Annotated in this window: 87 protein-coding genes and 1 pseudogene (2 of these 88 cut by a window edge); 50 read left to right on the forward strand and 38 right to left on the reverse strand. The window is 42.6% G+C overall.

The features are described 5' to 3' along the window. The 7 genes from NQ505_RS04220 to NQ505_RS04250 all read left to right on the forward strand — a co-directional run. Positions 1–269: the end of a FecR family protein gene (locus tag NQ505_RS04220; protein ID WP_008998244.1), read on the forward strand. It extends 679 nt beyond the left edge of the window; only the last 269 of its 948 coding nucleotides appear in the window; its start codon lies off the left edge, out of view; its stop codon occupies positions 267–269. Positions 270–401: 132 nt separating this feature from the next. Then, positions 402–3740 (forward strand): TonB-dependent receptor, encoded by a 3339-nt coding sequence (locus tag NQ505_RS04225; protein WP_008998245.1) that lies wholly within the window; start codon positions 402–404, stop codon positions 3738–3740. Between the two features lie 5 nt (positions 3741–3745). Continuing rightward, positions 3746–5032: a RagB/SusD family nutrient uptake outer membrane protein gene (locus NQ505_RS04230; RefSeq protein WP_008998246.1), complete on the forward strand. Its 1287-nt coding sequence runs from the start codon at positions 3746–3748 to the stop codon at positions 5030–5032. Between the two features lie 10 nt (positions 5033–5042). Continuing rightward, on the forward strand, positions 5043–5984 hold the full coding sequence (locus tag NQ505_RS04235; RefSeq protein ID WP_229128509.1) for a phosphodiester glycosidase family protein: 942 nt from the start codon (positions 5043–5045) through the stop codon (positions 5982–5984). Between the two features lie 12 nt (positions 5985–5996). Then, positions 5997–7778 carry an IPT/TIG domain-containing protein gene (locus NQ505_RS04240; RefSeq protein ID WP_008998248.1) on the forward strand — a complete coding sequence of 594 codons (1782 nt, stop codon included), beginning with the start codon at positions 5997–5999 and terminating at the stop codon, positions 7776–7778. A gap of 6 nt (positions 7779–7784) precedes the next feature. Beyond that, positions 7785–9044, forward strand: coding sequence for an IPT/TIG domain-containing protein (locus NQ505_RS04245; protein ID WP_008998249.1), 1260 nt, complete (start codon positions 7785–7787; stop codon positions 9042–9044). Between the two features lie 61 nt (positions 9045–9105). Further along, entirely contained in the window at positions 9106–10008 is a 903-nt protein-coding gene (locus tag NQ505_RS04250) for a glycerophosphodiester phosphodiesterase family protein (protein WP_008998250.1), read from the forward strand. A 159-nt stretch (positions 10009–10167) separates the two neighbouring features. Here the strand turns inward: NQ505_RS04250 and NQ505_RS04255 are convergent, their stop codons facing one another. From NQ505_RS04255 to NQ505_RS04265, 3 genes are all read right to left on the reverse strand, one after another. Next, a complete protein-coding gene (locus tag NQ505_RS04255) occupies positions 10168–11265 on the reverse strand; it encodes an SGNH/GDSL hydrolase family protein (protein ID WP_008998251.1) in 1098 nt (365 codons plus the stop codon). Between the two features lie 13 nt (positions 11266–11278). After that, entirely contained in the window at positions 11279–12847 is a 1569-nt protein-coding gene (locus NQ505_RS04260) for an ATP-binding protein (RefSeq protein WP_008998252.1), read from the reverse strand. 85 nt (positions 12848–12932) lie between these two features. Then, entirely contained in the window at positions 12933–14153 is a 1221-nt protein-coding gene (locus tag NQ505_RS04265; RefSeq protein WP_004298062.1) for a M16 family metallopeptidase, read from the reverse strand. Between the two features lie 105 nt (positions 14154–14258). Here NQ505_RS04265 and NQ505_RS04270 point away from each other — a divergent pair, with 105 nt between their 5' ends. The 9 genes from NQ505_RS04270 (at position 14259) to NQ505_RS04310 (ending at position 25010) form a co-directional block, all read left to right on the forward strand. Further along, entirely contained in the window at positions 14259–14792 is a 534-nt protein-coding gene (locus NQ505_RS04270; RefSeq protein WP_008998253.1) for a TIGR00730 family Rossman fold protein, read from the forward strand. Between the two features lie 6 nt (positions 14793–14798). Next, the gene (locus NQ505_RS04275) at positions 14799–15404 is read left to right on the forward strand and encodes an SIS domain-containing protein (RefSeq protein WP_004298060.1); all 606 of its coding nucleotides are present in this window, start codon (positions 14799–14801) and stop codon (positions 15402–15404) included. Beyond that, complete coding sequence (locus NQ505_RS04280) at positions 15392–16312, forward strand: carbohydrate kinase family protein (RefSeq protein ID WP_004302990.1); 921 nt, start codon at positions 15392–15394, stop codon at positions 16310–16312. The genes NQ505_RS04275 and NQ505_RS04280 overlap by 13 nt, the downstream gene beginning before the upstream one ends. Before the next feature lie 152 nt (positions 16313–16464). Beyond that, the gene (locus NQ505_RS04285; protein WP_004298058.1) at positions 16465–18081 is read left to right on the forward strand and encodes a DUF6377 domain-containing protein; all 1617 of its coding nucleotides are present in this window, start codon (positions 16465–16467) and stop codon (positions 18079–18081) included. A gap of 214 nt (positions 18082–18295) precedes the next feature. Next, the gene (locus NQ505_RS04290) at positions 18296–19459 is read left to right on the forward strand and encodes a glycoside hydrolase family 76 protein (RefSeq protein ID WP_004298056.1); all 1164 of its coding nucleotides are present in this window, start codon (positions 18296–18298) and stop codon (positions 19457–19459) included. Between the two features lie 35 nt (positions 19460–19494). Further along, positions 19495–20964 (forward strand): glycoside hydrolase family 125 protein, encoded by a 1470-nt coding sequence (locus tag NQ505_RS04295; RefSeq protein ID WP_008998254.1) that lies wholly within the window; start codon positions 19495–19497, stop codon positions 20962–20964. A 163-nt stretch (positions 20965–21127) separates the two neighbouring features. After that, entirely contained in the window at positions 21128–22195 is a 1068-nt protein-coding gene (locus NQ505_RS04300; RefSeq protein WP_004311910.1) for a tyrosine-protein phosphatase, read from the forward strand. Positions 22196–22310: 115 nt separating this feature from the next. Further along, the gene (locus NQ505_RS04305; protein ID WP_008998255.1) at positions 22311–24245 is read left to right on the forward strand and encodes a DEAD/DEAH box helicase; all 1935 of its coding nucleotides are present in this window, start codon (positions 22311–22313) and stop codon (positions 24243–24245) included. A 558-nt stretch (positions 24246–24803) separates the two neighbouring features. Beyond that, positions 24804–25010 carry a sugar-binding domain-containing protein gene (locus NQ505_RS04310; protein WP_004298051.1) on the forward strand — a complete coding sequence of 69 codons (207 nt, stop codon included), beginning with the start codon at positions 24804–24806 and terminating at the stop codon, positions 25008–25010. Here the strand turns inward: NQ505_RS04310 and NQ505_RS04315 are convergent. Further along, entirely contained in the window at positions 25004–27661 is a 2658-nt protein-coding gene (locus NQ505_RS04315) for a glycoside hydrolase family 78 protein (RefSeq protein WP_004298048.1), read from the reverse strand. The two genes, NQ505_RS04310 and NQ505_RS04315, sit on opposite strands and share 7 nt — an antisense overlap. A gap of 143 nt (positions 27662–27804) precedes the next feature. Here NQ505_RS04315 and NQ505_RS04320 point away from each other — a divergent pair, with 143 nt between their 5' ends. Next, positions 27805–28671 carry a DMT family transporter gene (locus NQ505_RS04320; RefSeq protein WP_004298047.1) on the forward strand — a complete coding sequence of 289 codons (867 nt, stop codon included), beginning with the start codon at positions 27805–27807 and terminating at the stop codon, positions 28669–28671. A gap of 28 nt (positions 28672–28699) precedes the next feature. On the opposite strand, the gene NQ505_RS04325 is transcribed toward NQ505_RS04320, so the two are convergent. The 5 genes from NQ505_RS04325 to ruvB form a co-directional block, all read right to left on the reverse strand. Beyond that, entirely contained in the window at positions 28700–30841 is a 2142-nt protein-coding gene (locus NQ505_RS04325) for a S46 family peptidase (protein WP_004298045.1), read from the reverse strand. Between the two features lie 19 nt (positions 30842–30860). Further along, positions 30861–32216 carry a TIGR00341 family protein gene (locus NQ505_RS04330; protein WP_004298044.1) on the reverse strand — a complete coding sequence of 452 codons (1356 nt, stop codon included), beginning with the start codon at positions 32214–32216 and terminating at the stop codon, positions 30861–30863. Between the two features lie 2 nt (positions 32217–32218). After that, complete coding sequence (locus tag NQ505_RS04335; RefSeq protein ID WP_004298043.1) at positions 32219–33715, reverse strand: polysaccharide biosynthesis C-terminal domain-containing protein; 1497 nt, start codon at positions 33713–33715, stop codon at positions 32219–32221. A gap of 30 nt (positions 33716–33745) precedes the next feature. Next, complete coding sequence (locus NQ505_RS04340) at positions 33746–34522, reverse strand: dienelactone hydrolase family protein (protein WP_004298042.1); 777 nt, start codon at positions 34520–34522, stop codon at positions 33746–33748. Between the two features lie 62 nt (positions 34523–34584). Beyond that, complete coding sequence (gene ruvB, locus NQ505_RS04345) at positions 34585–35616, reverse strand: Holliday junction branch migration DNA helicase RuvB (RefSeq protein ID WP_004298040.1); 1032 nt, start codon at positions 35614–35616, stop codon at positions 34585–34587. Positions 35617–35742: 126 nt separating this feature from the next. Here ruvB and NQ505_RS04350 point away from each other — a divergent pair, with 126 nt between their 5' ends. Both NQ505_RS04350 and ybeY read left to right on the forward strand, forming a co-directional pair. Continuing rightward, positions 35743–36975, forward strand: coding sequence for a nucleoside recognition domain-containing protein (locus NQ505_RS04350; RefSeq protein WP_004298038.1), 1233 nt, complete (start codon positions 35743–35745; stop codon positions 36973–36975). A 16-nt stretch (positions 36976–36991) separates the two neighbouring features. After that, entirely contained in the window at positions 36992–37408 is a 417-nt protein-coding gene (ybeY, locus tag NQ505_RS04355) for an rRNA maturation RNase YbeY (RefSeq protein WP_004298035.1), read from the forward strand. A gap of 157 nt (positions 37409–37565) precedes the next feature. Here the strand turns inward: ybeY and NQ505_RS04360 are convergent, their stop codons facing one another. From NQ505_RS04360 to NQ505_RS04415, 12 genes are all read right to left on the reverse strand, one after another. After that, a complete protein-coding gene (locus NQ505_RS04360; RefSeq protein ID WP_004298034.1) occupies positions 37566–37970 on the reverse strand; it encodes a lipocalin family protein in 405 nt (134 codons plus the stop codon). 13 nt (positions 37971–37983) lie between these two features. Beyond that, on the reverse strand, positions 37984–40701 hold the full coding sequence (locus tag NQ505_RS04365) for a prolyl oligopeptidase family serine peptidase (protein WP_004298032.1): 2718 nt from the start codon (positions 40699–40701) through the stop codon (positions 37984–37986). Next, positions 40685–43042 carry a S9 family peptidase gene (locus NQ505_RS04370; RefSeq protein WP_008998256.1) on the reverse strand — a complete coding sequence of 786 codons (2358 nt, stop codon included), beginning with the start codon at positions 43040–43042 and terminating at the stop codon, positions 40685–40687. Before NQ505_RS04370 ends, NQ505_RS04365 begins: the two co-directional genes overlap by 17 nt. An 18-nt stretch (positions 43043–43060) precedes the next feature. Next, positions 43061–45385, reverse strand: a complete 2325-nt coding sequence (locus NQ505_RS04375; RefSeq protein ID WP_004298030.1) for a S9 family peptidase — start codon at positions 45383–45385, stop codon at positions 43061–43063. 82 nt (positions 45386–45467) lie between these two features. Then, entirely contained in the window at positions 45468–47141 is a 1674-nt protein-coding gene (locus NQ505_RS04380) for a PKD-like family lipoprotein (protein ID WP_004298029.1), read from the reverse strand. An 18-nt stretch (positions 47142–47159) separates the two neighbouring features. Then, positions 47160–47906 carry a DUF4843 domain-containing protein gene (locus NQ505_RS04385; protein WP_004298027.1) on the reverse strand — a complete coding sequence of 249 codons (747 nt, stop codon included), beginning with the start codon at positions 47904–47906 and terminating at the stop codon, positions 47160–47162. Between the two features lie 21 nt (positions 47907–47927). Further along, a complete protein-coding gene (locus NQ505_RS04390) occupies positions 47928–49451 on the reverse strand; it encodes a RagB/SusD family nutrient uptake outer membrane protein (protein ID WP_004302963.1) in 1524 nt (507 codons plus the stop codon). A gap of 14 nt (positions 49452–49465) precedes the next feature. After that, entirely contained in the window at positions 49466–52822 is a 3357-nt protein-coding gene (locus tag NQ505_RS04395) for a SusC/RagA family TonB-linked outer membrane protein (RefSeq protein WP_004298023.1), read from the reverse strand. Between the two features lie 51 nt (positions 52823–52873). After that, the gene (locus NQ505_RS04400; protein ID WP_004298022.1) at positions 52874–54088 is read right to left on the reverse strand and encodes a FecR family protein; all 1215 of its coding nucleotides are present in this window, start codon (positions 54086–54088) and stop codon (positions 52874–52876) included. 244 nt (positions 54089–54332) lie between these two features. Further along, positions 54333–54902, reverse strand: a complete 570-nt coding sequence (locus NQ505_RS04405) for an RNA polymerase sigma-70 factor (RefSeq protein WP_004298021.1) — start codon at positions 54900–54902, stop codon at positions 54333–54335. Positions 54903–55270: 368 nt separating this feature from the next. After that, entirely contained in the window at positions 55271–56581 is a 1311-nt protein-coding gene (locus NQ505_RS04410; protein WP_004298019.1) for a VapE domain-containing protein, read from the reverse strand. A gap of 191 nt (positions 56582–56772) precedes the next feature. Continuing rightward, complete coding sequence (locus NQ505_RS04415) at positions 56773–57966, reverse strand: ISAs1-like element ISBaov2 family transposase (protein ID WP_004296414.1); 1194 nt, start codon at positions 57964–57966, stop codon at positions 56773–56775. Positions 57967–58252: 286 nt separating this feature from the next. On the opposite strand from NQ505_RS04415, the gene NQ505_RS04420 reads away from it, so the two are divergent. The 11 genes from NQ505_RS04420 (at position 58253) to NQ505_RS04470 (ending at position 69602) form a co-directional block, all read left to right on the forward strand. After that, positions 58253–58891, forward strand: a complete 639-nt coding sequence (locus NQ505_RS04420) for an HU family DNA-binding protein (protein WP_004298017.1) — start codon at positions 58253–58255, stop codon at positions 58889–58891. 85 nt (positions 58892–58976) lie between these two features. Then, positions 58977–59381, forward strand: coding sequence for a hypothetical protein (locus tag NQ505_RS04425; protein WP_004296724.1), 405 nt, complete (start codon positions 58977–58979; stop codon positions 59379–59381). Next, entirely contained in the window at positions 59369–59719 is a 351-nt protein-coding gene (gene tnpB, locus NQ505_RS04430; RefSeq protein WP_004296723.1) for an IS66 family insertion sequence element accessory protein TnpB, read from the forward strand. The genes NQ505_RS04425 and tnpB overlap by 13 nt, the downstream gene beginning before the upstream one ends. A gap of 86 nt (positions 59720–59805) precedes the next feature. Then, complete coding sequence (gene tnpC / locus NQ505_RS04435) at positions 59806–61371, forward strand: IS66 family transposase (protein WP_259827539.1); 1566 nt, start codon at positions 59806–59808, stop codon at positions 61369–61371. Positions 61372–62216: 845 nt separating this feature from the next. Then, entirely contained in the window at positions 62217–64103 is a 1887-nt protein-coding gene (gene mnmG, locus NQ505_RS04440; RefSeq protein WP_004296719.1) for a tRNA uridine-5-carboxymethylaminomethyl(34) synthesis enzyme MnmG, read from the forward strand. Positions 64104–64153: 50 nt separating this feature from the next. Next, on the forward strand, positions 64154–64684 hold the full coding sequence (locus tag NQ505_RS04445; protein ID WP_004296718.1) for an adenine phosphoribosyltransferase: 531 nt from the start codon (positions 64154–64156) through the stop codon (positions 64682–64684). 69 nt (positions 64685–64753) lie between these two features. Next, the gene (gene uvrC / locus NQ505_RS04450) at positions 64754–66589 is read left to right on the forward strand and encodes an excinuclease ABC subunit UvrC (protein WP_009001401.1); all 1836 of its coding nucleotides are present in this window, start codon (positions 64754–64756) and stop codon (positions 66587–66589) included. A gap of 238 nt (positions 66590–66827) precedes the next feature. After that, positions 66828–67280: a D-aminoacyl-tRNA deacylase gene (gene dtd, locus NQ505_RS04455; protein WP_008023798.1), complete on the forward strand. Its 453-nt coding sequence runs from the start codon at positions 66828–66830 to the stop codon at positions 67278–67280. Between the two features lie 19 nt (positions 67281–67299). After that, positions 67300–67638: a nucleotide pyrophosphohydrolase gene (locus NQ505_RS04460; RefSeq protein ID WP_004296714.1), complete on the forward strand. Its 339-nt coding sequence runs from the start codon at positions 67300–67302 to the stop codon at positions 67636–67638. Next, positions 67625–68527, forward strand: a complete 903-nt coding sequence (gene deoC, locus NQ505_RS04465; RefSeq protein ID WP_009001400.1) for a deoxyribose-phosphate aldolase — start codon at positions 67625–67627, stop codon at positions 68525–68527. Before NQ505_RS04460 ends, deoC begins: the two co-directional genes overlap by 14 nt. 394 nt (positions 68528–68921) lie before the next feature. After that, positions 68922–69602, forward strand: coding sequence for a DUF1266 domain-containing protein (locus NQ505_RS04470; RefSeq protein WP_008023795.1), 681 nt, complete (start codon positions 68922–68924; stop codon positions 69600–69602). On the opposite strand, the gene NQ505_RS04475 is transcribed toward NQ505_RS04470, so the two are convergent. Continuing rightward, positions 69603–70577 carry a polyprenyl synthetase family protein gene (locus NQ505_RS04475; RefSeq protein WP_004296710.1) on the reverse strand — a complete coding sequence of 325 codons (975 nt, stop codon included), beginning with the start codon at positions 70575–70577 and terminating at the stop codon, positions 69603–69605. A gap of 88 nt (positions 70578–70665) precedes the next feature. Between NQ505_RS04475 and polA the strand changes: the two genes are divergently transcribed. Next, a complete protein-coding gene (gene polA / locus NQ505_RS04480) occupies positions 70666–73515 on the forward strand; it encodes a DNA polymerase I (protein WP_009001399.1) in 2850 nt (949 codons plus the stop codon). A 390-nt stretch (positions 73516–73905) separates the two neighbouring features. Further along, positions 73906–74301, forward strand: coding sequence for a DUF3836 domain-containing protein (locus NQ505_RS04485; RefSeq protein WP_004296707.1), 396 nt, complete (start codon positions 73906–73908; stop codon positions 74299–74301). Between the two features lie 88 nt (positions 74302–74389). Here NQ505_RS04485 and NQ505_RS04490 read toward each other — a convergent pair whose 3' ends face one another. Further along, positions 74390–75169: a LytR/AlgR family response regulator transcription factor gene (locus tag NQ505_RS04490; protein ID WP_009001398.1), complete on the reverse strand. Its 780-nt coding sequence runs from the start codon at positions 75167–75169 to the stop codon at positions 74390–74392. Beyond that, complete coding sequence (locus NQ505_RS04495) at positions 75166–77217, reverse strand: histidine kinase (RefSeq protein ID WP_009001397.1); 2052 nt, start codon at positions 77215–77217, stop codon at positions 75166–75168. Before NQ505_RS04495 ends, NQ505_RS04490 begins: the two co-directional genes overlap by 4 nt. 123 nt (positions 77218–77340) lie before the next feature. On the opposite strand from NQ505_RS04495, the gene NQ505_RS04500 reads away from it, so the two are divergent. The 10 genes from NQ505_RS04500 to NQ505_RS04545 all read left to right on the forward strand — a co-directional run bounded on the left by NQ505_RS04500 (position 77341) and on the right by NQ505_RS04545 (position 88216). Beyond that, positions 77341–78246 carry a serine O-acetyltransferase gene (locus tag NQ505_RS04500; RefSeq protein ID WP_004296704.1) on the forward strand — a complete coding sequence of 302 codons (906 nt, stop codon included), beginning with the start codon at positions 77341–77343 and terminating at the stop codon, positions 78244–78246. Positions 78247–78262: 16 nt separating this feature from the next. Next, positions 78263–79702: a class I SAM-dependent RNA methyltransferase gene (locus tag NQ505_RS04505; RefSeq protein WP_009001396.1), complete on the forward strand. Its 1440-nt coding sequence runs from the start codon at positions 78263–78265 to the stop codon at positions 79700–79702. Between the two features lie 144 nt (positions 79703–79846). After that, on the forward strand, positions 79847–80410 hold the full coding sequence (locus tag NQ505_RS04510) for an ORF6N domain-containing protein (protein WP_004302950.1): 564 nt from the start codon (positions 79847–79849) through the stop codon (positions 80408–80410). A gap of 14 nt (positions 80411–80424) precedes the next feature. Beyond that, positions 80425–82623 carry a S9 family peptidase gene (locus NQ505_RS04515; protein WP_009001395.1) on the forward strand — a complete coding sequence of 733 codons (2199 nt, stop codon included), beginning with the start codon at positions 80425–80427 and terminating at the stop codon, positions 82621–82623. 65 nt (positions 82624–82688) lie between these two features. Beyond that, positions 82689–83963, forward strand: a complete 1275-nt coding sequence (gene purD, locus NQ505_RS04520; RefSeq protein ID WP_009001394.1) for a phosphoribosylamine--glycine ligase — start codon at positions 82689–82691, stop codon at positions 83961–83963. A 180-nt stretch (positions 83964–84143) separates the two neighbouring features. Beyond that, complete coding sequence (locus NQ505_RS04525; protein WP_032854091.1) at positions 84144–85154, forward strand: hypothetical protein; 1011 nt, start codon at positions 84144–84146, stop codon at positions 85152–85154. Continuing rightward, positions 85139–85618 (forward strand): YqaA family protein, encoded by a 480-nt coding sequence (locus tag NQ505_RS04530; protein ID WP_004296698.1) that lies wholly within the window; start codon positions 85139–85141, stop codon positions 85616–85618. The genes NQ505_RS04525 and NQ505_RS04530 overlap by 16 nt, the downstream gene beginning before the upstream one ends. Before the next feature lie 66 nt (positions 85619–85684). Then, positions 85685–86431 (forward strand): tRNA (5-methylaminomethyl-2-thiouridine)(34)-methyltransferase MnmD, encoded by a 747-nt coding sequence (gene mnmD, locus NQ505_RS04535; RefSeq protein ID WP_032854164.1) that lies wholly within the window; start codon positions 85685–85687, stop codon positions 86429–86431. 44 nt (positions 86432–86475) lie between these two features. Further along, entirely contained in the window at positions 86476–87405 is a 930-nt protein-coding gene (locus NQ505_RS04540) for a metal ABC transporter solute-binding protein, Zn/Mn family (RefSeq protein WP_009001391.1), read from the forward strand. A 37-nt stretch (positions 87406–87442) separates the two neighbouring features. Next, on the forward strand, positions 87443–88216 hold the full coding sequence (locus NQ505_RS04545; RefSeq protein ID WP_004324203.1) for a metal ABC transporter ATP-binding protein: 774 nt from the start codon (positions 87443–87445) through the stop codon (positions 88214–88216). 73 nt (positions 88217–88289) lie between these two features. Here the strand turns inward: NQ505_RS04545 and NQ505_RS04550 are convergent, their stop codons facing one another. The 11 genes and pseudogenes from NQ505_RS04550 to NQ505_RS04600 form a co-directional block, all read right to left on the reverse strand. Beyond that, positions 88290–88928: a nucleotidyl transferase AbiEii/AbiGii toxin family protein gene (locus tag NQ505_RS04550; protein ID WP_004296694.1), complete on the reverse strand. Its 639-nt coding sequence runs from the start codon at positions 88926–88928 to the stop codon at positions 88290–88292. Continuing rightward, the gene (locus NQ505_RS04555) at positions 88925–89257 is read right to left on the reverse strand and encodes a hypothetical protein (protein WP_004296693.1); all 333 of its coding nucleotides are present in this window, start codon (positions 89255–89257) and stop codon (positions 88925–88927) included. Before NQ505_RS04555 ends, NQ505_RS04550 begins: the two co-directional genes overlap by 4 nt. A gap of 35 nt (positions 89258–89292) precedes the next feature. Then, the gene (locus tag NQ505_RS04560; protein ID WP_032848631.1) at positions 89293–89610 is read right to left on the reverse strand and encodes a helix-turn-helix domain-containing protein; all 318 of its coding nucleotides are present in this window, start codon (positions 89608–89610) and stop codon (positions 89293–89295) included. 493 nt (positions 89611–90103) lie between these two features. Beyond that, positions 90104–91369: a DUF1735 and LamG domain-containing protein gene (locus tag NQ505_RS04565; protein WP_009001390.1), complete on the reverse strand. Its 1266-nt coding sequence runs from the start codon at positions 91367–91369 to the stop codon at positions 90104–90106. Positions 91370–91494: 125 nt separating this feature from the next. Beyond that, a pseudogene (locus tag NQ505_RS04570) lies at positions 91495–91793 on the reverse strand (ORF6N domain-containing protein); the annotation flags it as partial. A 205-nt stretch (positions 91794–91998) separates the two neighbouring features. Next, the gene (locus NQ505_RS04575; RefSeq protein ID WP_009001389.1) at positions 91999–93642 is read right to left on the reverse strand and encodes a BT_3987 domain-containing protein; all 1644 of its coding nucleotides are present in this window, start codon (positions 93640–93642) and stop codon (positions 91999–92001) included. 53 nt (positions 93643–93695) lie between these two features. Next, entirely contained in the window at positions 93696–94649 is a 954-nt protein-coding gene (locus NQ505_RS04580; RefSeq protein WP_004302928.1) for a glycoside hydrolase family 18, read from the reverse strand. 64 nt (positions 94650–94713) lie between these two features. Beyond that, on the reverse strand, positions 94714–96315 hold the full coding sequence (locus NQ505_RS04585) for a RagB/SusD family nutrient uptake outer membrane protein (protein ID WP_009001388.1): 1602 nt from the start codon (positions 96313–96315) through the stop codon (positions 94714–94716). Between the two features lie 18 nt (positions 96316–96333). After that, positions 96334–99678, reverse strand: coding sequence for a TonB-dependent receptor (locus NQ505_RS04590; protein WP_009001387.1), 3345 nt, complete (start codon positions 99676–99678; stop codon positions 96334–96336). 222 nt (positions 99679–99900) lie between these two features. Beyond that, on the reverse strand, positions 99901–100914 hold the full coding sequence (locus NQ505_RS04595) for a FecR family protein (protein WP_004324197.1): 1014 nt from the start codon (positions 100912–100914) through the stop codon (positions 99901–99903). Between the two features lie 53 nt (positions 100915–100967). Further along, positions 100968–101513 (reverse strand): RNA polymerase sigma-70 factor, encoded by a 546-nt coding sequence (locus NQ505_RS04600; protein ID WP_009001386.1) that lies wholly within the window; start codon positions 101511–101513, stop codon positions 100968–100970. A 251-nt stretch (positions 101514–101764) separates the two neighbouring features. Here NQ505_RS04600 and NQ505_RS04605 point away from each other — a divergent pair, with 251 nt between their 5' ends. From NQ505_RS04605 to NQ505_RS04635, 7 genes are all read left to right on the forward strand, one after another. After that, positions 101765–105178, forward strand: coding sequence for a DUF2723 domain-containing protein (locus NQ505_RS04605; protein ID WP_009001385.1), 3414 nt, complete (start codon positions 101765–101767; stop codon positions 105176–105178). Positions 105179–105286: 108 nt separating this feature from the next. After that, positions 105287–105901, forward strand: a complete 615-nt coding sequence (locus NQ505_RS04610; protein WP_004296883.1) for a polysaccharide deacetylase family protein — start codon at positions 105287–105289, stop codon at positions 105899–105901. A gap of 685 nt (positions 105902–106586) precedes the next feature. Continuing rightward, positions 106587–106817 carry a hypothetical protein gene (locus tag NQ505_RS04615; protein ID WP_004296881.1) on the forward strand — a complete coding sequence of 77 codons (231 nt, stop codon included), beginning with the start codon at positions 106587–106589 and terminating at the stop codon, positions 106815–106817. A 99-nt stretch (positions 106818–106916) separates the two neighbouring features. Next, positions 106917–107408: a hypothetical protein gene (locus tag NQ505_RS04620; RefSeq protein WP_004296879.1), complete on the forward strand. Its 492-nt coding sequence runs from the start codon at positions 106917–106919 to the stop codon at positions 107406–107408. 20 nt (positions 107409–107428) lie between these two features. Continuing rightward, positions 107429–108064 carry an outer membrane beta-barrel protein gene (locus tag NQ505_RS04625; protein WP_009001384.1) on the forward strand — a complete coding sequence of 212 codons (636 nt, stop codon included), beginning with the start codon at positions 107429–107431 and terminating at the stop codon, positions 108062–108064. 105 nt (positions 108065–108169) lie between these two features. Then, positions 108170–108889: a hypothetical protein gene (locus tag NQ505_RS04630; RefSeq protein ID WP_009001383.1), complete on the forward strand. Its 720-nt coding sequence runs from the start codon at positions 108170–108172 to the stop codon at positions 108887–108889. Between the two features lie 48 nt (positions 108890–108937). Beyond that, positions 108938–109408, forward strand: coding sequence for a lipocalin family protein (locus NQ505_RS04635; protein WP_009001382.1), 471 nt, complete (start codon positions 108938–108940; stop codon positions 109406–109408). A gap of 218 nt (positions 109409–109626) precedes the next feature. Here NQ505_RS04635 and NQ505_RS04640 read toward each other — a convergent pair whose 3' ends face one another. From NQ505_RS04640 to kduI, 3 genes are all read right to left on the reverse strand, one after another. Then, positions 109627–110868, reverse strand: a complete 1242-nt coding sequence (locus NQ505_RS04640; protein ID WP_009001381.1) for a DUF4861 domain-containing protein — start codon at positions 110866–110868, stop codon at positions 109627–109629. Positions 110869–111126: 258 nt separating this feature from the next. Continuing rightward, positions 111127–111930: a gluconate 5-dehydrogenase gene (locus NQ505_RS04645; RefSeq protein WP_004296873.1), complete on the reverse strand. Its 804-nt coding sequence runs from the start codon at positions 111928–111930 to the stop codon at positions 111127–111129. A 40-nt stretch (positions 111931–111970) separates the two neighbouring features. Further along, complete coding sequence (kduI, locus tag NQ505_RS04650; RefSeq protein ID WP_004307807.1) at positions 111971–112813, reverse strand: 5-dehydro-4-deoxy-D-glucuronate isomerase; 843 nt, start codon at positions 112811–112813, stop codon at positions 111971–111973. Positions 112814–113242: 429 nt separating this feature from the next. Between kduI and NQ505_RS04655 the strand changes: the two genes are divergently transcribed. After that, positions 113243–115343 carry the 5' portion of a SusC/RagA family TonB-linked outer membrane protein gene (locus tag NQ505_RS04655; RefSeq protein ID WP_009001380.1) on the forward strand. The gene runs 1262 nt beyond the window's last position, so the window shows 2101 of its 3363 coding nt (coding positions 1–2101); it begins with the start codon at positions 113243–113245; its stop codon lies beyond the right edge, outside the window.

Consider the following 115343-nt stretch of genomic DNA (forward strand, 5'->3'; position numbering starts at 1 on the left):
ATGCACTCAAAATAACCCAAGCTGACGTTCATGTGGAAACCGGCTGGTGCGACGACTATTTGATATTCGACTCCGAACCTTTGATAGATGTCATTGAGGAGATAGAGAGATGGTATGGAGTAGAGATCGAGCTAAGATACCCCCAAATCGGACAGGATTTATTATCCGGCTCTTTCCGCCACGAAAACATACAGAATGTGATTCATTCATTGAGCCTGCAATATAAGTTCAAATACGAGATACATAAAGATAAAATCACTATTTATTAACCATCTGAAAGAAAGGAGCCTATGAAGAACAGTTAGTAATTATATAAAGAAACAACCAAAGAATCGCCCAATCCTTTGGTTGTATGTAAGTCGATAAAATTAATCCATTAAACATGAAAAATAGTATCAACTATGAATTACACAAAGTTAATTTTTTCCTTTAGAAAGAGGAGGCAGAATCTCCTTATTTTTAGAAACTTTACCATTTTACTTGTTGCGTTAGTTTTATTACCCGCAGGAGTATCGGCACAAAAAGGAAATGTGTCGGTAAACATCAATAATGGTACGGTGAAAACATTTATAAAGGAGATCGAGAAGCAAACCCGGTATACATTCGTTTATCGGAACAATGTCCTCAACGACCAGGCGAAAGTGACCGTCAATTGTAAAAACAAGCCTCTCGACCAGGTCCTGTCGCAAGTGTTCACTCCTTTGAATGTTTCTTATTCGCTTAATAACAACACTATTGTATTAGTGAAAAAAGAAGTACAGCAACAGAAAAAAAGCGAAAAGAAAACGATCAAAGGTACCGTAACAGACGGAAGAGGTGAGCCGATTATCGGAGCCAATGTCATACAGGAAGGTGGAATCGGAACAATTACAGATGTTGACGGAAACTTCACCGTTACGGCAGACCCATCCAAACCGCTGGATATATCCTACATCGGATACAAAAAGAAATCTGTCCGTATCGGTGCCTCACCAACAGTCAGGATAGCATTGGAAGAGGATGCACACGTCATGGATGAAGTAATCGTCATCGGATATGGTTCCAAAACCAAACGAGATGTCACGTCTTCCATTGGAACTTACAAACCGGGAGAAGTCAATGTCCGCCAAGTGCTAGGTGTCGACGAATTGTTACAGGGACGCGTATCCGGAGTGAATATTACGTCAGCATCCGGTGTGCCGGGAAGTAAAAACCGGGTGAGCATTCGTGGAATCGGTTCAATTACCGCAGGTAACGAACCGTTGTATGTAATCGACGGAGTACCAATCAACAATACGTCAGGAGATACCGGTGCTTGGGGTGCACAATCGATGAATGGTCTGAATGATTTCAATCCTTCCGATGTGGAATCCATACAGATTTTAAAAGATGCGGCTTCTGCTGCTATTTACGGCTCGCGTGCGACGAATGGCGTTATCTTGATAACAACCAAAAAAGGAAGCAAAGGACAGGCGAAAGTGAGTATTGACACGAATGTCAGTTTCTCCAATTTGACCAGAACAGACAAACTGGACATGGCCGACACTGATCTGTTTCTGGAAGTGCTGAATGAAGCTATCGACAACTATAACCTGCAAACCAACAGTACCCAGGCACGTATCGATAACCCCGCACCGGGAAAGGCGCAGACAAACTGGCTTGATCTGGTGCTCCGTACGGCTGTTACCTACACGACTACCGCGTCTGTGTCAGGCGGAACGGACAAAACGAACTATTATCTGTCCGCCAATTACAAACACAACGAAGGTGTGATTATCAATAATCTGCTTAAACGTTACAATCTGAAGGTTAATCTGGACACAGAAATCAAAAAGTGGCTCAAAGTAGGAACTTCCCTGAATTTAAGTTATTCGCGCAATAACCGTGTCCCTACCGGTTATAACATAGGAACCAGTGTTATCACCCGTGCCATCGAACAACGCCCTTGGGATTCTCCTTATCGTCCCGATGGGGAATATGCTGTCGGAGGACAGGAACTGGCCAACCATAACCCGATACAGGCACTTAACGAAGAAGATGTATATATCGACAACTATCGTGCCTTGGGGTCACTCTATATGCTGTTCAACATTACGAAAGACTTAAACTTCAAAACTACACTCGGAGAAGATTTCAATTATACGGAAGAGCATATTTATTACAGTGCTGACCACCCTTATGGCAATAAAGTGGGAAAACTGATTGACGGACGGAAATCCTATGCGAGTACGTTATGGGAAAATGTCCTCACTTATAAGCACTCTTTTGCAGAAGATTTCTCTCTGGACGTGATGCTGGGACACTCCATACAAAAGGACGTAACTTCTTCGGCTGCCCAAACGGGTATTGGATTCCCCTCTCCTTCTTTTGATGTCAACTCTGTTGCCGCCGAGTTTTCAGATGTAAGTACAGGACTTTCTTCATTCTTGTTACAGTCATTCTTCGGCCGTTTAAGTCTGAACTACAAGAACCGCTATTTACTAACAGGAACAATGCGCGCTGATGGTTCTTCCAAATTTATATCCAACAATCGCTACGGATATTTTCCATCTGTCAGTGCGGGTTGGAATCTCGGAGAAGAATCCTGGTGGAAATTTCCACAAACCGATGTAAAGCTCCGCGCAAGCTGGGGTTGCACCGGAAATCAGGGAGGAATCGGTTCCTATGCCTATCAAGCATTAGCCGGTGGAGGGTACAACTATAATGGTGAGAATGGCTTAGGACTGACTACTGCAGGTAACCGCGACCTTAAATGGGAAAAAGCCCAACAAGGTGACATCGGAGTGGATCTTTCTTTTTTCAGAGGTGCAATCACATTCACAGCAGATGCATTCATCAAAGATACCAAGGATTTACTTTACCAGAAACCGACTCCCGCTACGTCAGGTTATACTAGTCAGGTATGCAATATCGGATCAATGCGTAATAAAGGACTTGAATTTACACTGGGAGCCAACCTTGGCAAAGGCTCGTTCTCATGGCATTCGGATTTCAACATCTCCTTTATCAGAAACAAACTGACCGCTCTTCTCGATAATAACGAGATATTGACAACTAGTTCTATGCATGCCCTCAAAGTCGGCGAACCGATAGGTTCTTTTTATATGATTAAATGGAAAGGTATCTATCAATCGGATGATGAGATTCCCGCCAAGATTTACGACCAAGGAGTAAGAGCGGGCGACTGTATTTACGAAGATGTAGATGGTAATGATGTCATAGACGAAAACGACAAGCAGTTTGTCGGCTCCGCTAATCCGAAATTCACCGGTGGTTTCAATAATACATTCAAGTACAAAGGTTTTGATTTGAGCATGTTCTTTACATTCTCATCTGGCAACAAGCTTTATGAACTGTGGACCGGAGGTTTACGAATGGGCAACGGCACATGGCCGATCCTGAAATCGTCAGCAGAATCCCGTTGGACCGGACCGGGTAGTACAAACAAGAATCCGCGCGCCATTTACGGTTATACATGGAACTCGACCAAATTTGTCAATACCCGAATGTTACATGATGCATCTTATATCCGCTGCCGTACAGCTTCAATCGGATATACTCTCCCAAAGAGTTGGATTAACCGGCTACATATTGATAATCTCCGCATATATTTCCAGGCAGACAACCTCTTCGTCCTGACGAAGTGGCCGTATCTGGACCCGGAAGTAAATGTAAGCCTCTCTGCAACCAACATGGGATATGATTATCTCTATCCGTCCCAACCACGTACGTTTACAATAGGTGTCAATCTTAAATTCTAACAGATATGAAGAATTTTATTATATCGTTATTAACAGTATTATTGGTATTTGCCACTAGTTGCAACGAAATGGACCAATATCCGCATAATGCAGTATCCAGCGATAACCTCACAGAAGAGGATGCTCAATTACTGCTTACCGGGCTTTACTTTTATATACAGAACAAGCCGACAGTCAACGGCTATCTCACACAAGACATTGTCGGCGGAGATCTCGTCCGTGGCGGGGCCACAGGATTGAAAGACCCGGTATTGCTAGTGAAAGACCTTGTCACCCCCGAAAGCGGCTTCGTCAGTGGACCGTGGGATGGATTTTATACGGCTCTCTACCAAGTGAATTCACTGATTGTCGCACTTGACAAATTAGCAGCCAGCCAGTCACGAAACGAGATATTGGGAGTAGCCAGCTTCTTTCGTGGTCTGATTTACTATCACCTGGTTAGCCGCTATGGAGAGGTACCCATTCTCGAAGCTCCTTTTTCGGGCGATATCGCAGCATCTACAGAAGAAGAAGGATGGAGCTTTGTAGAAAAGAATTTTCAGGTGGCTATAGATTACGCTCCAACTTTCTCCGACAAGTATTACGTCTCCAAACAGGCTGCAAAGGCTTTAATGGCAAGAACCAAACTTGCACAAGGCAAACTGACTGAAGCTGCCAAACTTGCCGAGGAAGTGATAGGTGATGCCAATTTTTCACTTGCCGACTTCGACCAGATCTTCCGTGGAAAAGCAAATCGCGAAGAGATATTCTCATTTGTAAATCTGCTCAATGAATCGAGCGTAAATTTAAGTGCTTCCCTCTATTCACGGGCTTCCGCCAATGGAGGTAGTTATACGTATGCACCGACTACGAAAGTGATGAATATGTTTGAACCGGACGATAAACGTACTGCCATATCCATCGATATGCAGGAAACAAATGAAGTCATAAATAAATATCCCGGCGGAGAGGTTACCACTGATCCGATCATTATTACCCGCCTTGGAGAGATGTATCTAATTAGTGCCGAAGCACAAGGACTTTCCAAGGGACTGTCCCGTCTGAATGAACTTCGGAACTTCCGCGGCCTTCCTTCTGTACATCCCGCTACAGAAGAAGACTTCATAGATGCAATTCTAAATGAAAGACATACGGAATTACTGGCAGAAGGGTTCCGCTGGTTCGACCTTGTCCGCCTCAACCGGTTGGAAAGTGATCTCGGCTTTGAGCGTAAGTACAACAGATTACCTATTCCTGCGAAAGAGAGGTCTCTCAATAAACTTTTAAATCAAAATTCATATTGGGCTAACTAAAACGATGAAAATGATGAACTTATTAAAATACATGCAGATTCTGTCATTTGTATTACCACTGGCTTTCTTAAGCTGTTCGAACGATACAATTGAAGACGTACACTTTATCCCGCAGACAAAAATCGGTCAGAAACTATTAGCAGGCAGTGAAACGGTGGCACGCATATATACTGATACCAGCTTTGTTGTCGCATTGGGAGTTACGGAAACAGATGTCCATTTCCAGAAAGCAGACAGTCGCTCCACGCATATATTTATAATCGATATTGATTTGAATGAACCGGGAGTTTCATTAGAAGTAGGTATGCCGTATGATGCCGATGTACGCAATAACTTTCAGCGACAGACGTTGACGGAGATGGCAGATTATGCCGACCGTCCGTGGCACCGGGTAGCCGCCATGATTAATGCTGATTTTTGGGATGTCAGCACAATGGATATCAGAGGCCCCATTCACCGTAGCGGAGTGATCTTAAAAAACTCATTCATTTTTAAGGAGTCACTTCCTCAACAAGCTTTAAGTTTTATCGCGTTGACAAAAGATAATAAGATGGTTATTGCCGATTCTGTGGAATATCGGGGTATGCAATACAACCTCAAAGAAGTGACCGGAAGCGGAGTTATCGTGCTGCGCGACGGGGAAATATCCGGTGCAACTTATCCGGGTATCGACCCGCGTACCTGTCTTGGATATTCGGATGACGGTCATGTCTACTTCATGGTGGTTGACGGACGTGTGGAATTCTACTCTTACGGACTTACTTATCCGGAAATGGGTTCGATAATGAAAGCATTGGGATGCTCGTGGGCTGTGAACCTGGATGGTGGCGGTTCTACCCAAATGCTTATACGACACCCGATAGCAGACATATTCCAAATACGGAACCGGCCTTCTGACGGACAGGAGCGACCTGTTGTGAATGCATGGATGGTAACAGTCAATGAACCTTAAAACTCTAAAAGTATGAAGAACTCAATATTTATTTTATCAATCCTACTTTGTTGTAACTTGTTCTGTGGATGCTCGGAATCGGACTCTTCTGATTCCCGGCAGCTTCCTCCAAAGCTCATTTCCATTATTCCGAAAGCAGGATCAACAGGAGGTACCGCTATTATTTCAGGAGTTTATTTCTCTGAAACAATCACTGATAACGAGGTGTTTATCAACGGAGTGAGGGCGGAGATTACTGATGCAACCCAAAATCGTTTAGTAATTGCGCTTCCCGATAATCCGGAAGGTACTTACTCAATTAAAGTAAGTGTAAAAGGGGAAACTGTAGAAGGACTCAAATTTACTTATGCAACCCCTCAAGCCCCACCAGAGCTGACGGTATTGCAAGTGATGCCTTCTTCCGCCTATGCAGGAGATTTGGTAACACTGATCGGCCAGTGTTTCAGTACAGTTGTATCAGAAAACCAGGTGACAATCAATGGAGCAGTTGCCGAAGTTAAAGAAGCAACTTCAAGTCAACTCAAAATTATTATTCCCGACACCGAGGAAGGCAGCTATCCTATCCGGGTGAAAGTAGGTACCAAAGAAGCCGAAAGTCCCCTGTTTACTTATCTCCATACAGTAACATTGACAACCTCTTCTTTAGCTCCTACACGTGGAAAAGCCGGAGAGGAAATAGTGATTTCAGGAGAGGGATTCGGTATGACAATCGAAGAGAATATCGTATCTATAAATGGAAAGCCGGCAACTGTAAAAGCGGTAACTGCAACAACACTTTCTATTATTATCCCGGAGAATCCTTCCGGTACGTATCCCGTCAAAGTCACCGTAGCAGATAAAACAGTAGAGAATCTAAGTTTCACTTACGAAGATTTGTCTTACACTGTTGAAACCGTAGCGGGCAACTCGGCAACTACCTCCACTGACGGTAAAGGAACAGCTGCTTCTTTCAAATTCCCGCAAGGACTGGCTCTTGCGCCCAATGGTGATATTTGGATTGCAGAAAGAGGAAATAACACCATCAGAAAAATGGATCAGGAATATAATGTGTCAACTGTCGCCAAAAGCGGTACCGTTACATTTAATGCTCCCTGGCAAGGTGAGTTTGATCCCTCGGGCATCTATTATGTAGCCAATAAAGCATTGAATAACATCATTAAGGTTACGCAAGACGGAACTTGTTCTGTATTCTCTGCTGAAACAACCTTTAAAAGTCCAATGAGCATCACATTTGACGCAAACGGGAATATGTATATAGCCGACCGGGATAACAAGGCCGTGAAGAAGATAACGTCCGGTGGAGCTGTGACCAACTACGATATGTCTTCACTCAAAGCCGGGCCTAATTGCATGGCAGTAGATAAGAAGGGAAGAATTTTTGTAGGTACCGGCGGTACTTATCAGTTACATATGTTTGATACGAACGGTACACTAAAAACGATATTTGGAACCGGGGTAGTACCCACTGTCGCCACTTATTCCGACGGTGAACAGAATGATTTATCCAAGGCAACCATGGGGGCAACATTCGGTATCGCATTTGGACCGGATGAGATACTTTACATCACCGATTATACAATGCATACCATACGTACACTAACTCCGGATGCAGAAGGCGACTATACGAAAGGAACATTGAAAACAATAGCTGGTATTCCGGGGACAAAAGGCAAAATAGATGGTTCCGCCCTGACTGCTACTTTCAATTGCCCTGCCAGCGTGCTGGTTTCGGACAAAGTATATATCGCTGATGAACAAAACCATTTGATTCGTTCCATAACTGTAAATAAATAAAGAACTATGAGAAAGATATACATACTACTGCTCGCGTATTCACTCTTATCATTATTTGCAGCCTGCAATGATAATGATTACAAAGCGTCAGTGACAGAACTTAGGCTGGTACTTGTGAAACCCACCAATGTTTATTCCGGTGAAATAGCTACAATATTGGGACGTAATTTCAGTACGGTACCGGAAGAAAATGCTGTTTTCATCAATGACCAACAGGCAACCGTTATAGAAGCCTTCAAAGACGAATTAAAAATAATACTGCCTGAGATGGCTCCGGGAAAGTATTCCATCCGTGTCAAATCTCCCTCTGGTGAATTGACAGGTCTTGAACTCAATTATCTGAAAACACCGGATCAGGAATATATCGTTCAAACAATTGTCGGTCAGAAGGGGGTGTTTGAAATGACTGATGGAGTAGGCACTGAAGCTACAACCAAACTCCCCACAGGCATTACTTTTGCCCCGGATGGCAGTTTATGGTTTACAGAACGTGGATACAACTATATACGACGTATCTCTCCGGACTTCCTGGTCACTTCGCTCCTCGATGTAGCAGTAGACGGCAGCAGCGCTATCTGGCAAGGTGGATTTGATTCGAAAGGGAACTATTATTTCATTGACAAGGGAAAAGGTATGTTACGGAAAATAGAAACTAACAGTATGACCGTTTCAACCATAGCATCCGGTATGAAAAGTCCGATGAATGTAGCATTTGATGATGAAGACAACATATATGTATCGGCACGTGATAATAAGGCGGTTTATAAATTCACACCTTCAGGTGCGAAAACTACTTTTGCCACTCTTAACGTATCACCCAACTACATTGTATTCGACAAAAACAAGAACATGATTGTCGGTACCTCCAATGGATATGTGTTGATTCAAATCAGCCCGGATGGCACACAAAAGACGATCGCAGGAGATGGGGTAAAAGGACAAGAGTATTATGATGGAGACCCCGGCAATCCGCTTAGTGCAAAAGTGGGGGCTACTTTCGGAGTGGCTGCCGGTTCAGACGGATGCCTGTATCTCTCGGATAATACATACAACTGTATCCGCAAACTGACTCCTGATGCAAGTGGCGACTACTCAAAAGGTACGTTAGAAACCATTGCAGGTTCTGGAAAATCTGGTTTTTCTGACGGGAAAGGACTAAAGGCTACCTTCAACCAACCGTATGAGATTATAATTACAAAAGACTGCAAAACAATGTATGTAGCAGGCGCCGTTAATTATCTGATCCGACGTATTACCGTCAAATAAATAAATGCCCGGGGCATTACCCCGGGCTACTTTCATCATCATTAATGAATCTTACTAAGTCATGACTAAAAAACTTTTTTCCTTATTACTCATCCTATTAACCGCATTCTCCATCAGTGCACAAACAAGGACCGATAAATTGTTGAAGAATCTACATGATAATAAATCGAAATATATCTTTGTTATCGCTCATAGAGGAGACTGGCGTAATGCACCAGAAAACTCTCTGCAAAGTATCGAAAAAGCAATTGCCATGAAAGTCGACATGGTAGAACTTGATATACAGCCTACTAAAGACGGCAACTTTATTTGTATGCACGATGAAACTCTTGACCGTACTTCTACAGGAAAGGGAACAATAAAAAATTATACGACTGAAGAACTGAAAAAATTCGTCCTACGCAGTGGCAACGGAATCAAGACCCGCCAACCAATTCCCACCCTAAAGGAGGTATTAAATGTCTGCAAAGACCGTATCCTTGTCAATATAGACAAAGGAGGGACTTACATTAAAGAAATTATGCCTATTATCAAGGAATGTGGAATGGAAAAACAAGTCATTATCAAGGGATACTATCCTGTGGAGAAAGTGAAAAAAGAATATGGTTCCAATGAAAGTATACTTTATATGCCTATTGTTAATTTATGGGATAAAGAAGCGGTTGCTACCATACAAACTTTTATCAAAGATTTCACTCCAATCGCTTACGAACTATGCTTCAAAGATGATACTACCCCGAGCCTAAGAATAATAGATGAGATCATTAAATCAGGCAGTCGGATATGGATGAATACTTTATGGGATAGCCTATGTGGTGGACATGATGATGAGAATGCACTATTGGAAGGTAAAGATAGACATTGGGGTTGGATGTTAAAACATAAAGCTACAATGATACAAACAGACCGTCCACAGGAACTTATTCATTATCTGGAAGAAAAGGGATTGAGAAATCTGCAATAACTCTCTTTACAAGTTATTAAAAACATCTTATTAAGAAAGTAACAAACATCCTATTTTCAGGAACAACTTAACACATTTGCAAAAGAAAAAGGCCAATTCACCCCCATGAATTGACCTTTATTTTTTTCTATCTGTCTCTGTTATAATCTTTCATTCCTGTTATTCAGTCTTGAATTTGATCTTCAGAATCTTACTGATAGCCGGTTTATATTTCTTCAACATTCGGTCGAATCCCAAGTCATTCGGATGGGTCCCATCTACAGTCCCCTCATGGTCTGTTCCCAAGAATTGATCTTCTTTTATGAAATACAGGTTTTTGACATTTTTCTTTCGCAATACTTCTACCTGTTCAGCGATGGCCTCGTTCTGCCGTTTTACATTCTCACGAGCTTTCTGGTTGAAATTACCTGTTTCACGTATCAATGTCTGTATCACAATAATAGGCGTATCCGGATGCTTCTGGCGCAACGTCATTACAAAATCAACAGTCCGGTCGGTTATCTCTTTGGGAGAAGGATTAGGAATACAATCGAGAATGAAAGCATCCGCATCAATATCCGCCAACATCTCGGCAACTTCTTTCTCCATCTTGCCGTTTCCGCTCAATCCTAAATTGATAAAATTATATCCGCTGCTACGGGACAAACGAGCCGGATAAGCCATCCCGGGACGACTGGCAGATGCTCCCTGCAAAATACTGGACCCGTATACCACTATCTTTTCTTTGAACGGATTTTCTCCTTTACGTATGTGTGCATCAGAAGAAACACCTATTTCCAGACTTTTCAGTTCATCATATAAAGGCAGATATAACAAACATTCTTTCTCTTCCGTACCCATATTATCAACAAGCACTTTTTCCGTAGTCACACCACCTGGTATCCCTACTCCGGCAAATTGCCATTTTCCATCCCGTTTGATATACAAATCCAGACCTTCCTGAGCAACTCTCGTCAGATTGGGTAACTGGTAATTATCAGGAACCATCCATTTGGCTTTTATGACGGGGCTATTCGTTGTAAAAGAGATAGCCAGACCGGCAGAGTTTGTGAATAGTTTCTTCACTGTGGGAGGCATTGTACAATACTTGGCTGTATCTACCCGATGGAAGTATCCGCCTTCGGTAGTTGCTTTGCCTACCAGTAAAAGCTCTTGAGCCGGTACATAGGTAATGTTATCCTTTTGTTGTCCGGAGGCTGTGAAGGGAAGCACCATCAGCCCCAAGCAAACCCAGACATTTCGTATTAAGTTTTTCATAATCAATTTTATATTAAAATTCTTTCGCTACCATCCAGCGCTCTACATTTCGTTTCTCTGCGCTAAACTCTACACCAACTTTTATCACTTGTTGATCCTCTGCCGTATAAGGAAAAGCATAACCTTTTTCTTCAATCTGCTCCATGGCCTGCTCAACAGTCCCATTCAGCTTGAATTCGAAAATATAGATGAACTTCGGGGTTCGTACAACCGCATCTGCACGTCCCCGTGAGCTATGTACTTCTGCCTGCGTGAATTGTCCCATCAGTTTGAATATTAAATATATGATGACTTGATAATGACGTTCAGTCTGGTCATTCAACTCGTAAGGAAAATCTGCAAAGAAAGCTTCAAAGCGGTGCATGAAAGCGTCAACATTGCCTGTACGTAGTTCTTGAACAAACTTACCTATATAAAAGCTTCGTTCTTCATCCGTGACTGCCGTATAAAATGGGAGTAAAAAGTTAAGAAAGCCATAACGTACTTCGTCGTTAGGGAAGCCTAAACGATAAAGTCTAAACTCTCTGTCATAATCTTTAATAGTCAGATAACCACTCTGATAAATCAATGGAATAGGATTTTTCCTATCCGCACGATATTCAGTGAAAGCGGAAGCAGCTGTCTCTATACCATCCATCAGCAAGCGAAGATCATAATCACTCTCTTTCAATAACTCCACAAGGAAAGTAGGAGTTCCGGTCTGAAACCAGTAATTACCGAACTCTTTACTGAAAAATGCATTCAGAACACTGAATGGATTGAACACTCCTTCTCCATTAGGATGAAAATGATAACCGTCATACTGCTGGGTCATTGTTTCCACAACTTCTTTCGTATTGATGTCATTTGCTTTCGATAAAGCTGCAATCTCCGGTTCAAAATTAGCAAGAAGTTCTTCGCGGGTGATTCCACAAAGAGTAGAGAAGTCATAATTCAGACTGATATCATTCAATTGGTTCAGATCACTAAACACACTTACTTGCGAGAATTTGGTGACACCTGTCAGAAAAGCAAAACGAAGATAGCGGTCTGCACTCTTCAACACACCGTAGAAAGCTTTCAAAGTAGAACGGTAAGAATCGAGAAGCGGTTCATTCTGAATAGCCTGTAGTAAGGGCTTATCATACTCATCCACCAGGACTACAACACCCCTGCCTGCTTGTTCGGAGGCACGACGAATGACACCCAAGAAACGGGAAGACAAAGTGGTTTCATCTTCTCCCCTGCCGTATATAGCTTCCCATTGAGTTAACTGGTTACTTAAAATAGCATCCAATCTGTCCGGTGAATCATATTTCTCGGCATTCAAATCCAGATGCAGTACGGGATATTCTTCCCACTTCTTTTCTAATTGTTCCACGGCAAGTCCCGTGAAAAGGTCACGCCGTCCCTTGAAATAGGCTTCAAACGTAGAAATTAACAAACTCTTCCCGAATCGGCGCGGACGGCTTAAAAAAAAAGGTTTACCGATGTTTGCTATAGTCCACATCAATGCGGTCTTATCTACATACAAGTATCCGTCATTGCGGATATCTTCGAAAGTCTGAATCCCGATAGGGAGTTTTCTGCCCGTCACCAACATACAATTTCTACTATTAGATTGTTATCACATACGTATCTGCTACAAAAATACGAATTCTGGCAATGAAAGCAAATCTGTCAATCAATTATTTGTAAATCAACGTAGATAAGTATTCCTCTGCAAACATCTCATTGGCAACTTCCAACAACATCTCTGCTGTTAGCTCTTCTATACGCTTAAAAACAAGCTCGGATGATTCATACTTATGATAATGCAAGAATGTTTTCGCCATCCCTAACGCATTATTCTCAAAGTTATCGGACGCTACTCCGATTTGTCCGATCAACTGCTTCTTCGCTGCCGCCAACTGGGAGGAAGTCATCTTCGTATCGCGCATCCGCTTCAATTCCTTATAAGTCAATTTCAGGCAAGTATCCATGTCATCCACATCCGTCCCGAAATAAATACAGAAAGCTCCCGTATCCGTATAGGAAGTCAGATTGGATTCGACATTATAGACCAATCCTCTGCGTTCGCGAAGGGACACATTCAGTTTACTATTCATTCCGGGACCTCCAAGGACATTATTCAGCAGATAGAGTGCAGTACGTTTGTCATCATACGCATTATAGCCACGGCTACCGATCATAACATGCGCCTGATGTGTATCTCTGGCCACTGTCAAATGTTCCGGCACATACAGAGGCGGAGGTGTACGGCGATTCTCTACCTTCACATCAGGAATATCCAACAGGTATTTTTCTACCAGACGGATGATTCTCTTGAACTCGTATTGCCCCTGAACAAAAAACACCATATTCCCCGGTTGGTAAAAACGGCGGGTAAACGATAGAACATCTTCCGTGCGAAAACTCCGCAGAAGTTCCGGTTTACCAAGAATGTTTCTTCCCAATGGATGATTGCGGAAGATCATGTCTTCAAAATCGTCAAATATCAGTTCCGACGGAGTATCTTCATACGACTGGATTTCATCGATAATGACCTCTGTTTCTTTTTCTATCTCATGCTGCGGAAAGGTTGAATGAAATACAATATCCCCCAACAACTCAAGCGCACGTTCCAGATGTTCTTTCAGGAAAGCGGCATAGACGACAGTTTCTTCCTTATTTGTGTAAGCATTCAGGTCACCACCTACATTCTCCATCCGGTTGAGGATATGCCAGGCTTTCCGCTTCTCCGTTCCCTTAAAAATCAGATGTTCTACAAAATGGGCCATTCCCTGCTCATTCTCCGCCTCATCACGGGTTCCGGCATCAATCGCAAAACCACAATAAGCTACTTTTGAGAGGGTTGGTTCATGGATAATACGCAGGCCATTTGGCAATGTATATTCGTTACCTTGCATCGTTTTATACTTCCTTATTGAATTAATGCCACAAAAATACAATAAAACTTATTGCTGTTTATAGAAAATTGCAGATATTTGTGGACTATAACAGCAACAACGTATATGGAAAAGATAGGAATATTCTGTTCCGCCTCCGATAACATTGACAAAATGTACTTCGAAAGCGCCAGCCAAATAGGCAAATGGATGGGGCAGACAGGCAAAACCTTGATATATGGAGGAGCCAGCCTCGGATTAATGGAATGCATAGCTCGTGTCGTGAAAGAAAATGGCGGTAAGGTCATTGGAGTAGTTCCTGCCAAACTGGAAGAGAATGGCAAGGTAAGCAGTCTGTTAGATGAAGAAATTCATACCCGTAACTTGAGTGACCGCAAAGATATCATAACGGAGAAGTCGGAGGTATTGGTTGCACTCCCCGGAGGCGTCGGTACTCTTGATGAGATTTTCCACGTAATAGCCGCTGCCTCTATCGGATATCACCGGAAGAAGGTCATTTTCTACAATGAATATGGTTTTTACGACGAGCTATTAAAAGCACTCCACACCCTGGAGAACAAAGGTTTTGCACGACAGCCTTTCTCAACCTATTACGAAGTAGCAAACACATTAAATGAATTAAAAGAAAAAATAAACTGATCCTATATGATAGACTCCATCAAACAACTTTTGCAACAGGAAGCACAAGCTGTGCTCAACATCCCCGTAACAGACGCTTATGAAAAAGCGGTGAAACTGATTGTAGAACAAATACATCAGAAAAAGGGAAAACTGGTAACTTCCGGTATGGGAAAAGCCGGGCAGATTGCTATGAACATTGCTACGACTTTCTGTTCCACCGGTATTCCATCCGTCTTTCTGCATCCCAGCGAGGCGCAACACGGGGATTTGGGTATCTTACAAAAAAACGATCTACTCCTGCTGATCTCTAACTCTGGCAAGACACGTGAGATTGTGGAATTAACCCGCTTAGCCCATAATCTGGACCCGGATCTGAAGTTTATCGTTATCACCGGAAATCCGGATAGTCCGCTGGCAAAAGAATCGGATGTCTGTCTAAGTACCGGCAAGCCTGCAGAAGTCTGTGTGTTAGGGATGACTCCTACTACATCCACTACTGCCATGACAGTGATCGGAGATATATTGGTAGTACAAACCATGAAGGAAACAGGATTTACTATCGCTGAATATTCAAAACGTCACCATGGCGGTTATCTGGGAGAAAAATCAAGATCACTATGCGAAAAGTAATCGGTATCGGAGAGACCATCCTCGATATCATCTTTCGAGGTGACCAGCCTTCTGCCGCCGTACCGGGAGGTTCTGTATTCAACGGTATTGTCTCATTGGGACGAATGGGAATAAACGTCGGCTTCATCAGTGAAACCGGAAATGATCGTGTAGGCAATATTATCCTGCAGTTCATGCGTGAGAATCATATTCCAACCGATCATGTAAATGTATTCCCGGATGGAAAATCACCCGTATCTTTAGCCTTCCTGAACGAGCAGAGTGATGCCGAATATATCTTCTACAAAGACTACCCGAAGCAACGTCTGGATGTTTTGTTTCCGAAACTAGAGGAAGACGACATTGTCATGGTGGGTTCTTATTACGCACTGAATCCGGTTCTGAGGGAGAAGATTCTCGAATTACTAGATCAGGCACGTGAAAAGAAAGCCATCATCTATTATGACCCGAATTTCCGTTCTTCACACAAGAATGAAGCCATGAAACTGGCTCCGACCATTATTGAAAATCTGGAATATGCGGATATTGTACGCGGTTCTTTAGAGGATTTTCTATATATGTATAACATGCAGGATATAGACAAGATTTACAAGGATAAAATCAAATTCTACTGTCCCCGGTTCATCTGTACTGCAGGTGCGGAAAAGGTAGCGTTACGCACTAATCTGGTCAATAAAGATTATCCGATAGAACCATTACAAGCAGTCAGTACTATTGGAGCTGGTGATAACTTCAATGCAGGGCTGATCTACGGATTACTCAAATACGATGTCCGATACCGCGATCTAAATAACTTGAATGAAGAGATCTGGGATAAAATAATCCAATGCGGGAAAGACTTCGCAGCTGAAGTTTGCCGAAGTTTCAGCAATTCGGTTTCGGTGGAGTTTGCACAAAAATACAAGTGATATTACAAATAAGGATTTGGATATAAGTAATTCATCCAGCGAAATCCCTATTTTCATAAAATCCATATTAAGTTAATCTGTCAACCTTAACTTAATATGGATTTCCTTATCTTTGCAAACAACCATATTCAATAAGCAATCTTACTTAATATATGAAAAGATTTATTTTACCTCTATTGATAATCTTTATCTTCATCAGTTTACCAGCAAAAGCAAACGATGAAGTAAAAACATTGTTAAAAGTATTAGATAAATCTCTACAAAACAAAGCTAGTTATACCCAACAAAAGCAAAGACAGATAGACAGCCTGAAAATAATATTAAGACAATCCAGGGATATTCGAAAGAAAGTTGGGACAGCACAGTCTCTTTGTTTTGAGTATTCATCTTTCCAAAAAGATTCCGCTTTAGCCTATGCCATCCACATGAACAGGTTCGCTCAAGAAAGTAATGACAAAGAACTTTTAATTGAAGCTAAACTGGATTATTCAAGAATATTATCTTCGATGGGCTTTTTCAAAGAAGCTTTGGCAATTACCAATTCGATGCAACAAAAGCAACTATCTCCTAAACTCAAAGCTGAATATTTTCTCGGACAAGTCACGATCTACAATCACCAGAAAGCTTTTGCTTCCAACGAGGACGATTCACAAGAAAATGATCTGATAGCACAAATATATCGCGATTCGCTGCTCCAATGCAAAGAAGTCCCATCAAACGTACGAGCTTTTATAACCGCACCAACTCTTCTTTTCCATAAAAAGTATGATGATGCTATTCATATACTGGACAGCACTTATCAAAGTTATACACCCTATTCAAGAAATGCCGGAATCATAGCATATTCTCTGGCATCTGCCTATCAAGGTAAAAATGATCATGAGAATACGATTAAGTATTTCGCAATATCCGCCATTTCTGATGTATTAAATGGAGCTAGAGAAAACCTCTCTTTAAAAATATTAGCCAAACTAATCTTTGAGAGTGGGGACATAGACCGGGCATCTAAATATATGAAAAATGCAATGGAGGACGCTATCCTATGTAATGCGAGAATTAACACCATCGAAGCCTCAGATATGTATCTTTTCATAGATAAGGCATTTCAAGAAAAGGAGAAACATAAATTTATCATCATAACGGCATTGCTCATTGCATTATGCATTGTCTGCATTCTGCTATTCATCCTGTCCGTACAACTGAAAAAACAAAAAGGTAAAGTGGAACAAGCTAATGAGAGTTTGTCTTATCATCTTTACGAAATACAACAAATGAACTCAATATTGGCAGATAACAATAAAATCAAAGAAGAATATGTAGGGCTGTATATGGAACAATATACCAGTTATATCAGTAAAATTGCCAATTTTAAGAAAAGAGCACTCAAAATAGCCAAAAGTGAAGATATAAAGAAAGTAACCTCTTTCCTCCACTCCTCTCTCAATACAGAAGAAGATCTGGCTGAATTTTATAATAACTTCGACAAAGCAATCCTGAATCTCTTTCCGAATTTCGTCGAAGATTTTAACGCATTGCTTTTACCGGAAAATGCAATCATTCCAGGACCCGGCAAACTCTTAACACCCGAATTACGGATCTTCGCACTTATCCGACTGGGAATTACAGACAGTGTGAAAATAGCTCATTTCTTACAGTACTCATTATCGACCATCTATAATTACCGCTCAAAAATGCGGATCAAAGCAAATGGAGACCGGAATGAATTTGAAGAAAAAGTAGCTCGAATCGGACAACAAATCCGGGAATAACAGTGCATTAATCATACAGCATCATTTACATTTATCAGAGATTCCCTGACCAAATATTCCCTGATTATCAACAACATACCCTAAACAATCATTTACAATCTGCTCACTCCCCTTTTAAAAAGTAACCGAAATAAGGTATTTTTGTAGGGTCACAATAAAACCTGCGAACTAATTCAAATTACTATTTATATAAACACCACTTAAATAAAAAATTATGAACGGCCTATTACTTAATGTTATTTGTGCTTTCACCATTGCAAACACAAATCCTAACATAGAAAAAGCACAGCAAACTTTGGATGCTCTTTACCAAAACTATGCAGCACCCAACACCTGTCTTTTACGTGAGAATTATCCTTTTGACCAAGACAGTAAGGCAACTTATCTAGCATCAGAAGAACAAGCAAAAAGACGCAATGAATATTCCTACCTTTGGCCGTATTCGGGTACATTCTCTGCAGTAAATGCATTACTGGAGAGCACTGGAAATAAGAAGTATAAAAAGCTTCTGGAAAACAAAGTACTACCAGGATTGGAAGAATACTTCGACACACGAAGAGAACCATTCGCTTACTCATCTTATATCAGCAGCCAACCTCTCTCCGATCGTTTTTATGATGATAACGTCTGGTTAGGTATCGATTTTACCGATTTTTATCGAATGACAGGAAAACAAGCTTATCTGGAGAAAGCTAAACTAATATGGAAGTTTATCCTTAGTGGTAAAGATGACGTACTCGGCGGAGGAGTCTACTGGTGCGAACAAAAGAAGGAATCTAAAAATACTTGTTCTAATGCACCGGGAGCCGTATTCGCTCTCAAACTATTTCAAGCTACTCAAGATGATGCCTATTTAAAAGAAGGAAAAGAGTTATACGAATGGACTAAAAAGAACCTGGAAGACTCAAAAGATCATCTATACTTTGACAACATCTCACTCAACAAGAAAACCGGTCGTGCCAAATTTGCCTATAACAGTGGACAAATGATGCAGGCAGCTGCCCTACTCTATCAAATTACCAAACAGAAAAGTTATCTGGAAGATGCACAAAATATAGCAGAAGCGTGTCACAAGCACTTCTTCACTCAGTTCACCTCTCCAGACGGACAAACATTCCAATTACTGAAAAAAGGAAATATTTGGTTCACAGCCGTTATGCTTAGAGGCTTTATTGAACTTTATCAGATAGACCATAACAAGACTTATCTAACCGATTTCCAGAGAAGTCTTGATTACGCATGGCATCATGCCAGAGATGAACGAGGCTTGTTCCAGACAGATTGGAGCGGCACAGATAAAAACGAGAAAAAATGGCTCTTGACACAAGCTGCTTTCATAGAAATGTATGGAAGACTAGGCGGAATCGATTTACAATAATCACTTTTAATAACCCTCTTAAAAACAATAGAGATATGAAGAAAAGAAATATCGGAATATGTATCATCACGACCACCCTATTAATGGGAGGTCCTGCCAAAGCTACAGAACTTATCCTGGCTAAGGATCATACCAATGTGGTCAATCAAGCAGCTGAAATTGCCGCTTATAAAAGTAATCGTCCACCCGTAAACAAGCGGCTTTTTAAATCAAAAGCCGTGGAAGCAGAAATCATCAGGGTGAAAAAGCTACTTACTAATCAAAAATTGGCATGGATGTTCGAGAATTGTTTTCCAAATACCCTTGAGACAACAGTTCATTACCGTACAACAGACGGTAAGCCTGATACTTTCGTCTACACAGGAGATATCCATGCCATGTGGTTACGTGACTCAGGAGCACAGGTTTGGCCTTATATACAATTAGTGAATAAAGACCCGGAATTGAAGAAAATGCTCGAAGGAGTGATACGCAGACAATTTAAATGTATAAATATCGATCCATACGCCAATGCTTTCAATGATGGGGCTGTGGGAGGAGATTGGATGTCCGACCTGACCGATATGAAACCGGAACTGCACGAACGTAAATGGGAAATAGATTCTTTATGCTATCCATTACGTCTGGCCTATCAATATTGGAAAGAAACCGGTGATGCAAGCATCTTTGATAATGAATGGATACAGGCCATCGCCAACATACTGACAACTTTCAAGGAACAACAGCGCAAAGAGGGAGTGGGTCCCTATAAATTCCAGCGTAAGACAGAACGCGCACTCGACACATTAAACAATAACGGTCTAGGTGCTCCTGTAAATCCTGTCGGACTCATTGTTTCAGCTTTCCGTCCGTCTGACGATGCAACCACTTTACAGTTCCTCGTACCGTCTAATTTCTTCGCTGTTTCTTCTCTAAAGAAAGCTGCGGAAATTCTGAATGTTGTAAACAAAAACACCAGTCTGGCGAAACAGTGCACAGATTTGGCACAAGAAGTAGAAACCGCATTAAAAGAATATGCAACTTACAATCATCCTAAATATGGTACAATCTATGCTTTTGAAGTAGACGGATTCGGAAATCATCTCTTAATGGACGACGCCAACGTACCAAGCCTGCTGGCAATGCCTTATCTGGGAGATGTAGACATCAACGATCCTATTTATCAAAACACACGTCGTTTTGTATGGAGCAAAGACAACCCCTACTTCTTCAAAGGAAAGGCAGGAGAAGGTATTGGAGGACCTCACATCGGTTATGATATGATATGGCCTATGAGTATCATGATGAAGGCATTCACCAGTCAGGACGACCAGGAAATTAAGTCTTGCATAAAAATGCTGATGGATACAGATGCAGGAACAGGATTCATGCACGAATCTTTCCATAAGGATGACCCTAAAAACTTCACACGCGCCTGGTTTGCATGGCAAAACACCTTATTTGGTGAGCTCATTTTAAAGTTGGTCAACGAAGGAAAAATAGATCTATTGAACAATATTCAATAAAGCAAACTTAGGTTACTTCTCATTCAGGGCGCTCTTCTATAACGAAGAAGCGCCCTTTTTTAACACGTAAATTACTATTAACTTTGGCTAATTATAGCAAAGGAATTACCACATCTTCGGGTAATTCTTATCTTTGCAGTATACGATTCAAGACAAAGAAACTATGTATAGAAACCTGTTAAGCTGGCTTACTGTTTTATTAGTGCTCCCATCATGTTCTGGCACATCACCTGCTATATCTGTGGTATGTGAAGAAAATAACGTAGGAAACTGTATTATCAAATGGGAAACAGCACCGGTATTAAAAGGACAGGTAAAAGTATACACCTCTACTTCTCCTGAAGCTATTCCGGAAGATTCTCCCATTGCAATGGCAAACATTTCCAGTGGTAAAATGACAATCGTAACCAACGATCCGTCTCAACGTTATTACTACTTGATGGTATTTAATAACAAATACCGGGTTAAAGTGGCCACCCGCAACATTAACATCCCCGGCATACAGAATTTCCGCGATTTAGGAGGATACGAATCTGCTGGTACCGGAAAATCTCTTCGCTGGGGAATGATATACCGTTCCGCACAAATAGACAGTATTCCTCCCTGCTCACGCCGGGAACTCAAGAATATGGGCGTACGGACGATTATAGACTTACGTTCTGAAAATGAACGCCACAACTACCCGCAATTGCATGATGATGAATTTAATATCATACATATCCCTATTCTCACAGGGAACATGGAAGAAATTCTGCAAGGAATTCAGGAAGAGAAGATAAAAAGTGACACTATTTATCGTTTGGTAGAACAAATGAATCGGGAATTAGTTATAAACTACCAAAAGGAATTCAAAAAGCTGTTCACCGTCCTTCTCGACCGTACTCATTATCCGGTTGTGATTCATTGTACATCCGGGAAAGGGCGTACAGGGGTCGTTTCCGCCTTATTGCTTGCCGCTCTTGGAGTCAACGAAGACGTCATTATGGAAGACTATCGTTTGAGTAATGACTATTTTAATATTCCCAAAGCTTCTCAATATGCATATAAGTTATCGGTCAATTCGCAAGAAGCCATTACAACCATCTACTCTGCAAAAGAAGATTTCCTGAACGCTGCCAAAGAACAGATTGAGGCTGAATACGGGAGCGTACAGACCTATCTGAAAAAGGGAATCGGACTTTCTGCAGAAGAAATTGAACAGTTACGCAGCATCTTACTAACTGATAATTAATAGTTGATAAGTGATAAAATAGGGTGGCGTCTATAATAATTATCTACTATCAATCATTCATTATCAACTAAATTAACTATCTTTGCAGCCGAAATAAAAGATATACAGAGATTTAATGAAGACATTTGAAGAGCTTGGCGTTTCTCCGGAGATACGTAGAGCAATTGAAGAAATGGGATACGAGAATCCCATGCCGGTACAAGAAGAAGTGATTCCGTACCTTTTAGGAGAAAATAATGATGTAGTAGCTCTTGCACAGACAGGAACAGGTAAAACAGCCGCATTCGGTTTGCCCTTGCTCCAACAAGTTGACGTAAAAAACAGAATTCCACAATCGCTTATCCTCTGCCCTACCCGCGAGCTCTGTCTCCAGATAGCAGGAGATTTGAACGACTATTCCAAATACATTGATGGACTAAAAGTATTACCTGTATATGGTGGTTCTTCTATTGACAGCCAGATACGCAGCCTCAAACGAGGAGTACACATCATTGTAGCTACACCCGGACGCCTGTTGGACCTGATGGAACGCAAAACCGTTTCCTTGTCTACCATCCACAATGTAGTAATGGATGAAGCGGACGAAATGCTTAATATGGGGTTCACAGAAAGCATCAACGCCATTCTGGCTGATGTACCGCAGGAACGCAACACTCTATTGTTTTCCGCAACAATGAGTCCGGAAATCGCACGCATTTCCAAAAATTACCTGCGCAATGCGAAAGAAATCACTATTGGCCGCAAGAATGAAAGCACCAACAACGTTAAACACGTTGTTTATACCGTACAGGCTAAGGACAAATACGAAGCTTTAAAGCGTATCGTCGATTACTACCCACAAATATACGGTATTATTTTCTGCCGTACCCGTAAAGAAACTCAAGAAATTGCCGACAAATTAATGCAAGAAGGCTACAATGCCGATTCTTTGCATGGTGAGCTTTCTCAAGCACAACGGGATGCTGTTATGCAGAAATTCCGCATCCGCAACTTGCAACTGCTCGTGGCAACTGACGTGGCTGCCCGCGGACTTGATGTAGACGATCTGACGCATGTTATCAATTACGGATTACCAGACGATACAGAGAGTTATACACATCGCAGCGGACGTACAGGACGTGCCGGAAAAACAGGAACTTCCATTGCCATCATCAACCTCCGTGAAAAAGGAAAGATGAGAGAAATCGAACGGATTATCAGCAAAAAATTCATTGTCGGAGAAATGCCAACCGCAGCAGGTATCTGTCAGAAGCAACTGATTAAGGTTATTGATGATCTCGAAAAAGTAAAAGTAAACGAGGAAGAAATTGCTGACTTTATGCCGGAAATCTATCGTAAACTGGAATGGTTGAGCAAAGAGGACCTGATTAAACGAATGGTTTCTCACGAATTTAACCGTTTCGCCGAGTATTATCGCAACCGTGCAGAAATAGAAGTACCGACTGACATCAGAGGAGAACGTACCGGACGGGGTGACCGCAAAGAAGGTGGTTTCGAAAAAAGAAGCCGCCAAGCTGCACCGGGCTTTAACCGCCTGTTTATCAATTTGGGTAAAACAGACAGTTTCTTCCCTAGTGATCTTATCGGACTGTTGAACAGCAATACACGGGGACGTATCGAGTTGGGACGCATTGACCTAATGCAGAACTATTCTTTCTTTGAAGTGCCGGAAAAGGAAGCGACAAATGTAATCAAGGCGCTGAATAGGGCTAAATGGAACGGACGCAAGGTAGTTGTTGAGATTGCCGGCGCCGGTGAAGAAAGCGGAAAAGGACGTGAAAACGGTTCAAATGAGCGCAAGGGAGGTAAACGATTCGGCGGCAAAAGCGACGAACGTGCACCGCGCTATGAGAATAAGGATAGAAAACCGAAAGATGCTTCTGCAAAAGACTCAAAGTCAACAAAAAAAGATAAACCTAGTCGTGCTGATCGGGGATACTCTGATGCTCGCGGTCCGAAGAAGAAAGATGACTGGCAAGAGTTTTTTAAAGATAAAGAACCTGACTTCAGCGAAGAAGGATGGGCACGTAGAAAACCTAAGAAGAAATAAATATGAAGCAAGCATAATCCGTAGATTTGTACATTATTAGTCAGAGATCTTTATGTTACAACTAATTACCATCTTGACATTCTAATGAGAAGGAACAACATTATCCCTATTCTATCTTATTGAAAAAAGACAACTGTTCATACAGAATCTACTTTTGTGTTTCTAATAAACTTTCTTATCGTTTTTAATAAACGATATTCCTATTTATTAAAAACGATAAGAAGTCTATCTACTGCAAACAATTCAATTTTATACAACAAAAAAGGTTGCAAACTCATCAAAAGTCTGCAACCTTTAGTATATAATAAATTTCCTCTTCTTCTAAAGAGAGGTAAATCGTCGGCAACTCTGTTCTAATATTATACTATTCATACACATAATTTCCAATCAATAAGTTTCTTTTCTGATCACAAAGATACAAAATAAAAAGTCGTTTGTCAAGTTCTTATTTCAAAACACTCCATCTATTAGTTATAAAGCAGCTATACAAAAGCACGAAATTGGGACAAACCTCTCTATTGTAACGTGATCTATCCATTCTGAGATTATAGCAAAGGAGTGCAGTGGCCCAATGTCATCCAGCCTCGTCCGGCAGATTACACTTTCGCTTCCATGCCCAATCCGGTAGGTAGCTATCGGAGGGATTTCACTCTGCCCGATTCATGGAAGGGGAGAGATATATTCATCCGTTTCAATGGTGTAGAAGCTGTTTTTTACATCTGGATAAACAGCAACCGGGATTACCAATCGAAAGACATTCAATAAACAGCTCTCTTTATAGGTAATTCCAAGATATGTTTTCCTGCTTCCAATTTTACTGCACGCTCTCCTTTCACATTGTCGGGTGCATAAAAGGTAGCAGTGCTATTTGCCGGAACAGTTACATGATAGACAATACGGTTCTTTTTACGTTCCCATTTAGAGCAGATTTCCCCATAAGGTGATTGATATCTGGCTTCGAGCTCATTTAATCCACTGGGGAAATTAGGCCGAAGGAGAATATGTTTGAATCCGGGATTTTCGGGGTCAGGGAAGATTCCACCCAATCCTTTATAAAACCACCCTCCAATTTCTCCGAACATCATGTGATTGTCTGATATGTCACGTGTGGCATTCAAATCCCAGTTCTCCAGTAATGTGGTAGCACCATTGGCAATCCAGCAACCCCATGATGGATAAGTGTCTTGTGCAGCTAATTTATAAGCCGTTTCGGCTTCACCGTTCTCACTTAACGCATTCAATATAGCTTTTGCTCCCAACACACCTACATCCAAATGAAAGCCGGCTGCTTCCACCTGTTTTGCCAGATTCCGGGCTACTTTTCTCTTCAACTCTTCGGGAACAATGCCCCATTGCAAAGGAACGCTCTGTTCCGTCTGAACGCCGCTACCATAAATGCCCGTTTCTCTATTCAGAAACTTGTCATTAATCGCGTTCTTTATCTTATTGGCAAGAGCAGAATAATATTTATAGTCTTCCGTTTTATTAAACATCTTTGCGGCATTGGCAAGTATTTTGGTGTCCACATAGAAATAGACAGAAGAGGTCAGTTCCTTGGAAGAATGTGATTTAACAGGCACCCAGTCTCCTCTTCCCCATGAGGTCAATCCGGTCGGACTGGTGCGATCCACATAGTCTACATATCGCTTTATATTTTCATAACAGTCTGCCAACAGTTTATGATCGCCATAAAACATATAAATATTCCATGGAATAAGGGCAATAGTGCTTGTCCAATCCAGTCCATTATCCGTACCATATCCCCAGCCTCCTGTAGGAATAATATCGGGAAGTACACCATTAGGCTGTTGCTCATCTCTATGGTCGGCAAGCCATTTCTCATAAACAGTGATACCGTCATAATTGTATAATGCCGTTTCAATAGCAAAATGACCGTCGCCTGTCCATCCGTTCTTCTCACGCTGGGGACAGTCGGTGGGATACCCCATCAAGTTGGACAAATAGGCATTATTTGTAGCCCACCAAAGACGGTTGATAAGTGCGTTCGAAGTATGAATCATCCCTTTCTGCGGAACATCACTATGCACAAAGTAAGCTGTCAGATTATTCTCATTCAATACAAGGGGGTTAGTGCTTGTTACTTCCACGTATCTGAAACCTTTATAATTGAATCGTGCCATAAATTCATCCTCTCCCTTTCCACTCAAAACGAGGATGTCCGTTTGAAAAGGATCGGAGTTGTCTACCGGGCGGTGATACACATCAATATTTGACGTATTCACTCGTCCGTTGTCATACAACCGCTCACCATGTTTCAGTCTCACTACAGTTCCCTCTTCCCCGGACACTTTAATGCGGGTGACTCCTGCCATATTGCGGGCAAAATCGAATACATACGTTGTATCATTAAGTTTCTTCCAGATTTTTACGGGGATTGTTTCTACTGCACGAATCGGCTGCACTTGTTGTGACACCACATTCTGTGAAGGAACAGCCCTATATCCTACTCCATTCCATTTAGAATCGTCAAAGTTCACGGTATTCCAGCCTTTCTGTTCCAAACGAGCGTCGTAATGCTCGGCTGTATAAATGCTATTAAAGATCAATGCGCCGGATGAAGTTTTCCAGTCCCGCTCCGTAGAAACGACTTCAACGGAACCATCCTCATAAGTAATCCGCACATCCATACAAAAAGCAGGACGGTTACGCCAAGGTGCACGATGAAAGTCCCACACGGCCATTGACTGATGATTATACCATCCATTGCCCAGCAACACACCAATCGCATTTTTCCCTTTCTGTATTTGGGAAGTAATATCATAAGTGACGTAGAAATTACGCCTGTCAAACCGGGTATATAGCGGGTCCAGCCGGTGGTTTCCAATCTTCTCACCATTGATATACAGTTCATACAAACCTGCTACGGCAATATATGCCCTTGCCGACCGTATCTTCTTTCGTGCATCAAACACTTTCCGGAAATAGGGAGCAGGACGGTAATTAATATCTTTGTTATCGCTAATCCAAGCCCCTTGCCAGTGTTCCATCCCCATCATGCCCGTTTCGAAACTATTAATAGCCGAAGAAGATTTCACTCCATCCTTATCCCATACATTCACTCTCCAATAATACTTGGTAAAAGGACGAAGTTCCTGTCCGGAATAGGTAATCAGAATCTGTTCGGAGTCCTTTTTGCCCGAATCCCAGATAGTTCCTTTCCCTGCAATCAATTCAAGAGAGTCTTTGTCTACGATGACTTGACAGGCTGTTTGCCGTGCTCCTTTTCGAGCATCATTCAGCATCCATGATAACCGGGGAGCAGGATTATCTATTCCCAAGGGATTCACCAAATAATCACAAACCAGATTCACTGGTTTACAGCTGCCTGACTCTTGTGAAAATGCTGCTTGCAGCATTAAAAATAGTAATCCCGGTAATAGTGTCAATCGTTTCATTTTATCCAAAAATTAGTTTGTATTTTCTTTCAATCGGATGCCATATTTACATCGCGTGCTAATTTACGAAAAATATTGTATGGACGCTTTATCTACTTGCCTCAAAAAAGCTATATCTTTGCGGCCCGAATATATACTTGACTATGAATAAAGTTAATGGTTTACTATATGGGCTGCTTTCATCGGCTTCTTTTGGACTTATCCCTCTATTTACCATTCCTGCCATGCAAGCAGGGATGCAATTTGAATCTATACTTTTCTATCGTTTCCTGTTTGCCTGTCTGGCGTTAGGCGGAATCTTATTGGTGAATGGTCAATCATTTCGCATCAAGAGGCAGGACATTCCTTCCCTGTTTCTTCTTGCGCTTCTTTATTTAATGTCTGCCGTATTCCTGTTCTGGGGATATAAGTTTATGGCTAGCGGAGTTGCCACCACTATTCATTTCATGTATCCGGTGCTTACCACGTTAATCATGATGCTCTTCTTTAAAGAAAAGAAGTCCGGCTGGCGGATCGCTGCCATTGCATCCGCAGTGGCAGGAGTTTATTTCTTATCCGGCGGAGATACAAAAACGGGAAGCTTTTCTTTCCTGGGACTTTTCATTGTTCTTCTGTCGGCACTCGGATATGCGCTTTATCTCGTCACAATGAGCCAACTAAAAATTGGACAGATGAAGGGGCTACTGCTTACTTTCTACGTATTCCTTTTCGGAGGTATTCTCCTTTTTATCGGAACGGAAACCATCAGCCAGCTTCAACCCATCAGCAAATGGCATACTGCCGGCAACTTGATTCTATTAGCTTTAATCCCTACCGTAGTTTCTAATCTTGCTCTAGTAAGAGCCGTAAAAAGCATCGGCTCCACACTCACCTCTGTGTTGGGAGCTATGGAGCCGGTAACTGCTGTATGTGTAGGTATCTTTCTTTTCGGGGAAGCCTTCACCACAAGCATTGGTGTAGGTATTGCACTGATTATCGCTGCCGTAATCGTTATTATATTAAAACGATAAAAAATGCGGTTTCATCGGAATATTTACTTCATCGACCCATTTTTAATTCCTGAATAAGATGGGCTGCCTTACCGTATTTCTCTATGATAAAGAGCATATACCGCACATCTACCCCGATGCAACGCTGCAAATCTGGTTCGAATACGATATCACTGCTCATTGCTTCCCAGTTGCCATCAAAAGCCAAGCCTAGTAATTCTCCTTTGGCATTAAACATGGCACTGCCGGAATTACCGCCTGTAATGTCATTGTTGGAGATAAAACAAACATTCATATCTCCCTGCGCATTGGCATATCTTCCGAAATCACCGGAAGAAAGCAAACTCAACAACTCCGGCTGAACGGCAAAGTCAATATCACCCGCATGTTCCTTCACTTTCTCAAAAATGCCTTTCACGGTTGTGTAGTAATCATAAGTGGCTCCATCAAAAGGAGTATATCCTCCAACCGTTCCGAAACTAAGCCGCATGGTAGAGTTGGCATCCGGATAAAAATTACGATCAGCATACATCCGGCGCATGGCTGCATTGAACAAACGCTCCCCCTCCTCTATCTGCTCGGAAGCCTCGGAAATGCTTTGATTCATCTCATAATACTTCACAATCAAATCCAGACTTAAGGAAACAGCCGGATCCTCTATGAGATTATAAGTAGTATCTCGCTCCAGAAAGCGTTTTAAGCCTTTAGGAGACGTTATATTGGAAGTTGCATACAAAGAGTCTACATAGGTCTGAATATTCCCGTTGTAGAGCGTATCTATCTTCTCATACATAGCAGGCAGAAACTTTTTATCCACTTTCGACTGATACTCTTTGAGCATGGCAGCAAAAACCTCCTTATCAATGGAAAGATCGAGATTATCATACTTCTCCAGTAACTTTTTCATGCGGGTTATCACCAACTTCTCTTCCGCCTCAAAGTCGAAATTGAGAATTTCAAGAGCGAGCTGCACTAACTCGGGACCATTTATAAACGATTCACCGAAATAAGCCAACGCACGATTGGTTTCACGGCGATTACTATAACTCAACTCTAAAGAAGAAAATAAACGAATCAGTTTCTCTCTCTCTTCCGGATGAGACTGAATCCAGTTACGAAGCTCTGCTTCAGCCACCCGCTTCTTTTCCAACACTTTCAAATGCTTGATGGCTTTATTCGTTCCGATGCTATTCTTCCAATAATTGGAGCTTTCATCGTATTTTGAAGCATACTTAATGCGAATATCCGGACGACGGTCCATCTCCCGTTTCCAGATGGTTTGTTTCACTCCCCGTACATCAATCATTGCCTGATTGATTCCATTCATCATCTCTTCGATACCATACGAGGAAAGGTAACGTTCCGTACTGCCCGGATAGCCAAGCGTCATGCAGAAAGAACCTTCTTTGTATCCATCCAAAGAAATGGGTGCTACATATTCGGGATGATAAGGGACGTTTTCAGGAGAATAATCCGCCGGACCATTCTTGGTATTAGCATAGATACGAAATACGCTGAAATCGCCCGTATGACGCGGCCACATCCAATTATCCGTATCCCATCCGAACTTCCCGACAGAAGAAGGAGGTGCAAAAACCAGGCGGACATCATTATAATCACGATAAACAGATAGCCAGAATTCATTCCCTGCATAATAAGCATCTACAATACCAGTCAATGTAGAATCCTTTTCGGAGACTTCCATACTGATTACATTCATAATCGAATCAACAGCCACACGGCGTTCTGTTTCCGTTTTAGCATGCCGGGCGGCAGACAATACGCGTTTAGTAACATCTTCCGTACGAAGCAGGAAACGAACATACAATTCCGGATTCGGCAGTTCTTCCTCAAGACTACGTGCAAAGAAGCCATCTTTCAGATAATCATGTTCCACTGAAGAATGTTGCTGAATACTGCTAAAGCCACAATGATGATTAGTAAACACCAGACCGTCTTCAGAAACCACCACTCCTGAACAGAAGCCTCCAAAACTGACAACAGCATCTGCCAGACATGGTTTCTTCGGATCATATATTTTATTCACAGGCATCTGCAAACCAAGTTCTTTCATTACCCGGTCAGTCTGTTTATTCTTTCGGAGATTTCCCAACAACCACATTCCCTCATCGGCAAATACATTCGACAGACAGAGAGAAAAGACTATCAAGACGGTTAGTCTGAACTTCATATTATTATTTTTAGATTCATTATTCTGTAATCAGCCTCAACTTCTTCGTTCCTACGCGGGCTTTCAGCCATTCGCTGATTTTCTCTTTTTCAGCAACAGACGGATGTCTGGCGAATTTAAGGACAGCCAATGTTACCGTATCCGTCTTCATCGAATCGACCCGCACTTCGAGCGAGTGAGCGATGGAAAGAGTTGTGATGGAAGGATAAAGTACCTTCAATTCGGGTACTAATGTACGACTCATAGCATCGTACGTTCTGTATTGCTCCAGTGTTGTCTCCAGTTGGGAAATTTTCACCGCCTGTTGTTGAAGCCGTTGCTCACTGTTTTTATAGAAGTCTTCCATGACCATGGCACGGATAGAAGATACATCTACCGCCTCATTGTTCATCCCCTGTAATACAATCAGTTTCGTATCTTCCAGCTTATACTCTTTCAACTTGCTACGAGCAATAGATATCGAAGCGTCAGGCACTTCAGGACCAATCAAAACAACCCGTACTTCTTTATGGTCATAGCTAATTTTCTTATCAAGTACCTGCGTATTCTCAAAGCTCAACTGATCGTTTATAAAACGATTGGCTGCTGCTTCATAGAAAGTGCTCTTTATAATTCCAAATGTCAGATAAACTGCAGGGCACATGGTAAGCACTACAATCAGAACGATGTATTTACGTACGGTCTTCTCACGGGTTTTATCCACAAACTCTTTCCGTTGGAAATGCATCACACGAACACCGAGGAAAGTAGCCAGGCTGATAAAAACAGAGTTGATAAAGTAAAGATAAAAAGCACCCAGGAAATAAATGAGATTACCGGAAGCCAGCCCGTAACCTGCCGTACAAAGCGGCGGCATCAATGCAGTAGCAATGGCAACACCCGGAATCACATTCCCTTTTTCCTTGGTAGAGAGAGCCACGACACCTGCCAAACCACCAAAAAGCGCGATGAATACATCATAAATAGTGGGCGATGTACGTGCCAGCAACTCTGACTGTGAACCGGCAATAGGGGCAAGAAGGAAAAAGATTGTTGCCGTAGTCACACTGAAAGCAGTCGTTATGAGAAAGCTCTTCAAAGAGCGTTTCATTAATTCAAAGTCATTCAGTCCGACAGACAGTCCTACTCCCATAATAGGTCCCATCAATGGAGAAATCAACATGGCACCGATAATAACGGCAGTGGAGTTCACATTCAATCCGAGTGATGCCATGAATATGGCAAAGATCAGAATCCATAAATTGGCACCTTTGAACTCTACCCCCTTACGGATAGAATCCACTGTGGCCAGTTCGTTATCCTTATCTTTCCTCAAGTCCAGATATTCTCCCAGAAAGGACTTGATAGCAAACTTATTACGTTCATCTGTCTTCATAGTTATTTCTTCTTTATAAATCGATTAATAACAGGAATCTGACTCAATGGTAAATCCTTCTTGATAATATAAGCTATAAATAGCAATAAGAGTACGGTACGGAAAGCGAGACGGAGCACTATATTAGGGATAGGAACCTGCTCTCCAATAACGTAAAGTACCGCTGCCAGCAGAACATAAAGTCCCAGGCTCTTCAAGTCATAATGAATCGGGTATTCTTTCTGTCCTATCCAGTAGGATAGCAGCAAGATGACTGCATAGCCTGCAACAGAAGCCCATGCCGAAGCAAGATAACCGTAAACCGGCACAAACAGGATGTTCAATACGACAATAATAACACAACCAATCACCGAGAAGTAGGCTCCCCAATAGGTCTTATCCGTCAGTTTATACCAAAAGGAAAGGTTGAAATAGATCCCTTTACAGATCTCTGCAAGCATTACAATAGCTACTACCCCCAGGCCTTCCCAGTAACCCCTTGCCACCAGATAACGCAGCAAGTCGAGGTAGAACATGACAGCAAGGAAAGCCAGCAAGGAAAATATAAGAAAATACTTCATCGCAGCGGCATACATCTTCCGGTTGTCTCCTTCTCGGTCTTTGCCAAAAACAAACGGTTCGTAAGCATAACGGAAAGCTTGCGTAAACATTGCCATCACCATCGCAATCTTACTGGTTGCTGCATAGATACCCAATTGCACCAACCCTTCCTGCCGGTCTTCAAAAAGAAACGGATAGATCATCTTATCCACAGTCTGATTTAGAATACCTACCAAACCTAAGATTAATACCGGGAAAGAATATACGACCATTCGTTTCAGCAATACCCGGTCCAACTTATAAGCAAACCCCGTCAGTTCCGGGATAAAAAAGAACATCTGAACAACCGAGATAATCAGGTTGCTAATAAAAATATATCCCACTAAATAATCCGGATCATAAAACCAGGAGATAGTTGACGGACAATGTACATTCAGCCACGGGCACACCAGTAGGAAAAATAGATTCAAACCGATGCCACCAACGATAGAGAGCAGTTTGATAGCAGCAAACTTAATAGGCCGCTTTTTATACCGTAAATAGGCAAAAGGAATGCATTGGAAAGAGTCTAAAGCTACCACAACAGCCATCATCGCTATAAACTCCGGATGATCGCCATAATCCAGTAAATTGGAAATGGGTTGCAGGAATAACAGGCAAAGGAAAACAAAAATCAAAGATACCCCTCCTACCGATAACAAGGAGTTGGCATATACTTTCATCGGGTCTTCTCCCGATTTGTTGGCAAAACGGAAGAATCCCGTTTCCATACCGAACGTAAGCAGTACAAGCATCAGGGCTGTAAACGCATATACGTTTGAAACAACTCCATAACCTCCGGTGGAAGCTGGCAATACCGCTGTGTACAAAGGCACCAGCATGTAGTTAAGGAATCGTCCGACAATACTACTCAACCCATAAATTGCCGTATCTTTAGCTAATGATTTTAGTCCAGCCATGTTTTATTAGTGATTATCATTCAGATTGGTTCAACGTTTCTTCTTTTGTTTGAACAACCAATCCATAAATCCGGGATAATTGAAAGCCGGATTCCAGCTCCCATGATTACAACCGGGGAATTCAATATATTCCACATCTGCACCGGCAGCTTTCAGTGCTTTATACGCTTCGCGAGAACCTTTCACCGGAACTACATCGTCCGCATCTCCGTGAAAGATACGAAATTTCACATCCTTGGCAACCGATAGCCGACTTGGATTGACTGTACCGCAAATAGGAACTGCAGCTGCAAAAATCTCCGGATAACGCACGACTAAATCATACGTTCCCATCGCTCCCATTGAAAGACCGATAATATAAACCCGTTGTGTGTCCACTTCGGGCATTACCAGATAAGAGTCGAGCAACTGTTTAAGCGTTTGCAATATAGGACTGATCTCTTGTCCCACTGGCATTTCTGTAGGGATAAGCGACTTCGGACGTCCTGTATAAGCCCAGTAACCGTCTGTCGGACACTGTGGAATTAGAACGAAAGCGGGATACTTCTCTTGATTGACCGGATTAAGAAACATCTGTCCACCATGAGTCAACTGTTTCTCATTATCATTTCCCCGTTCGCCGGCTCCATGCAGAAACAGTACGAGCGGATACTTTTCACCTGGCTTCACCGATTCGGGATGAATCATCCGATAAGGTAAAGAGTCTCCTTTAGAAGAGACAAAAATATCCCTCCCATATTCCTGTTGAGCCGATAAAGACAAGCTCAAAAAGAGAAAAACAAGTAAAGTAGTCCATTGCTTCATCATCCAACTATGCTTTATAAAGTTCTTTTATACCGTTAATACCACTTGTCACATGACGCTTTATGTTAGTCATTAAACAGCGTTTTTTGACTGTTATAAAGACTTCTTCCCAAATGTTTATAGGCAAGTTCGGTCACCTCACGTCCACGGGGAGTACGCTTCATAAATCCTTCTTTTATCAGGAAAGGTTCGTAAACTTCCTCAATGGTTCCCGCATCTTCTCCCAAAGCCGTGGCAATGGTAGTGATACCTACCGGACCACCTTTAAATTTGTCTATAATGGTGCAAAGTATCTTGTTGTCTATCTCATCCAGGCCGTACTTATCAATATTCAGTGCTTCCAATGCAAACTGGGCGATCTCCGTATCGATAGAACCGGAGCCTTTCACCTGCGCAAAATCACGTACCCGACGAAGCAAGGCATTGGCAATACGGGGCGTTCCGCGGCTACGGGAAGCGATCTCCGATGCTGCACGTACCGAACAAGGCACATCCAGTATGGACGCAGAACGACGAATGATATTGCTCAAAATATCATCATCATAGTACTCCAAATGAAGATTAATACCGAAACGTGCACGAAGCGGGGCCGTCAGCAGACCGCTACGTGTGGTTGCACCAACCAGCGTGAAAGGATTCAAATCTATCTGGATGCTGCGTGCCGAAGGTCCCTTATCGATCATAATATCGATGCGGTAATCTTCCATCGCCGAATAAAGATATTCCTCCACCACAGGCGACAGCCGATGAATTTCATCAATAAAAAGCACGTCGTTCGGTTCGAGGCTGGTCAATACACCTGCCAGGTCACCCGGTTTATCAAGTACCGGACCGGAAGTTACTTTAAAGCCAACTCCTAATTCGTTAGCGATAATATTCGAAAGAGTTGTTTTTCCTAATCCGGGAGGGCCGTGCAACAGCACATGGTCGAGTGCTTCGCCACGCAGACGTGCCGCCTTCACAAAAATGCGAAGGTTTTCCACCACCTTGTCCTGCCCGCTAAAGTCTTCAAAGCTTAACGGACGGAGTGCATTCTCGAAATCCCGTTCTTTTGAAGTAAGCTGATGTTCGCGTATGTTAAAATCTTCCTGTTCCATTTATTTCTTGAAAGTAGGAGACAAAGATAGAGATTTACATTCATTTTCAGTATAAGAAAGACGAAGATTTAGTTTATTTGAAACGTAATAACTACTTTTGCACTATCTATATACACGTTATCAACTATGGTTCTAAATTACATTTGGATAGGATTTTTCGTCATAGCCTTTATCATCGCTCTTATAAAAGTGATTGTTTTGGGAGATACGGGGATATTTACGGCTATCATGAACTCTACATTCGACTCCTCCAAAACGGCATTCGAGATATCGCTAGGACTTACGGGTGTACTGGCCCTTTGGTTGGGCATCATGAAAATCGGCGAGAACAGCGGATTGATTAATGCGCTGGCCCACTTTCTTAGTCCGGTGCTTTGCCGCCTGTTTCCGGACATTCCTAAAGGGCATCCGGTGTTAGGCTCCATCTTTATGAATATGTCTGCCAACATGCTCGGTTTGGACAATGCCGCCACCCCGCTGGGACTGAAAGCGATGAAAGAACTGCAAGAACTGAATCCGAATAAGGATACGGCTTCCAATCCGATGATTATGTTTTTGGTGATTAATACATCCGGCCTTATCATCATTCCAATCAGTATCATGGTGTATCGTGCACAAATGGGGGCTGCACAGCCTACGGATGTATTTATCCCTATCCTGCTAAGTACTTTCATTTCAACTTTAGTAGGAGTCATAGCAGTCAGTATCGCTCAAAAGATAAACTTAATCAATAAGCCTATTCTCATTTTAATGGGTGTTATCTGTCTTTTCTTTTCGGGATTGATTTATCTGTTTCTAAGCGTTTCACGAGAGGATATGGGTACTTATTCTACATTGATAGCGAATATTCTGCTGTTCAGTGTCATTATCCTGTTTATTCTGACGGGAGTCAGGAAAAAAATCAATGTATACGATTCGTTTGTAGAGGGAGCTAAAGAAGGATTTACGACAGCTGTACGTATCATACCCTATCTGGTTGCTTTCCTTGTAGGAATCGCCGTGTTCCGCACTTCGGGAGCTATGGATTTTCTAGTGGGAGGCATTGGCTACATAGTAGGCTCATGCGGAGTTGATACAAGCTTTGTAGGGGCACTGCCTACTGCATTGATGAAATCGCTTAGCGGTAGCGGTGCCAACGGATTGATGATTGATACGATGAAAGAACTGGGACCGGATTCGTTTGTAGGGCGTATGAGTTGCGTAGTACGCGGAGCTTCAGATACCACATTCTACATTCTGGCCGTTTATTTCGGCAGTGTAGGAATTACCAAAACTCGTAATGCAGTGACTTGCGGTCTGATAGCTGACTTTTCGGGTATCATAGCCGCTATCTTAATCAGTTATTTATTTTTCTTTTAAATCATAACATTCAACTATGGCTGTAACTTATCAAACAGAAGGCGTAAAAATGCCTGATATCAAGAAACGTGAGACTACGGAATGGATAAAGACCGTAGCTGCTTCTTACGGAAAAAGACTCGGTGAAATCGCTTATATCTTCTGCTCGGACGAAAAAATTCTGGAGGTAAACCGTCAGTATCTGCAACATGACTACTACACGGACATTATTACTTTCGATTATTGTGAAGGCGATCGTCTATCAGGTGACTTATTCATCAGCCTGGATACGATACGCACCAATGCGGAACAGTTTGGTGCTTCATACGAAGACGAACTACATCGTGTGATTATCCACGGAATTCTTCATTTGTGCGGCATTAATGATAAAGGTCCCGGAGAACGGGAAGTTATGGAAGCAGCTGAGAATAAGGCATTGGGGATGTTGCGATAAGCGCTCATTGCTTTCAATTCGTACACTGCTTTTCAATTCGCCTTTCATAAAAAAGAAACCCCGGCGTAATCACTACGCCGAGGCACTCCATTAGCTTATGCTAATTAACACTAAATTATTAAGAGAGAGATTTAGTCAATTTATTAATAGTTTGGAGTTACTTCACTTCAGGAGTAACCAGTTCCTTAATTGATTTTGTATTTAGGTACAGGAAAGCCAAACGAGGAGTTCCTTCGTTCACTATCAACTGCAATGAATCCGATGTCAGGTAGCCGATACGCTCACGAGTTTTGTACACCTCAACCTTTCCATCATCTTCCTTGCTGAATCCTTCCACAATCAGATAACCATTATCCACTTTCCACGTTTTCAAATCTAAAGACGGAATATTGATAGCAGAACACTTACCACCTTTCTTGAACTCAAATCCTTTCAACTCACCCGTAGACTTGTATGTATAAGGATTGCACCATTTTCCGATAATCTGTTTTTCTACTTTCTTCTGTCCGTAGCTTAAAGCGAAACAAGACAGAGCCATAGCCGTAATCAATAATTTTTTCATCTTAAATCAATATTTATTTTTTTAGTAAATCGTATTTCTGATCAATTCCACGCTCTCGCAGATGAATACCTTCCTTCATCCAACGTGGTTCTTTTGTTCCTTTCAGGTAATAGTCAAAGAACTGCATCATCCGGATTGTCCAGTCTTTCTGTGCACCTCTTCCCAGTACGAAATGTCCTTCACCTTTGTAATTCAACAACCATGCAGGACGTTGTAAGCGACGCATAGCCAAATAAAGAGCACGTCCTTGTTCATATGCAACAGCCTCATCCTCATCATTATGTAATATCAACAAAGGTGTATGTATCTTATCAGCCTCCAAAATTGCTGAACTTGCCAGATACTTATCTTTTGCCTCCCATAAAGTCTTTCCCATACGACTTTGTGTTTCCTCGTACATAAAATATCGTGGCAGACCGCTTCCATTACGAATTCCCAAATATCCGGTCACCATATCCGTAATTGGAGCCGCTATATTGGCACAAGTGAAAAGATCTGTCTTTGTCACCAAATATGATGTTTGATAGCCAGACCAGCTATGTCCCTGTAAGCCTATTTTCCCGGGATGTGCTATCCCCTGCTCTATCAGATACTTCGTTCCACTCACAACAGCATCATAACAACTCTGACCGGGAGTCCCAACCGTGAAATGCACATCCGGCATAAACACAATATAACCATTGCTGGCAAAATACATAGGATCCCCTAACGCACTACTCAACAAAGGTGCATGATAAATATTCAACTCACCGGAATGAGTTTCATAAAACTGCACCAACGCCGGATATTCTTTTTGAGGATCATAATCTTCCGGAAGATAAAGCAACCCCTTATTTTCCTTATTCTCATAATTAGTCCACTTTATCAGTTTAACTGTACCCCATTTATAATCTGCTTGTTGAGGATTCGCATTCGTCACTTTAACGGGATTGGAGAAATCGGACTTACTCCACCACAAATCCCTAAATTCCGATACATTCTGACGATTCCAAACGCAATACTCATGATTGTCAGAAAAACGATGTATAGTATATACATAATTCCCCTCCATCAATTTTCTCAGACGGCCTTTCATATCAAGCTGATAGACACCCTCATCCATCGTGTCTTTATCCCAAAGGCTAACTATGACTTTTTCGTCTTTCTGAAAAACATCCTTATCTATATTACTCGTCATTTTACGAATAGATTTGCCATGCTTGCGACCATATCCTTTAGTCAGGCACTCCGGCTGACGTTCTCCTGTCAAATCAATCTTCCACCAGTCATATGCATCGTACAGAAACACATTATTCCCGTCAGCCGTCCACCCTGCTATTCCATAAGCGGGAGCAGGAGCCGGTTTATCATAACTTTCCATGAACATTGGATAACCGATAGCATCAGATATATTAACAACCTTACCGGTAGCACCATCAAACTTATTCCAGACTTGAGCAATCGGATCATACATTACTGCCCACTTGCCATTTACCGACCATTTGGGAGCTGTACGATAACTACGTCCGATCAACCGTTTTGCACCTGTATGCACATTCACTGAATATATATCGAACGGCAACCGATCCAACCACTCACGCTGCATCTTATAAGGAGATTCATCTGTGTAAAGCACATAGTTCAAATTCTCTGCTCCCGATGGTAAGAGTAAATCTACGGTAAATGGAGCAACTTCTGTGAGCTTCTTAGAAAAAATATCATAAATATACGTCACCGACTTATCCTGCCTATAACGTCCGCCCCTTTGTAAAGTCGGAACTTCCATTTCGTTCCACGTCCACAACTCTAATTCAAAACTCTTGTCCGGTTTCTTCTCCGATTCTTCCCTTCTACGGGAAATCTGCTGTGAGTCCCGAAGTTCAAGTATCAAAAAATTATGGCTTTTAGACAAGTCAATACGTCCGACAGACATACCATCAGGCAAAACAATTTCTTTCCGGTCAAAAAGCAAGTTACAACCCGGCTTCTTTAATGAAAAAGCATACCACAAAGAATCATTTACGCTAAACTCCCCGATCATCTCTTTTTCATTAAAACTATAAGAAGAGGGTTCACTCTTTACAGAACTCTGATAAAGAGTCTTATATGGACCAGCTAAAGGGCCATAGCATAGCTCGTTCCTGTCTGACTTTTTACGAATGAAAAGAATAGAACGTCCTCCGTCATATAATGTATGATAGCCGATACTGTCAATATGAAAAGCAACTTCTGTCTTCAGATGACGTACCACCAGCCTGTTAAAAGCCGGAACATGATTTACCGTATCTTTCGACACATTAGTTACAGAGATTGAGTAAGGGGTCCCTTCCACAGGACGAAAAGCCTCTTTATGTTTCCATTCGGTCTTTACTCCCGAAGGCAATGACAACAAAAATGTTTTCATTACTCCTGCCGAGTCTGCCAACCGATAAAAAGCTCCCTGGTCGTTATTATAAAACTCCAGACGCTCTATATCGCCATTCAGCAATATTTCCTTCCGCGTACGGGAATCGAATAAATGCAGTTTTTTTTCTTCCTTGCTAGCCGGATTATATTCCATCAACGATATACGGTAAGTCACCCATCTGCCTGTCGGTGAAATATCCGGTGCATCAATACGTTTCCAAGATGTACATGCTTCTATATCCAACGGTTTCTTTTGAGCCTCAACAGACAAGCTTCCCCCCAGCAACAATCCTGCTATAATCCCTATATATACAAATATCCGGTTCATCTTATCTTCTCCTGTCATCTTTAATCATATCCTTATTCAAATCGACATCAGAATCAGCCGAGTTGTCATGCAATAACAAGCGGGCAAAGTGACGCCACATCTTATGCTCGAAGAAATCCTCAGACTCACCGAAGAATCCATGTGTACATTTCGGCAATACAAACATTTCGAAATCCTTATCAGCCTTAATCAATGCATCCACCAGACGCAATGTGTTAGCAGGATTCACAGTTTTATCCATCGCACCGGTAAACAGCAACAAGCCGTGCTTGTAATTCTTTACCAACTCTTGATTCGGACGTACACGGACACTATAATCATACATCGTACTTTCTACTCCCAAACTATCTTTAGTCGTTTTCACCTTCTCATCTACACCGAAATGAATCTCAACAAAGCCTTTATTATAAATACGATTGTCATGATTACCTGCCGATGAAACAGCAGCCGAATAGAAATCAGGATAAGTACAAATGGCAGCCGCCGACATAAACCCTCCACCGGAATGGCCGTAAATACCGACTTTGGTGGCATCAATAAACGGATAACGGGCAGCCAGTTGCTCAATAGCATATTTATCATCCGCCAACGGATAATCACGCATATTGTTGTATCCATAGGTATGATAAGCCTTTCCGCGCATCGGAGTGCCACCTCTGTGCCCCACAGTGATTACAATGAACCCCAGTTGAGCCAAACGGGTATTATAAACATCATTAATCGTGAAACGTGTCGGCACATATTCGAAGAACGGTCCCGGATAAACATTCGAAATGATAGGATAAACCTTTGTCGAGTCAAAGTCGGCAGGCTTCCACATCACGCCATACAAATCGGTCACTCCATCGGCAGCTTTTACCTTAAAGCGTTCCGGTGCTTTCCATCCCATCTCATAGACAGGCTGCAAATCGGGCTTTTCCAACGTCATAATCACCTTTCCATTCCGGTTACGAACCACATTCACCGGTTCCTGCGAAACAGTAGAATAAGAATCTACCATATATCGGTAAGACGGAGAGATACTGACATCATGTGACGCATTCTCCGGAGTTAACAGACGAACAGCATTCGGACGATCCAGTTGAGCTTCATAAAGAATGTAATAATAAGGGTCAATGCCTTTCTCACGACCATAACCATAGAAATACATCTTACGCCCGATAGTATCAATCTTGGTAACCGGACCAGCTACCCATATTCCATCGGTCAGTTGGTTCTTTAAGTTTCCCGTTGCTGTGTCATACAGGTAATAGTGTCCCCAACCATTACGTTCGGAACGGAAAAGGATTTCTTTCCCGTCATTCAGGAAAGAAACATTACGCATCTGATAATCGAGATATGGTTTGTTTTCTTCATGAATCACTACGCGCACTTTTCCGGTTTCTACGTCTACCTCGCAAATATCCGACTGGTTCCATGGACGGTTATAACGTTGGAAATACAAACGCTTCCCGTCCTTTGAAATATACAATATGTCAATATACTGATCAGGCCAGCGATTAATATCGATTTTCTTCACTTCACGGGTATCGACATCTCCAATCAACAATTCATATTGGGTGACATGTTTATCGCCTGCCAGTTCGGCTTTATAAGTTTTCAGTGTCGGATATGGAGTAGACAACGAATTGATTAACCATAAATCACGCACTTTCCTGTTATCCTCACGAACAGCATAAAAACGATGGCTACCTGGAATCCAATGAGTAGATTCGGCTCCGAAGCGTCCTTCCAGCTTACCCTCATCTTCACGGTTAAATGTATAATTCGGCTCACCGTCCGTTGTCAGTTGTACAGGAATGGTATCTTGCCCTTTCTTTTGATTCCCAACAAAATACAAATTATCCTTGCTGGCATAAAGAAAATAAAGACTATCTGGAGAATACTTCATCCAATACGGATCACTATTTCCATAAGATGGTTTCTCATTAAGCTGCTTCAGTGCTTTCGTATGAATATTGTACGTATAAAGTCCACGGTCAAAATCAATACGAATCGTTTCGTTATCCTTCATGAAAGTGAAAGACAAATATGGATCTGCCGAAGAATAGGCTTTCTTGGTATATACTGCAATTTTACTCAATAATTCAGCCGTATCAAACAGAAGACGTTTTTCCTTTTTCTTCGGATTTACATAATAATACTTCTTTCCTTCACGTGTAGTAAACGAATAATAAAAACAGTCCGTACCATTAATAAACGTTGGCTTGACTTCTGTTGAATACTTTATTATAGGATTCTGTTCTAACAGACGGAACTTTTCCGCTAACTTATAATTCGCTTTCTGCTGTGCATCGGCAAAGCTACATATCAACAATGCAACCACCAGGCACACATATCTAAAGAGAGAGTTTTTCATAAAATCTTATCTATTGTCTTATTTGTTACGGTTAATATCTCCCCAATAGTCTGCACGAGTATCACCCAGCAAATGCTTGGCAAAGAAACGGTACATCTTCTTCTCAAAATACTTATCAGCAGAACCATATCCATGGCCGGCACCCGGAATCACCAGCATATCAAAATCCTTGCCGGCTTCAATCAATGCCTGCGCCATGCGATAAGTATGAGCAGGGTTCACGTTCTTGTCCATATCACCGGTGACGAGCATTAAATGTCCTTTCAAATTCTTGGCAATCTCCGTATTCGGCTTCACATTGAACTTGTATCCATACTCTTTTGTCTCATTACCCAAACTATCTTTTACTACTTTTTCCACTTCCTTCACACCGTTATAGCATTCTCCCCACCCACGATTATAGATATTGTTATCATGATTTCCGGAACAGGAGACAGCAGCTTTATAAAAGTCCGGATAAGTACAGATGGCTGCAGCAGCCATAAATCCTCCACCGGAATGACCGTAGATACCGACTTTTTTACCATTAATAAATGAATACCTCCGAGCTAACTGCTCAATAGCATATTTGTCATCAGCTAATGGATAATCACGCATATTACCATAACCAAACCGATGGTATGCCTTTCCACGCATAGGAGTATCTCCTCTGTGAGACACAGCAATTACGATAAAACCTAACTGCGCCAAACGGGTACAACATCTGTCTTCTAAGGTAAATGAAGTAGGAACTTGACCAAAGTAAGGCCCCGGATATACCACAGAAATAATCGGATATACCTTAGTAGAATCAAAGTCTGCCGGTTTCCACATTACTCCATGTAAATCGGTTATATTATCAGCAGCCTTCACAACAAAACGTTCCGGTTTTTTCCATCCGGCTTTGTAGGCTAATTCAATATCCGGCTTTGCCAATTCAAGAATCCCTTGTCCCTTGTTATCTTTCAACATGATTTTAGGTTCCATATCCACTCTTGAATAAGTGTCAATATAGTATCTATTAGACTTCAGGAATTTAACCTGATGCTGACCGTCTTCCGTACTTAATGGAGTTACTCCTTCCCTATCAATATGCACTTTATAGAGCATGTAATAAGATGGGTCAATATCTTTTTCCCTGCCATATCCATATAGATATACTGTTCGCCCCAAAGTATCAATAGAAGCTATCTGACCTGCCACCCACTCACCGGAAGTCATCACATTCTTCAACTTTCCATTACCATCATAATGATAGTAATGCCCCCATCCCGTACGCTCCGAACGAAAAAGAATATCTTTACCATCATTCAAAATAGCGACACTACGAGCATGCGGATCACGATACGGTTTGTCAACTTCATGAATTATTTCTTTCACCTCCATTGTAGAGAGGTTGACAGAACACAAATCCACTTCGTCCCATGTACGTTTCGTACGTTCAAAAAAGAGGTATTTACTATCCTTTGTCACACACAAAGGATTTATGTATTGATCCGGCCACTTACTTATGTCTGTTTTTTTTACGGTACGCCCAATCACGTCAACTATAACCAGTTCATTTTGGGTTACATTCTTATCACCAGGGAATTCATAACGATAAGTAGTCAGGGAAGGCCTGTCATCCAACGAATTTATCACCCAAAAATCTCTAAGCAGACGTTCATCTTCGCGTACTAAATAAAGATGCCTTGAATCGGGGCACCAACAGATATCAGACATGACTTCTCCTTCTTCGTCCGTTCCTCCATCATGCGCATAAGAATAATACCGAACTCCATCAGTGGTCAACTGCACTTCCGTCGTATCCATTCCCATCTCCCCATTACCTTTCACATACAGATTGTGTTTCTTCACATACACAAGATATTTTCTGTCTGGCGAATATTTCATCCATGAGTAACGATCAAATAATGACCGACTCTTTTCTTTCTTTTTCTCTACAATCTGGTGTGTCAGGCGATTATATTCATAGTTCCTACCTTTATAAGAAAAAGAAAAAGAAGCCAGGTTTTCAGAAAATTTGATATCACTCAACTCCAGTTTATTCCTGTCCACTACACCCCTAGTAATCTGTGCAATTCCCGATGCCAGTTTCCCTTTATCAAACAATGGTTCTTTTAACCGACGTTCAGGATCTACAAAATAGTAATCCTTCCCGACAGTCGTATGAAATTCAAACCAAAACTTATCTGTTCCATTAATTTCATTCGGCCAGAGATTTAGACTATTAGCAGTAAAATTACCCCCTAAACCGAAAGCCTGAAATTCATTTGCCAATTCATAGTTGGCCTGCTGTTGGGAAAAAGCATGCAGAATGCCTGACCAAGCAAATAAAACTATAAATAATATTCTTTTTCTCATATTCAAATAAACAAAGGAGAATCACATAAAGTATTCAAGACTCAATGCGATTCCCCGCATAATCTATATAGATCAAGTTATTTTAAAGGTCATACTGAACAATCTGGTTAGCATTTCCTATTTTATATAGTACATCCACTATTTTTCCAAAATTATTATCTCCCTCCTTCTCACTTTCCTCATTCGGGTATAATTGTTTTATTTTTACATCATTAACCAATTCTGATTCTTGCTTGTCCTTCTCTTCCACCCCATATATAAAGAAACTTCCGTCTTCCAAGGCAACCCCTAACTGACCGTTGTAAACTCCATATTTTGGATACAAATATATATCATTAGATGAAAGAGCAATCACCTTCTTGTCAAATGTATGAATCAATTTTGGAGCAGATGCCATACCTTTCACATATTGGCAATACCACAATTCATTCCCCATTGCAATAACAACATACTGCTTTTGTTCAAATACAGCCATATCTGTATACTCTTTATTTTTCAATGACGTCAAGTCATTTTCATAATAATCATATATATCCCATTTTTTATTCTTCATTCTGAAATAGCGCAATTGATAAGACATATCGTTACCCTTCATCAAGGCAACCCATGCTTGCATCATGTCGCCATTCACATTAACTGACGCAGTTTTCATTGTTACAATACTTTCATCACGCATATTCTGAAAGTTCTTAGCATCCTCTCCTTCAAATTCAACTATTTCTCCGGTATCCTTCACCGTATTATCATAAAATGTCGGATCATTGGAACTATTCTTCACCCCACCTCCATTTCGAATAATTACCAATGAGTTATCCTCTTCACGGAGAGCCAGAACCGCATCCATATTTCTGTCCTTAAACTTCTGTACAGGATATAAAGCACTGAATCTAGTATAATTCCACAGTGGAATAGACATATAGGCTCCAGCATGAAAATCATTTGCAACCGGCTTCGTGTGCATATAAATATATCCATTTTCATCACGAATAAATTTTGCAGAGTAAGACATGGCAGCTTCTACAGGTTTGAAGCCCCCCACCGGCAAATCCCCATAGAACTCATCCTCTGTATATACTTCACGCTCCAAAGTATTACCGTTCAGCTCCACCCAACGATCTTGCATCACTACCAGTTCATCATATACAGTCTCTACCTGTCCGAAAGTACTAGGATAACCCAAATGTTCAAAAACACCTTTGGGGTTGGTTCCTAAATCTTTGACTAAATACTTTTCGACAGAATGATATGCGATAGAATCACGTACCACTTTCTCACCCCAGATATTCACAGTTTCTGACACACCATACAAGGTCTTAATCTTGATAAATGAAAGTGTTGACTTTCCATCTACGTCAGACAAAACCACCCATCCTCTCTGATAAGGAGAACGAACCAAAATGTCTGTTGAAGCAGAGTACTTAACCCCTGTTTTATTGTCGATGACGGAAAATGTGAGTTCAAACAATCCGATCTTATGAGAATTGAAAGTATACGAAGGTGCTTTTACATTCAACAATTCTCCGTCTAGTCTCCATTCGTAACTCACATCCGGATCTGTTTTATCAATTGTAAACTCAAACGTAGGTGTTATAACTAAGTCTTCATCTATCCCAACACTATAGTTTTTTTCAATATTACTAATAGTGCCTTTCAGTTCATTAATCGGTGTATAATCATAATTGTTTTTATCATCCAGGCAACTGCAAATGCTACTCAATAAAAGTAGTAATAAAATATAAACTGTTATCTTTTTCATACTTCTTCCGTTTTTTAATTATCCGGCAACAGGAATTTCCATTTTACCATACTCATCACTCATGGGTTCATCCGGATGTTGAGTATTATAATCTTTAATTCTATTTTTCAGACGCAGTGCATATTTACGCAATATAAACATATCTTTTCCGTCAAATACCACCCCGTCTTTTTTCAATTCTTCCAAAAACATTAAATATTTCTTTTCCGAATACCTCCCCAAATACCATTCTTCAACAATGTTGTAGGGATTATTCACATCACCGTCGTTTCTAGTCCACCACTCAGGTGCAAACAACAAATTAGATACGGAAATAATAGCACGTGAATAGACACTCGGACCTTGACGAACCTCACCACCGTCATTCACTTGCAACGTCAGCAGTTCAGCTTTCGTATCCAATTTTTCGTAATACTTCAGAACCACCAATATTTCTCCGGTTAGTTCTCCTGCTTTAATTACGCACTTCTCTGGCAATTCATATTGGGTAGCAGGCAAAGTCGTTCGTTCCGGATCTACACTGACCGTAAACTCCAAATCCTTATCCTGTACTTTTCCAGAAATGGTAACTCCTAATAATATCTTAGCATTTTCACCTTCATTGTAAAACTTAAAAGATACACCTGTTGTATCTGTTGTCATATTTTTCTCAAATGCAATATATGACACATCATTTGTATGGGTCAGTAATCCTTGCTCCTCACAAGAAGTAAAGAAGGAGACTCCCAACAATACAATGACTATATAAAAACTTATTCTTTTCATATATCTTCAATCTTTCAAAATTTAAATATTGCTTTCCGAATCAGGCAATGGCATCACCAAATTATCTTCAATCGCCGGATATTCTACGGACTGCTTTTCATCCGACCCTTCCAAGTTCCGTTTCAAACGCTTGTATAAAAAGAAAGTCTGTCCTTCGCCAATAAACTCGCGACGGGCGTCATCAACAATCAGATTAATAAAGTCTTGCTTCGTACCCGATTTGCTAAGGTCAGGAGAACTAATACCTCTCCCTTGTTTCACAGTTTTAAGATATGTCTTGGCCAATTCCTTATCTGTATCATAAATAGCCTCTGCAGCTATATAATATACTTCAGACATACGAATCATAGGCACCATTGTACTATTCACTTTACCAAAACCAGAACCTTCATCTTGTTTTTTATACTTCAATGAACGATAAAAAGAAGAAGTATTCGGTCCTAACTGATACTTAAGACGCCAGTCTTTATCGCTTTCGGTACCGAAGAATTTCGTTATCACAGCATCACTCAAAGCCAGATACTTTTCATCATCCGGTTTGGTAGCATTATCACTTGCATGATTAATCTCCAAATCCCAATCAGTCTGATCTGTAGAATATAATGCAAATATAATGTCTTCATACATCTTTATATTCCCATTCTCTATATTCATAGGTCCACTATAACTACTTGTTACTGCCTTATAATAACCTTTATCAGCATTAATATCTATTAGTAACTTCGCTGTTTCATAGGCCTTTTCCGATTGTCCTGCATATAAGTAAACACGAGCCAACTCCGCAGTTACGGCATGATAATTAAGATGGAATCCTCTGTACCACACAAAACGTTCTTCTCCGGAAGGAGACTTAGTAAAACGATTACCCGAAGTAAACTCTGATGACTTATCCACATCCTTCAAAATCTTTTGCGCTTCTACTAAATCAGCGATGATGCGTTCCAAACAGTAACCGACTGTTTGTCGATCGGATAAATAAGATGGATATTTGTCCACATAAGGAATAAAAAGCCTATCTCCCGGATTCATAGCCAAAGACGGCGCATATATACGTAACAAATCAAAATGCATATACGCCCGTAAGGCAATAGCTTCTCCTAAAATCATATTTTTCTCCTGCGTACGTTTGTAGAACAGCATTGTATCTTCCTCTGCCACCTGCTGTGCAAGGTTATTACAATTGGCTATGATATTCCACGCTGCGCTCCACATAGCATCTGTTGTAGGAGTAAGTTCAGAGTTCTTATACAAAAACTTCGATAATTTCTTCATAGCTTTACCACCACCGCTGTCGGGGGCTTTGTCCAAGTCATATACCTGTCCCCAGCCATCTATCAACCCCCAGCTCAGATTACTACCGTACAAATCGAAAGTCGCCAACTTCCGGTATATACCGTTCAGAGCTGTACGATAACCATTTCCTGTCTCAAACAAATATTCTTCCTTTATCTCATCCGCAGGTCTCACGTCCAGCCAGTCACTACAAGAACTGAACGAGATAGCTGCTAGACATGACACAAATATTATTGTATATATCTTTTTCATTTTTTCTTCTTTTTTTAGAACTGTGCTTTTAATGAGAATTCCACTTTCCAAGATCTCGGATAGCTCAATCCGCGTTCCTGTTTAATAGAGGACCAGTTTATCAAGTCACTCGTAGAAGCTTCCAGACGAAGCAGATTCATGCGGAGATGTTTTTTTATCCAGTCACGGTTAAAATCATAGCTGACATTCAATGAATTCAATCGAACCAATGCTTTATCCTGCACGAAACGTGATGTTGGCAAAGTAGTCATCCCCCGGTCTTTAATATCTTTAAACTGAGCTATGTCACCCGGTTTTTTCCATCTGTCCGTCAATACGCGTAAATCGACATTCTTGTTCACTAAGTCCGCATTTTCCACATTGTTGACCAATGTTTGATTGTATTCCTGTCCACCCCACTCATAAAGAAATGAAGCAAACAGAGTCCAATTCTTATACGACAGGTTCAACCCGAAAGCACCACTACATTTAGGTTCTGTATTTCCAACTACAACCTCCTGCGCAGCATTCCACTTATCAGCTATAGAGCCATCACGGTTCAAAAAGATCTCTTTACCCGTAGTAGGATCAATGCCCAATGAACGTACAGCCCAAATTGAAGTCAGAGAAGCTCCTTCCTCATACTGTGGCAGTGGTACCGAATATTCCGCACCATGAGACAGCCCTAATGTTTCTTGATAAAGTGCTTCATTTTTATAATAAGCGGCCACTCTCTCATTATATGCTTTCTGAGAGTCGGAAATCTTCAGAATCTCATTCTTATTGTGCGCCATATTTCCCCATAACGCCACATTCCAGTTTCTGTCACGATAAATATCCGCACGAAGTTTTAATTCTACGCCTTTGTTGGCAACTTGTCCCATATTATCTTTGTAAGTAGAGAAACCGGAAGTTTGGGAAAGAGTGACATCATTCACCAAGTCAATTGTCTTATTATAGTAATACTCGAAATCAACAGTCAGGCGATCATGGAACGTTTTTGTTTCGATACCAACACTCAGCTTATCCGTCTTTTCCCAAGTCAAATCTTTATTACCTAAAGCTTTCAATACAGCCCCATAACCTGTTATATACCATTCATCAAATAAAGTTTCATACATCGTCGTTGCAGCATAAGCCGGGAAATTAACTTTACCGGTACGCCCATAAGAAGCACGTAATTTTAACTTATTGATATATCCGTTACTTTTGAAGAAATCATAGTTATGAATATTAACACCCAAACCTCCAGAGAAGAAAGGAGCCCACTTCTGATTCGCCCCAAACTCTGACGAACCGTCGAAACGTACAGAAGCGTCTACCAAATAAATATCATTCCACGTATAATTGGCAGAAGCTAATACGCTAACCCTTCGTGTGGTATTCTCAGTACGAGTAGGTTTCTTATATACTTCCGCCGCATAATTCAGAGAGTGAAACTCACCCGACGGAAATCCACGATAATGAGCATTGGTACTCTCAGTGGTACCTGAAGCTGCTTCCCAACCTGCTGAAACATTCAAATTGTGCTGCTTGTTAAAGCTACGTGTATAGTATAAAAAAGCATTGGAATTCCAATCCAAACTTTCTCCATTCGTCGTATACAAATCACCGGCAAGATTATTATCTTTTGAACCTGTAACACTAGTCTTACTTGAAAGCGGATCAATAAACTTTTCTGATTTGGAATATTTCTTCGTTACACTGAACTGCCCTTTAACCGTCCAGTAATCATTCAGGTACCAGTTAAAGCTCAAATTATCAATAACCTCATCATAAGAGTTCCAATTATAATTACCCAAAGTTGCTTCATATAGCGGATTATTATTGTCACGTCCGCTAATTTTCGAATATGTGAGTTTCTCCCGGAGTGTTCCATCATCTTTATAAGGAGAGTCATAAGGCTGTAGTCCGCTAAAATCACTAAACGAACCATACGGAGATTCTTTCGATTTCGTATGCCCGAAAGATACATAGTTTCTTACTTGCAAATTCTTGATGCGATAATCCAAAGAGAAGCCTGCACTATAGCGATTACGTTCTGTACCCTTCATCACACCATCTGCTATATTAAATGAACCGTCCACACCATAACGCAAATTAGGTGTTCCTCCCTCTAAGTAAATACTGTGCTTATGATTGAAAGAATTTTGAAGTGGAATAGACATCCAATCCGTATCTACTCCTTTTTGAATTAAAGCGTATTTCTTATAATAGTTGTTCATCCCTACCGCAGTCGATGGAATGTTAGCTTGTCCTTTATCAAATAATCCTGCGAGACGCTCTATTTCCAGCTTCTCCGATGCATTTGCCAAATTATAATCCCGTAAATCGGGCATTTCCAACGTTCCTGTAAAGTTATAAGAGACACGAACCTCTCCTGCTTTCGGAGCAACAGTAGTAATTACCACCACTCCATTAGCAGCACGTGAACCATACATAGCAGTAGCAGCAGCATCTTTCAAAACCGTCAAACTCTCAATACGGGTAGGATCCAAGTCATATACCTTCTCAATGCTTACTTCAAAACCGTCCATGATAAAAGTTGGTAAATTAGGATTATTCTCCAAATTTGATTTTGAAAGCTGATCTTTATCCAGTTCTTTAACGCCAAAACCGGAACGTCCACGAATATACATTTCTGGTAAAGCATTCGGGTCAGAACCAAATTGTACGTTATCTACCAAACGGAAAGAGGGATCGAATGACTGGATCGCCCCAATTATATTTGTCTGTGACACCTTACGCAAGTCATCACCCGAAATCTGAGTCGAACTACCCGTAAAACTGGATTTACGTACATTGCTATATCCGGTCACAACCACATCTTCCAATGTTTTGACATCATCCACCAATGTAATTTCAACCGTTTTCCGACGAGTAGCATCCACTTGGACAGTTTGCTTCTTCATACCTATAAAAGAAACTTCCAACACCACCTTATCACTTTTTACGTCCAAAGTAAATTCACCTTCAATATTGGTAGAAGTACCTGTACGAGTACCTTTAACAATAATACTAGCTCCGGGAATCGGCTCTCCATGTGAGTCTGTCACCATACCACGGACACGGTTTTCACGCTTTTGTTTTCGAATGACAACAATACCGTCTTTCATCACATAGTCAAACCCTTGAGGATTCAACACTAATTTAAGAGTTGTATCCCATCTCTCGTTCTTCACATCAAGTGATACCGAAGGAACACCCTTGAACATTTGTGAATTATATAACATATTCACACCTGTCTGTTTTTTCACTGCATCCAGGACAGTCTCTATAGAGACATTGTGCAGTTTCAAAGTCACCGTCTTGTCTTGTGACGGTAATGCCCATGCACTAAACGTACAGCACATTGCCACTAGAAAACATAGCAGCCATCGTTTTTCTCTCATAAATTAATAATTAAACTTTTGTGTACCTAATATTCTAACTATTCTAATATTCTATCTTTTCCATTCCTGTTCTTCCACTTTGTCATATATCAATATATTCCTGCCACTGATTTTATAAGTAAGGTCTCCTGTCAGTTCCAGTGCATCCAGGAATGAATTTATTGTTCCGTAGCGTTTCAAGTTACCACTATAGGTAATGTCGCGCAGGTTAGGGGTTTCGTAATAAACCTGTATGTCGTACCAGCGTTCGAATGTCTTCATTATATCGCCCAAGGGACGGTCATTAAAGATGTACATACCATCTACCCAACCAACATATTCTTCCAAATCCACCTTGCGTTTCGTTGAACTATTGGCAAATACAACAGCTTGTTCACCCGGTGAGAGAGTAACCGTTTCCGCATTTAATGTAGAGAATTTCACTTTTCCATGTACTAGGGTTGTATAACAAACAGGGGTATCGGCATAAGCATTCACGTTGAATTCAGTACCAAGTACAGTTATTTCCCCGAGATGAGTTTGTACCACAAATGGATGATTCTCATCTCCTGCTACATCAAAATAAGCTTCACCCTCCAAACGCACAATTCGACGTTTACCGGCAAAACGTACCGGATAGGTCAATTTAGAACCGGCATTCAAATGTACTGTCGTTCCATCTGCAAGGATTACAGTATTTTCACCTCCACGCGGTATTACCAGTTCATTTGATTTGCCAGATTGTTCTTCAATGTTTTTCTCCTCATGTTGTGTCGTGACGGTAGGCTGATAAGACAGCACTCCTTTCTTATATTTTACTTGAACGCCATCTACTACTACGCTTACTTCTTTTCTATGCACATCAATCACGCTGCCATCGGACAAAGTCAATTGTGCCTGCTGCGTTCCCGGCTGAATCAAAGTTTTCCCTTCTTTTTCCGATGAGATATAATTCGACATATAGAAAGAAAGAGCAACGGCTAAAGTAACGACAGCCGCAGCAGCGTACCACCCCACCCGACGAGAACGACTCTTCCGGCCTTTCGATTCCATCTGCCCGATACTCTGAAGAAAAGACTGATAAGCTTTCTTTGACGAATATTTTTGATATTCTCCAAAGGCGACTTTCAAAGTCTCCCCGCTCTGTAACTGCTCGTATACATTTCGTAAGTCCGGACATTCTGCCAACCGTTTCTCAAGATCTTTTTGTTCCACTTCATCAGCCTCCCCCAAAAGAACCTTTCTCATTAAAGCAGCGTCTTGATATACATTTTCGAACTTCTTCATCTTATTGCGTTTTTTTAATTAAACAATTGTTTAATTCATCTTTATTATAGATATACACAACTCATAAAAACGGGTGACAAAAAGATGACATTTTTTTGAGATAAAAGAATAATGAATCAGAATTTAGAGGTAGAAATATATCATAATGTCATTATATAGAAGAAAAAGATTTGATTTTAACAAATAGAATAAATTTTAATCAATCAATAAAAAGACAAAGAAGTATCAGAATGTTTTTTTATTTTTAGAAAAATAAAAAAAGAATTATGGAATGAATGGAATCCCCCAACCTTTCACGGAGGAATTTATAGCTGCGAGTCTTTTGGGTTTTGACAGTATTGATACTTATCTCCAGACGTTCCGCTATCTCTTCCCATGTATGTCCCTCAATTCTCATTAAAATAATCCGACGTTGTTCGGCAGGAAGTTCTTCGATATAGCAATAGAGTTGCCGGATAATTTCTTCTTTTACTGTCAGTGCATAAATCGTATCTTCGTCCACCATACTTTCTTCTTCCGCCAAAGAACTTAAAATAGTATCATGAATTTGATTATTACGTATATATAATAAGGCATTATTATAGCAGGCACGATAAAGATAATTGGTAAGTTCTTTAATATCAGAAAAGGTACGCTTCCCCTCCCATACAGAAATAAAAACTTCCTGTACCAAATCTTCCACCGCATCGGGGACTGGCAATATCTTGGAAACATAAACACATAAAGCAGTATAAAAACGATCGTAGAAATCGCCCCACATCTTTTTATCCTTCCGGTTTACTCCCGCTACTATGATGTCAATTTTATCGTTCATACTGTCACTTTTCCTGCGAAAAAAGAGAACAAAATTTATAAAAATCACCGTAACTACTTACTTTTGCGATATTTATGAATGCAAATATATTGTTTTTTTCAGAAACGCAGACCTTGCCGACTTACAAAATAAAAAATAAAATGCAACAGGGCACAAAAGGCGCAAGCTTTAAAGAGGAATATAAAAATAAGAAATACTTCGATTAGTAATAACATTATTTGCAATAAAATCATTACCAATCAAAATATGTTCGGGACTTGATTGTTTACTACTTTCTGATTGCTATGATATATGCTGTCATTCACAGTCGTCACAGAGGCGTAACCATCTTATTCACAGATATCTTATGTGAACAGGTAGTATCATTCTCACTCTTCACAGCCCTTCACTTTCTTCACCAAATACACATTGCCCAATCTCGTATGCTGTCGACTGATACCCGTTGCAGTCAGAATCTGCGCCAATTGGATAGGAGTACAATTACGAAGTACAGCCGGAAACCTCTTTTTCAATTCTTGATGAATGATAGCGGCGGAGAGTGACAGACAATCCGGTTCATCCAACATGGCAGGCGCGTATATGTTGCACACAATGTCTTCTATGGGGTTGACATGATAGTATGCGCTATTATGACGTTGCAAAGCATGTTCTTCCTCCTTGTTGAACCAGTGACGGGCACCTGCAAGCAATTCCTCTTTCAGTTGGGCGTAGATTTGTGAATGTTCAATTCCGGTACAGTCAATATCATGCTCCGCTTCAATGCAGATGAATCTGCGGCTGCCTGTCGGATCGCACAGTAAGTCAGTCCGGTTACTTGTTCCGATGAAAGAGGCGATACGAGGCAGCGACCGGAAATTTTTCTGATAGGCTTTGCAGATGTTGAGGCTGGACATTTGCATCAGATTTTTAAGTAACGGCATCTTTTGTGCTCCGAATTTATCAAATTCGTCCATGTTTAGTAACCCCATCTCGGCTAGGAGACGTTCGGGATTGCCTTGTGCGGTTAGTTTCAGATTATCCGAATAATAACGGGCTAGTTGTGGCGGCATCAGCATACGGCAGAAAGTGGATTTATGGCGTCCCTGTTCTTCGCTGATAAGTATCGGGGCTACGCTGTTTGCTTGTGTTTGATTCACTCCCAGCCATTGGGCGGCAAGTCCGAGCATCCAGGTGTGAAAGCTTTTTATCCATATAGGAGTGTCGGATACTCGCTTCGCCAAGGGCTTCAACCGATCCGTTCCGTCCCAGGCAGGTAGTTCGTTCATATAAAGCCGGAAAGGGTGGTAGCTTTCCACTAGGGTAGAGTAAATGTATCTTTGAAGGTCCTTGTCCCAGCAGTTGATTCCTTCTTTGTGGGCTTCCAGGCAGAAAGTATTCAGTTCTCGCTTGTCTATGCGGCAGAAAGGAATTTCTCGTTGCCCGGAGGGGCGAAATTCGGTTTCTTCGGTGAGTAAGTTGTAGCGGAAGTCATATCGTACTTTCAAAAAGTCAATCACTTGTCGTGTTAGAAGGACGGGGTGTTTATGTACTTCTTGTTTATATGCTTCCTGTTCATCTATTTCTTGCATTTTCGGTACGTTCTTTGAAGTGTTCGGTGAAACGATGACGTTTGACGATTCTTTCATCAATGCTTGTATTCTTTTTGCCAAACGTTTCGAGTTATATTCTAATGTCTTCATATTTTTCTTGTTTTTTAAATGAATAAATGTTGTTTTTTCGACCGGTTGATGCCGCTAAGGTATAACATGAAATATGGGGTTTGCAAGTATTTAACTAAGAAAATATTTATTTTCTTCTGAAACGAAAAACAAGCTTTTCTATGCTGATATATCGTTACTTTGTCGTATCTTTAGTGCTCAGGGAAAACGCATTATAAATCATGTAAAATAAGTTCCCATAAGAATTCATTATCCCACCCTGCTATTAATCTTTTTCTATTGATTGGTATCTCTCTTTTGTTGTTTCTTAATGTAGCCAATGCAATTTTCGCCAGTACGGAGAAGTTTAATGCTGATATATTTCTTCTTCTGGTATTATCTTCATGGAAATTGACATCTAGCTGCCAATGTAGATTATTCTCAATTTCCCAGTGTTCTCTACTATTTTTAAGTATCTTCTGCGCATCAGGTTCCAAGGAAGATATAAAACATCTTTTTTCCACTGTAGTGCCTTTGTTTGTATTTCTGGTATTCTCTATATATCCGAAAGACTGTATATTTTTCCACTTCTTTCTAATATCTGCTCCCAGAAAACCAGGATCGTTGCAGCAATAGCAGATTCTCGACTCATTCCTGCCATGTCCTTCTTCATGCGTCTCATATTTGTCAAATCGTACTGTTGTACCTTTTGATACAATACTTTCTGTTACTGACAGTACTATTTCCTTTAATTTCGGTTGATTATCTTTCACTATAAAAATGTAGTCACCTTCTCCCTTTATGACTTTCTCTGCAATTGTACGCTGGCATCCTAAAGCGTCAATTGTAATAATACAATCTTTTATACACAACATATCTAATAATTCAGGAATGACAACTATCTCATTTTCCTTTTCTTGTGTACATAACTGTCCAAGGGAGATTCCCAGTTCTGTTGCAAATGCACTGATGACATGCAATTTGTACTTTCCCGTATTCGAATCAGGAAGCACTCCTTGTTTACGATGACGCTTGTCCTGTTCGGATTCATAGGCTCCTCGTATGGTTTTACCATCAATGGCTATATGCCCCGAATAACATTTGAGAATGCTTTGGACCCATTGCCTATAAGATTCTTCAAATTTTAAAGGATCTAATGCCGAGAAAAAGCGATTAAATGTATCATGGGAAGGGATACCATTAAAATTGGAAAGCTTGGCTGCAAAAAAAGATTCTTTACTTTTACCAAAGTCTTCTATTGAATTCCAAGTATCAGCGCCACATATAACAGCAGAAATTGCAATAAGAACAATGGTACTGGCCTGATGTTTTTTACAACGGTCTATCCGGTTATCTATCAATATTAATGAATCAGCAAATTCATGTAGGTTGCTGATCTCAATCTTTCTTTTAGTTTCTTGCTTCATTTTAATTGTGATTTATAATCACGTAAATGTACTCAAATAATATTGTAAATGAAAGATAAATATCTTATTAATAAGATGAAAAGACAATATTGGTGTAAGATAAATGTATAAAAGATTAAGGAAAGAGTATAATGCGTTTTCCCTGCTTTAGTGCTTGTTTAGGAAAAGCCGACTGGAGTTGTCCGGTTGGCTGACAATAGTTGACTGAACAGCCGATTCCAATCGTCCGAATAGCCGATTAAAGTTGTCCTATGATGAAGTTACACATTTAAATTGATAAGAAGTAATGGCTATTGTGTTTGATTGGTATGAAAATCCTAATGCTTCTTCGGAAGAAGAAGCGGCGTTGCATCCGCGTATCTTTATGAATGGAAAAGTGGATACGGATACTCTTTGTTACAAGATTCATGACTACAGTTCGTTGACTGTGGGCGATGTAAAGAATGTGCTTGATAACTTATCGAAGATTCTCGGCGAGTCGTTGCGAGAGGGAAAAGAAGTACATATCGAGGGGATCGGCTATTTTTATCCCACTTTGGCTGCTACGGGGAAAGTGACTCGTAGCACTCCGCATAAGACTAATAAGGTGGCTTTCAAAACTGTCCGATTTCGCCCTGACAGTAATCTGAAAGGACATTTTGTGGGTGTCCGCGCCAATCAGTCCAAGTATGTCCGTCATTCGGAGAAGGTGTCAGAGGTGGAGATTGATATGCTGTTGAAAGAATATTTTGCCGAACATCAGATGATGACCCGCCGTGATTTTCAGGAAGTGTGTGGTTTGGCACGTACTACGGCCAAAACGCATTTGGTACGTTTGCGTGGAGAAGGAAAGCTGGTGAATATCGGTTTGCGCAATCAGCCGATGTATGTGCCTGCTCCCGGTTATTATGGCGTATCCAGAGATGCGGCACATCCTTCACGGTAGTGACTGTGAGTAAGCGTCTCCGCGATTCTATCTTGTCGCCCTTTTTTCATTCTTATATTTTTGCTATGTATAAAAATGAAGCATTATGGATTTAGCAGAAAATCGATTTGGAAAAACTTGGAAACATTTCCTTGAAGCATTGAAAGTAGACTACAATTGTTCTTTAGCCGATGTTTGCCGCGATCAGCATACCACTTTTGGTGGTATGAGTTCCTGGATGTCCAGACGGGGCTATAGCGTTAAACAAGCCAAGGCAGATGTGGTCCGTGATTATTATGGCGGCGTTGAACCCTCCCAACCGACAACTTCCTCTCCTTCATTCACTCAAATAGCACCCGCCATGTTGTCGGAAGAAGAGTTTAGTCTTGCCGGGATCACAATCACCTTTAACAGTGGAACCACCATTTCGGTCAAACGGGCCACACCCGGTGGTGTTATTAAAATGTTGCGCGATTACGAAAGAAAGGAGGGAGATCCATGTATTCTCTAACATCAGCCAATCGATACTATCTGTACCAGGGCTTTGTTCGTATGAACCTTGGCATTGACGGTTTATTCAAAATTATACGATCGGAAATGAAGGACTTGTCTCCCGTTTCCGGAGATATCTTTTTATTCTTTGGTAAAAACCGACAAAGTGTAAAAATACTGCGTTGGGATGGCGATGGCTTTCTTCTGTACTACAAGCGCCTCGAAGGTGGAAGTTTTGAGTTACCGACATTTAACCCCAATACAGGTAATTACGAGATTTCTTATCAGGTTTTGTCTTTTATCTTAAATGGAGTGTCATTAAAGTCTGTACGGTTGAGAAAGCGTTTTAGGATCTAATTCAACATTCTGATTATTAGTTATTTGCGCTAAAGATATCATCCGGTTTATTTGGCCAATTCGTTGATTTTTTATATCTTTATGCCATGAAAAAGGATGAGATCATAGAGTTATTGAAGGAACAAATCAAGGGATTACGAGATGACAACAACAGACTCTTGGACCAAATAGATGCTTTGATAAAGGAGGTTTCTTCCCTTAAAGAGGCACTCCTTCAAAAAGGCGAATCTCTTAGCAAGCAACAGCGCCTTACTAAGGGACTCGCCAAACTTGTATCCAACACATCCGAACAGCAACAGGCTCCCCAATCTGCCATATCCGAAGAAGAGCGGCAGAAGATAGAAGCGGAAAAAGCAGATAAGCGTAAAGCAAGAAAGAACAATGGGGCCAAACGTGACATGCATTATGAGATGGAGGAAGAAGAACATGTCGTTTATCCCGATGATCCCGATTTTGACATCAATAAGGCCCGGTTGTTTACCACTGTTCCCAGAATATGCGTCCGCTATGAATGTGTACCCATGCGCTTCATCAAGCATGTCTACAAGATACACACCTATACGCAAGAAGGTCGCCTGTTTGAGGGAAAAACACCGGCTTCGGCCTTCTTGAATTCCAGCTATGACGGTTCATTTATTGCCGGATTGATGGAATTACGTTATATACAATCGCTACCTGTTGAAAGAATCATCAACTACTTCGAGAGTCATGGCTTTACGCTGAAGAAACCTACGGCTCATAAGTTGATAGAGAAAGCCTCAAACCTCTTCGAAAATCTTTATAAGTGCATCCGGCAGACAGCTTTGAGTGATCCTTATAAGGCAGCCGATGAAACCTATTACAAAATACTCGTCCCGGAAAAGAACAGCAAGGGAAAAGGAGTCAGGAAGGGATACCTTTGGGTGGTTGTCGGCATAAACACCAGGATGATATACTTGCTCTATGATGACGGCTCCCGGTCTGAAAGAGTTATTCTTAACGAATTAGGCAGTTGCAAAGGTATCATACAAAGCGATGGTTACTCACCTTACCGGAAGCTCGAAAGCGATGCTTATCCCAATATCACACGCATCCCGTGCTTGCAACATATAAAACGGAAATTTATAGATTGCGGTGAGAAGGACCCGGATGCAAAAAGAATCGTGGAGCTGATAAACGCACTTTATCAAAACGAGCATAAGCATAAAGTTGAGGTTGAGGGATGGACGGTAGAACAGAATCTTACGCATCGAAAAAAGTATGCGCCGGACATACTCGGAGAAATAAAAGATGTGCTTGATGAAATAGAAGAACGGGGGGATTTATTACCTAAGAGCGAACTGCAGGAAGCCATTACCTATCTTCGCAATGAGTGGAATGCAGTGGTGGACATCTTTAATTATGGTGACACTTATCTGGACAACAATATGGTTGAACGGATGAACCGGTACATATCCTTATCAAGAAAAAACTCATTGTTCTTCGGCAGCCATAAGGGGGCCGAACGAGGCGCCATACTCTATACGATAGCACTCACTTGTAGGATGCATAAAGTGAATCTATTTGAGTATCTCACGGATGTGATAAACAGAACAGCCGAATGGCAACCGAACACACCAATTGAAAAATACAGGGAACTGCTTCCTGACAGATGGGAAAAGGCTAATGACTAAAAAGGGATCATTAGCCTTTTTATTTTAATACACTATATAGAATCGCGGAGACGCTTACGACTGTGAAGGATGTGAAAGAGGTATTTTCACTCAACGAATCACGTAAAAAGACTGATAAATTGAGACTTATCTCAATGTGAAGAGAATGAACAAAGGGCACAAAAAAAGAGCGAATCATTCCGCCCCACCTTTAAAGAATCCCCATAAATGGGATTCTTCTTTTTCTTCATCTTTCATTTACTCTTTACCTGAAAACGTCTTTTTCCTAATACCTAATCAAAACAATCTTTTTCCTAAAAACTAATCTTAAAATCTAATACCTTAGTTTTATAAACTAATACCTTTTAATTATTACCTTTTTCTAATACCTAAAATATAAGTAGTTTCACAACTACACTGCAAAGGTATAGCTGTTTGCGAAAACAGCAAAAGCCATCATACAAAAAATTACATTCAGACTTATTTTTTTGACTTATGTCAAGACGTAGGGTAGATTTTGAGTGTAAACCTCACGTTTATTTTCACAACAATCCGCATTTTCAACAAATCTTTCCTTTTACTCTCTAGTTGCACTCATAATTGAGCAAGCACACAACTAACAAAAAGAAAGCAAAACAAGGGATTGAAAAGACAAACTATTGCCATTCCATCCCAAAATATACAATCACAAAAGCCAATAAGCGGTCTATTTTCGAACAATCTGCATATTTCTAACCCGAAATTACGACGTTTTTTTCAGTTAAGCCGGATTCCTCCTCGGATTTTCAGAAGCAAAAACAGCTTGAAGATACAAGTCTCACAACTTTTCTGTAACTTTGCAGCGTTTGATAATAAATAAGATAGGAATGGATTTTAAGTACGACGTAATTGTAATTGGTGCCGGACATGCTGGTTGTGAAGCAGCGGCAGCCGCTGCTAATTTAGGTTCCAAAACTTGTCTCATCACTATGGACATGAACAAGATTGGACAGATGAGTTGCAATCCGGCTGTAGGAGGAATCGCCAAAGGACAAATTGTACGTGAAATAGATGCATTGGGTGGACAGATGGGATTAGTGACAGATGAGACTGCCATTCAATTCCGGATTCTAAACCGCTCGAAAGGTCCAGCCATGTGGAGCCCCCGCGCCCAATGCGACCGGGCTAAGTTCATTTGGTCCTGGCGAGAGAAACTGGAAAATACACCCAACCTTCATATCTGGCAAGATACCGTATGTGAACTGCTCGTAGAAAACGGTGAGGTCACTGGATTGGTCACCGCATGGGGCGTCACCTTCAAAGCGAAATGCATTGTGCTCACCGCAGGAACTTTCCTCAACGGACTGATGCATGTAGGACGTCATAAATTACCGGGAGGAAGAATGGCCGAACCGGCTTCCTATCAGTTGACCGAATCCATCGCCCGCCACGGTATCACCTACGGAAGAATGAAAACCGGTACTCCGGTACGAATTGACGCACGTAGTGTTCATTTTGACCAGATGGAAACACAAGACGGCGAATCGGACTTCCACAAGTTCTCATTCATGAATACTAGCACGCGCCACTTAAAGCAACTTCAATGCTGGACATGCTACACTAATGAAGAAGTACACCGGATTCTGCGTGAAGGTTTGCCGGATTCTCCCCTGTTCAACGGACAGATTCAAAGTATCGGGCCACGCTATTGTCCGAGCATCGAAACCAAGATTGTCACTTTCCCGGATAAAGATCAGCACCAGTTATTTCTCGAACCGGAAGGAGAAACGACACAAGAGTTATATCTTAACGGATTCTCTTCTTCGCTTCCGATGGAAATACAAATTGCAGCATTAAAACAAATCCCGGCTTTCAAAGATCTGGTTATCTACCGCCCGGGATACGCTATCGAATATGACTATTTCGATCCGACTCAATTAAAACATACGTTGGAATCGAAGATTATCAAAAATTTGTTCTTTGCCGGACAAGTAAACGGAACCACCGGATACGAGGAAGCAGGAGGACAAGGATTGATAGCCGGTATCAATGCACACATTAACTGCCACGGCGGAGAAGCATTTACTTTGGCTCGCGATGAAGCATATATTGGCGTATTAATCGACGATTTGGTTACCAAAGGTGTGGATGAACCTTACCGTATGTTTACCTCGCGTGCGGAATACCGCATTCTGCTTCGCATGGATGATGCCGATATGCGCTTAACAGAGAAAGCATTTAAGCTTGGGTTGGCAAAAGAAGATCGATATCAGTTAGTAAGAGGCAAGAAAGAAGCCGTGGAACAAATCATTTCTTTCGCGCGCAACTATTCGATGAAACCGGCACTAATCAACGATGCTCTCGAAAGGATAGGGACAACGCCCCTACGTCAAGGTTGTAAGTTGATAGAGATTCTGAACCGCCCGCAAGTGACAATAGAAAATATAGCAGAATATGTTCCGGCGTTTCAACGCGAACTGGAAAAAGCGACGAGTTCGGATCAAGACCGGAAAGAAGAGATTCTCGAAGCTGCCGAAATCCTAATCAAGTATCAAGGATATATTGATAGAGAGAGAATGATAGCTGAAAAACTAGCACGATTGGAGAGTATCAAGATTAAAGGAAAATTTGACTATTCTACCATTCAGTCCCTTTCCACCGAAGCTCGGCAAAAGTTGGTAAAGATAGATCCGGAAACAATCGCGCAAGCGAGCAGAATCCCGGGAGTCTCTCCTAGCGACATCAACGTGCTGCTGGTGCTTTCGGGACGATAAGCGGCAACGTTTCACGTGAAACAAAGCATTTAAAGAAACGATATAATTCAATGATTATGAGCAAAGAAACACTAATCAAAAGCATTCGGGAAGTACCCGATTTTCCGATTCCCGGAATCCTGTTCTACGACGTCACTACTCTATTCAAAGATCCATGGTGCTTGCAGGAATTATCCAATATCATGTTCGATATGTATAAGGATAAAGGAATCACCAAAGTGGTGGGTATAGAATCAAGAGGCTTTATTATGGGACCGATTCTGGCAACCCGCCTGAACGCCGGTTTCATTCCTATCCGCAAGCCCGGCAAGCTCCCTGCAGAAACGATTGAAGAAAGCTACGATAAGGAGTATGGCAAAGACACGGTGCAAATTCACAAAGATGCACTGGACGAAAACGACGTAATTCTACTACATGATGATTTGCTGGCAACAGGAGGCACCATGAAAGCAGCTTGCGAATTGGTGAAAAGACTAAAGCCTAAAAAGGTATATGTAAACTTCATCATCGAATTGAAAGAACTGAATGGAAAATCTTTGTTCGGAGATGACGTAGAAGTAGAATCGGTATTGTCTTTATAAAGGACTTGCCTCTATTTGCAGAGAATGTGTCAAAAGTAAGCAGCTAGCGATCTTTCGTACCTAACAATTATGAATACAGAACCAGAAAGCAGAGCCAATGAATATTTGAAAGGGATTGTAGCCAACCTTCCCGAGAAACCGGGTATTTACCAATACTTGAACACGGAGGGCACAATTATATACGTTGGAAAGGCTAAAAATCTAAAGAAAAGAGTCTACTCCTACTTCAGCAAAGAGCATGAACCGGGAAAGACACGAGTGCTGGTCAGCAAAATCGCCGATATTCGTTATATTGTAGTCAACACGGAAGAAGATGCGTTATTGCTGGAGAATAATCTGATAAAGAAATATAAGCCGCGCTACAACGTTCTATTAAAGGATGACAAGACATACCCTTCTATTTGCGTACAAAACGAGTATTTTCCCAGAGTTTTCAGAACAAGGAAGATTATCAGGAACGGTTCTTCGTATTATGGACCGTATAGTCACATACCATCCATGTATGCGGTACTGGATCTGATAAAGCATTTATATCCTTTGCGAACTTGCAGTTTAAACCTAACTCCGGAGAATATACGGGCTGGTAAGTTTAACGTATGCCTGGAATATCATATAAAGAACTGCGCAGGACCATGCATCGGGCTACAATCACAGGAGGATTATCTCAAAAACATTGATGAAATCAAAGAGATCCTGAAAGGAAATACACAAGAAATCAGCCGTATGCTACTGGAAAGGATGCAGACATTAGCCGGTGAGATGAAGTTTGAAGAAGCACAGAAGGTGAAAGAGAAATATCTTCTGATAGAAAACTACCGTTCCAAATCGGAGGTAGTAAGCGCTGTATTGCACAACATAGATGTATTTTCTATTGAAGAGGACGAGTCCAATTCCGCTTTCATCAACTATCTGCATATTACAAACGGCGCCATTAACCAGGCGTTTACATTCGAATATAAAAAGAAGCTGAATGAATCAAAAGAAGAACTTTTGACACTGGGTATTATCGAAATGCGGGAACGCTATAAGAGTCAATCCAGAGAGATTATAGTGCCTTTTGAACTTGATTTGGAGCTAAACAACATCGTATTTACCGTTCCACAGCGGGGAGATAAAAAGAAATTGCTGGATCTTTCGATTCTAAACGTGAAGCAATACAAAGCCGACCGTCTAAAACAGGCGGAAAAGCTGAATCCGGAGCAAAGAAGTATGCGATTAATGAAAGAGATACAGCAAGAGTTGCATCTGGACAGACCGCCTTTGCAAATTGAATGCTTTGACAACTCAAACATACAGGGTTCTGATGCCGTGGCCGCTTGCGTTGTCTTTAAAAAGGCTAAACCCTCAAAGAAGGATTATCGGAAATACAATATAAAGACGGTTGTAGGACCTGACGACTATGCATCCATGAAAGAGGTCGTCAGAAGACGTTATCAGCGCGCTATTGAAGAAAACACCCCTCTGCCCGACCTGATTATCACCGATGGTGGAAAAGGCCAAATGGAGGTCGTTAGAGAGGTGATTGAAGATGAGCTGAACTTAACAATCCCGATTGCCGGACTGGCAAAGGACAATCGCCATCGCACATCGGAACTGCTTTTCGGATTTCCTCCGCAGACTATCGGTATCAAACAGCAAAGCCCGTTATTCCGTTTGCTGACACAGATTCAGGATGAGGTGCACCGCTTTGCCATCAGTTTCCATCGTGATAAACGCAGCAAACGGCAGGTAGCATCGGCATTAGACAATATCAAAGGGATTGGAGAAAAGACAAAAACAGCGCTTCTGAAAGAATTTAAGAGCGTAAAACGGATCAAAGAAGCCTCTTTTGAGGAGATTTCCGCTGTGATTGGAGAAGCGAAAGCCAAGACTGTAAAAGAAGGTTTAGATAACGAACAACAATAAGGAAATACGTCAGCCAAGGCGGCACTGTTCGAAAGTTCGAGCAGTGCCGCTCTAAATTTCAAACCATAACAATCAATAAGTTGATTATCACTACCAAGATAGCGAATTGACAACAAATAATAACGAATAGTCCTATTGACTACGGAGCGAATTCACAATATTTTCCCACCAACACACCGTTTTCTCTTCTGAATTTTGTAAATTTGCCTTTCCTAATCATGAAATAGAATAAATAACAATGAGAATAGTCATACAACGGGTAAGCCATGCGTCAGTAACCATTGAAGGACACTGTAAGTCGTCCATTGGGAAAGGGATGCTGATATTAGTCGGTATTGAAGAAGCAGACGGGCAGGAAGATATCGACTGGCTCTGCAAGAAGATTGTAAATCTACGTATCTTCGATGATGAGAATGGTGTAATGAACAAATCTATCTTAGAAGATGGAGGTGAGATTCTGGTTATCAGCCAGTTCACGCTACACGCTTCTACCAAGAAAGGAAATCGCCCCTCCTATATCAAAGCTGCCAAGCCGGATGTCTCTATCCCACTCTACGAACAATTCTGCAAAGATTTAAGCGGTGCATTGGGAAAAGAAATAGGCACAGGCATCTTTGGGGCAGACATGAAAGTTGAACTTTTAAACGACGGTCCCGTTACTATATGCATGGATACAAAAAACAAAGAATAATAACCAACCATCAACAATTATGACTCTGGAAGAAGCACAGAAACAAGTGGACCAATGGGTGAAAACATACGGCGTCCGCTACTTCAGCGAGTTGACCAATATGGCAGTTCTGACGGAAGAAGTAGGAGAACTGGCGCGTGTCATGGCCCGCAAATATGGAGATCAATCCTTTAAAGAGGGAGAGAAAGATAATATAGATGAAGAGATAGCAGACGTTTTATGGGTGCTTCTCTGCATTGCCAACCAGACAGGTGTAGACATAACCACTGCTTTCCAGAAAAGCATGGATAAGAAAACGAAACGAGATAATAAAAGACATATCAACAACCCAAAACTGAAAGATCATGGAAGAGAATAACTCACAGCCCAACAAGTACAATGCCGCATTGGCAAAGTATAATACCAATCTGAGCGATGCAGATATTCAAGCTCGCGTAGCTGAATTGATTGAGAAAAAAGTGCCGGAAAACAACACGGAAGATGTTAAGAAGTTCCTGTTCAACTGTATTGATCTGACTACTTTGAATAGTACAGACAGTGACAAAAGTGTGATGCACTTTACCGAAAAAGTCAATCAGTTTGACGACGAATATCCTGATCTGAAAAATGTTGCAGCAATCTGTGTATACCCCAATTTTGCAGCCATCGTTAAGAATACGCTGGAGGTAGACAGAGTCAATATAGCCTGTGTATCAGGAGGTTTCCCCTCTTCACAGACATTTATAGAAGTAAAAGTGGCAGAAACAGCATTAGCAATCGCAGAAGGTGCAGATGAAATAGATATTGTCATTTCCATCGGCAAATTCCTAAGCGGAGACTACGAAGGAATGTGTGAAGAAATACAGGAATTAAAGGAAGTTTGCAAGGAACGCCACCTCAAAGTGATCCTCGAAACTGGTGCACTAAAGAGTGCTTCCAACATCAAGAAAGCCTCTATCCTATCCATGTACTCGGGCGCAGACTTCATCAAAACTTCCACCGGCAAGCAACAGCCTGCCGCTACTCCGGAAGCCGCTTATGTGATGTGTGAAGCCATCAAAGAATACTACCAGAAGACCGGAATCAAGATTGGATTCAAACCGGCGGGTGGCATCAATACCGTTAATGATGCGATTATTTACTACACAATTGTAAAAGAGCTATTGGGTGAAGAATGGCTGGATAATCAACTGTTCCGCCTGGGAACCAGCCGCTTAGCCAACCTCCTTCTTTCTGACATCAAAGGGGAAGAAATCAAGTTCTTCTAAGCTAAAGGCTACATTAGCAATCAAATACGCCTTACCGCGCGATTCCCGTACTCCGGGAACCGACGCGGTATTTTTTATTTAAGAAAATCTAAAGATAGTTACAGGAGAATTCAGAAAAATACTTATCTTTGTAAAAGGTTTAGCGATGAAAATATAGCTAATTAGTTATATTAGAGAACGTTTCATTTATTACCAATTCCTGGAATTCGGCAAAATTCAAAGTTATGAATGGTAATAAGCAAACGGGTCTCACGCACCTTCATGTATATACTTTTGTTATATATCGAATGGAGCGTGGGACTGTTGCTTGTATACTCATAACGGCTTGCCGAAGCCTCAGGAAAATACATGGCAACAGTTCTCACGCTTTTCATGAACCTTTGGAGGTATTAGGATGGACGCATATACAAGAACCTTAAGATTCAATCACAACCCTCTGAACCTCATCCTCGGAGCAGAGAAAAAGAAGGGACTACGCATCGGTTATATGGAAGCCGGACTGCAAGGCTTCTATCTCAACTCCATGGAGACCGGAATCCATCCGCAAAAGCTATCCAAACTGCTAACAGAGGAGTTTCACTGCACCGATAATGAGTCCGCCACCGGACTATTCCAGTTCCTTATCAACGAAGGCGACAGAGTCTCCTACCAGATTATGCTCCCCTATTTACTCTCTACAGAGAACATCAACGAGTTCGAAAACATCATTCAAAAGCGTTTTTTCGGAGTGGAACGCTTTATCCGTCAAGGAAAGAATCTATACAAATTTGTGAAATATACAGAGGAAAGAAGGGATCCTATTATATGGATAAATGACTTGGAAAAAGGCATTATCGGATGGGATATGGGACTGCTTGTGAGCCTGGCGCGCGCCTCCCAAGCATGTGGTCACATCACCAAAGAGAAAGCCTGGGACTACATAGAGCAAGCCGCCAAATTATGTTCTTTAGATCTTCATACAGCGGAAGAAATAGACAAGAGTTTCCTTTTAGGAAAAGCGATGAAATCGGAAAAGATAGAAGATTGGGACCGGTTATTATTGTGCTATTCACTTCTGGCAAAATACCGGAAGTAACTATTTTTCGCGGTCTACTACATAATCCAGATAAGCCCGGAGAGCTGCACAGATATCGGAATCCGGCAAAGAAGCCAATAGATTGAAGGCTTTTTGCTTATAGACATTCATAGTCTGAACCGCATATTCAATACCTCCGTTTTCTTTAATAAACGAAATCAAATGAGCTATTTCATCGAGAGTAGCCGTACCCTCCTTTACTTTGATTGCAATTTCTTGCGCTTCCTCGTTTTTCGTCGTATTCAGCACATACAAAGCGGGTAATGTCAGTTTACCTTCAAGCATATCATTACCCGTAGGTTTACCAATTTCCTTATTATCAAAGTAATCGAAAATATCATCTTTTATCTGGAAACAGATACCAATATATTCGCCCAGCAAACGGGCAAGTTCAGCTTCCCCCTCACCCACACCTACCGAGAAAGCGGCAGCCTTTGTGCAGGCAGCAAAAAGAGCAGCAGTTTTCTTGCGGATTACATCAAAATAGACTTCCTCGGAAAAACTGTGATTACTTACATTTGAAAGCTGAAGCAACTCACCGTCAGCAAGATCCTGTCCAAGAGTGGACACAAGCTGAATAATACGATGACTGTTTGTCAGTTCGGCGTGTACAAGGCTGGTTGCCAATAAATAGTCACCCGTCAGCACCGCTACTTTATTATTAAAGATAGCATTTACCGAGAGCTGTCCACGACGTTCGGAACTTTCATCCACTACGTCATCATGTACCAGGCTGGCCGTATGAAGGAGTTCCAGTGAAACAGCCGCATGAAGAGTGGAAGGACATATAGCTCCATAAAGACGTGCCACGAGTAAAACAAGAATAGGCCGCATCATCTTACCATTCCTCTGCCGTATGTGAGATACGACGCTATCGAGCAATGCATTTGAACTGGAGAGAGAACTATCAAAAAGTTCTTTGAAGTCGCCCAGTTCCGCTTCAATCGGAGTTCTGATAAGTGAGATACTGTCCATTTATTACACAATTTGAGCACAAAAGTAATAATAAAACGCTTAATACCGTATTTTTTTGTACTTTTACCATGAAAAATTAATTAAATCTATGGATTCAGGTAATAAATTATTTCTTTTAGACGCTTATGCATTGATATATCGGGCGTATTACGCCTTTATTAAGAACCCAAGAATCAATTCCAAAGGATTCAACACTTCAGCCATACTGGGTTTTGTGAACACCCTCGAAGAAGTACTGAAAAAAGAGAATCCCACTCATATAGGAGTAGCCTTCGACCCCGCAGGTCCCACCTTCCGCCACGAAGCTTTTGAACAATATAAAGCACAACGCGAAGAAACTCCGGAGGCAATCCGTCTTTCCGTACCTATTATAAAGGATATTATACGCGCCTACCGCATCCCCATTCTGGAAGTGGCAGGCTACGAAGCCGATGATGTGATAGGTACGCTCGCTACCGAAGCCGGTCGCCAGGGTATCACTACCTATATGATGACTCCCGACAAAGATTACGGGCAGCTGGTAAGTGACAAAGTATTTATGTATCGCCCCAAACACACAGGAGGTTTCGAAGTGATGGGAGTGGAGGAAGTGAAAGCCAAGTTTGACATTCAGTCTCCGACACAGGTGATCGATATGCTCGGACTGATGGGCGACTCTTCAGATAACATTCCCGGATGTCCGGGAGTAGGAGAAAAGACTGCTCAAAAACTGGTCTCCGAATTCGGAAGCATCGAGAACCTATTGGAACATACCGACCAACTGAAAGGAGCATTGAAAACAAAAGTGGAAACCAATCGGGAAATGATTACGTTCTCGAAATTTCTCGCCACCATTAAAATCGATGTCCCTATCCAACTTGAGATGGATGCTCTTGTCCGCGAAGAAGCAGACGAGAATTCACTCCGCAGCATTTTCGAGGAATTGGAATTTAGAACACTCATCGACCGGGTGCTCAAAAAAGATATTTCCGGAAACGGAATAACCTCTGCCACCGGAAGCAAAGTTGCTACTGGAAAAAGTGCCCCCTCTCCTCTTCCACTTTTTCCCGAAGAAGGAGGCGGAATGCAAGGCGATTTATTTGCGAATTTCACGCCCGATGAACCGGGTGAAGCAAAAAAATCGAACCTAGAGACGTTAGAATCGCTCACTTATAGCTATCAACTTATTGATACAGAGGAGAAAAGGCGGGAAATTATTCAAAAGTTACTTACATCAAAAATTCTCTCGTTAGATACGGAAACCACCGGAACCGAACCAATGGATGCCGAATTAGTCGGAATGAGCTTTTCGATTGCAGAGAATGAAGCTTTTTATGTTCCCGTACCATCGGACCAAGACGAAGCGTTAAAAATCGTAAATGAGTTCCGTCCGGTCTTCGAAAATGAGAATTCGTTAAAAGTCGGACAAAATATCAAGTACGACATGATTGTTCTTCAAAATTATGGCGCAACAGTAAAAGGTCCACTTTTCGATACGATGATCGCTCATTATGTTCTTCAACCGGAACTTCGTCATGGCATGGATTATCTTGCGGAAATTTACCTGCACTATCAGACTATCCACATTGACGAACTGATAGGTCCCAAAGGAAAGAATCAGAAGAACATGCGCGATCTCGACCCGAAAGATGTATATCTATATGCCTGCGAAGATGCAGACGTAACTCTGAAACTGAAAAATGTATTGGAGAAAGAACTGAAAGAAAATGACGCAGAACGTTTGTTCTATGATATAGAAATGCCGCTAGTTCCCGTATTGGTTAATATAGAACGGAACGGGGTATTGCTGGATACGGAAGCATTGAAGCAGTCGTCCGCCCATTTCACCGCCCAGATGGAGCAAATCGAAAAAGAGATTTACGAATTGGCCGGTGAGACTTTCAATATCGCTTCGCCCAAACAAGTCGGTGAGGTACTGTTTGACAAACTGAAAATCGTAGAGAAGGCAAAAAAGACTAAGACCGGCCAGTACGTCACCTCAGAAGAAGTGCTCGAAAGCCTCCGGCACAAACATCCGGTAGTAGAAAAGATTCTGGAACATCGCGGACTGAAAAAGCTATTGGGCACGTATATCGACGCACTCCCTCAGCTTATCAATCCACGTACAGGAAGGGTGCACACCTCTTTCAACCAGACTGTAACCGCTACGGGACGCCTTAGTTCAAGCAATCCGAACTTACAAAATATCCCTATCCGCGACGAGAATGGAAAAGAAATCCGCAAGGCTTTCATCCCCGATGAAGGCTGCCTCTTCTTCTCTGCCGACTATTCGCAAATTGAATTGCGCATCATGGCACACCTTAGCGAGGATAAGAATATGATTGATGCTTTCCTTAGCAATCACGATATTCATGCGGCCACTGCTGCCAAAGTTTATAAGATCGACCTGAAAGACGTAGGTTCCGACATGCGCCGTAAAGCCAAGACTGCCAATTTCGGTATCATCTATGGCATATCCGTATTTGGTCTTGCCGAACGAATGAATGTAGATCGTAAAGAAGCCAAAGAGTTAATCGACGGTTACTTTGAAACTTATCCGGGAGTGAAAGCATATATGGATAAAAGCATTCAGGTGGCCCAGGAAAAAGGCTATGTGGAAACAATCTTCCATCGGAAGCGCTTCTTACCGGACATCAATTCGCGGAATGCCGTTGTACGCGGATATGCGGAACGAAATGCCATCAACGCCCCTATCCAGGGAAGTGCGGCAGATATTATAAAAGTAGCAATGGCACGTATCTATCAACGGTTCCAGACCGAAGGAATACAAGCCAAAATGATCCTGCAAGTACATGACGAATTAAATTTCAGCGTTCCTGTCAATGAAAAAGAGCGTGTAGAAGAAATCGTCATCGAAGAAATGGAGAAAGCATACCGCATGCACGTCCCCTTGAAAGCAGATTGCGGATGGGGCAAAAACTGGCTTGAGGCACATTAAACCATCAAGTGAATAAAGGCCACCTCAATAAGGAATTGCTATCTTTTAGACACTAATTACACAAGGAGACTCCACCTTATCAGGGACCTCCGCTTACAAAATGGAGGCAAGTCTGGGTAATAACATTATTTAACTCTGTATCCAGAAAGCTAGAAAAAAGATTCCTTTTTCGACGAAGTGATTCATTCTATATCCGGCAGATTGACTGCCGGATATTTTTTTGTCACCAATATTGGCAAAAAGCTAGTTAGCACCCACCTCCACTCTTGACATTTTGACAATCTTTTATCTTCAAAAATACATAAATACCAAATTAATATGTAGATTTGCAGCATAAAACCAATGTATTTGGTAGACAAATGAAAGTATAACCCAAAAACTTAAATAGCCATGAAAGCAAAAGTATCTTTAAAAATGTTCGTTTTATCTGCAGCTCTTCTTGTTGTATCGCTTGCTACTTCTGCACGTAGCTACGATAATCAATTGATTTATAATCCAATCGAAGAGAATGGCATGACAGTGGGACAAACCGTTTACAAAATGGACGGAAATACACTTGCCAACTACATGAAGTACAACTACAAGTACGATGACAACAAACGTATGATTGAAAGCGAAGCCTTGAAATGGAACAATAGCAAGGACGCATGGGAAAAAGACCTACGCATCAATTATACTTATGAAGGCAAGACCGTTACTACGAATTATTATAAATGGAACGCTAAAAAACAAGCCTACGTACTGGTACCCGAAATGACCGTTACGATGGATAATACAAATATGTAACATAAACTCTCTCTCATTCTAATATTCTAACAAAAGAATACGCCGCTTCTGCTGAAGAAGTGGCGTATTTCATAATATGAGGTCTACATTACAAAACAAAGAAACGCTCTTGCAGTTCTTTTAGATAACTTCGGGAAATAATCAAATCGTTCTTATCGTGAAAAGGCGGATAAAGTTGACAGCATTTACCATCAATCATTGCCAGATAATTAATATTTACAATAGCAGATTGGCTAATCTGTACAAAAGCTTGTGAATAACTGATAATATCTTCTGCTTTGGTATTTCGCTTCAAATTCAGACAAGTTTGATTAAACAAGACCACCTGCCATTGACGTTTGTCTTTCAGATATTCAAAAAAACCGATTTCTTCCAGCCGCAAAAGCTTGAAGCCTGTCACTGTACTAATCATAAACATGCCTTGCTGGGGCATCAATGCACTAATGGAAGAAGCAAAAGAAGGCAAAAGAGGAAGCGAAGTAGAGGTCATAGCCTTCCGGTAACGGTCCATAATTACTTTCAGGTCTTCCGCTTCAAAAGGCTTCAGCAGGAAGTCGAAAGCCGACTCACGCAACGCCTGAAGCAAGTATTTGTCATAAGAGGTGTAAAATACGACCTTCATATCCCACAAAATATCCTCCCTGATTTCACTTAATAGATTGATTCCCAACGTATCCGGAAGTTCCACATCGAGAAACAATAAGTCCGGATGCAACTCCATAATCATCTTTTTACCCTTTGCACCATTCCCTGCGATTCCTTTTACTTCAAATTCACGATAGGGCTCCAACTCTCGGCGCAAAGCATCAATCGCTGTACGTTCATCGTCAACGATAACTACCTTATACTTTTCTTCTGTCTCCATCATAAATCATAAGAAAAACGAAACGGGATATATACCGACACTTCCGTACCGGTTTGTCCATCGCTTCTGTTGGTTATATTAAAACGTATTTTATCACTCTTATTCTTTGTATTCAGTAATTGAATGGTCTGATACAACACTTTCAATCCTGTACCAGTACCCCGTGTGGCGGAAACTACCTGCGGGAGATACCCGCGTCCGTTGTCGGTAACCGTTATGCGAATCCCATTTGTTTCACGGGAAACATATACCATCAGTTCCTTTTTTCCGTCCTTTCCCGCCAGTCCATGTTTAATAGCATTCTCCACCGGAATTTGCACAATCATAGATGGAATCATGATGCGGGTTGCATCTAAACCGTCCTCCACCGTGATTGTTGCGACAAAATCTTCTCCGACACGTCCACGTTCCAGTTCGATGTATGTACGGACGAAATCCAGTTCGTCTTGCAAAGATACGCTCAATTTCTCGGTAAGTTCGAGGCTACGACGGAGATATTTCACCAGTTCCATCAGATTATGTTTCACCTCTTCCGAGCCGTTAAACTGATTGATCTCACGTCCCAGTACATTAAAAGTAAAATGAGGAGAAATCCGGCTTCTCAAATTCTCCATGCGGACACGGTTGATTTGCTGGAAGAAACGCTGGCGAAGAAACTCCCTCTTTTTACGCATATACCAGACAACTATCACTACCCCTGCCACAAGCAACACGCAGACAAGTACCCAGATAGATACGCTCAACTTGAGCACTCTCATCTCTGCCGCCTGTCGCTGAATCTTCATTTCCTTACGAAGCACTATCGTATCCTGCCGGTAACGCATATCCAATTCGGCAACACGCATCTGTATCCGTTCGCTCCGGATGGAATCGTCCAGATGGCAATCACGTTTCAGGTATTCATAGGCACGGCGATAATCACCGGTATGCTCAAAATAATGTTGCAGATACTGATTGCGTATAGTCAACATATTGGCGTCAAGATGCCCCACAGGAGCAGTCCGGGCGATCATAGTCTTCGCTTGGGCTATATTACCTTTCTTCAATGCCAGTTCAATCATCTGGGTTTCAATGTAATGAACAGCCGAGTTATGCTGTATACCGGAGAAGAAACGATAACTTTCGTCCAGGCAGATCTGTGCGGAGTCCAGTTTGTCAGTCAGCAAATACAATTCTCCCAGGTTTACTTTGATAAAGTTCTGTTCAAACACCATCTGCGGATAAGAAGATACGAGTGCATTGGCCCTGCGCATATATTTCAAAGCCTCCTGATAGTTTTTCCGGTAATAATAATGGTTGCCGCGATTGTTGAGATAGGTCCATTGCTCGCTCACGTTCATTTCATCGAAGAACTGCCCGGCCAATTCATAGTAATGATTGGATAAATCGAAATCGCGCAGTTCCATGTAAGTCTGCCCCAATCCGTAGTAGACAGGAAATTTCGTGTGCTCGGACAAGTTCAAAGAATCACAGAGAAACAGGGCGCGCCGGTAATACGAAGCAGTGTGCGCCAAGTCACTGCTATGCAGATAGGCATCAGCTATATTGATACAAATATCCGGAAGCAGGTGTAGTTTTTTTCCTTCCAGGCGATATCCATAGGCTTTCTTATAGTCGATAATTGCAGAATCAGGGCGGTTCAGTTGCATCCATACGTTGCCTTCGATATTATAGACATCGGACAATACATCATTCCATCGTGGAGACTGGAGAGATTCAGAAGATTGGGAAGCATTGCGGGAAAATTCTTTTACCCGGCGGTTGTAATAGAGTATAGAATCAAAATCGGAAGAGACAAAAAATGTTTTCCCGTAAAGGGCGAGCAGACGATAATAAACCAGGGAATCTTGCGTCTGCGTCAGTGCCTCAAGCAGTTGTGAGCGGGAATAATGCACATTGGAAAACAAAGAATCCTGTACACGAACTTCCAGAGAATCAACCAACGCCTGTTCGCATGAAGAGCTATTGCGGTGTCTATCAGCATATCCGCAACTCAACAACATCAACAGCCCCAACAGTCCAAATAGTTTCATAGTAGTCCTCTGATTCATCCGTTCCCCTTATTCATGTCATGTTTTGAATGTGACAAAAATACATTATTTATCCTGAATCCCAGCGAATTTTATTATTTTTTTAATACCTTTGTGCCCATATAAATATGAGCAACTGACCTAATGAGTCCACTGAACTTCACCCACATTTTGACACAGGCAGTCGATGAGCTATCGGAAAGCGAATCTTATAAAGGACTGTTTCATCAGCACAAAGATGGCGAACCACTGCCCTCTGCAAAAGTCTTATATGAAATTATTGAGCTTTCACGCTCCATTCTTTTCCCCGGATATTACGGAAATTCTACTATTAACAGCCGGACTATCAATTATCACATCGGTGTAAACATTGAAAAATTGTTTGATTTACTTTGTGAGCAAATCCTGGCTGGATTATGTTTTAGCACTTCCATAGAGGGGAAATGCAACGTCTGCTCCGACTCCAAACGAGAAGAAGCTGCACGTCTTGCTGCTAAATTCATCAGTAAGTTACCCGCCATGAGGAGGATACTGGCAACGGATGTGGAAGCCGCCTACAACGGTGACCCGGCTGCCGAAAGCTATGGAGAGGTCATATTCTGTTATCCGGCCATTAAAGCGATCAGCAATTACCGTATCGCGCATGAATTGCTGGAACTGGGTGTTCCTCTGATTCCCCGTATCATCACGGAGATGGCGCATAGCGAAACGGGAATTGATATCCATCCGGCCGCAAAGATTGGCACTCACTTCACCATCGACCATGGTACGGGTGTCGTAATCGGCGCCACGAGTATCATCGGAAACAACGTCAAACTATATCAGGGTGTCACGCTGGGAGCTAAGAGTTTCCCACTGGATGCCGACGGAAAACCTATCAAGGGAATCCCCCGCCATCCGATCCTGGAAGACAATGTAATTGTTTATTCCAACGCCACTATTCTGGGAAGAATCACCATCGGGCGTGATGCAACCGTAGGCGGTAATATCTGGGTAACGGAAAACGTGCCCGCAGGAGCAAGAATCGTACAAACTAAAGCAAAAAAATAAAATCAAAAGAATCTATATGAGCGAACAATTCGAGATGATAGCCAAGACTTTCCAGGGACTGGAAGAGATACTTGCAGAAGAACTGACAGCATTAGGAGCCAACGACATTCAAATAGGACGTCGTATGGTTTCATTTACAGGAGATAAACGTATGATGTACAAGGCTAATTTCTGTCTACGTACCGCCATCCGTATCCTGAAACCCATCAAGAACTTTACGGCCAAAGATGCTGACGAGGTTTACAATCAAATACAGGCTATTCCATGGGAAGAATATCTCGATGTGAACAAAACATTTGCTATCGATGCAGTAGTATTCAGTGAGGAGTTCCGCCATTCGAAATTCGTTTCGTACAAGGTGAAAGATGCGATTGTGGACTACTTCCGCGAGAAAACGGGTAAACGTCCGTCGGTACGCATCAACAACCCGGATGTACTTCTGAACATTCATATTGCACAGACTACCTGTACCTTGTCGTTGGACTCGTCCGGAGAATCACTTCACCGTCGCGGTTATCGCCAGGAAGCGGTAGAAGCTCCGTTGAATGAGGTATTGGCTGCCGGCATGATTTTAATGACCGGATGGCGTGGAGAATGTGATCTGATCGATCCGATGTGTGGTTCGGGTACTATCCCTGTAGAAGCCGCACTGATTGCTAAGAATATCGCTCCGGGAGTATTCCGTAAAGGGTTTGCTTTCGAGAAATGGGTGGATTTCGATGCGGATATGTTTGATGAGATTTACAATGACGACAGTCAGGAGCGTGAGTTTACTCATAAGATTTATGGGTATGACAACAATCCGAAAGCGAATGAGATTGCAACTCACAATATAAAAGCTGCCGGCGTATCGAAAGATATCGTGCTAAAATTGCAACCGTTCCAGCAGTTCGAACAGCCGAAAGAGAAATCAATCATCATCACCAATCCTCCTTATGGGGAACGTATCTCTACGAATGATTTGCTCGGTCTTTACCAGATGATCGGCGAACGTCTGAAACATGCATTTGTAGGAAACGAAGCATGGGTGCTTTCTTATCGGGAAGAGTGTTTCGACCAGATTGGCTTGAAGGCAAGCCAGAAGGTTCCTTTGTTCAATGGACCGTTGGAGTGTGAATTCCGCAAATATGAGATTTTTGACGGAAAATATAAAGAGTTCAAGAGCCAGGAAGAGGGCGAAGAGAAGAAAGAGGGTGAAGGTGAACAGGCTCCAAGATTCAGAGAAAGAAAAGAGTTTAAGCCACGTCGCGAAGGTGAATTAAAACCACGCCGGGATGGTGAGTCCAGACCTCGCAGAGAGGGAGAATACAAGCCACGCAGAGAAGGTGGCGACTTCAAAGGTGGCGACAGAGATAGAAAGCCACAGGGAGAATTCCGCGGAGGAAGAGATTCGAGAGGCCCGAGAGAGTTTAAAGGGAACCGGGAGCCGAGGATTCCGAAGAAGGAAGGGGAATAGGCTAAGATTCAATAGTTAATGACTTATTTCAGCAATCATTAACTCACAGAATAAATAGTTCAAGGTCGCAAATTGCGATCTTGAACCCAAAAATAACCATATTAATCAACAGTCATAGACAGTAAGCTGCCAGTTAAACGAAATATGAATGATTTAATCATAGTAGAAAACAAGATATATGAGATCAGAGGGCAGAAAGTTATGCTTGACTTTGATTTGGCGGAAATGTATGAGATTGAAACAAAATATCTCAAGCAAATGGTAAGAAGAAATATAGAACGATTTCCTGCCGATTTCATGTTCCAATTATCAAACGAGGAAGTTAACTATCTGGAAATCAGTTTGAGGTTGCAAATTGCAACCTCAAACAAGGGCGGTAACCGATATGCACCTTTTGCTTTTACCGAACAAGGTGTCGCCATGCTTTCTGGAGTACTTCGAAGCCCTAAAGCCATCGAAGTCAACATCAACATCATGCGAGCCTTCGTCCACATGCGCCAATACCTGCTCTCCCATGCTCCAAAACAGGAATTGGAAGAATTGAGGAAAAGGATTGAATACTTGGAAGAGGACATATCCTCCGACAGAGAAAGCTACGAGAAGCAATTTGACGACCTATTCACCGCTTTCGCCAAATTGAGTGCTGCCATTCAAATAAAGCAGACTCCTTTGGACAGAGTAAAAATAGAAGGATTTAAAAACAAATAATAAAGAAAAGAGCAATGAGTAAAATTGGAAAAAGAGCCATTCTGTTATTGTTGGCACTACCAATCGGATTCAATGTTATGGCACAAGAAACCAAAAAACCGACGCTGGAAGAACTGATTCCGGGCGGCGAGAGTTACCGCTATGCAGAAAACCTGTACGGGCTGCAATGGTGGGGCGACGAATGTATCAAGCCAGGAGTAGATACCCTTTATTCAATTCAACCCAAAACCGGGAAAGAAACAATGGTTATCACTCGCGAGCAAATCAACAAAGTGCTTGAAGAAAACAAGGCAGGAAAATTATCACACCTGTATTCCGTCCGTTTTCCATGGACAGACAAGGCACAAATGCTATTCACGATAGCAGGAAAGTTCATTGTATATGATTTCAAGAACAATCAGGTTGTCAGCACTTTCAAACCAAAGGACGGGGCAAATAATGAAGACTATTGCGCAGCCAGTGGAAATGTGGCTTACACGATAGATAACAATCTATATGTGAATGAGAAAGCAGTAACCAATGAACCCGAAGGCATCGTTTGCGGACAAACAGTGCACCGCAATGAATTCGGTATCAACAAAGGAACTTTCTGGAGTCCGAAAGGTAACCTGCTCGCTTTCTACCGTATGGATGAAAGCATGGTGACACAATACCCGCTTGTAGACATCACCGCACGTGTAGGCGAAGTGAACAACGTACGCTATCCGATGGCAGGAATGACGAGCCATCAGGTAAAAGTAGGCATTTACAACCCTGCCACCGATAAAAGCATTTATCTGAATGCAGGCGATCCGACAGACCGTTATTTCACTAACATCAGCTGGGCACCGGATGAAAAGAGCCTCTACCTGATCGAAGTAAACCGCGATCAAAATCATGCCAAACTCTGCCAGTACAACGCAGAGACAGGAGAACCCATGGGAGTCCTCTATGAAGAAATGCACCCTAAATACGTCGAACCGCAAACCCCCATCGTATTTTTGCCGTGGGACCCTACCAAGTTCATCTATCAAAGTCAGCGTGACGGCTACAATCACCTTTATCTCTTTGAGACAAATGCAGCAAACATGAAAGGTGAAACCTATAATAGTGCCAACGGCGGTAGTTATTTCCAGGCCGGTAAAGTAAAACAGCTAACCAAAGGCAACTGGCTGGTCAGCGAAATCCTAGGATTCAACACAAAGCGTAAAGAGGTCATCTTCACTGCCGTAGAAGGCTTGAGAAGCGGCCATTTTGCAGTAAACGTAAGTAATGGAAAGATAAGCCAGCCGTTTGAGAACTGCAAGGAAAGCGAACATAGCGGAACACTTAGCGCCTCTGGTACATACCTTATCGACCGTTATTCCACCAAAGACCAACCCCGCGTCATCAACCTGGTAGACACCAAAAACTTCAAAGAAACAGCCAACTTGCTGACAGCCGAAAATCCTTACGACGGATACCAGATGCCAAGCATCGAAACCGGAACAATCAAAGCGGCAGACGGCACTACCGACCTGCATTACCGCCTGATGAAACCGGCAAACTTCGATCCGGCTAAGAAATATCCCGTAATCGTATATGTCTACGGAGGCCCTCACGCGCAATGCGTCACCGGAGGATGGCAGAACGGCGCACGCGGATGGGACACATACATGGCAAGCAAAGGCTATATCATGTTCACCATCGACAATCGCGGTAGCAGCAACCGCGGACTAACATTTGAAAATGCCACCTTCCGCCGTCTCGGCATCGAAGAAGGCAAAGATCAGGTGAAAGGCGTTGAATTCCTGAAATCCCTCCCCTACGTAGACAGCGAACGCATCGGCGTACACGGATGGAGCTTCGGAGGTCACATGACTACCGCCCTGATGCTCCGTTACCCGGAGATATTCAAAGTAGGCGTTGCCGGAGGTCCGGTAATCGACTGGGGTTACTATGAAATAATGTACGGCGAACGCTATATGGACACACCGGAAAGCAATCCGGAAGGCTACAAAGAATGTAACCTGAAGAATCTTGCCGGTCAACTGAAAGGTCACCTGTTGATTATTCACGACGATCATGACGATACCTGCGTGCCACAGCACACCCTGTCGTTTATGAAAGCCTGTGTAGATGCCCGCACTTATCCCGACCTGTTTATCTACCCGTGCCACAAGCACAACGTAGCAGGCCGTGACCGTGTACATCTGCACGAGAAAATCACCCGGTACTTTGAGCAGAACTTATAAAACCTGTGAAGTCCACCGCATCTATACGAATCATATATAACAGTATAACTTATAATAGCACAAAGATGAAGATATTATTACTTGGCTCGGGCGGCCGCGAACATGCACTGGCATGGAAAATTGCCCAAAGTCCGAAAGTTGAAAAACTGTACATTGCTCCGGGAAATGCCGGAACAACTGCCGTAGGCGAGAATGTCAACATCAAAGCAACCGATTTTGAAGCCATCAGCGCTTTCGCTCTGAAAGAGAACATTCAAATGGTAGTAGTAGGCCCCGAAGACCCGTTGGTAGAAGGAATTTACGACTACTTCCAGAACCGTCCGGAGCTAAAGCATATTGCCGTTATCGGTCCTTCGGCTCAAGGAGCAGAACTGGAAGGAAGCAAGGAGTTTGCCAAAGGCTTCATGATGCGCCACAACATCCCGACAGCCCGCTACAAAAGCATCACTTCCGCAAACCTCGAAGAAGGTCTCGCTTTCCTCGAAACGCTGGAAGCTCCCTATGTATTGAAGGCTGATGGTCTTTGTGCCGGAAAAGGAGTACTTATCCTCCCTACACTGGACGAAGCTAAAGTAGAACTGAAAGAAATGCTGGGTGGCATGTTCGGCTCTGCATCGGCAACCGTTGTAATCGAAGAGTTCCTAAGCGGTATCGAGTGCTCTGTATTCGTACTGACAGACGGAGAACACTATAAAGTCCTCCCCGTAGCCAAAGACTACAAACGCATCGGTGAAGGCGATAAAGGACTAAATACAGGCGGTATGGGTAGCGTAACCCCCGTTCCGTTTGCCGATGAAGTATTTATGGAGAAAGTACGCACACGCATCATCGAACCGACCATCAACGGCCTGAAAGAAGAAAACATCACTTACAAAGGCTTCATCTTCCTCGGTCTTATCAAGGTGAAAGGTGAACCGATGGTGATCGAATACAACGTCCGCATGGGCGACCCGGAAACAGAAAGCGTGATGCTCCGTATCCAGAGCGACTTCGTAGAACTGCTTGAAGGTACTGCCGCAGGCAACCTGAACGAAAAAACACTGGTGATGGACCCACGTTCAGCCGGCTGTGTCATCCTTGTCAGCGGAGGTTATCCCGAAGCTTACGAAAAAGGATTTCCTATCAGCGGACTGGAACAGGCTGCCGCTACCGACAGCATCATTTTCCATGCCGGAACAGCCATGAAAGACAGACAGGTCGTGACGAACGGAGGACGTGTGATTGCCGTTTGCTCTTACGGTGCAACGAAAGAAGAGGCACTGGCACAGAGCTACAAAGTGGCAGACATGATCGACTTCGACAAGAAGTATTTCCGCCGCGATATCGGATTCGATTTGTAAAAAACAACCTATAATGATACGCCACGGCAGGTATAAATCTCCTATTTGCAGGGCATATAGATCCAATGTACAGGACATATAGTTCCAACACGCAGGATATATAGATCCAACACGCACGGCATATAGATCCAACAAAGCGATGATATATGCCTGCCGGGCGACAACAGAACTGACAGATCAATGAGAAATAAAAGACTACAAAGTCAAGTGACGGCAGGACGGTGGACCCTGCCTGCCGTTATCTTTATCTGCGCCCTGTGCTGGGTGTTGACTTACTTTTTATTTCCCGGTTCCATAGCCTCAACCGTACTCGAAGGCAGCCCTTCTGCCTGGCAACCCGCCCGCAATTTTTTGCTTCCGGGATGGGCAGACCGGATTGTCAGCTTCCTGATTTATGCAACCATCGGCTACTTTCTGATAGAGCTGAACAATCAGTTCAGCATTATCCGTATGAGGGCTTCCATGCAGACGGCTATCTATTTCCTGCTGGTCACCGTCTGCCCGAAAATGCATTTCCTATATACTGGAGATATTGTTGCCCTAGGCTTTCTCATTTCCATTTATTTTCTGTTTAAAAGCTATCAGCAAACTCAAGCTGCGGGTTATTTATTCTATTCCTTCTTCTTTATTGGAGCGGGAAGTATTCTGTTCCCACAGTTCACCATCCTCTCGGTGCTTTGGTTGCTCGAAGCCTACCGTTTCCAGTCGCTCACTCCACGTAGTTTCTGCGGTGCGCTGCTCGGATGGATGCTGCCATACTGGATGCTGTTCGGACACGCCTTCTTCTACAACGAGATGGATTTATTCTATCGTCCTTTCAATCAGCTACTTACTTTCGGAGAATTCTTCAACCTACAAATCCTCCAGCCTTGGGAACTGGCAATACTCGGCTATCTGTTGGTGATGTTCATCGTCAGTGCCGTCCATTGCATCGCCGCCGGATTTGAGGATAAGATACGCACGCGCGCCTATCTCCAATTCCTGATAGACCTGACGATTTTCCTGTTCCTGCTGATTGCCCTGCAACCGATATATTGCAGTGCCCTATTGCCTTTGCTTATCATAAGCAACAGCATCCTGATCGGACATTTCTTTGTACTGACCAATAGTAAAAGTTCGAATGTGTTTTTCATCATTTCATTGGTCGGTCTCATCCTCTTATTCGCTTTTAATGTATGGACGCTTTTATAGATTCAACGATACAACTCCTCATAGAATGGGGACTCCCGGGATTATTCATCTCGGCTTTATTGGCTGGGAGCATCGTGCCTTTCAGTTCCGAACTGGTACTGGTGGCACTGGTGAAACTCGGGCTGCCCCCGATAGCCTGTCTGATCTCCGCCACTCTGGGCAATACAGTAGGCGGAATGACCTGCTACTACATGGGGCGTCTGGGCAAAATCAGCTGGATTGAGAAATATTTCAAGGTAAAGAAAGAGAAAGTAGACAAAATGGTGAAATTCCTGCAAGGGAAAGGAGCATTGATGGCCTTCTTCACCTTTCTTCCCGCCATTGGGGAAGTGATAGCCATTGCACTGGGATTTATGCGAAGCAATACATGGCTCACCATAGTTTCCATGTTTGTCGGCAAACTGATACGTTATATTCTTCTCCTGTATGCACTCGAAAGTGCCTGGGATGCTATAGCAGGATAAGAAATAAGTATTAGGTATTAAGTATAAAGTATTAGACGTTAGGCAGTAAGTATTAGAGATTGTATGATGAAAAGGATTATTGAGAAAACCGACGACGGGAGCGCTACCCTGTTTGTTCCGGAATTGAATGAACATTATCATTCAACGAAAGGGGCACGCACGGAGTCTCAACATATTTTCATCGATATGGGACTTAAAGCCTCTTCCGCCACTACTCCGCGTATTCTTGAAATCGGCTTCGGGACAGGGCTAAACGCCTGGCTCACCCTGGAAGAAGCAGAAAGAAGCAGATGGAATATACACTATACAGGATTGGAACTCTATCCGCTGGAATGGCAGACGATAGAGCAACTAGGATATATCTCCAATGATGAACAATTAACAACGAGCGACCGGCAGCAACCGGCTATCGAATTGTTTAAGCAACTTCATACATCACCTTGGGAGAAAGACGTGCAACTCACTCCACACTTCACCCTACGGAAAGTAGAGACAGACGTAAACAAATGGGTTGAGAACAGAGAACGAACAATGAGCAATATCAATGATAGCGTAACCAACGCCGAATCACCTGCCCTGAATCTTTCATTTAACCTCATTTACTTCGATGCCTTTGCACCGGAAAAACAGCCGGAAATGTGGTCGCAAGAACTATTCAACCGCCTCTACGTTTTATTAGATAGAGACGGTATCCTGACCACTTACTGCGCCAAAGGTGTCGTCCGCCGGATGTTACAGACAGCCGGATTCACAGTAGAACGCCTGCCCGGACCTCCGGGTGGTAAACGGGAAATATTACGGGCCCGAAAATAAGAATAGAAACAAGATAAGAAAGAAACCCCGAAATAGAAGAAGTCATGAAAAAACAACTAAAAGATATGAGAACCCTTTTCCTCCTTAGTGCCTGCCTCCTAATGGCAGCCTGCACAGGACGCTCTTCCCAAGCAAGCAACGATGACGAAGCAAAACCGGTGATTACCGTCACCCTGGAACCGCAACGTTATTTCACGGAAGCTATTGCCGGAGATAAATTTAAAGTAGTCAGCATGGTCCCCAAAGGTTCCAGCCCGGAAACCTATGATCCTGTCCCCCAACAACTTGTTTCTCTGGGAGACAGCAAAGCCTATTTCCGCATCGGATACATCGGCTTCGAACAGACCTGGATGGATCGTTTAATGAACAATACCCCCCATATTCAAGTGTTCGACACCTCCAAAGGAATCGACCTCATACTCAACAATGATGACCACGACCATGCCCACGGACATAACAGCCACGACGGGCATATCCACGCCGTAGAGCCTCACGTATGGAATTCCACCGGTAATGCTTTAATCATTGCAGGAAATACCTACAAAGCCCTTAGCCAACTGGATAAGGCAAATGAGGTATACTATAGAAACCGCTACGATTCGCTCTGCCAGCGCATCCAGCACACCGACAGCCTGATTCGCCGTCAACTCTCCGTTCCCGAAGCAGCCAAAGCCTTCATGATTTATCATCCGGCTCTCTCCTACTTCGCCCGCGACTACGGATTGCATCAGATTTCCATCGAAGAAGGGGGCAAAGAACCTTCTCCCGCCCATCTGAAAGCCTTGATAGACCTGTGTCAGGCAGAAGATGTACGTGTAATCTTTGTTCAACCGGAATTTGACAAACGTAATGCGGAAACCATCGCGCAGCAAACCGGAACGAAAGTGATCCCTATCAATCCGCTAAGTTACGACTGGGAAGAAGAAATGCTGAATGTAGCCAAAGCCCTCGCGCCACAGGCTGCAACAAAATAAACGTATAAAGAAAGAACCCATCAAGCCATTTCCAACGATGAAACCAATAATCGAAATAAAGAATCTTTCCGCCGGATATGACGGTCGCACTGTTCTCCACGATGTTAATCTAAGCATCTACGAACGGGATTTTCTAGGTATTATAGGTCCGAACGGAGGCGGCAAAACGACGCTTATAAAGTGCATCCTCGGTCTGTTGAAGCCAACCGGAGGGGAAATTATATTCCATACTCCTGAAAAAGCATCTACTAAAACCACTTCTACTTTCCTGGGTTATCTGCCTCAATACAACAGTATAGACCGGAAGTTCCCTATTTCCGTGGAAGAAGTGATCCTATCCGGATTAAGCATACAAAAATCGCTCACTTCACGATTTACCCCCGAACAGAAAGAGAAAGGTAAACAGATTATTTCCCGTATGGGGCTTGAAGGATTCGAACACCGTTCTATCGGGCAATTAAGCGGCGGGCAGCTGCAACGTGCCCTGTTGGGACGTGCCATCATCTCCGACCCTGCGGTATTGATTCTCGATGAACCCAGCACGTATATCGACAAGCGTTTCGAAGCACGCCTTTATGAGTTATTGGCTGAAATCAATAAAGAATGTGCCATTATCCTTGTCAGTCACGACATCGGCACTGTATTGCAACAAGTAAAATCTATCGCTTGCGTCAACGAAACGCTGGATTACCATCCGGATACAGGCGTTACTACCGAATGGCTGGAAAGGAACTTCAACTGCCCTATCGAGCTATTGGGACACGGTACATTGCCTCACCGGGTTTTAGGAGAGCATCATCACCATCATTAAAGATATCTGCAAAAGACGACCTACATGAATCTATTTGTGCAAAAAAGTTCATTGGTAGATTCGTGCAAACAAATTAGAGCAAACAATTCTTTATATAGCCCTCTATTTCTTGTGCAGTCACATCATAAACAGGTTCAAGCTGCTCAAAATGGGAATCCCTCGTAAAGCGGTTGCTATTAGTAAGCATTGCCAAAAGGTTCTTAGACTTCAGCCTGTGTCCGGAGTAACTTAAAGCCAAAGATATTAAATCATTGACAGGCACACCGGATTTTAAAATGGAGTAAATATCGTAGTAATCACGAAAGTTGCTTCTACGCAACAACACTTCCATCTTCATTGCTCCGATAGATTTCACATCAGCCAGTTTCAGATTATTCAGGTAGCTTACCGGCTCACTTACCGGAGAATATTTAGGGCAAGCATAAAACGAAAATTTCACTCCTGACACAAGATATTCCACATGATCTATATCTAGAATATCTTTATGCTGAATCTCTCCAATCGTAGCCAGTTCTTTCTCTATCTGATACCAAGCTACCTCCATCTTCTCTATCTTGGAAGTGCGCCACTTCATAAAATCCAAATCCTCACTCTGACGAGTTCCGATTTGTAAAGACAAGGCAGTTCCACCGACCAGAAGATAAGGTTTTATGCAATCCAATTGGGAAACCGCTTCAAAAATCTGCAGTGTGTGTGGAGCTAATCCTTTCATAGAAGTATTTTGTTTAGGCGACGAGTAGCCATAGATTTTATATAAGCGTCCGGTTTCTTTGCTTTAAAATAGTACCATGCAAAAAAACGGTTCAACGTATAGAGATATTCCTCTTGTGGAATGAGATAATCCAGCCATACCTGCTTGATTTTCTTGAAAGGATAAACCAAAAAAAGCTGATTAATTTCCTCTAAATCAAGATGCAACAACGTTTTTTCAATCAGCATATCATCCGGAATATCTTTGATTGAATCTTCATTGTACGACCAGAAGCAATGTTCCTGCTTCAATTTCGACAATAGTTCCTGCTTTATAACATCAACAGACATAGGTTACTGTTTATTAGGTAAGACAAAAATAGTATTTACCAAAGAGCCACTTTGCCCAAAGAACCAAGTTCCAAGCTTGCCGTTTTCACGCCCATTGCCTTGAATGCTCTTACAATAGTAGAAAAGGATATACTTTTCCCACTTTCTATTTTCGAGATTTGTGCCCTTTTAACCCCCATAAGCTCACCTAATTGTTCTTGGGTAAGATTCTTGGCCTCTCTCGCCCGTTTAATAGCCTCACCTATAAGAAAGTTATTAATATCAGTCTCATATTTTTCGCGTGCTGGAGTACCTTTTGTACCTATCACTCTATCCAGCATTTCTTCATGAGTATAAAGTTTCATTTCCTCCATATATTTTACATTAAACCTTGCTTTCTCTTCCATGACTTTGTGTTTACATAGCAAAGATACAAAAAACGTTCCTATTTTGGAAACAAGAACCCATGTATTTTAGTTCATTCCCTATCTAATACCAAGCAATCTCTAACTTCAGCTGATGTCTCAAGTGTTAAACCTAACGGCCAAGCTATTAATAGCAAACTTCCACTGCCTTAATAGCAAACTTCCGCTTCTCCAATAGCAAAGTTATGCTTGACTAAGGATAATCTATAAACGCAAGTTACGTTTATAAAAACAAAACTTGCAATTATAGTTTATGACTAATGAAAAGGAAGTTTGCTATTAAGGCAAAAGAAGTTCACTAACAGGATAAAGGAAGTTTATCTCTAATACATCAGGGCTTATTTATTAAGGCCCGAAAAGAAATGCCCCGTCAAGTCATAGAAATGCAATTCACATTTCTGCTTGACGGAGCATTTTATCATTTTATTCTCTTATTCCAAAACTATTCTTTGTTCTTCTGCGTCACCTCAATGCCTTGCGGCCATACAGCAGGCGATATATGTACATGAGCATCATTTCCATGTCCGGTGTAATCCTCGGCAATGTCGCCATGCCCTTCGTTAAACTTCCAGTAAGCACAAAGTCCGGTAGTAGCAGGATCTACGTTATACATATTATCGAAAATCTCCTGCTGGGTTCGCATCACGTTCCAAACACGTACTTCACAGATTTCACCATCAAGTTGGCGGGAGAAATCGGTAGATTCGCCATAGGAATGGCCGATTTTGAACATGAAATCCTTACCACGGTTCTGCATACCCAGATTAATAGGTTCTCCTTTACCATAATCCTCAATACGGCTCTGTTCACGACCGTCTACGTAGATAACCGCCACTTTCTTTTCTGTATCAAACGTCACCGCTACATGATACCATTCGCCTTCTTGCAAAAGCTTGCTGTTATCAGCGTTCGGAAATTTAATCTCATTGCACGAGAATTGCAACTGTTGCGCCGGAAAACCTGCATCACCCAAGCGGAACAGGCAATATTGCTCGATACCCATAATCGTAGATATTTCTCTTGCAGTTACACCATTCTTAAAGTTATTCACACGTATAATAGCCTCGTAGGTAAGCTGCTTCATGTTGTTTACCACATCAGCCGTGGAACTTCCTTTATCAAAGCCCGGCACTTCAAAGAAATTATTTTTCAAACTGACAGCCGTAGTGATGGCACTGGAACGACGTACCACATAACAAATAGTCTTTGAACCGCCTAGTGTACCCATACCACCCGACACCTGGTCGATAGTGATGGGGAGCAAATAGCCTGCATCAATTTCAAGGTCAGTAAGACCGGAGAAGTCAATAGTGACAGGTTTGGAGCTGACTTCACCTTGCGGGATAACAGTCTGACCTGCCGACAGTTTGTAATGCTTGGCATCAAGCATGGTATAGTTAGCACCAAGGCGGGCGTTATAAGTATTCACCAGCGAGGCGTCTACTTTAATACCGACATTGATATCCTCGCCTGCAGGACGTGCCAACAAAGCGGAAATTTCCTTTTGTCCCGTCTCTATGGTACGGTTAAAAGTAAAGTTGGACACGTCCTTTAGCTTGGCTGCATCCAAATAGACGACATTATCGAAAGGGGAGGCATTGCTATAGTCTTTATTATCACAGCCGGTGGCACATAACAACAGGACCGTAGTTATGATAGCCGGTGAAATGACAGTAAGCATACCTCGAAGTATTTTTTTTGTTTTCATACCAGTTCGTATATTAAGTTTAATCAAAAACATAAATCACTTATGTGCCCTATTTATATAGCCGTCCGAACACAAAAAAGACGGCAAATTTACATATCGAAATTACCGTCTGACACACCATTAAAGCTTTTACTATACAATACACTGCTAAGCATGGCTACACCCAACTCTGTGAATACATACGGATTACGTCTTACTCCATTTTTATAGCATTGGAGGTCACAAATTGTGACCTCCAATCTTGGATTTCTTCACTCGAAATCTGAAACATAACGTCAGAAGGAAAACGTTCTATATTTCGTTTGACAGCCTGATTAAGCACTTTTGTCTGAACTCCATACATCTCTGCCAAATCACGGTCAAGCATCACCTTCTGACCTCTAAACTCATATATTCTATTTTGAATTATCTGCAATTGATCCATCTTGTATGTTTGTTATAAATAGCCTCGAACTATTCATAGTATATATCGGGGCCAAAAGTAATCAATAAGTTTAGATTGCAGTTACATTTTTACGAAAAGAATCCACTGCAAATGACAACTATCAACGGTAACTTCAATATGCCAAAGAACGAGTTTTTCCTTTATTTATGGAAAAAGTATTTATTGATAATATTCAAAAGAAGATTTACCAGTCTTTTCTGTAAGTATTACCAGCAGCATGTTCTACTCCAGGATCTAAAGACACTCCAGAATATACAACGTCTCCCCATATGAGCTCATCTCTACTAAAATCCCAGCCATCACCATCATCCATAAATTGAAGAAGAGAATAATCGCCCAACATTATCCTAGCTGCATTTTCTCTGTCACCATATTCATTGCCAATAAGATCATCACCATATATCAAGATATTACTTTTTTTATTCCCTCCAGATTTCCACTTACATATAATATCTGCTGCACGATTCCTAATATTTGGATCATTACTAGAATAACGAGGTACATTAACACATCCATAGCGAGTTTCAGTTAACCCAGCAATAGACCTACGCGTATATTTACTATAAGTTTGAACACTTCCATCCAGATTTGGATTGATTATTTGCAATTCTTCTGTTGACGAAAAATAACCATGCCATGCATAATCAATATACCCGCCTACTTCAATTCCTCCACACCTAGAAACATCATAAAAATATTCAGTAGCATCCCCCTTATCTACTAAAGTCAATAGTTTATCCGGCAGAGCCTCACGCAACGCTTTGATCAACCGAGGATATGAAGTTGTATTCATTCCTGGCATTTCAGCTTTTCCATATTTACCGTCCTCATCCCACAAGTTCACTCCATCTAGTTGATAACGTTCTATCACATCTTTTACTTGACGAACAAAATCAGCTATCTGTGTATCATTCATATTACAAAAGCCTATACCTTTACCACCATTCTCAATACAAAGACATACTTTACGCTTATATTCTTGAAGATGACGAATATATTTATCTCTATGCTCCAATACGTAAGCCAAATCACTACCCAACTCAAACAATGCGCGTTGACTTACACCATCATAACCAATCGTTGCTCTTTTCAAATTTACAATATTTCCTAAACTATATATCGGATAAGGACGAGTAATCATGTCATCCAACATAATCCCCCATGCACTAGCAATCAAAGGTTGATACGTTTCCGTATTTACATAAAATACTGTAATCATTTCAGGTAATAATGGCGGAATATCTTGTATTTGTCCAGTTGTTCCAGGTATACATGTAATAGTTTTTTCCCTGAAATTCACTCTGTAATAAATTACTTGTTTATTCCCTTGTGCATCTACTCCTACAGGATTTTGTGTCAAAGCAATCGCTAACAAATAAAGTGTTTCAGGCTTCAATCCATCAGGAGAAAGAGTTATGCTGATAGTTCCGGATTCTTTCTTTCCAGCAGCCACAGTAAGCGAACCGCCATTTCCCAAAGTTACGTTAGCAACAGGAAATTCCTTCATATCAGTTTCGTTATCACTGTTATATTGAGCCACAAGCTCCGGAGACGGAATGGCTTTTACCGTAACAGCCGTTATAGCAGGCTTTGTCAGTGCATAACATATCTCTTCGGTTACAGCTCCATCACCTTCGTACATACTGACAGTAATCTTATTAGAAAAAGTTTTTCCACTGCATAACTGCCCTCCGACGCTATTCATCGGCGTTTCGTCCGGCAACTGCCCGGCAGGCATGGAAATATCATCTTCAGTACACCCCGTCGTTGCTACCATCAGCAGTGACAGCATCAGAAAGACGAAGTATTTAAATGGGTTATTTTTCATATCATTATAGTGTTTTACAGGTTTCACAATAAATAATCTCTTAGTTATGCCCCTTATTTGGACGGGTTCATTATTTGGATAGCTAGCCGACTAGTCTCATAATTCATCTTCGTATGATAGTAATCATCGCCCAAAGCATAGATAGCAAGTCCGCCTACAGGACCCAAAGAAACGACACGGTTTGTCATCTCGGTAACAGCGTCCAGTTTTTCACCTTCTTCATCCACTAACTTTTCATTAATCTTGGCGGAGAGCAATAGTTTCTCTTTAGGGATTGAGAAGTTTTCTATCACGCCTGCCACATAGAGTTTCAAATCTACGGCAGAGGTAATCGTAGCAGTGTTCAAGACGACATAATCCAGCTTATTCAGATCTGCGGCATCCATAAAGGCAGGATCACCTTCAAATACCAGCAGTTTGCCATCGCCTACAGCGGTAGAAAGCTTGGAAACGATTAATTTGGCCGCTTCACGACGGGCAGCCTGTTCAGCTTCCGTTCCTCCATAAAGAGGAGTACCTTTAATGGCAAACCCATTCATACCCAACTGGGAAGCGGCAGCAACGGCCTTATCCAACCAGGCACCTAGTTTGGCAGCATCGGTCAAGGCGGGCATTTGAGCGGTATAATCCACCAAATAGAGCACCTTGATACTCTTTTCCTGTAACAGGAGAATATCCTCACAGTCATAAGAGGTCAGGCTTTCGGGATGCGTCGGAGTTACGATGTCCAATGAGTCGGGCAATGAACGGAGGTAATCACCTTCATTCTTCGACTTTTCGGCACTATTGTCGAAACTACCGTAAGTGACAAAGTGTTTGCTTTGCCTATACGTACGCAGCGTCTCCATGTAACGAGCCCAAAGTTCAGGATTCTGTTCTTTGGCATGCTGCGGATCAATATCAACAGTTTTCTGATCCGTCCAGTCGCTGCACGAAGCGGTAGCAAGCAATGCCAGCAACAGGAACAGATGAGTGAAGATGTTAGCAATGGAAATTCTCATATTCATATCTTCTTGTTTTAGTTTCTATATCTTCTTGTTTTCTAGTTCTCACATTTCCAGTTTCATGTCCCTACGGTCTCGGTTTCTTGTCCCACCAAAGAGAAGTAGCGCCATTATCAGGGCCACCCAACATACCGACGGCCTCCAGAATATACTGCCGGTTACCGGAATATTCGCTGGGCGGATACCACAGGCGACGTATTTTAGCTTTCGTATCGTCAATAGTACCACCGCTATTGTTCACTACCACAGGCAATAAATGAGGATAATCCGTGCGACGATATTCGCTCCATGCCTCTACCGTAGAAGGAAACATAGCAATCCATTTCTGGGTAATGATACGCTCCAGATTCTTCTCGGCATATTCATCACCCTCTTGCCAGGCAACAGTAAGGTTGCTAACGGCTCCGGCTGAATAAGTTCCATCCACAGGGTCAGTGTAAGCCTGCGGTGTGTTGGAAGCATTGGCAGCATAAGAAAGAGCATCCGTGGCAGGAAGTCCGTACTGTTCAAAAGAAAGAGCAATTGCTTCTTCATATAGGCTCTTGGCATCGCCTCCCATCGCCCAGCCGCGCAATGCGCCTTCGGCGCGCAGGAAAGTGATTTCTGCCGCATTCATCCACGGATAAGGACTGGCAGTAGATATAATCGGTTTGCTATAACGGTCTATCACGCTTTCCTTGTTCACCACATCAATACCGATACGAATACCGGCAAAGCCGGACACTTTCGTCGGCTTACCACCAACTGTTTCCGTGATTTCCACTTGAGTAAACATCTTCTCCCGCCGAGGATCCTGATAACCGTTCATGTAACAAAGCAAGTCGGCACCTATCCGATGGTCGGACCAGCCGTTGAAAACCATAGCGGCACGGTTTTCCTCCACCTTCATTTCGGCATTATCGGCATTGTCCGTGATAACCCCTGCTGCTACGGCATCCTGTGCCACTTGTTGTGCCGTAGTAGGATCAACATACACCATGCGGATAGCCATACGCAACTTCAGGGAATTGGCAAATTTATACCACTTGCTGACGTCACCGTAATAAACATCGTCAAACTTACGGAATGCTTCAGAACCTATCGTAAGATTTTCCTTCAACACGGAACTCACTTCATCAAGTTCCTTCAGCATTTGTTTGTAAACAGCTTCCTGCGAATCATAGGGCACATTAAGCGAAACACTACCCTGCTCGTCTATCACCTTGCTATAAGGAATGGGACCATACATATCCGTCATACGGTGCATAATAGCTACCCGCAGCAATTTGGCAAGAGCCAGTGCCACAGGATCATCACTCTGATCCTGCAAATCGCGGTAAAGCGGATAAGATTCGGTAAAAATATCACCATACGTCTTATCCTGCCAGTCAACAGACGGGTTATAAGTTTCAAATTTATCGGTACGCACGAGCGTAGTCCCATAATACCCGGCAAACGGACCTGCCGCCAAAGCCTCGATAAACTGATAAAGATGCTCTTTAGTAGGTACCACCAACCCTTGCAAACCTCGCAGGGTAGAGCCTATATTGTAGTTTTCGCGTCCCTGCTCATCCTTGGTCACTTCGTACTCCTTGCGGTTGATTTCATCGAAGTTGCCCGTACAGGCTGCTCCGCCCACCAGCAGAAGTCCCAGGGAGAATATCTTTAAGAAAGATTTCACTTGTTTCATACGATCTGATTTAACGGGTTAAAAGTTTATTTTCACATTCACGCCGATATTACGGGTACTCGGCAACATGAAGTTATCAATGCCTTGATAATAATTACCGGTATTCGCCACCGCTTCAGGGTCGAAAGGTGCACGACAGTAAATCATCCAAAGGTTACGACCTACCACAGAGACATTGATGTCACACACACCTCCCAGCCATTTGCGGGGAATGGTATAACCCACACTGGCTTCTTGCAGACGCACGTTCGTAGCGCTGTAAGTGTAATACTGCGGCAATCCGCTACTGTTTCCGATGAGGCTGTAATACGTTTGCGCATCCACAAGAGTACGTCCGTTGAGCAACACACCACCGTTGTCACGGGCTTGAGCCGAACGTTCGGACACTCCATACTGATCCATTGCCGCCTGTGTGGCAGAATAAGCAATCCCTCCGATACGTGCTGTAAAGAGTGCGCTTAGACTGATACCACGCCATTCGAAGCGGTTATTCCATGCCAGATTAGCTTTCGGGAATACACTACCCAGCTTAATGTCCGGCAGGTTATCTTCCGTAGTCAGCGCACCGGAAGGATCAATCTCCACCATGCCACTATTGTCCCGTTTCAAGTCACTCTGTGTGTAAAGATCACCCAACGTACCCCCTTTCTTCAGGATGAATCGTGCTTTACCCAGTCCGCCTACATCCAAGCGATTCTGTGTGATAGGCAATCCCGTTTCGGGATGAATATAGCTGGTCACCAAGTCTTTTATCGTATTCTTGTTGTGAGAGAGAGTGAAATTACTTTCCCAGTGCAAATGGTTGTTCCAGGTATGTCCATAACCCAATGAGAGTTCCACACCGGAATTACGCACATATCCTGTCTGCAAATAAATCTTGCTATAACCGGAAGATACGGAAACTTTCGGGTCGAAGGTTTGGTTGAAAGTATTTGCCAAGTACCATGAAAAGCCGAGGCTGAAATCCTTGAAAAGACGCATATCCAGTCCCAATTCCCACGAGTTGGTACGCTCGGGCTTCAAGTCCTTGATAGGATAGTGTGTCTTGGGCTTCCATTGCTGGTTAGCCTCATCGTATTCGTAAGTGGGCGATGTCAGATTACGGGGATAAGGCATACCAACGGAACTGAAAGAGCCACGAACCTTCATATAGTCGATAAATTCCGGCAAAGTCAGCATTTCGGAGATAACCCCCGAAAGTCCTACGGACGGGTAGAAGAAACAAGGTGTAGAAGAATTGGCAAGTTGCGAAGCCCAGTCGTTTCGCCCGGTCAGTGTAAGATAGAGCATACTCTTCCATCCCACTTCCACACTGGCGAAGATTGATTGCGTCTGTTCCTGCCATTCGTCCTGACGGGCTTTCTTCTTTGTGTTGTCGAGGTCGAACACATTAAACACGTTCGGTATTCCCTTTTCACGAATCGGGCCACGATAACTCAAATCTTCGTATCTGTTGTTCACAATGCTGGCACCCACGTTTGCCACCAGTGAGAAGTCATTAAAACGCTTGTTGATGTTGGCAAGCACGTCGGCATACGTTTGTGTTTCGTCGGGCTTGGAGATGGTATAGTGTCCCTGCGTACTCTCTTCCGTAATTGTAAGATTGGAGCTGGCATAGAGCTTCTGTTCATACTTGGTGTGCGTGTTGTCCACACGTACACGTCCTGATATATTCAACCAGTCAGTAATGTCATAACTCAATTGAGCAGACAGCATATAACGCTTCTTCTGATTCAGACGCAGATTACGGTAAGCAATCCAATAAGGATTCTGCATACGGTAGTCACCTTCTCCTTGCGGCCAGAACATCGTATTGATTTTGCGTGCCGGATCCCAACGTTCGAACACCTTGACAAGTCCGAAGTCATCGCCACGCGGGAACAGATAAACGGGCACAATGGGATTGGAATAAATCCCCTGATTCGTCATGTTGCGGTCGTTCTGAATGATGTAGCTGGCTCCTATGTCAAGTTTCATCCGATCGTTCAGGAAATTCGTCGTATTACGGAAAGTAAAATTAAAACGGTTATAACGATTGTTGGGAACAATGCCCTCGGAGTTGACCGACGCCACCGAAAAGAAGGTCTGGTTCTTCTCCGTACCGGTAGAAAGGGTGACAGAATTGGTGAAGATCAGTCCTGTATCAAAGAAATCTTTCGGTTCATAATTGGTGCGGGAGGCGTCATTCAACTTCGCTCCCCAGCTTAGGATGGTAGAACCTCCGTCTTTCCCACGGCTTCCCGTCCCGTAGCGGTTTTGGAATTCAGGAAGCACGAAAGGACGGGCAAATTCGGTATTGCTGTTCACCGTCACTTGCAACTTGCCTACTTGTCCGTGCTTGGTAGTAATAACAATCGCACCATTGGCAGCATTACTACCATAAAGTGCAGCGGCTGCGGCACCCGTCAATACGGAGATACTTTCGATGTCGTCCGGATTAATGTCGGCAATGCTCTCCGTAACGCCCCGTGAATCGAATTCCATTCCACCACCGCCACCGAAGTTATACATTGGTATACCGTCGATGACGTAAAGCGCATTACTGCTTTGTTCGATAGATTTCGCACCACGCATCACTACCTTGCTGGCTCCACCCACACCGGAAGAACTACTGTTGATAGTAACACCTGCCACCTTACCATTCAGGCTGTTAATGAAATTAGCATCTTTAATGCCGGAGATTTCGTCCGCTTTCACCTGTTGCACGTTGTAGCTCAACGCTTTCTGTTCACGCTTGATACCAAGGGCAGTCACGACTACTTCGTTGAGTTGCTCCACGGCAGTGGCAAGCGTCACATTATACACGCTCCTGTCTGTGACTTTCACATTTTGAGGAGTATAGCCTATATAGGTAAAATTGAGCGTGCTACCCACCGGAGCTTCGATAGAATAACGTCCTTCAATGTCTGATATAACTCCACTGGCAGAACCCTGCACCTGAATATTGACACCGATAAGCGGCTCACCCGTTTCGTCTGTCACTTTTCCTTTGATTTGTTTATCGGAAGATGGCTTTTCCTGTGCCGGTTGAGGAATAATCTTGATGTATTTACCTTTCAATTCGTAGGTGCAGCCTGTACCTTTCAGGATGGTAGAGAGAGAATAATCCAATCCGGCTTTATCCAGATTGAGATTGAGGGCAGGTTTGTCACGCAGCAACGAGTTATTGTACCCAATGGATAATCCCGACTGCTTTTCCACTTTTTTCAATGCTTCAATGACGGTAATATTGTTCTCACGGATGGTAATCCGCACGTCATTTTGAGCAAAAGCTGTTACTTGTAGCAAAAATAAGCTGAAAAAGAGTAGAAAACTTCTTCTTACGCCTCGCTTATCCGCTATAAATGTGTAATTTTGTAGCATTAACTTTTAAGTATTAGTTTGTTAACTAGGTTGTTATTCACGTAGATCAGATCAACAGAGTATAACACTCTGATGCAGAAAAGTTGATTATTTCATATCCGGGATGGAGTGGCGCTCTGTTCCGGATACTTTTTTCTCATGGGCAGTAATTGTGTTTTTTAAGTTATTGATTTATTGAATGATTCACTTCGGCTATTTTCAATTCCGGTTTCACGCCGGTCTTTACTTCTTATTCCCTTTCCGTGTAATATAGCACTTATCTCCTTCTATCTTGAATTTCAAATTGCCCGCCACATCGACAATGATATCCATGACTTCTGCTAAAGGTGCCTTATCCTTGAACCGGAAACTCAAACGATCTTTCTTCAGCTGGTTCAAGCTGTAGACAAACGTATAATTGTATTTTCGTTCCAGTACACGTATAATATCTTCTACGGTCATTTCATTGAAAACCAGTTCGCCCCGCTGCCAAGCGGTGACATCTGCCATATCGGGATGCACTACCCGAAACTGACGGTTCTCTTTGTCATACGTCAACTGTTCGTCAGGCTGCAATACGGTCCGCTGGGTCAGATTTCCCCACTCTACCAATACACTGCCCGACAGCAATGCTGTACTGATTTCCTGATTCTCCGGATAGGCACTGACATTGAATTCCGTTCCCAAAGCAGTTACCTGAAAATCATCCGACTTTACAATGAAAGGATGCTTCTTGTCAGGCTTCACTTTAAAATTGGCTTCACCAACCAAGTAAACACACCGCTCTTTCCCAGTAAACTGTTTCGGATATAACAAAGTACTTTTTGAATTTAACTGAACCTGGCTACCATCCGGAAGAGAAAGATGCCGCATCCCCGCCACCGGAATGAATTCCTGTATAAGGTCATTCTGCGTTCTCTCCGCCTGCATTACCAAATAACCAAGAGAAACGGCTGCCAACAGCAATACAGCCGCAACGGATTGCCAGAAACGCAATATACGAATTTTGCGATTAGGGGTTACAGGGACTGAAGAAGCCGTGTGAAGACCGTTGTTCCGTTTCCACCGTTCGAGTTCCTTCTCCACATGGGGCACTTCGCCCATAGCGCGGGCTGTCGTCCAGATTTCTTTTAGAGCTTTGTCTTTTTCTACGGCATGTTCCTTATCCGTCAGCCATCCGTAGAAATTCTGCCGGATCGTTTCCGAATAATGATTCTTAGTGAACGAGGTCAGTATCTGCCGAAAATAATTCTTCATATAGTTGTGCTATTAGTGGTGAATACATATATAGCACGACACAAATGCGAATACTACTCAAATGAAATGAAGAAAAATAAAATATATACGATTTTTTTTAATTCAACCAGAGAGAGATAGATTTGACGCTCTACGGTACGCACTGAAATATCAAGCTTTTCCGCTATTTCCAGATTACTCATTCCCTGAATACGGCTCATCTCAAAGATCAGCCGGCGCCGCTCGGGGAATTGTTCGACAGCCATTTGCAGAGCTAATTGTATTTCTTTATAATAGATAGCGTCCAGTGTATCACCCGACGGAGACAAATCCTTGAAAAGACTTTCTTCCATCTGTGCCTGTTGGTAAGACCGTTCTATGCGCTTATGCTTAAGAAAATCAAAAATAGCATGTTTGGTCATAGCATAGATATATTTATCTATCCCGGGGTTATCCTGCCAAATCTGCGGTTTGGCCCATAGTCGCGTGAAAACGTCCTGTGCTATATCATCCGCGTCCTGCCCCGATTTAAGGAGCATCAATGCGAAATTCTTCACCAGCGAATAATGTGCCTTGAAGACCAGATCGAATTCTTGTTCCAGTGTTATGTCTTTGTCCATTACTTCACAAGCATTTGTTGTCAGTAAGCAAAAGTAGAAAAATAAATCAAGACTTTAGGTCAGTCTGACAGAAGAAAAAACAAATTCCTTACTTGCCAACACACAAGTTCCCGCCTTCCGGAAGAGTGAAAGAGATAGTAAATCACCCCTTTGTTACTTAATATTTCTTACTTTCTTCCTCATTATCCTTACAAATCACTATCTTTGCGACCTCATAATTTGTTTTTAACGAATAAACTACGATAGTGCTAATGAAACAGTACAGAACCGTAAACAACCTTATGGGTTGGCTTACATTCATCATTGCGGCAACCGTCTACTGCCTGACAATAGAACTGACCGCAAGTTTCTGGGATTGCCCGGAGTTCATAACCACCGGCTATAAACTGGAAGTCGGACACCCGCCCGGCGCACCTTTCTTCATGCTAGTGGCGAATCTGTTTTCTCAATTTGCTTCCGACGTAACAACTGTTGCTAAAATGGTGAATTACATGAGTGCCCTCATGAGTGGCGCCTGTATTTTGTTCCTTTTCTGGAGCATCACCCATCTGGTACGCAAACTGATTATCACTGACGAAAACAATATCACCAAAGGACAGCTTATCACAGTGATGGGTAGCGGACTGATCGGTGCACTGGTTTATACATTCAGTGACACATTCTGGTTCTCGGCCGTGGAAGGTGAAGTATATGCCTTCTCCTCCCTGTTTACCGCTGTTGTTTTCTGGCTGATTCTGAAATGGGAAGACGTGGCCGACCAGCCTCATAGCGACCGCTGGATTATCCTCATCGCCTATCTGACGGGATTGAGTATCGGTGTTCACTTGCTGAACTTGCTTTGTCTGCCCGCCATCGTACTGGTATACTATTACAAGAAAACTCCAAACGCTACCGCCAAAGGTTCGTTAATTGCGTTATTCGGCTCAATGGTACTCGTTGCAGCCGTGCTTTACGGCATCGTACCGGGTATTGTGAAAGTAGGCGGCTGGTTCGAGTTGTTGTTTGTCAACGGACTCGGAATGTCGTTCAATTCAGGTGTAGTGGTTTATATTATTCTACTTGCAGCCGCTCTGATCTGGGGTGTATACGAAAGCTATACCGAAAAGAACAAAACACGCATGGCTATCTCCTTTATCCTGACGATTGCCCTACTGGGTATCCCGTTCTATGGACACGGAGCCAGCAGTATTGTTATTGGAATCTTGGTCATCGCTGCACTGGGTCTTTATCTTGCTCCGAACATTCAGACCAAGATTAAGGAGAAATGGCGCATTTCCGCCCGCACCATGAACACAGCCCTGCTGTGCACCATGATGATCGTAATCGGGTATTCTTCTTACGCACTGATCGTTATCCGTTCTACTGCCAACACTCCGATGGATCAAAACTCACCGGAGGATATATTCACCCTAGGCGAATACCTCGGCCGTGAACAATACGGAACCCGTCCGCTCTTCTACGGTCCTGCTTTCTCTTCGAAAGTGGCACTCGACGTAAAAGACGGCTATTGTATTCCGCGCCAGTCGGAAGCAGGAAGCAAGTTTGTCCGTAAGGAAAAGACTTCTCCCGACGAAAAAGACTCTTATATCGAACTTCCCGGACGTGTGGAATACGAATATGCACAGAATATGTTTTTCCCGCGTATGTACAGCTCGTCACACGCACCACTCTACAAGCAATGGGTAGACATCAAAGGACACGACGTTCCTTACGACCAATGCGGAGAAATGGTAATGGTGAACATGCCTAACCAATGGGAAAATATCAAGTTCTTCTTCTCCTACCAGTTGAACTTCATGTACTGGCGTTATTTCATGTGGAACTTTGCCGGACGGCAGAACGACATACAGGGTAGCGGAGAAATTGAACACGGCAACTGGATCACCGGTATTCCGTTTATCGACAACTTACTGGTAGGTAATCAGAAACTGCTTCCGCAGGATCTCAAAAACAATAAAGGACACAACGTATTCTACTGTCTGCCGCTGATTCTCGGCTTAATCGGACTCTTCTGGCAAGCTTATCATAGCCAGCGGGGTATCCAGCAATTCTGGGTGGTCTTCTTCCTGTTCTTCATGACAGGTATCGCCATCGTGCTCTACCTCAACCAAACCCCTGCACAACCCCGTGAACGAGATTACGCGTATGCCGGTTCGTTCTACGCCTTTGCCATCTGGGTAGGTATGGGAGTAGCAGGTATCATCCGTATGCTGCGAGATTATGCCAAGATGCAGGAACTTCCGGCAGCCGTTCTGGCTTCAGTGCTCTGTTTGTTCGTCCCCATCCAGATGGCGGGACAGACATGGGATGACCACGACCGCAGCGGACGCTTCGTTGCCCGCGACTTCGGACAGAACTACCTGATGACTTTGCAGGAAGAAGGCAACCCGATTATCTACACCAATGGTGATAACGATACCTTCCCATTGTGGTACAATCAGGAAACGGAAGGTTTCCGTACGGATGCCCGCACCTGTAACTTAAGTTACCTGCAAACAGACTGGTATATAGACCAGATGAAACGTCCGGCCTACGATTCTCCGTCACTCCCTATCACTTGGGACCGTGTGGAATACGTGGAAGGACAAAACGAATATATCTCTATCCGTACGGAAATGAAGGCCTTCATCGACAGCTATTTCAAACAGGCAAACGAACTGGCTGCACAGGGAGACACTACCATATTGTCGCTCGTTCACTCCATCTTCGGTGAGAATCCTTATGAACTGAAGGAAATCATCAACCGCTGGATGCTTGGCAAGAACGACCAATTGAAAGAACTTCTCAAGAAGACAGGAAAAGAGATACAACTTCCGCTCATCCCTACGGACAGCATCGTCATGAAGATAGATAAGGAAGCCGTACGCCGCTCCGGCATGAAAATACCGGAAGCTCTGGGCGACTCTATCCCCGAATACATGACAATCACCCTTAGAGACGCCAACGGCAACCCGAAACGCGCCCTCTACAAGAGTGAGCTGATGATGCTCGAAATGCTTGCCAACGCTAACTGGGAACGTCCTATCTATATGGCAATCACCGTAGGAAGCGAAAACCATCTGGGCATGGGCAACCACTTCACACAGGAGGGTCTCGCCTACCGCTTCACTCCGTTCGATACGGACAAACTGGACAGCAAGATCGACAGTGAAAAGATGTACGACAACCTGATGAACAAGTTCAAGTTCGGCGGTATCGACAAGCCGGGTATCTACATCGACGAGAACGTGATGCGTATGTGCTACACGCACCGCCGTATCTTCACGCAGCTCGTAGGACAGCTTATCAAAGAAGGTAAGAAGGACAAGGCACTCGCTGCACTCGATTACGCCGAAAAGATGATTCCGACAATCAACGTACCGTATGACTGGGCAAATGGCGCCTTCCAAATGGCAGAGTCTTATTATCAACTGGGACAGAACGAGAAAGCCAACAAGATTATCGACGAGCTTGCCAACAAGTCGCTCGAATACATGATCTGGTATCTTAGCCTGAACGATAACCAGCTTGCCATTGCCAGCGAAAACTTCGTGTACAACGCCAGTTTGCTTGACGCCGAAGTCCGCCTAATGGAAAAATACAAATCAGAAGAACTCGCAAAACATTACTCTACGCAACTCGATCAGCTATACAACGAGTACGTGACGAGAATGAAAGGGAAATAATTTAGGTATGAAGTAATAAGTATTAAGTATTAACGTAGCTTCCGGCATGTTTTCCGTAAGGTATAATACTTAATACTTATTTCCTAATACTTCAAAACACAGACTCTCATGTTTATAGAACAACCACCTTGGCTTTTCCGGGCGTTGTATCCACAAGCTATCTTCCGGATGGACCCGAATGAGCGGGCAGTCTATCTGACTTTCGACGACGGCCCCATCCCCGAAGTAACTCCCTGGGTACTGGAAATACTGGAAAAGCATCATATTAAAGCTACCTTTTTCATGGTAGGCGACAATATACGCAAACACCCGGATGAATACCGGATGGTGGTAGAGCACGGACACCGCATCGGTAACCATACTTTCAACCACATCCGTGGATTTGAATATTCCAATCCGGATTACCTGGCAAATGCCAGAAAGGTAGATGATATTATTCATTCCGATCTCTTCCGTCCACCACACGGACACATGGGATTCAGGCAGTATTATACGTTGCGCTATCATTACCGCATCATTATGTGGGATCTCGTGACCCGCGATTACAGTAAGCGGATGCGCCCGGAACAAGTGCTGAACAACGTGAAACGCTATGCGCGAAACGGTTCTATCATCACTTTCCACGATTCGCTGAAGTCATGGAATAACGGTAACCTGCAATACGCACTTCCCCGTGCCATCGAGTTCCTGAAAGAGGAAGGTTATGAATTCAAGGTGTTATAATCTTTGAAAAAACAGAAACTTCGAAAAGAGCAGAGCTTCCTGATAAGAAAGAAAAGGTTTCTGATGAATAAAAAAGCTCCCTGATAAGAAAAAAAATATAAGCCGAGGTATTATGCCCCGGCTTTTGTAGTTTAAAGCCCGTTTCGTGCCCAAAATTGAAAGATCCCTCCTCTTTCTTACAAGATGCCAGTGCAACCGCATTTCGCCTGGTAAAGGGCAAAAAGAGGGCAAAACAACCTGCATTCAAAAAGTTTCTGATTCACATTACCATTTCCAACCGTATTTTTTTATACATTTGCAACGGTCTCTTCCGCAGAAAGCCTCCGGGTGGCGAGGGAGAGACGTTTATATTGAGAAGACGTTTACAAGCGTTTGTCATTTGTGTTCAGAACTTCGCAAACTTTGACCTATCGGAATGACTAACAGCAACAAAGACGTCCTCCTGATGTGTATTTATATACATCCGTGCCTCACTTTGGAAAACAAAGGGAGGCTACGGGTGTTGTACATATCGGCGTGGGCTTTCTGCGTTGTTCGTTCCCGATAGTTGGCATTGCGAAGGCCTTGAACACGGAACGGACGAAGGTGAGAGATTCCCACGCCTTTTCTGTATATTCCTGTCAACAATAGATTGAATTGTCCGCCCAACGGGAGTCTGGGGGACACACATAAGCAGAATAGGCACATGATTCATGCGGGACAACTTATTGAACGCACGCTTCACGAACAGGGACGCACCGTCACCTGGTTCGCTACCCAATTATGCTGCACACGCCCCAATGTTTACAAGATATTCCGGAAAGAGAATATCGACATCCACCTGCTCTGGCGCATCTCCTGCATCCTCGGCCATGATTTTTTCCGCGATCTTTCCGACAGCATCAATACCGGAAACTTCCCCAGTGTATCCAAATAGGATACAATTCCGTATCGTTCTTGGAACTATGCCTTCACCCGGTAGTATACTCCTTTCGCATACCTTTGCAGGCATATTAACATATAATCACAAAAGGACATGAAAACGAAAAAACTATTTCTGATTATTGCTCTGGTTGTCAGTTGTGCCGTCGGAGCCCATGCGCAAAAGACGGTCTTCAAGTTTCGTGATGCACAGGCACGTGCAGGCGATGCAGTTACTGAAGTTTGTGTCAAACCCACAGTTGTCGAGGTGAAAATACTGGAAGATAAGGGACGAATCAAGGATGAATGGACACTAAGCAAAGAGGAAGTGGAGATCGCCATGAAAGGAGAACTTGACAACATCCGTGCATGGGGGACGTATCTGTCCACCATCAAATACAACTGCGATGTCATCATGGGAGCCACTTTCAAAGTGGAAGATAATGAAAAAACAGGGGGATACACGGTTACAGTAGTAGGTTATCCCGGCATCTTCGTCAACTGGCATCCTGCCACCCAGGACGATTATGAATGGATACGTCTGCAGAAGTTATCACCCACGGATGGAAAAAGCCAGATAGCACCTGTCGTTAAGAATAAGAATTAATCACTAAAACATAAATAACAATGAAAAAAGTACTATCAATGATTGCCGCACTCTTATTGTGCGTAGGAACTCAAGCGCAAATCGTATCATCCAGAAGTGCAATCGTCAAAACAGAGAAGCAAGCCAGCAGCACACAATGGTTCTTGCGTGCAGGTTTGAATATCATGAACTTCTCCGGTGACGGAGCCGAAGGAGCTGACTCAAACATCGGATATAACGCAACATTTGGCTACCAGAAGCCTTTAGGCAGCACAGGAGGATACTGGGGAATGGAATTTGGACTCGGCTCCCGTGGTTTCAAAGTGGAAGACACGAAGTGCATGGCTCATAATATACAATACTCTCCGTTCACATTCGGATGGAAATTTGCAGTGGCGGACAATGTTCATATCGACCCGCATGTAGGAGTCTTTGCCAGCTACGATTACACAAGTAAAATGAAAACAGACGGGGAGAGCATCAGTTGGGGAGATTACGCAAATTACATGGAAGTTGACTACAATCATTTCGATGCCGGTATGAATATCGGTGTAGGAGTCTGGTACAACCGTTTCAACCTGGATCTCACCTATCAACGCGGATTCATAGATACATTCAGCGATGCCGACGGATTCAAGACCAGTAACTTTATGATTCGTCTAGGTATTGCCTTCTAAGGACAACCAAACCTCAATAAACCATATTATTTATTCAGCGTCCACGATCTTTTCTCTTCGCAAAAAGGGCCGTGGATGCTGTTTTCTTAAAAATAACGGAATATGATGACCAAACGACAATTTCTGGCAATCATGTATCTGCTGACGGGAGTTATCCCGCTGATAGCACAGACTTTCACCGAACAGAAAAAGAGCTATCCCATCAGTGCAGACGGCAATAAATATGTGGTCAGCGGATTTACCCCTTTCAGCAGCATGCAAGACGAGAACATCTACGCTAATGCACTGTTATGGACCATCAAAAATGTCTGTCCGCAGCTACGGGAAGGGATCACAGAGGTAAACGTACCGGCTAAAAACTTCAGTTGCGATCTGATACTTGCCTCGCAAGCAGATTCAAATCAGAAGAATACTTACTATTGCAAAGCCCTGTTTCAAGTAAAAGACGGCAAGTTGGTCTACTATCTTTCCAATATACGGATAGAATCATCAGCAGTGATAATGAAGAAAATCACTCCCATGGAGAAGTTGCAACCGGACAAGAAAGCATCTCACAAAGAAATCATGGATGACTTCGTACAGGTAGAATCGCAAGTATTAAATAAAATGTTCGACTTCATCGTAATGAAGCAACTTTCACCAATCACTCACTGGAATGAAATCAGCATCAACAAGCCGGTGAAAGGCATGACGGAAGATGAATGTCTGCTGGCTTTCGGCAAACCGCAGACTATTCAAGAATCAAATGGAGAAGTGCAATGGATGTATTCCAGCTCGTTCTACCTGTTCTTCAAGAATGGACATGTGGAAACGATTATCAAATAAACCCATAAAACAAATCATCTCAAAATCAAACAATTAAAACAATTTATTATGAAAACAATCTGGAAAGCAACTGTTTGCATAGTTGCAGTATTACTGTCATTCAGCATTTATTCCTGTGGCGATGACGACGATGACACTGTCGGTTCACGCGATTTACTGTTAGGAACATGGAATGGAGTGTACTATCTTTCACAAGAATGGGAAGATGGTGAAAAAGTAAGTGACTCTAAAGAAGATTTTGTAAATGGAACCAATCGTTACTCCATAGAGTTCAAGGAAGATGGTACTTATGTCGAGAAAGACGTTTATAACTCTTCCGGAAGTACTAATTATTATCATGGTACATGGAGTTACTCCGGCAATAAGCTGACTCTCATCGACACTGAAGAAGATAATTACACAGAAGTGTGGACAGTGACCACAATGACAGAAAATGAATTAGTCTATGAACTTCGTGAAAAAGAGAAAGAAGACGGAACGACATACGAATATTACGAACAACACGCTTTTAAGAGATAGCTCAAAAACATTGTAACACAAAAATTTCTTTCTTCTTTAGAAAGACAAGATTAGGCAAAAGTTTCTTTTTATCAAAGAAACTTTTGCCTAATCTATTGAAAAAGACGCATGATATTCAATAACAAATCACTCACTCCGTGACTAAAAAGAAATTAGAGAAGGTATTTCGACATACCCCGACAATCCTCTTTTTGTGACCGTATAAGCGATTTAGCGCATTAATATGCCACCGCCAGCGGAGTACGCAATTTCTGCGCATATTCAGCCATGTATTTATTCCAGGCATCCGGAGTCTTGATAGCCGCCTTATCCCAGGCAGATCCCCAGTAATAAGTATATTCAGCACCCGGCTCATATTCGCTGATAGCGAGCACATGACCGTCGGCTCCACCACGATCTTTCTTTTCCTTTTCGGAAAGAAGAACCACTTTCGCCTCTTTTACCTGTGCAGGGAATGCAGCACCGACAAATATCTTACCGTTTGCACCGCTACGGTCAGTTGTAGGATCTACGTAAGTGATATAGCCATTTGCAGCATCTGCCACAACCGCACCATCCGGTTCGCGCAACACAAGTCCCGTAGTTACCGGCATTGCTTCTTTCAAATTGGTATATGAAACAACAGTTTTATTGAGATAAGAACCTGCATCCAAAGAGATGACACGTGTTTCCACCACATTAGAATCTCCACGGACCACCAGCGGGTTAAATTCCAGCTTCACCGTGAAACGCAGCGGACCATTATCAAGGATTTCCTGTGTGCGATAGCAGTAAGGATAGATAATAGTGTCACCTGCCATCAAAGCGGCAACGCCGGCGCCCAACGTGGGACCTACGGCATAGCAATCCATACCGTATCCATGATCGATATGGTAAGAGATGGCATTCTGCAATTCGGAAGCGGCTTTCGGATCTGTCTTTTTCAGTTCGGCTATCTTGGCACGCTTTTCAGGATTAAGCTCTTCAGCATACAGAGATTCCAAAATCGGCTCCGTAGTATTATACTTCGTAAAAAGATCATAGCCAAAACCACGTTCTCCACGAGCCTGCAAAGCAGGACCATAAGCACGGAATCCGCCAAGATCATTCTCCCAGGCAACGTCGTCCAGACGTTCGGGGTAGTATTTACCGCAAGCAATGACATCAAAAGGTGCCGGTGTGCCCGGTTGAATGGTATAAGTAACCGCACTGTTTCCCCCTACCGTAACGGGGAAGACCACCTTCTCATCATACGTCACCTGATAAGGCACTTGCTGACCATCGACGTCAAGCACCACAATCTGTGCCGTATCCGCCAGTTTCAATTTAGCGACCACATCGCTCATCGGCACTTCAACCATCTCCCCTGCCCGTTCAAGAGCCAAAGGATTGGTCACTGTGACTGTCATCGACTGCTTGCTGTCGGCACAAGAAGCAAAACCAATCAAGGCTACAGCAAACAGAATTAATATCTTTCTCATAATTAGTCTACATTGAATGAATAACATATACTTTGCAAATCAGAGGCTATTATATCCGGCATGTTGGATGTATAGATCCAACGCGTCAGCTATATATATCCAACGTGTTGGAGCTATATGTTCAACACGTTGGGCATATATGTCCAATAAATCGGCCATATAGCTCCTGCAAAGGGAATAATAAAAAATAAGGTGACAGATGAAAAGAGGATGCTCTTTGCCATTCTATCACCTTACCGGAATTTCTTCTATCAGCTATTATTTCGGTTGTTTTCCGATATAAGCAAGAATACCACCATCTACGTAGAGAATGTGACCGTTAACAGCGTTAGAAGCTTCAGAAGCAAGGAACACGGCAGGACCTGTCAGTTCTTCCGGATCCAACCAACGACCGGCAGGAGTCTTAGCGCAGATGAATGAATCGAATGGGTGGCGGCTTCCGTCTGCCTGCGGCTCACGAAGAGGAGCAGTTTGCGGAGTAGCGATGTAACCCGGGCCGATACCATTACACTGGATGTTGTATTCACCATATTCAGAACAGATATTGCGAGTCAGCATCTTCAAACCACCCTTAGCGGCAGCATAAGCAGATACAGTTTCACGACCCAATTCAGACATCATAGAACAGATGTTGATGATCTTACCTGCACGTTTTTCCATCATAGCCGGCAAAACAGCCTTAGCAACGATGAACGGAGCATTCAAGTCGATGTCGATTACACGACGGAAATCAGCAGCATCCATCTCGTGCATAGGAACACGACGGATAATACCTGCGTTATTTACAAGGATATCAATTGTACCTACTTCTTTTGCAATCGTAGCAACCATCGCCTGAACAGCCGGTTCGTCTGTCACGTCGCATACGTAACCGTGAGCTTTGATACCTTTTGCAGCATAAGCAGCCATACCTTTGTCTACCAACTCTTGATTGATGTCGTTAAAACAAACTTTAGCGCCTTGTTCTGCAAATGCAGAAGCAATAGCAAATCCGATACCATAAGAAGCACCTGTAACGAGAGCTACTTTACCTTCCAAAGAAAAATTCAAAAACTGATTCATAATTCTTTTTGTTATTAAATTAGGAAAACTATTGTAGTTGTTATTTCAAATCTGTAATCAACGAGAAGTCCTGATCGCCGTAGTCGAGGTTCTCGCCACCCATTCCCCAGATAAAGGTATAGTTGTGGGTAGCAGCAGCCGAGTGGATTGACCATTCGGGTGAAAGAACGGCCTGATCGCCTTTCATCCATACGTGACGCGTCTCGCCTACCTCACCCATAAAGTGGCAGATAGCATGATCTTCGGGAATTTCGAAATAGAAGTAGGCTTCCATACGACGGCTGTGTACGTGTGCCGGCATCGTGTTCCACACACTTCCCGGAGCGAGTTCCGTCATACCCATCTGCAACTGGCAGGTAGGCAACACCTGATTCACCAACATCTTATTGATGTTGCGGTGATTGGAACCTTCCAAAGAACCCATTTCGGCTACTACGGCATCGGCTTTCGTCACCTTACGGTCAGGATAATTGCGATGTGCAGTCAGTGAGTTGAAGTAGAATTTAGCAGGATGAGCAGCGTCTTTGCTTTCGAAAGTCACTTCGCGGTCGCCCGAACCCAGATAAAGAGCTTCTTTATAGTCCAGTTCGAACTCTGCGTCGCCTGCTTTCACAATACCGGGACCGCCAACATTGTAGATACCCATTTCGCGACGGGTGAGGAAGAACGGAGCTTTCAGCGGATCAATCGCTTCGAGCGTCAGCACCTCTCCTACCGGAAGCGCACCACCTACCACCATACGGTCGTACATGGAATATACCATATTTACTTCATTGGGGACAAATATCTTTTCGATTAAGAAATCTCTGCGGATTCTTGTTGTATCATAACTTTTTGCATCTTCCGGATGCGCAGCATAGCGAATTTCATAGTTCGTTTTCATACCTTATTTATTTATAGTTATTGAATAAGTTCTCTTTCTACGTGCACTTCGTTTACGTACACGATGCAAAAATAGCAAAAGAAAACGGGTTTACCTTGCAATTTTGTTCCAATTATCCACCAAAAATGTCCAGAATCCGTGCAATGTATACTTTTTTAACGAACTATAATACGTTTTGGGAGAGATTTCTACTTAATGCAATGAAAAAAAGAAAGAAGCCTCTATCACTCGAGCCGCAAGAGCAAATAATATAAAATATGGAACAAGAAAAAGCATCTAATTTGCCAATTCAGCTAATAATTAGCAGTCTACACCGTTAAAATTGCATAAATAGGAGGCAATGTATTATAACACTAATTATAATATATTAGTTTTGTAAATGTTTAAATAAGCAAGCAAAATCAACAAATACGTCAAGATATACAACTTATGACAATTATTAAAGGACGGACAGAAGATACTTTAATAAAGATAGGAGTGATATGTATTTACATGCTTCTATCCATTAACCTAACTTATGCCCAAATAAAAAATATAACAGGAATCATCATTGATGAGGAAAGCCGGGAACCATTGACAGGTGCTTCCGTCACAGTGAAAGGCAGTCGGCAAGGCTGTATTTCAGATCTGGATGGAAAGTTTACCCTCCAACAAACCCTCCCCGGACAGCAAATGCTGGTTATTTCTTACATAGGATACCAAACCATCGAAGTGCCTGCCCGGCATAATATGATGGAAATCCGGTTGCGTCCGAACGTAAACGAACTGGATGAAGTAGTAGTGCAGGTGGCGTATGGCACTGCCCTCAAAAGATCAATTACCGGGGCTGTTTCCGTAGTGGACAGTAAGCAAATCGAAATGCGTCCGGTCAGTTCTGTTATCTCCGTGCTCAACGGAGCGGTACCGGGGCTACAGATAATTGACGGAGTGGGGCAGCCTGGTATCGAAGCGGAAGTTCGTATCCGGGGATACAGTTCGGTGAACGGAAGCAATAAGCCGCTTTACGTGGTAGACGGTATACCCTATACGGGATGGATCACCGATCTTAATCCGGCAGACATAGAAAGCGTCAGCGTACTGAAAGATGCTGCTTCATGCGCATTGTACGGTAGCCGGGCTTCGAATGGTGTGATTTTAATTACCACCAAAAAGGCGAAGAAACAGGGAGTTTCCCTTCAACTGGACATTCGCCACGGCTTCAGCGCGCGTGGACAGGGTGATTACGAACGTATGAATGCCAATCAATTCATGGAAACGATGTGGCAGGGGTATCGCAACCAGCTTATCAGCAACGGCAGTAGTCCCGAAGAAGCGACCATCGCCACCAACAATGACATTATCAGCAAAGTAGGAATCAACATCTATAACAAAGCCGATAATGCCCTTTTCGACGCAAACGGTCATCTGGTATCCGACGCCCGGATACTGGACGGATATAAGGACGATCTCGACTGGCATTCTCCCTACACACGTAACGGTCACCGCCAGGAATACAACCTAAGCGGAGAATCCGGCAATGAAAAGAACCGGATCCGTTTCTCGCTAGGCTATCTTAATGAAGACGGATATACCAGGAAAAGTGATTTCAATCGTCTTAGCGGCTCACTCAACGCTGACTTCACCCCACGCCCATGGCTAAAAACGGGCTTGTCGCTCGGAGGCACTCACCAGAAAACGAACTGGGATATAGGAGCCGCCGGAAGTGCGCGATCCAATAACCTGTCGAATGCATTTTACTTTGCACGGAGAATAGCACCTATCTATCCGGTGCACCTCCACTATACAGAGGATGTATTTGCCAGCGACGGCTCATTGCTTCATTCCAAAGGAGATTATATCCTGAACGAAGAAGGCGGAAAACAATATGATGACGGTTCGGAAAGCCGTTCGGAATCGGATGCCGCCAGCAATGGACGCCATCTACTGTGGGAAAGCGAAAAGAACAAGTTGTGGAACGCTGCCAATACCTTGCAAGGAAATGCCTATGTGGACGTTTCTTTCCTACGCGATTTTACATTCTCATTGAAAGGCAATATCAGCCTGCGCAATATCGAGGACAGCCAATACGGAAATGCGGAAATAGGCGCTTACAAGGACACTGGTTTTATCAGCAAGATCGATCAGGAATATAAGGAATACACCCTGCAACAGCTACTGGCATGGAAACACCAGTTCGGCAGGCATTTCGTAGAATGGATGGTGGGGCACGAGAACTATGATTACAAGCTTAATTTCGACGCCATACAGAAAAAGAATGAGAGCTTTCCCGGAATAGACGAACTTTCAAATTTCACCACCACAACTTACAGTGAGGGATATAAAGACACCTATCGTACAGAGGGTCACTTCACACGGGCCCGGTATGACTACAACGAAACTTATTTTGCCGAAGCTTCTTTCCGGCGCGACGGTTCCTCCATCTTCCATACAGACCATCGCTGGGGTAACTTTTGGAGCGCAGGTATCGGTTGGATGCTTTCCAACGAAGCGTTCCTGAAAAACGTGTCGTGGCTGAACCGCCTCAAGTTAC

Source organism: Bacteroides sp. D2 (assembly GCF_025147085.1).
GTDB lineage: Bacteria > Bacteroidota > Bacteroidia > Bacteroidales > Bacteroidaceae > Bacteroides.

Coding starts and splice junctions, on each gene's coding strand:
- NQ505_RS04300 (WP_004311910.1), top strand. CDS start 21,128: ATGTATAGAAACCTGTTAAGCTGGCTTACTGTTTTATTAGTGCTCCCA.
- NQ505_RS04385 (WP_004298027.1), bottom strand. CDS start 47,906: ATGAAAAGAATAAGTTTTTATATAGTCATTGTATTGTTGGGAGTCTCC.
- uvrC (WP_009001401.1), top strand. CDS start 64,754: ATGAATACAGAACCAGAAAGCAGAGCCAATGAATATTTGAAAGGGATT.
- NQ505_RS04515 (WP_009001395.1), top strand. CDS start 80,425: ATGAGTAAAATTGGAAAAAGAGCCATTCTGTTATTGTTGGCACTACCA.
- NQ505_RS04380 (WP_004298029.1), bottom strand. CDS start 47,141: ATGAAAAAGATAACAGTTTATATTTTATTACTACTTTTATTGAGTAGC.
- NQ505_RS04320 (WP_004298047.1), top strand. CDS start 27,805: ATGAATAAAGTTAATGGTTTACTATATGGGCTGCTTTCATCGGCTTCT.
- NQ505_RS04425 (WP_004296724.1), top strand. CDS start 58,977: ATGGATTTAGCAGAAAATCGATTTGGAAAAACTTGGAAACATTTCCTT.
- NQ505_RS04250 (WP_008998250.1), top strand. CDS start 9,106: ATGACTAAAAAACTTTTTTCCTTATTACTCATCCTATTAACCGCATTC.
- NQ505_RS04495 (WP_009001397.1), bottom strand. CDS start 77,217: ATGAATCAGAGGACTACTATGAAACTATTTGGACTGTTGGGGCTGTTG.
- NQ505_RS04635 (WP_009001382.1), top strand. CDS start 108,938: ATGAAAACAATCTGGAAAGCAACTGTTTGCATAGTTGCAGTATTACTG.
- polA (WP_009001399.1), top strand. CDS start 70,666: ATGGATTCAGGTAATAAATTATTTCTTTTAGACGCTTATGCATTGATA.
- NQ505_RS04290 (WP_004298056.1), top strand. CDS start 18,296: ATGAACGGCCTATTACTTAATGTTATTTGTGCTTTCACCATTGCAAAC.
- NQ505_RS04625 (WP_009001384.1), top strand. CDS start 107,429: ATGAAAAAAGTACTATCAATGATTGCCGCACTCTTATTGTGCGTAGGA.
- NQ505_RS04585 (WP_009001388.1), bottom strand. CDS start 96,315: ATGAAACAAGTGAAATCTTTCTTAAAGATATTCTCCCTGGGACTTCTG.
- NQ505_RS04640 (WP_009001381.1), bottom strand. CDS start 110,868: ATGAGAAAGATATTAATTCTGTTTGCTGTAGCCTTGATTGGTTTTGCT.
- NQ505_RS04265 (WP_004298062.1), bottom strand. CDS start 14,153: ATGCAAGGTAACGAATATACATTGCCAAATGGCCTGCGTATTATCCAT.
- NQ505_RS04605 (WP_009001385.1), top strand. CDS start 101,765: ATGAAACAGTACAGAACCGTAAACAACCTTATGGGTTGGCTTACATTC.
- NQ505_RS04315 (WP_004298048.1), bottom strand. CDS start 27,661: ATGAAACGATTGACACTATTACCGGGATTACTATTTTTAATGCTGCAA.
- NQ505_RS04610 (WP_004296883.1), top strand. CDS start 105,287: ATGTTTATAGAACAACCACCTTGGCTTTTCCGGGCGTTGTATCCACAA.
- NQ505_RS04420 (WP_004298017.1), top strand. CDS start 58,253: ATGGCTATTGTGTTTGATTGGTATGAAAATCCTAATGCTTCTTCGGAA.
- NQ505_RS04645 (WP_004296873.1), bottom strand. CDS start 111,930: ATGAATCAGTTTTTGAATTTTTCTTTGGAAGGTAAAGTAGCTCTCGTT.
- NQ505_RS04540 (WP_009001391.1), top strand. CDS start 86,476: ATGAAAAAACAACTAAAAGATATGAGAACCCTTTTCCTCCTTAGTGCC.
- NQ505_RS04305 (WP_008998255.1), top strand. CDS start 22,311: ATGAAGACATTTGAAGAGCTTGGCGTTTCTCCGGAGATACGTAGAGCA.
- NQ505_RS04395 (WP_004298023.1), bottom strand. CDS start 52,822: ATGAGAGAAAAACGATGGCTGCTATGTTTTCTAGTGGCAATGTGCTGT.
- NQ505_RS04365 (WP_004298032.1), bottom strand. CDS start 40,701: ATGACAGGAGAAGATAAGATGAACCGGATATTTGTATATATAGGGATT.
- NQ505_RS04415 (WP_004296414.1), bottom strand. CDS start 57,966: ATGAAGCAAGAAACTAAAAGAAAGATTGAGATCAGCAACCTACATGAA.
- NQ505_RS04575 (WP_009001389.1), bottom strand. CDS start 93,642: ATGAAAAATAACCCATTTAAATACTTCGTCTTTCTGATGCTGTCACTG.
- NQ505_RS04560 (WP_032848631.1), bottom strand. CDS start 89,610: ATGGAGGAAATGAAACTTTATACTCATGAAGAAATGCTGGATAGAGTG.
- NQ505_RS04475 (WP_004296710.1), bottom strand. CDS start 70,577: ATGGACAGTATCTCACTTATCAGAACTCCGATTGAAGCGGAACTGGGC.
- NQ505_RS04445 (WP_004296718.1), top strand. CDS start 64,154: ATGATTATGAGCAAAGAAACACTAATCAAAAGCATTCGGGAAGTACCC.
- ybeY (WP_004298035.1), top strand. CDS start 36,992: ATGGCTGTAACTTATCAAACAGAAGGCGTAAAAATGCCTGATATCAAG.
- NQ505_RS04370 (WP_008998256.1), bottom strand. CDS start 43,042: ATGAAAAACTCTCTCTTTAGATATGTGTGCCTGGTGGTTGCATTGTTG.
- NQ505_RS04225 (WP_008998245.1), top strand. CDS start 402: ATGAATTACACAAAGTTAATTTTTTCCTTTAGAAAGAGGAGGCAGAAT.
- NQ505_RS04630 (WP_009001383.1), top strand. CDS start 108,170: ATGACCAAACGACAATTTCTGGCAATCATGTATCTGCTGACGGGAGTT.
- NQ505_RS04335 (WP_004298043.1), bottom strand. CDS start 33,715: ATGGCTGGACTAAAATCATTAGCTAAAGATACGGCAATTTATGGGTTG.
- ruvB (WP_004298040.1), bottom strand. CDS start 35,616: ATGGAACAGGAAGATTTTAACATACGCGAACATCAGCTTACTTCAAAA.
- NQ505_RS04505 (WP_009001396.1), top strand. CDS start 78,263: ATGAGCGAACAATTCGAGATGATAGCCAAGACTTTCCAGGGACTGGAA.
- tnpC (WP_259827539.1), top strand. CDS start 59,806: ATGAAAAAGGATGAGATCATAGAGTTATTGAAGGAACAAATCAAGGGA.
- NQ505_RS04270 (WP_008998253.1), top strand. CDS start 14,259: ATGGAAAAGATAGGAATATTCTGTTCCGCCTCCGATAACATTGACAAA.
- NQ505_RS04600 (WP_009001386.1), bottom strand. CDS start 101,513: ATGGACAAAGACATAACACTGGAACAAGAATTCGATCTGGTCTTCAAG.
- NQ505_RS04485 (WP_004296707.1), top strand. CDS start 73,906: ATGAAAGCAAAAGTATCTTTAAAAATGTTCGTTTTATCTGCAGCTCTT.
- NQ505_RS04245 (WP_008998249.1), top strand. CDS start 7,785: ATGAGAAAGATATACATACTACTGCTCGCGTATTCACTCTTATCATTA.
- NQ505_RS04555 (WP_004296693.1), bottom strand. CDS start 89,257: ATGTCTGTTGATGTTATAAAGCAGGAACTATTGTCGAAATTGAAGCAG.
- NQ505_RS04275 (WP_004298060.1), top strand. CDS start 14,799: ATGATAGACTCCATCAAACAACTTTTGCAACAGGAAGCACAAGCTGTG.
- NQ505_RS04490 (WP_009001398.1), bottom strand. CDS start 75,169: ATGATGGAGACAGAAGAAAAGTATAAGGTAGTTATCGTTGACGATGAA.
- NQ505_RS04285 (WP_004298058.1), top strand. CDS start 16,465: ATGAAAAGATTTATTTTACCTCTATTGATAATCTTTATCTTCATCAGT.
- NQ505_RS04590 (WP_009001387.1), bottom strand. CDS start 99,678: ATGCTACAAAATTACACATTTATAGCGGATAAGCGAGGCGTAAGAAGA.
- NQ505_RS04330 (WP_004298044.1), bottom strand. CDS start 32,216: ATGAAGACAGATGAACGTAATAAGTTTGCTATCAAGTCCTTTCTGGGA.
- NQ505_RS04550 (WP_004296694.1), bottom strand. CDS start 88,928: ATGAAAGGATTAGCTCCACACACACTGCAGATTTTTGAAGCGGTTTCC.
- NQ505_RS04255 (WP_008998251.1), bottom strand. CDS start 11,265: ATGAAAAACTTAATACGAAATGTCTGGGTTTGCTTGGGGCTGATGGTG.
- NQ505_RS04470 (WP_008023795.1), top strand. CDS start 68,922: ATGGACGCATATACAAGAACCTTAAGATTCAATCACAACCCTCTGAAC.
- NQ505_RS04230 (WP_008998246.1), top strand. CDS start 3,746: ATGAAGAATTTTATTATATCGTTATTAACAGTATTATTGGTATTTGCC.
- NQ505_RS04530 (WP_004296698.1), top strand. CDS start 85,139: ATGGACGCTTTTATAGATTCAACGATACAACTCCTCATAGAATGGGGA.
- NQ505_RS04500 (WP_004296704.1), top strand. CDS start 77,341: ATGAGTCCACTGAACTTCACCCACATTTTGACACAGGCAGTCGATGAG.
- NQ505_RS04240 (WP_008998248.1), top strand. CDS start 5,997: ATGAAGAACTCAATATTTATTTTATCAATCCTACTTTGTTGTAACTTG.
- deoC (WP_009001400.1), top strand. CDS start 67,625: ATGGAAGAGAATAACTCACAGCCCAACAAGTACAATGCCGCATTGGCA.
- NQ505_RS04340 (WP_004298042.1), bottom strand. CDS start 34,522: ATGATGAAGCAATGGACTACTTTACTTGTTTTTCTCTTTTTGAGCTTG.
- NQ505_RS04325 (WP_004298045.1), bottom strand. CDS start 30,841: ATGAAGTTCAGACTAACCGTCTTGATAGTCTTTTCTCTCTGTCTGTCG.
- kduI (WP_004307807.1), bottom strand. CDS start 112,813: ATGAAAACGAACTATGAAATTCGCTATGCTGCGCATCCGGAAGATGCA.
- NQ505_RS04620 (WP_004296879.1), top strand. CDS start 106,917: ATGAAAACGAAAAAACTATTTCTGATTATTGCTCTGGTTGTCAGTTGT.
- NQ505_RS04565 (WP_009001390.1), bottom strand. CDS start 91,369: ATGAAAACAAAAAAAATACTTCGAGGTATGCTTACTGTCATTTCACCG.
- NQ505_RS04400 (WP_004298022.1), bottom strand. CDS start 54,088: ATGAAGAAGTTCGAAAATGTATATCAAGACGCTGCTTTAATGAGAAAG.
- NQ505_RS04350 (WP_004298038.1), top strand. CDS start 35,743: ATGGTTCTAAATTACATTTGGATAGGATTTTTCGTCATAGCCTTTATC.
- NQ505_RS04280 (WP_004302990.1), top strand. CDS start 15,392: ATGCGAAAAGTAATCGGTATCGGAGAGACCATCCTCGATATCATCTTT.
- NQ505_RS04375 (WP_004298030.1), bottom strand. CDS start 45,385: ATGAGAAAAAGAATATTATTTATAGTTTTATTTGCTTGGTCAGGCATT.
- NQ505_RS04615 (WP_004296881.1), top strand. CDS start 106,587: ATGATTCATGCGGGACAACTTATTGAACGCACGCTTCACGAACAGGGA.
- mnmD (WP_032854164.1), top strand. CDS start 85,685: ATGAAAAGGATTATTGAGAAAACCGACGACGGGAGCGCTACCCTGTTT.
- dtd (WP_008023798.1), top strand. CDS start 66,828: ATGAGAATAGTCATACAACGGGTAAGCCATGCGTCAGTAACCATTGAA.
- mnmG (WP_004296719.1), top strand. CDS start 62,217: ATGGATTTTAAGTACGACGTAATTGTAATTGGTGCCGGACATGCTGGT.
- purD (WP_009001394.1), top strand. CDS start 82,689: ATGAAGATATTATTACTTGGCTCGGGCGGCCGCGAACATGCACTGGCA.
- NQ505_RS04595 (WP_004324197.1), bottom strand. CDS start 100,914: ATGAAGAATTATTTTCGGCAGATACTGACCTCGTTCACTAAGAATCAT.
- NQ505_RS04460 (WP_004296714.1), top strand. CDS start 67,300: ATGACTCTGGAAGAAGCACAGAAACAAGTGGACCAATGGGTGAAAACA.
- NQ505_RS04390 (WP_004302963.1), bottom strand. CDS start 49,451: ATGAAAAAGATATATACAATAATATTTGTGTCATGTCTAGCAGCTATC.
- NQ505_RS04360 (WP_004298034.1), bottom strand. CDS start 37,970: ATGAAAAAATTATTGATTACGGCTATGGCTCTGTCTTGTTTCGCTTTA.
- tnpB (WP_004296723.1), top strand. CDS start 59,369: ATGTATTCTCTAACATCAGCCAATCGATACTATCTGTACCAGGGCTTT.
- NQ505_RS04525 (WP_032854091.1), top strand. CDS start 84,144: ATGAGAAATAAAAGACTACAAAGTCAAGTGACGGCAGGACGGTGGACC.
- NQ505_RS04295 (WP_008998254.1), top strand. CDS start 19,495: ATGAAGAAAAGAAATATCGGAATATGTATCATCACGACCACCCTATTA.
- NQ505_RS04545 (WP_004324203.1), top strand. CDS start 87,443: ATGAAACCAATAATCGAAATAAAGAATCTTTCCGCCGGATATGACGGT.
- NQ505_RS04235 (WP_229128509.1), top strand. CDS start 5,043: ATGATGAACTTATTAAAATACATGCAGATTCTGTCATTTGTATTACCA.
- NQ505_RS04580 (WP_004302928.1), bottom strand. CDS start 94,649: ATGAATATGAGAATTTCCATTGCTAACATCTTCACTCATCTGTTCCTG.
- NQ505_RS04510 (WP_004302950.1), top strand. CDS start 79,847: ATGAATGATTTAATCATAGTAGAAAACAAGATATATGAGATCAGAGGG.
- NQ505_RS04260 (WP_008998252.1), bottom strand. CDS start 12,847: ATGTTGGTGACGGGCAGAAAACTCCCTATCGGGATTCAGACTTTCGAA.
- NQ505_RS04405 (WP_004298021.1), bottom strand. CDS start 54,902: ATGAACGATAAAATTGACATCATAGTAGCGGGAGTAAACCGGAAGGAT.
- NQ505_RS04410 (WP_004298019.1), bottom strand. CDS start 56,581: ATGAAGACATTAGAATATAACTCGAAACGTTTGGCAAAAAGAATACAA.